The organism is Streptomyces sp. CB02058, from assembly GCF_001905505.1.
Lineage (GTDB): Bacteria > Actinomycetota > Actinomycetes > Streptomycetales > Streptomycetaceae > Streptomyces.
In genome coordinates, this window is the sequence record NZ_LIPG01000006.1 from 518,410 (window position 1) to 602,318 (window position 83,909).

General features: G+C 72.3%; 70 protein-coding genes (1 of these 70 running past the window's edge). 43 read left to right on the forward strand and 27 right to left on the reverse strand.

Annotated features, from left to right (window positions below; genetic code table 11):
- Positions 1 to 239: the 5' end (the start) of a molybdate ABC transporter substrate-binding protein gene (gene modA, locus AMK10_RS30475; protein WP_073751840.1), read on the reverse strand. Its footprint begins 577 nt before the window's first position; 239 of the gene's 816 nt are visible here — the first part of the coding sequence; its start codon is at positions 237 to 239; its stop codon lies off the left edge, out of view.
- Between the two features lie 209 nt (positions 240 to 448).
- On the opposite strand from modA, the gene AMK10_RS30480 reads away from it, so the two are divergent.
- Complete coding sequence (locus AMK10_RS30480) at positions 449 to 919, forward strand: molybdopterin-dependent oxidoreductase (protein ID WP_073751842.1); 471 nt, start codon at positions 449 to 451, stop codon at positions 917 to 919.
- 41 nt (positions 920 to 960) lie between these two features.
- On the opposite strand, the gene AMK10_RS30485 is transcribed toward AMK10_RS30480, so the two are convergent.
- Positions 961 to 1,353 carry a TOBE domain-containing protein gene (locus AMK10_RS30485; protein ID WP_073751844.1) on the reverse strand — a complete coding sequence of 131 codons (393 nt, stop codon included), beginning with the start codon at positions 1,351 to 1,353 and terminating at the stop codon, positions 961 to 963.
- A 368-nt stretch (positions 1,354 to 1,721) separates the two neighbouring features.
- Here AMK10_RS30485 and AMK10_RS30490 point away from each other — a divergent pair, with 368 nt between their 5' ends.
- The 7 genes from AMK10_RS30490 (at position 1,722) to AMK10_RS30520 (ending at position 7,431) form a co-directional block, all read left to right on the forward strand.
- Positions 1,722 to 2,063: an ArsR/SmtB family transcription factor gene (locus tag AMK10_RS30490; protein ID WP_073752031.1), complete on the forward strand. Its 342-nt coding sequence runs from the start codon at positions 1,722 to 1,724 to the stop codon at positions 2,061 to 2,063.
- Positions 2,060 to 2,293, forward strand: coding sequence for a hypothetical protein (locus AMK10_RS30495; protein WP_073751846.1), 234 nt, complete (start codon positions 2,060 to 2,062; stop codon positions 2,291 to 2,293). The genes AMK10_RS30490 and AMK10_RS30495 overlap by 4 nt, the downstream gene beginning before the upstream one ends.
- 510 nt (positions 2,294 to 2,803) lie before the next feature.
- The gene (locus tag AMK10_RS38300) at positions 2,804 to 3,148 is read left to right on the forward strand and encodes an ArsR/SmtB family transcription factor (RefSeq protein ID WP_073752033.1); all 345 of its coding nucleotides are present in this window, start codon (positions 2,804 to 2,806) and stop codon (positions 3,146 to 3,148) included.
- A complete protein-coding gene (locus tag AMK10_RS30505) occupies positions 3,145 to 3,381 on the forward strand; it encodes a hypothetical protein (protein WP_073751848.1) in 237 nt (78 codons plus the stop codon). Before AMK10_RS38300 ends, AMK10_RS30505 begins: the two co-directional genes overlap by 4 nt.
- Positions 3,378 to 4,109 carry a sensor domain-containing protein gene (locus AMK10_RS30510; RefSeq protein ID WP_073751850.1) on the forward strand — a complete coding sequence of 244 codons (732 nt, stop codon included), beginning with the start codon at positions 3,378 to 3,380 and terminating at the stop codon, positions 4,107 to 4,109. Before AMK10_RS30505 ends, AMK10_RS30510 begins: the two co-directional genes overlap by 4 nt.
- Positions 4,106 to 4,897 (forward strand): ABC transporter ATP-binding protein, encoded by a 792-nt coding sequence (locus tag AMK10_RS30515; RefSeq protein ID WP_073751853.1) that lies wholly within the window; start codon positions 4,106 to 4,108, stop codon positions 4,895 to 4,897. Before AMK10_RS30510 ends, AMK10_RS30515 begins: the two co-directional genes overlap by 4 nt.
- Complete coding sequence (locus AMK10_RS30520) at positions 4,897 to 7,431, forward strand: ABC transporter permease (protein ID WP_073751855.1); 2,535 nt, start codon at positions 4,897 to 4,899, stop codon at positions 7,429 to 7,431. The genes AMK10_RS30515 and AMK10_RS30520 overlap by 1 nt, the downstream gene beginning before the upstream one ends.
- A gap of 294 nt (positions 7,432 to 7,725) precedes the next feature.
- Here AMK10_RS30520 and AMK10_RS30525 read toward each other — a convergent pair whose 3' ends face one another.
- Together AMK10_RS30525 and AMK10_RS30530 are read right to left on the reverse strand one after the other, a co-directional pair.
- Complete coding sequence (locus AMK10_RS30525; RefSeq protein WP_073751857.1) at positions 7,726 to 8,745, reverse strand: hemolysin family protein; 1,020 nt, start codon at positions 8,743 to 8,745, stop codon at positions 7,726 to 7,728.
- On the reverse strand, positions 8,742 to 10,079 hold the full coding sequence (locus AMK10_RS30530) for a hemolysin family protein (RefSeq protein WP_073751859.1): 1,338 nt from the start codon (positions 10,077 to 10,079) through the stop codon (positions 8,742 to 8,744). Before AMK10_RS30530 ends, AMK10_RS30525 begins: the two co-directional genes overlap by 4 nt.
- Before the next feature lie 428 nt (positions 10,080 to 10,507).
- Here AMK10_RS30530 and AMK10_RS30535 point away from each other — a divergent pair, with 428 nt between their 5' ends.
- The 4 genes from AMK10_RS30535 (at position 10,508) to AMK10_RS30550 (ending at position 15,104) form a co-directional block, all read left to right on the forward strand.
- Complete coding sequence (locus tag AMK10_RS30535; protein WP_073751861.1) at positions 10,508 to 11,620, forward strand: ABC transporter substrate-binding protein; 1,113 nt, start codon at positions 10,508 to 10,510, stop codon at positions 11,618 to 11,620.
- Positions 11,621 to 11,917: 297 nt separating this feature from the next.
- Positions 11,918 to 12,691, forward strand: a complete 774-nt coding sequence (locus tag AMK10_RS30540; RefSeq protein ID WP_073751863.1) for an IclR family transcriptional regulator — start codon at positions 11,918 to 11,920, stop codon at positions 12,689 to 12,691.
- Positions 12,692 to 12,747: 56 nt separating this feature from the next.
- Positions 12,748 to 13,797 (forward strand): PDR/VanB family oxidoreductase, encoded by a 1,050-nt coding sequence (locus AMK10_RS30545; RefSeq protein ID WP_079180918.1) that lies wholly within the window; start codon positions 12,748 to 12,750, stop codon positions 13,795 to 13,797.
- Positions 13,798 to 13,886: 89 nt separating this feature from the next.
- Complete coding sequence (locus AMK10_RS30550) at positions 13,887 to 15,104, forward strand: cytochrome P450 (protein ID WP_073751865.1); 1,218 nt, start codon at positions 13,887 to 13,889, stop codon at positions 15,102 to 15,104.
- 391 nt (positions 15,105 to 15,495) lie between these two features.
- Here the strand turns inward: AMK10_RS30550 and AMK10_RS30555 are convergent, their stop codons facing one another.
- Complete coding sequence (locus AMK10_RS30555; protein WP_073752037.1) at positions 15,496 to 16,509, reverse strand: LacI family DNA-binding transcriptional regulator; 1,014 nt, start codon at positions 16,507 to 16,509, stop codon at positions 15,496 to 15,498.
- A gap of 291 nt (positions 16,510 to 16,800) precedes the next feature.
- On the opposite strand from AMK10_RS30555, the gene AMK10_RS30560 reads away from it, so the two are divergent.
- The 7 genes from AMK10_RS30560 to AMK10_RS30590 all read left to right on the forward strand — a co-directional run bounded on the left by AMK10_RS30560 (position 16,801) and on the right by AMK10_RS30590 (position 26,593).
- Entirely contained in the window at positions 16,801 to 18,117 is a 1,317-nt protein-coding gene (locus AMK10_RS30560; protein WP_241839715.1) for an ABC transporter substrate-binding protein, read from the forward strand.
- 108 nt (positions 18,118 to 18,225) lie between these two features.
- Positions 18,226 to 19,110, forward strand: a complete 885-nt coding sequence (locus AMK10_RS30565; RefSeq protein WP_073751869.1) for a carbohydrate ABC transporter permease — start codon at positions 18,226 to 18,228, stop codon at positions 19,108 to 19,110.
- Positions 19,111 to 19,114: 4 nt separating this feature from the next.
- Complete coding sequence (locus tag AMK10_RS30570) at positions 19,115 to 20,020, forward strand: carbohydrate ABC transporter permease (protein WP_073751871.1); 906 nt, start codon at positions 19,115 to 19,117, stop codon at positions 20,018 to 20,020.
- Between the two features lie 75 nt (positions 20,021 to 20,095).
- The gene (locus AMK10_RS30575) at positions 20,096 to 22,666 is read left to right on the forward strand and encodes a family 78 glycoside hydrolase catalytic domain (protein WP_338014676.1); all 2,571 of its coding nucleotides are present in this window, start codon (positions 20,096 to 20,098) and stop codon (positions 22,664 to 22,666) included.
- 160 nt (positions 22,667 to 22,826) lie between these two features.
- A complete protein-coding gene (locus AMK10_RS30580) occupies positions 22,827 to 25,304 on the forward strand; it encodes a beta-glucosidase family protein (protein WP_073751875.1) in 2,478 nt (825 codons plus the stop codon).
- 64 nt (positions 25,305 to 25,368) lie between these two features.
- Complete coding sequence (locus AMK10_RS30585) at positions 25,369 to 25,986, forward strand: TOPRIM nucleotidyl transferase/hydrolase domain-containing protein (RefSeq protein WP_073751877.1); 618 nt, start codon at positions 25,369 to 25,371, stop codon at positions 25,984 to 25,986.
- A gap of 184 nt (positions 25,987 to 26,170) precedes the next feature.
- Entirely contained in the window at positions 26,171 to 26,593 is a 423-nt protein-coding gene (locus AMK10_RS30590; protein ID WP_073751879.1) for a PPOX class F420-dependent oxidoreductase, read from the forward strand.
- Here AMK10_RS30590 and AMK10_RS30595 read toward each other — a convergent pair whose 3' ends face one another.
- From AMK10_RS30595 to AMK10_RS30625, 7 genes are all read right to left on the reverse strand, one after another.
- The gene (locus AMK10_RS30595; protein WP_073751881.1) at positions 26,594 to 27,334 is read right to left on the reverse strand and encodes an SDR family NAD(P)-dependent oxidoreductase; all 741 of its coding nucleotides are present in this window, start codon (positions 27,332 to 27,334) and stop codon (positions 26,594 to 26,596) included. It abuts the gene before it with no gap.
- Complete coding sequence (locus AMK10_RS30600; RefSeq protein WP_073751883.1) at positions 27,331 to 28,302, reverse strand: fumarylacetoacetate hydrolase family protein; 972 nt, start codon at positions 28,300 to 28,302, stop codon at positions 27,331 to 27,333. The genes AMK10_RS30595 and AMK10_RS30600 overlap by 4 nt, the downstream gene beginning before the upstream one ends.
- An 84-nt stretch (positions 28,303 to 28,386) precedes the next feature.
- Positions 28,387 to 29,325: a VOC family protein gene (locus AMK10_RS30605; protein WP_073751885.1), complete on the reverse strand. Its 939-nt coding sequence runs from the start codon at positions 29,323 to 29,325 to the stop codon at positions 28,387 to 28,389.
- Positions 29,326 to 29,346: 21 nt separating this feature from the next.
- A complete protein-coding gene (locus AMK10_RS30610) occupies positions 29,347 to 30,345 on the reverse strand; it encodes an amidohydrolase family protein (RefSeq protein WP_073751888.1) in 999 nt (332 codons plus the stop codon).
- Entirely contained in the window at positions 30,342 to 31,472 is a 1,131-nt protein-coding gene (locus AMK10_RS30615) for an FAD-dependent oxidoreductase (RefSeq protein WP_073751890.1), read from the reverse strand. The genes AMK10_RS30610 and AMK10_RS30615 overlap by 4 nt, the downstream gene beginning before the upstream one ends.
- Before the next feature lie 24 nt (positions 31,473 to 31,496).
- Positions 31,497 to 32,453: a cyclase family protein gene (locus AMK10_RS30620; protein WP_073752039.1), complete on the reverse strand. Its 957-nt coding sequence runs from the start codon at positions 32,451 to 32,453 to the stop codon at positions 31,497 to 31,499.
- A gap of 5 nt (positions 32,454 to 32,458) precedes the next feature.
- Positions 32,459 to 33,457 carry a fumarylacetoacetate hydrolase family protein gene (locus tag AMK10_RS30625; RefSeq protein WP_073751893.1) on the reverse strand — a complete coding sequence of 333 codons (999 nt, stop codon included), beginning with the start codon at positions 33,455 to 33,457 and terminating at the stop codon, positions 32,459 to 32,461.
- Between the two features lie 129 nt (positions 33,458 to 33,586).
- On the opposite strand from AMK10_RS30625, the gene AMK10_RS30630 reads away from it, so the two are divergent.
- Entirely contained in the window at positions 33,587 to 34,531 is a 945-nt protein-coding gene (locus AMK10_RS30630; RefSeq protein ID WP_073752041.1) for a LysR family transcriptional regulator, read from the forward strand.
- 132 nt (positions 34,532 to 34,663) lie between these two features.
- Here AMK10_RS30630 and AMK10_RS30635 read toward each other — a convergent pair whose 3' ends face one another.
- Positions 34,664 to 35,701 (reverse strand): extracellular catalytic domain type 1 short-chain-length polyhydroxyalkanoate depolymerase, encoded by a 1,038-nt coding sequence (locus AMK10_RS30635; protein WP_158070910.1) that lies wholly within the window; start codon positions 35,699 to 35,701, stop codon positions 34,664 to 34,666.
- A 269-nt stretch (positions 35,702 to 35,970) separates the two neighbouring features.
- On the opposite strand from AMK10_RS30635, the gene AMK10_RS37140 reads away from it, so the two are divergent.
- Positions 35,971 to 36,120 (forward strand): SCO1431 family membrane protein, encoded by a 150-nt coding sequence (locus tag AMK10_RS37140; protein ID WP_107428529.1) that lies wholly within the window; start codon positions 35,971 to 35,973, stop codon positions 36,118 to 36,120.
- Between the two features lie 103 nt (positions 36,121 to 36,223).
- On the opposite strand, the gene AMK10_RS30640 is transcribed toward AMK10_RS37140, so the two are convergent.
- Positions 36,224 to 37,489 carry a glycoside hydrolase family 18 protein gene (locus AMK10_RS30640; protein ID WP_073751898.1) on the reverse strand — a complete coding sequence of 422 codons (1,266 nt, stop codon included), beginning with the start codon at positions 37,487 to 37,489 and terminating at the stop codon, positions 36,224 to 36,226.
- Between the two features lie 350 nt (positions 37,490 to 37,839).
- On the opposite strand from AMK10_RS30640, the gene AMK10_RS30645 reads away from it, so the two are divergent.
- Complete coding sequence (locus tag AMK10_RS30645) at positions 37,840 to 39,012, forward strand: acyl-CoA dehydrogenase family protein (RefSeq protein ID WP_073751900.1); 1,173 nt, start codon at positions 37,840 to 37,842, stop codon at positions 39,010 to 39,012.
- A gap of 405 nt (positions 39,013 to 39,417) precedes the next feature.
- On the opposite strand, the gene AMK10_RS30655 is transcribed toward AMK10_RS30645, so the two are convergent.
- Positions 39,418 to 39,828 carry a hypothetical protein gene (locus tag AMK10_RS30655; protein WP_073751904.1) on the reverse strand — a complete coding sequence of 137 codons (411 nt, stop codon included), beginning with the start codon at positions 39,826 to 39,828 and terminating at the stop codon, positions 39,418 to 39,420.
- A gap of 203 nt (positions 39,829 to 40,031) precedes the next feature.
- On the opposite strand from AMK10_RS30655, the gene AMK10_RS30660 reads away from it, so the two are divergent.
- The 4 genes from AMK10_RS30660 (at position 40,032) to fxsA (ending at position 44,165) form a co-directional block, all read left to right on the forward strand.
- Positions 40,032 to 40,472, forward strand: a complete 441-nt coding sequence (locus AMK10_RS30660) for an Lrp/AsnC family transcriptional regulator (RefSeq protein ID WP_073751906.1) — start codon at positions 40,032 to 40,034, stop codon at positions 40,470 to 40,472.
- Between the two features lie 67 nt (positions 40,473 to 40,539).
- Positions 40,540 to 42,180 (forward strand): amidohydrolase, encoded by a 1,641-nt coding sequence (locus AMK10_RS30665; RefSeq protein ID WP_073751908.1) that lies wholly within the window; start codon positions 40,540 to 40,542, stop codon positions 42,178 to 42,180.
- Between the two features lie 549 nt (positions 42,181 to 42,729).
- Entirely contained in the window at positions 42,730 to 43,497 is a 768-nt protein-coding gene (locus tag AMK10_RS30670; protein ID WP_073751910.1) for a polyprenol monophosphomannose synthase, read from the forward strand.
- Between the two features lie 68 nt (positions 43,498 to 43,565).
- Positions 43,566 to 44,165, forward strand: a complete 600-nt coding sequence (gene fxsA, locus AMK10_RS30675) for an FxsA family membrane protein (protein WP_073751912.1) — start codon at positions 43,566 to 43,568, stop codon at positions 44,163 to 44,165.
- A 184-nt stretch (positions 44,166 to 44,349) separates the two neighbouring features.
- On the opposite strand, the gene AMK10_RS30680 is transcribed toward fxsA, so the two are convergent.
- The 4 genes from AMK10_RS30680 to yczE form a co-directional block, all read right to left on the reverse strand.
- Positions 44,350 to 44,724: an RNA polymerase-binding protein RbpA gene (locus AMK10_RS30680; RefSeq protein ID WP_014044757.1), complete on the reverse strand. Its 375-nt coding sequence runs from the start codon at positions 44,722 to 44,724 to the stop codon at positions 44,350 to 44,352.
- Between the two features lie 264 nt (positions 44,725 to 44,988).
- On the reverse strand, positions 44,989 to 46,353 hold the full coding sequence (locus AMK10_RS30685) for an MFS transporter (RefSeq protein ID WP_073751914.1): 1,365 nt from the start codon (positions 46,351 to 46,353) through the stop codon (positions 44,989 to 44,991).
- 46 nt (positions 46,354 to 46,399) lie between these two features.
- Positions 46,400 to 47,173, reverse strand: coding sequence for a glycerophosphodiester phosphodiesterase (locus tag AMK10_RS30690; protein ID WP_073751916.1), 774 nt, complete (start codon positions 47,171 to 47,173; stop codon positions 46,400 to 46,402).
- On the reverse strand, positions 47,170 to 47,838 hold the full coding sequence (gene yczE / locus AMK10_RS30695; protein WP_073751918.1) for a membrane protein YczE: 669 nt from the start codon (positions 47,836 to 47,838) through the stop codon (positions 47,170 to 47,172). The genes AMK10_RS30690 and yczE overlap by 4 nt, the downstream gene beginning before the upstream one ends.
- A 101-nt stretch (positions 47,839 to 47,939) precedes the next feature.
- On the opposite strand from yczE, the gene AMK10_RS30700 reads away from it, so the two are divergent.
- Complete coding sequence (locus AMK10_RS30700) at positions 47,940 to 49,439, forward strand: SCO1417 family MocR-like transcription factor (protein ID WP_073751920.1); 1,500 nt, start codon at positions 47,940 to 47,942, stop codon at positions 49,437 to 49,439.
- 13 nt (positions 49,440 to 49,452) lie between these two features.
- Here AMK10_RS30700 and AMK10_RS30705 read toward each other — a convergent pair whose 3' ends face one another.
- Complete coding sequence (locus AMK10_RS30705) at positions 49,453 to 51,054, reverse strand: hypothetical protein (protein ID WP_073751922.1); 1,602 nt, start codon at positions 51,052 to 51,054, stop codon at positions 49,453 to 49,455.
- Between the two features lie 37 nt (positions 51,055 to 51,091).
- Entirely contained in the window at positions 51,092 to 51,286 is a 195-nt protein-coding gene (locus AMK10_RS30710; RefSeq protein ID WP_014044751.1) for a hypothetical protein, read from the reverse strand.
- Positions 51,287 to 51,603: 317 nt separating this feature from the next.
- Between AMK10_RS30710 and AMK10_RS30715 the strand changes: the two genes are divergently transcribed.
- From AMK10_RS30715 to AMK10_RS30760, 9 genes are all read left to right on the forward strand, one after another.
- Positions 51,604 to 51,996, forward strand: coding sequence for an ankyrin repeat domain-containing protein (locus AMK10_RS30715; RefSeq protein WP_073751924.1), 393 nt, complete (start codon positions 51,604 to 51,606; stop codon positions 51,994 to 51,996).
- A gap of 242 nt (positions 51,997 to 52,238) precedes the next feature.
- Complete coding sequence (locus AMK10_RS30725) at positions 52,239 to 53,657, forward strand: hypothetical protein (protein WP_073751928.1); 1,419 nt, start codon at positions 52,239 to 52,241, stop codon at positions 53,655 to 53,657.
- A 133-nt stretch (positions 53,658 to 53,790) separates the two neighbouring features.
- A complete protein-coding gene (locus AMK10_RS30730) occupies positions 53,791 to 54,921 on the forward strand; it encodes a glycosyltransferase family 4 protein (RefSeq protein WP_073751930.1) in 1,131 nt (376 codons plus the stop codon).
- The gene (locus AMK10_RS30735; protein ID WP_073751932.1) at positions 54,918 to 56,084 is read left to right on the forward strand and encodes a glycosyltransferase; all 1,167 of its coding nucleotides are present in this window, start codon (positions 54,918 to 54,920) and stop codon (positions 56,082 to 56,084) included. Before AMK10_RS30730 ends, AMK10_RS30735 begins: the two co-directional genes overlap by 4 nt.
- A gap of 152 nt (positions 56,085 to 56,236) precedes the next feature.
- Entirely contained in the window at positions 56,237 to 57,124 is an 888-nt protein-coding gene (locus tag AMK10_RS30740) for an SGNH/GDSL hydrolase family protein (protein WP_382567564.1), read from the forward strand.
- On the forward strand, positions 57,121 to 60,834 hold the full coding sequence (locus tag AMK10_RS30745) for a hydantoinase B/oxoprolinase family protein (RefSeq protein WP_073751934.1): 3,714 nt from the start codon (positions 57,121 to 57,123) through the stop codon (positions 60,832 to 60,834). The genes AMK10_RS30740 and AMK10_RS30745 overlap by 4 nt, the downstream gene beginning before the upstream one ends.
- A 57-nt stretch (positions 60,835 to 60,891) precedes the next feature.
- Positions 60,892 to 62,418 (forward strand): hypothetical protein, encoded by a 1,527-nt coding sequence (locus AMK10_RS30750; RefSeq protein ID WP_073751935.1) that lies wholly within the window; start codon positions 60,892 to 60,894, stop codon positions 62,416 to 62,418.
- Positions 62,419 to 62,473: 55 nt separating this feature from the next.
- A complete protein-coding gene (locus tag AMK10_RS30755) occupies positions 62,474 to 63,385 on the forward strand; it encodes a hypothetical protein (RefSeq protein WP_073751936.1) in 912 nt (303 codons plus the stop codon).
- Positions 63,386 to 63,439: 54 nt separating this feature from the next.
- Positions 63,440 to 68,158 (forward strand): hypothetical protein, encoded by a 4,719-nt coding sequence (locus AMK10_RS30760; protein ID WP_073751937.1) that lies wholly within the window; start codon positions 63,440 to 63,442, stop codon positions 68,156 to 68,158.
- 56 nt (positions 68,159 to 68,214) lie between these two features.
- Here AMK10_RS30760 and AMK10_RS30765 read toward each other — a convergent pair whose 3' ends face one another.
- Positions 68,215 to 68,661: a hypothetical protein gene (locus tag AMK10_RS30765; protein WP_073751938.1), complete on the reverse strand. Its 447-nt coding sequence runs from the start codon at positions 68,659 to 68,661 to the stop codon at positions 68,215 to 68,217.
- 494 nt (positions 68,662 to 69,155) lie between these two features.
- Here AMK10_RS30765 and AMK10_RS30770 point away from each other — a divergent pair, with 494 nt between their 5' ends.
- From AMK10_RS30770 to AMK10_RS30785, 4 genes are read left to right on the forward strand one after another with little or no spacing between them, the layout of a single operon-like run.
- Positions 69,156 to 71,942, forward strand: a complete 2,787-nt coding sequence (locus tag AMK10_RS30770) for a sensor histidine kinase (protein ID WP_073751939.1) — start codon at positions 69,156 to 69,158, stop codon at positions 71,940 to 71,942.
- Complete coding sequence (locus AMK10_RS30775; protein WP_073751940.1) at positions 71,939 to 72,382, forward strand: roadblock/LC7 domain-containing protein; 444 nt, start codon at positions 71,939 to 71,941, stop codon at positions 72,380 to 72,382. The genes AMK10_RS30770 and AMK10_RS30775 overlap by 4 nt, the downstream gene beginning before the upstream one ends.
- Before the next feature lie 9 nt (positions 72,383 to 72,391).
- Complete coding sequence (locus AMK10_RS30780) at positions 72,392 to 72,829, forward strand: DUF742 domain-containing protein (protein WP_073751941.1); 438 nt, start codon at positions 72,392 to 72,394, stop codon at positions 72,827 to 72,829.
- Complete coding sequence (locus AMK10_RS30785) at positions 72,810 to 73,415, forward strand: GTP-binding protein (protein ID WP_073751942.1); 606 nt, start codon at positions 72,810 to 72,812, stop codon at positions 73,413 to 73,415. The genes AMK10_RS30780 and AMK10_RS30785 overlap by 20 nt, the downstream gene beginning before the upstream one ends.
- Positions 73,416 to 73,556: 141 nt before the next feature.
- Here the strand turns inward: AMK10_RS30785 and AMK10_RS30790 are convergent, their stop codons facing one another.
- Positions 73,557 to 73,904 (reverse strand): DUF962 domain-containing protein, encoded by a 348-nt coding sequence (locus AMK10_RS30790; RefSeq protein WP_073751943.1) that lies wholly within the window; start codon positions 73,902 to 73,904, stop codon positions 73,557 to 73,559.
- Between the two features lie 121 nt (positions 73,905 to 74,025).
- The gene (locus AMK10_RS30795; RefSeq protein WP_073751944.1) at positions 74,026 to 74,832 is read right to left on the reverse strand and encodes a M15 family metallopeptidase; all 807 of its coding nucleotides are present in this window, start codon (positions 74,830 to 74,832) and stop codon (positions 74,026 to 74,028) included.
- A 60-nt stretch (positions 74,833 to 74,892) separates the two neighbouring features.
- Between AMK10_RS30795 and AMK10_RS30800 the strand changes: the two genes are divergently transcribed.
- Positions 74,893 to 75,390 carry an NUDIX domain-containing protein gene (locus tag AMK10_RS30800; RefSeq protein ID WP_079180922.1) on the forward strand — a complete coding sequence of 166 codons (498 nt, stop codon included), beginning with the start codon at positions 74,893 to 74,895 and terminating at the stop codon, positions 75,388 to 75,390.
- A gap of 87 nt (positions 75,391 to 75,477) precedes the next feature.
- Here the strand turns inward: AMK10_RS30800 and AMK10_RS30805 are convergent, their stop codons facing one another.
- Positions 75,478 to 77,847, reverse strand: a complete 2,370-nt coding sequence (locus tag AMK10_RS30805) for a glycoside hydrolase family 31 protein (RefSeq protein ID WP_073752078.1) — start codon at positions 77,845 to 77,847, stop codon at positions 75,478 to 75,480.
- Positions 77,848 to 78,065: 218 nt separating this feature from the next.
- On the opposite strand from AMK10_RS30805, the gene AMK10_RS30810 reads away from it, so the two are divergent.
- Positions 78,066 to 80,042, forward strand: a complete 1,977-nt coding sequence (locus AMK10_RS30810) for an acetoacetate--CoA ligase (RefSeq protein ID WP_073751948.1) — start codon at positions 78,066 to 78,068, stop codon at positions 80,040 to 80,042.
- Between the two features lie 77 nt (positions 80,043 to 80,119).
- Positions 80,120 to 81,034 carry a hypothetical protein gene (locus AMK10_RS30815; protein WP_073751950.1) on the forward strand — a complete coding sequence of 305 codons (915 nt, stop codon included), beginning with the start codon at positions 80,120 to 80,122 and terminating at the stop codon, positions 81,032 to 81,034.
- Positions 81,035 to 81,119: 85 nt separating this feature from the next.
- On the opposite strand, the gene ptsP is transcribed toward AMK10_RS30815, so the two are convergent.
- Positions 81,120 to 82,790 carry a phosphoenolpyruvate--protein phosphotransferase gene (gene ptsP / locus AMK10_RS30820; RefSeq protein WP_073751952.1) on the reverse strand — a complete coding sequence of 557 codons (1,671 nt, stop codon included), beginning with the start codon at positions 82,788 to 82,790 and terminating at the stop codon, positions 81,120 to 81,122.
- A 76-nt stretch (positions 82,791 to 82,866) separates the two neighbouring features.
- Positions 82,867 to 83,316: a PTS sugar transporter subunit IIA gene (locus tag AMK10_RS30825; RefSeq protein ID WP_073751954.1), complete on the reverse strand. Its 450-nt coding sequence runs from the start codon at positions 83,314 to 83,316 to the stop codon at positions 82,867 to 82,869.
- Between the last annotated feature and the right edge of the window lie 593 nt (positions 83,317 to 83,909).

Consider the following 83,909-nt stretch of genomic DNA (forward strand, 5'->3'; position numbering starts at 1 on the left):
GTGACCTTCGTGCCCGGGTGGGCCTTCTCGAAGTCCTTGCCCAGCGTCGTGAAGCTCTCCTTGAGCGAGGCGGCGGCGAAGACGGTCACCGTGCCGGAGAGCTTCTCCGACGCGTTCCCGGAGGCGGAGGAGTCCGAGGCGGGGGACGTGTCGTCGGACGAGGAGCAGGCGCTCAGTGCCAGCAGCGCGGCTGCGCCTGCACCGGCCATCCGCAGGGTCCGGCGCGCGGTACGGGTCATCACGGGTCCACTCCCTCTGGCTCTTCGGAAGAGCCTGTCTGCGTGTTCTGCGGGCTCCGGCTCGGGGCGCGCAGCTGATCATACTGCCGCAGATTCAAGGGGTAAGTCACTAGTGGCATCGCATGAGCGGGAGCTTCCGGGAAAGAGGTGGGCATGTGCGTTTGCACGGGTCCGGCGTGAGGGTACGGTCCCCGGGGAGGTGGTTGCCCGTGAGCCAGTCCGTTACGGCCGCCGGTCCGGTGGCAGAGCTCGCCCTGACGGGCGACCTCGCGCGTCCTGCCCGGCTGACGGTCCGGGATCTGCTGGCCTGGCCGCAGCATCCGGTCCGGGTCAGCTTCGAATGCGCCACCAGCGGTATCCGGCACCACCGCTTCACGGGGCCACTGCTGCACGACGTCCTGTACGACGCGGGCCCCGGCTTCGACCCGGCGCGGCGCAAGGACCGGCTGCGGTTCCTCATCGCGCTGTCGGGAGCGGACGGCCATCACGTCCTGCTCTCCTGGGCCGAGATCGACCCGGACTTCGGGCAGGCTCCCGTCCTGCTCGCGGTGAGCATCGACGACACCCCGCTCGACCGGGCGGGCCCCCAGCTCGTCCTTCCTCAGGACCGGTGCGGCGCCCGGCACATCAGCGGGATCGACGCCATCCGCGTGGACGGCCGGTACGCGACGGGGGGCTGACCGCCCCGGAGGCTCGAGGCTTGCGTGCGAGCGCTCGTGCGTCAGGTCCGGTCGATGTGGACGTTGGTCGACTTCACGCGGGCCGTCGCCTCCATGCCGACCTCCAGCCCCAGTTCTTCCACGGCCTCACGCGTGAGCAGCGAGACCAGCCGGTGGGGGCCGGCCTGGATCTCGACCTGGGCCGCGACATCGCCCATCTTCACGGCGGTCACGATGCCGGGAAAGGCGTTGCGCACCGAGGTGTACGAGGCGTCCGACTCGCCGCCGGCCGCGGCGATCTCCACCGAGAAGGCGGCCAGGTCCTTGCCGTCGATGAGCCGGCGTCCGCCCTCGTCGCGGTGGGTCGCCACCTTGCCCGCGTCCGCCCATCGGCGCGCGGTGTCCGGACTTACTCCGAGCAGTCGGGCTGCCTGGCCGATCGTATAGAACTGCATATGCCACAAGATAGGCGCCCTGCTCTCGCATATGCAAACCTATCGGGGGTGAAGGCTGGTAGATGCTGGCGCCGTACGGCGCGGGTGAAGGGGCGCCCACGAGCCCCGTACGGCCGACCATACGCCTGCCGCGCCCCGCCGTCGGCCCTCGCCGTGCCGGTGGGAACGCTCGTCCGGGGTGGGAGTCCCGGCCGGTGGCCGAGATGGACTACGTACGATGGGGCCGTGTCGTTCGGAAGCCGGCTGCCGGCTCTCGCCCTCGTGGGTGTCGTGACGACTGCGCGGGCGGAGATGCCCCGGCGTCCTGGCGCACGGCCAGGGCGTGGGAGAGTCTCCTTCGAACCGTCCCGGGATCGACAGAGGTGGCCATGAGCAGCGAGGGACTACTCGCGGTGCTCTCCGCCGTGGGTCACGCGCAGCGGCTGAGGATCCTTGTCGAACTCGCCGGTGGCCGTGTGTACGTCAGTGAGCTCGCCCGCCGCCTGGAGATGTCGAGGCCGCTCCTGTACCTGCACATCGACCGGCTGGAAAAGGCCGGTCTGGTGACGGGGAATCTCGAACTCTCGGATGACGGCAAGGCTCTGAAGTACTTCGAACTCACCGCGTTCGAGCTGAGGTTGAACATCGATACAATCCTCGAGGCCGTGCGGGGCGACGAATCGTCGTCCGATGTGCGGGATGCGGACGACGCGAAGGAGCAGGGGACATGACCGGGGCCTTCGTCGCGATCGCCATCGTCCTGATCGTCGTCGGTGGTGTCGCGGCCACCGTGATCTCCTACCTCAGGCTTCAGCGCCACAGGGCCGACGCCGTGGCCATGGCCTCGTACCGCAAGCTCGCCGAGGAAGCCGTCGAGCGGCAGGCGTCGTTGCAGGGCGAACTCGCGCTGATCAGTGAGCGCGTCACGGCCGTCGAACGGCTCCTCCGCAGCGTCGGCTGAACCTGGCGCACCCCGGCCCCGCGCCGGCCCACTGCTTCGGGCAGCGGGTGGAGGGCGTGGTCGGCCGGGTGAGGCGTGCCTGGACTCTGCGCCATCCCCCTGAACGGAACGGCCCGCCGGGCATGTGCGGTCCTGACGTCAGGTACCACGACAGAAACCTCTCCCGCGATCCGGCGCACAGCTCCGGACCGGGGCGCACCATGGCGGCCGGTGGTCAGCTGCCCGGCCACGGACATGGTGCTCCGTAACACGGCGCGCGGCGGTTGTGCGCGACTTCGGCGTCGAGGCCCCCGGAACTCATCGTGCCGGTTGCCGGGGCTCCGGCCAGTGGGCTCCGTGGCGGCCTCCCGCGCGGACGCGCCCGCCTGGCGCCGACAGTCGTGCAGGCGGGCGGCGAAGCCCTTTGCCGACCCCCGTATCCGTGCGCGACCGGTGGTCCAGTGTTCGCTTGACACCTCCTCACTGGCATGTCAGTTTTTCCTTACAGGTGAAAGGCGGGGGGTGGTTGCTCTGGCGACGGAAGAACTCCTCGCGCTCTTCGCTGCGTTGGGGCATACCCAACGGCTCCGGATCATCCGCGAGTTGGCGGGCGGGCACGTGCACGTGAGCGAGCTGGCCCGACGTCTCGGCCTCTCCAGACCCCTGCTCTACATGCATCTGCAGAGGCTGGAGGCGGCAGGCCTGATCACGGGCCTGCTGGAGCTGTCCCAGGACGGCAAGGCGCTGAAGTTCTTCGAACTCCAGCCCTTCGACGTCCATGTGACGGTCGATTCCGTGCTCGAGGCCTTCCGTGAGGACGAGGCCCGTGCTGTGACGGCGGCCGATGCCGCAGAAGAGAAGGGACCCCCCACATGACGGGCGGCATCGTCGCCATCCTGATCACGTTCATCGTCGTCGGAGGCGTATCAGGGGCCACCATGGCCTACTTCGCCCTCCAGCGGCACCGAGCCGACGCCGTCGCCATGGCCGGTTTCCGCAAGCTCGCGGAGGAGGCGGTCGCCGAACAGGAGGCGCTGCGGACGGAGCTCGCCGGACTGAACGGACGCATCGCCGAGGTCGAGAGCCTGCTGCGGAGCGTGGACACATGAGCGCCGGCACGCGGCAGATCCGCGTCCTCCCCGCGCTGCCCGCCCCCATGGAGCTGCTGCGCTCCTCGCGTCCCTGGACCTCCACGGCGTATCTGGCCAGCTACCTCCTGACCGGGCCCCTCCTGTTCGCCTCCACCACCGTGGTCGTCGTCGTGAGCTTCGTCCTGAGCCTTCTGGTCTTCGGGGTTCCCCTGCTCATCGGCGCGGCAGCCGTCGTACGCGGATGCGCGCACATCGAGCGCGCGCGCACGGGCATGGTCGCCGAGCCGGTGACGGCCGACCACCGCACGGTGGCCGAGCCCGGCATCCTCAACGGCGTCCGGACCCGGTGGACCGATCCCGCGGTGCTCCGTGACCTCGCCTATCTCACCGTCCTGTTCGTGCCGTTGCTGCTGCTCGACGCCGTGGCGCTGGCGGTGTGGCTGACCAACCTCGCGGTGGTCCTGGTTCCCGCCTGGTACTGGGCGGTGCCCGGGGGAGGCGCACTCGGTGCCCTGGGCGTGGACGACCTGCCGAGCGCGCTGGTGGCCATGGTCGTGGCCTGCGCACTGGTACCGCTGACCTGTTACGCCGTCACCGGGGCGGCGAGTCTGCACCGCACCGTGGCCCGCACGGTGCTCGGCCGCCCGGCCGACCCGCTGGCCGAGGCACGCCGCGTCCTGGCGAGCCCCGGCCCACTCACTCGCTCCGGACCGGACCGGAACGCCACCACACAAGGGGAATTATGAGTACGCCACTGTCCGTGGCCCGCACCGACGAGGTCGTGCGGCTCACCGGGGTCAGCCGCACCTACGGGACCGAACGCACGCTCGTGCGCGCACTCGACGACGTCACCATCGGATTCCGGCGCGGCACCTTCACCGCCGTGATGGGGCCCTCCGGTTCGGGGAAGACCACCCTGCTGCAGTGCGCCGCCGGACTCGACCGGCCCACCGCGGGCTCCGTGCAGATCGACGGCCAGGAGCTCACGAAGCTCGGGGAGAAGGAGCTGACCCTGCTCCGCCGGGACCGTATCGGCTTCATCTTCCAGGCGTTCAACCTTCTGCCCGCCCTGACGGTCGCCGACAACGTGGCCCTGCCGCTCCGGCTGGCCGGCCGCAAACCGGAGCGGGGCGCCGTGCTCCAGGCCCTGGAGCGCGTGGGACTCGCGGCACGCGCGTCGCACCGCCCCGGCGAGCTCTCCGGCGGCCAGCAACAGCGCGTGGCCATCGCCCGCGCGCTGATCGCCCGGCCCGCCGTGCTCTTCGGCGACGAGCCCACGGGCGCCCTCGACACCCGTACGGCGCTCCAGGTGCTGCGGCTCCTGAGAGACGCCGTGCACCACGAGGGACAGACCGCCGTGGTGGTCACGCACGACCCCGTGGCCGCCTCGCACGCCGACCGCACCGTCTTCCTGGCCGACGGCGGCGTCGTCGACGAGCTGTACGGGGCGTCCGCGGACACCATCGCCGAGCGCATGACGCACCTCGGTGCCTGGGGAGACCGCTTCTCGGACGTCGCGGAAGGGGCCGTGTGATGTTCGGCCTGGCCCTGCAGTCCCTGAAGTTCCAGAAAGGGCGCTTCCTGGCGTCCTTCGTCGCCCTGTTCTTCGGTGCGCTGATCCTGATGGCGTGCGGTGCGCTCATGGAGACCGGTATCCGCAGCGCGGTGCCGCCCCAGCGACTCGCCGCCGCCCCCCTCGTGGTCACCGGCGACCAGTCGTTCGACCACGACGTGCTTCCCGAGCGGGTCCGTCTCGACGTCGCCGACGTCGGGACCGTGCGCGGTGTGGAGGGCGTGGAACGCGCCCTGCCCGACGTCACGTTCCCCGTCAGCGAGCTGCGTGACGGTACGAACTCCGGTGCCGCGCTGCACGGGCACGGCTGGTCCAGCGCGGCCCTCCTCGCGTCCGGCCCCGCGTCCGGGCGCGAGCCCGCCGGTGCCGGGCAGGTGGCCCTCGACGAGGACACCGCGCGGCGACTGGGCGCCGAGCAGGGTGACCGGCTGCGGTTCGCCGTGGCGGGTGGCTCCCGCGAGTTCACGGTGAGCGGCACCGTCCGGCCGGTGGAAGGCGCAGCGGGCGCGGTGTACTTCGCCGACGACGAGGCCCGGCGCCTGATGGGCAGGCCGGACCAGGTCGACTCCATCGCCGTCGTACCCGCGAAGGGCACCTCGCCCGCCGTACTCGCGGAACGGATCGGCAGGGCCCTCGACGGCAGTCCCGCGGTCACGCTGACCGGGGACGCGCGCGGCAAGGCGGAGTTCCCCCAGGCGCTCGCGGCCTCGACCCGGCTGATCTCGCTGTCCGCCGTCTTCGGCGGCATCGCCGTCATGGTCGCCGTCTTCGTCGTCGGCTCGACCCTGGCGCTGCTGGTGCAGCAGCGCCTGCGCGAGATGGCCCTGCTGCGCGCCGTGGGCACCCTGCCCGGCCAGCTGCGCCGGATGATCGTCGGCGAGACGCTGGTGATCGCCGTCGTCGCGGTGGCGCTCGCCCTGTTCCCGGGCCGCTACGCGGGCGGCTGGATGCTGGACCGGCTGGCCGGGGGCGGCGTCGTGGCCCCGGAGATCGCCTTCCGGGCCGGCTGGGTCCCCATGATCGTCGCGGCAGCCACCTCGCTGGTCTCGGCGGTCGCCGCCGCGTTCATCGCCTCGCGGCGCGCCGCGAAGGCCCGGCCCGCCGACGCGCTGGCCGAAGCGGGCCTGCAGCGCCGCTGGCTGAGCGGGAGCAGGCTGGTCTTCGCGCTGCTGTGCTTCGTCGGCGGAGGCGTGCTCGCCATGGTGACCGCCCTGGTCATGGAGGGGACGGTGGCCGCGAGCACGGCGGGTCCGGCCGCGCTGCTCTGGGCCGGCGGGTTCGCCCTCATCAGCCCGGGTCTCACCCGTGTGTTCACGGCGGTCCTGCAATGGCCGCTGCGCGCGTTCACCGGGTTCGCGGGCAGTCTCGCCCTGAACAACGCGAAGGTACGGCGCATCCGGGTCGCCGGGGCCGTCACCCCGGTGATGCTGGCCACCGGACTCGCCACCGCCCTGATCTACCTCCAGACCTCGCAGGCCCAGGCCACGGAGGAGGCGGCACGGGAGCTCGTCTCCGCGGACGCCGTGATCACCTCGACGACCGGCGGCTTCGCACCGGACCTGGTGGACACGATCGCCGAGTCGCCGGGGGTCGGCGGGGCGTCCGCCTATCTCCCCGGAACCGCGTACATCCTCGAACCGCTCAGCGCGGAGGACCGCGCGGAGGGCGAGGACCCGGACAACACCGAGCTCCAGGTGCAGGGCATCAGCGCCGGGGGAGCGGACCGTACACTCGCGGCGCCCGCCGTCGAGGGGTCGTTCGACGCGCTGCGGGGCGACACCGTCGCCCTGCCGACCTCCCTGACCGGTGAGAAGGGCAAGGGCGTCGGGGACACCGTCACGCTGCTGCTCGGGGACGGCGCGCAGGTGAAGGCGGAGGTCGTGGCGTCGTACGAGGCGCGCAAGGGCTTCGGCACGGCCTTCCTGCCGGCCGAGCTGATGCTCGCGCACTCCACGACCGGACTCGTGCCGCAGATCCTCGTCTCCGGGGACGACGGCAGCTCCACCGAGCAGGTCGTCTCCCAGGTGAGGAAGGCGACCGAGGGCCTCGCCGGGGTGCAGATCGTGGGCCGGGCCTCCGCCGACGCGGCCGACGACGGGGCCACGAGTGCGTGGATCAACTACATGCTCGCCGGGACCATCGTCGGCTACGCGGTGATCTCCCTGGTCAACACCTTGGTGATCTCGGCTTCCGAACGGCGCAGGGAGTTCGCGCTCCAGCGTCTGGTGGGTGCCACGAACGGGCAGATCATGCGCATGATGGCCGTCGAGTCCGTCCTCGTCGCCCTGGTGGGCATCGTGCTCGGAACCGCCGTCGCCGTGGCGACGCTGGCGCCCTTCGGGATCGCTCTCGGCGGTTCGGGAATGCCCCAGGGCCCGGCCTGGATCTACATCGTGGTCATCGCACTGGCAGGGCTCCTGACCCTCGCGGCGAGCCTCCTGCCCACGTCGGTGGTGCTGCGGGGAAGGCCGGCCGAGGCGGTGGCGGTCACCTGACCGGCGCGCGTTCGGACCGTCAGCGGCCTGGCGTCCGCGGGGGACGGCCGGCCGGAGTCGGCCGCCATTGCTCGGACCGTCATCAACGCACCTCGTTCGAACGCGTGGATCCGGGACCGACGCAGTGATCTGGACCCAACGCGTGGATCCGGGACCCGACGCCTGTGGACCGGCCGGGGCCGAGGTCTCCACCGGTTTTACCGGCTTGCGAGTCGGGCGCGGCGGCGACCCGGCGGACCGCCACAGGTCCTGGATGGGCACCCCGGCACGGCCGGGGCGCCCACGCGTACCCGTCTACGCCCCCTGCGGCTGGAGGAAACGGGCCAGCAGGTCGTCCAGGCTCACCATGCCGGTGAGACGCCCCTCGCCGTCCCGGACGACGGCGAGCGAGGCGCGGCGCCTGCGCAGCAGCTCGATCGCCTCGGCGACCGTGGCGTCCTCGGTGAGTTCGGGCATGGGCCGTGCCAGTTCGGCGGCGACGGCGGTCCGGCCCTGGGCGCGCGCCACGAGGACGTCGCGGGCGTGGACCGACCCGAGGACCTTTCCGTGCCGGTGGACCAGCAGCCGGGTGCGGTCGGTCTCCGCGGCGACGCGCAGGATCTCCTCCGCGTCCGCCGCGCCGTCCACGGCGGAGATGTCGGCGGCAGGGACGCACAGCTCCCGTACCGGGGTCTCCGGCTCGGTCAGCGAACGGGTCAGCAGCTCGGAGTCCGTCTCGCTGATCAGGCCGAGCCGCTCCGACTCCTCCACCAGGTGGGTCAGCTGCTCCCGGTTGTGCACCGAGGTCAGCTCGTCGCGCGGGGCGACCCGGCACAGCCTCACCAGGGCGTTGCTCATCCGGTTGAGCACCCAGATCAGCGGGCGCACGACCTTCACGACACTCCGGAAGGGCGGCGCGAGCAGCATCGCGGACCGCTCGGGATGGGCGATGGCCCAGGACTTGGGTGCCATCTCACCGAGCACCATGTGCAGGAACACCACGACGATCATCGCCACGGCGAACGCGACGCCGTAACTGAGCGCGGTGGGAAGTCCCAGGTCGCGCAGCAGCGGGTCCAGCTCATGGGAGATCGCCGGCTTGGACACCGAACCGAGGCCCAGCGTGCACACCGTGATGCCGAGCTGTGCGCCCGCCAGCATCAGCGACAGCTCGCGCATGCCCGCCAGCGCCGAGCCTGCGCCGCGCTGCCCCTCGGCCACGGCCTTCTCCATGCGGTGCCGCTTGGCGGCGACCAGTGCGAACTCGGCCGCCACGAAGAATCCGCTGCCGACCAGCAGCAGCACGGTGACGAAGACCGCCATCGGGAAACTCATGCCTGCTCCTCCGGCTGCTCGGCCAGCCGCTCGATCCGGATGCGCTCCGGCACGTGCCGGTCGAGGGCGCGTACGTCGATGGCCGCGACCGCGCCGTCGGAGAGTGCCACCGTGAGGTGGTCACCGATGGCCGGAAATCGTCCCAGCCGGTCGATGATCAGGCCGGCCACGGTCTCGTAGTCCTCCTCGGCGGGCAGTTCGATCCCGGTGGTCTCGGCGACCTCGTCCAGGCGGCGCCCGGCGTCCACGATCCAGCCGTCGCCGTCGGGGACCGCGACCTCCTTGACCGTGTCCGACTCGTCGGCGATGTCGCCCACCAGCTCCTCGGCGATGTCCTCGTAGGTGACGACACCGGCCACACCGCCGTGCTCGTCCAGGACCACGGCGAACTCGTCGTCCCGCTCCCGCATCCGCGCCACGGCGCCCGGCAGGGGCAGGGTGTCCGGCAGCAGCAGCGCCCCACGGGCCACCGTGCCGGCGGTGGCCCCGGTGAGCCGGCCGGCGGGCAGGGCCATCAGCTCCCGCACACCCAGCACCCCCGCGACATCGTCGGGGTGATCGCCGAGGACCGGGTAGTTGGAGTGGCCGTACGTGCCGATCAGGCCGATCGCCTCGGCGGCCGTGGCGTCCCTGCGTACGAAGACGGCGTCGGCGCGCGGCACCATCACGGCGTGCAGCGTCCGCTCGGAGAACTCCAGGGCGTGGTCGAGCAGTTCGGCCGTACCGCGTGGCAACTGCCCCTGCTCGTGGGACTCGCCGATCAGATGGCCGAGCTCCTCCAGGGTGGCCCCGTGGTGGAGCTCCTCGACGGGCTCGATGCCGACCTTCCGCAGCAGCCGGTTCGCCGCCCCGTCGAAGATCCGCACGACCGGGCCGACCACCTTGAGGTAGGCCAGCGTGGAACCGGCCAGTGCCTTGGCCAGCCGCTCCGGGACGGCGATGGCGAGATTCTTCGGCGCCAGCTCGCCCAGTACCATCTGCACCACGGTGGCCAGCACGAACGCGAGCACCACGGAGATGCCGCTCACGGCACCGTCGGAGATGCCGAGGCCGGACAGTGCGGGCCTGAGCAGCGCGGAGACGGACGGCTCGGCGATGAAGCCGACGACCAGTCCGGTCACGGTGATGCCGAGCTGGGCGCCCGAAAGCATGAACGACAGCCGGCTCAGCACGCTCAGCGCGCGGGCGGCCTTCTTGTCGCCGCGCTCGGCCTCACGGGCGAGCGCGAGACGGTCGGCGGAGACGTAGGCGAACTCCTGGGCGACGAAATAGCCCGTGCCGGCGGTGAGCACGAAGACGGACAGCACTCCCAGCCAGGCCTGCGCGGCACTCATCGGACACCACCCCGCCGCGTGCCGTGCTCAGGAGATTCTGGGCGGGATGGTCGGGGACTGTTTCCCGAAGGGTCCGTCGATCTGGCGGACAAGCGAGGGCTCCTCATCTAGGCGTGCATACACAAAACGGTTCGGACCGAAACAGGGTTCCCGGCCATCGCACCCGAGCGTGTCGCGGCTCGTCGGGGCAACCCTATTCTTCTACGCGCTTGTAGAAAACAGCGTGCGCCCCGGTGGCCGGCTCGCTCACCTGCACCGATGGTGCCGGTCCCGCCCGCCGTGGAGCCGGAAGCGTGGCCGCCCGGTCCCTGTCACCTCATCGACCCCGGGCCCCGCCCGGAAGCCTGGCTCGGCTACTCTCTGCGCCACTGACGTTCACGCCGCGGTCCGGACGGAAACAGGGACCGTCACCCGGGAGACGCCGACCCATGAACACGCCCCCCTCCGCCCCCGAGTCGGGCCGGACCGACGAACCGCCCGTCCGGATCGGTGCTCTCGTTCCGCTGAGCCGGCCCGGCTGGTCCGAGGCGGGCCGGCACCTGCTCGCCGGCCTCGAGCTGGCCGTACGTGAGGTCGGCGACGCCGGAGGGATCGCCGGCAGGCCGCTCGAACTGCTGGTCAGGGACACCGCCGCCGATCCGCAGCGAGCCGTGGCGGCCGTGGACGAGCTGGCCGGCCTGGGCGTGGCAGCCCTGGCGGGGGAGTACCACAGCGTCGTCGCCCGCGCCGCCGCGGCCAGGGCCGACGCCCTCGGCCTGCCGTTCCTCTGCTCGTCGGCGGTGCTCGACGCGCTCACCGACCGGCCGACGGACCGGGTGGCACGCCTCCCTCCGCCGCAGTCCGAGGGGTGGCGCGTGTACGCGGACTTCCTCATCGGCGAGGGCCACAGCCGAACAGCCGTGGCGGCCGTGCCGAACGTCTACTGGGCCTCCGGGACCCGCGTGCTGCGTGACCACCTCGCCGCGCGCGGCGGCACCCTCGTCGAGTTCGACATGCGCACGCTCGATCCCTCCCGGCTGTGCGACGCACTCGTCGCCGACGGCGCGACCGCCCTTCTCCTCCTGATCGGCGACCCGGAGACGACGGTGTCCGTCGTCAGGTCCGTCCGGAGCGACGAGCGACTCGCGGGTGTCCTGATCGGCGCCCCCGCCGGGCAGCCCGAGTTCGCCGGATGGGCAGCGGCACTGGGCGACGACGGCACCGCGATACCGTTCCTGCGCTACCTCCCCGGACAACTCGGCCCCCTCGGCGCACGCGTGGGAGCGGCCCTCCGTGAACGGCTGGGCGAAGAGCCCTCTTTCGTCGCCTTCGAGGGCTACGACACGGTCGCCGTACTCGCTGGTCTGCTGCGGTCCCATGGCACGGACCGGGTACGCATCGCCGAGTCCTGGCCCCGCGTCGACGTCGAAGGCACCCGGGGGCGCATCCGGTTCTCCCGTGCGCCGGGCGGCAGCGTCTGGCAGTGCTCGGGGGTACCGGTCCAGGTCGTGGACCGGGATCCGGCGGCCCTGGACCGCTTCCGGATCCGCCATACCGGCTGACGGCCGCCCCCCCCCGCACGCCGGGCTCCCAGCACGCGGGACCGCCCGAACGCCGGGCTGCCCGCATGCCGGGCTGCCCGCATGCCGGGCTGCCCGCATGCCGGGCTGCCCGCATGCCCGACCACCCGTACGCCGGGCCGGTGACGTCGGTGACGTCGGTGACGTCGGTGGCGTCGGTGGCCCAGCGCCCGGGCGGCAGTACGGTGCGCAGGGCCGCGACGTACGCCGGGTGTCCGGCGCCGTGGCCACCCCGGACACCCTCCCCCGACACCCTCCCCGGACACCGGAACGGACCGCATGAAGGCACCCCACCAGGAGTCGGTTCTCTCCCGGGCGGCTCGCATCCTAGAGGCCTTCAGCCAGGACGAGCCGGCCCTCACCGTCTCCGAGATCGCCCGCCGGACCGGGCTGCACGTGGCGACCGCCTCACGGCTCGTCGCCGAACTCGTCGCGCACGGTTTCCTGAGCCGGGACGAGGACCGCAGGGTGCGGATCGGCGTACGGCTCTGGGAGCTCGTCACACGAGCCTCGCCGACCTTGTCGCTGCGCGACGCCGCGATGCCGTTCATGGAAGGCGTGCACGACATCGTCGGTCACCATGTGCAGCTCAGCGTCCTCGACGGCGACGACGTCCTGTTCCTCGAACGGCTGTCGGCTCCCGACGCGGTGATCAACTACACCCGGATCGCCGGAAGGCTGCCCCTGCACGCCTCGTCCAGCGGTCTGGTCCTCCTGGCCCACGGCTCCGCCGACCTCAAGGAGCGCGTCCTGGAGGGCCCGCTGAGCAGCTACACCCCCGCGACCCCGGCCACGCCCGCACGGCTGCGCGCGGAGCTGGCCGAGATCCGGCAGCGGGGATACGCGTACTGCCCGGGTTACGTCCACGCCGAGGCCCTGGGCATCGCCGCCCCCGTGCGCGGGCCCGACGGCACCCTGGTGGCCGCGCTGTCGGTCATCGTCCCCGACGAGACGGGTGCGCAGGCGCTCGTCCCGATCGTGCGGACGGCCGCGCGGGGCATCTCCCGCGCGCTCGGCGCCGGGAAGGCTCCGGGCGGACCGGCCGGTACATGAAGGCCGTGCGACAGGCGTGTGACATCCGCACGAAGTTGGTCTCTCACTGAGTGAGAATGCGGTCGCGGTGTGACCGGGGCCACGCGCATCCTTCCTGCAATCCAGGAACGGGAGGCGACGACGTGGTCGTACACAACGTGTTCTCAGCTCCGCAACAGATCCCATCCACGGCGGTGTTGGAGGTCCGCTCCAAGGAGGCCGTCGCCGACGGCATCGTGTCGCTGGTCCTCGGCCATCCGAACGGGGCGCGGCTGCCGGACTGGACGCCCGGCTCGCACATCGACCTGGTGCTGCCCGACGGGACGACCCGGCAGTACTCGCTCTGCGGCGACCGATGGGACCCGTACGCCTATCGCGTGGCCGTGCTGCGGGAGCCCGCCGGCCGGGGCGGGTCCGCCTACGTCCACGACCGGCTGGTGCCGGGTGACACGGTCGGTGTCGGCGGACCCCGCAACCACTTCCCGCTCGTGCCCTCCGACCGTTATCTGTTCATCGCGGGCGGGATCGGCATCACCCCGCTGCTGCCCATGATCCGCCAGGCCGGGATGACCGGTGCCGACTGGCAGTTGCTGTACGGCGGACGCACCCGCTCGTCGATGGCGTTCCGCGACGAGCTGACGCGCGCCCATGGTGACCGCGTCCACATCGCACCGCAGGACGAGTGCGGCCTGCTCGACCTGACCGCGTGGCTGAGCCGGCCGCCCGCCCGGACCAAGGTCTACTGCTGCGGGCCGGCCCCGCTGCTCGCCGCCGTCGAAGCGGCGTGTGCCGGCCTGCCGCGCCACAGCCTGCGCACCGAGCGCTTCACCGCCGCGCCCAGGACCGGGCCCGTGCGGGACACACCGTTCGAGGTGGAGCTGCGCCGCAGCGGCAGGAAGGTGACCGTCACCCCCGACATCTCCGTGCTGCAGGCGCTGCGGCAGGCGGGGGCCGACGTGCTGACCTCCTGCGAGCAGGGCACCTGCGGCACATGTCTCACCCCCGTGGTGGACGGCACGCCCGACCACCGGGACTCCGTCCTGGCGGACCACGAACGCGACGCCAACGACTGCATGCTCCCCTGCGTGTCCCGCTGCCGCTCGGACCGCCTGGTCCTGGACCTCTGAACCACATCACACCCCGGCTCCCAGCCGAGCCGGCCGAGCCCACCCCCAGCCGCCCCGCCCACCCCGAGCCGCTATCCGCTGGAGCCGCCATGACCGGAACAACGGCTGCCGCCGTTCTCCCGCCCACCAGTGACGCCGACCCCTTCGACGCCGCACACCTCGCACACCCCGAACCCCTGCACCGGGCGCTGCGCGAGGCCGGCCCCGTCGTCCACCTGTCCCGTTACGACGTCCACGCCCTGGCCCGCTACGACGAGGTGCACACGGCACTCGTCGACTGGCAGCGCTTCCAGTCCGCCGCGGGCGTCGGTCTCGCCAACTTCCGCCACGAGAAGCCCTGGCGGACGCCGAGCCTGCTCCTGGAGGCCGATCCGCCGCACCACGACGCACCCCGCCGGGTCCTGCGCGAGATCCTCGCCCCGCCCGCGCTGCGCCGGCTGCGCGACACCTGGTCATCGGCCGCCGAGGGCCTCGTCGACTCCGTACTGGCCGAGCGGGGAGCGGAGTTCGACGCCCTGGAGGCGCTGGCCGCGGCGTTTCCGCTGCGGGTCTTCCCTGACGCCGTCGGCCTCGGCCCCGACCGCCGCGAGAACCTCCTGCCCTACGGGAACATGGCCTTCAACGCCTTCGGCCCGCGCAACGACCTCGTGAAGGCCGACGCGGACCGGGTGGCGGAGCTGTCGGCCTGGGTGAACGAGCGGTGTGCCCGCGAGGCGCTGGGCGAAGAGGGCTTCGGCGCCCGCATCTGGGCCGCCGCCGACCGGGGCGACCTCACGCATGAACAGGCACCCCTGGTCGTGCGCTCCCTGCTCACCGCCGGCGTCGACACCACGGTCCACGGCCTGGCCGCGACCCTGTACGCCTTCGCCACCCACCCCGAGCAGTGGCGGCTGCTGCGGGAGCGCCCGGAGCTGGCCCGGGTGGCGTTCGACGAGGCGGTGCGCTGGCAGTCGCCGGTGCAGACGTTCTTCCGCACCGCGACCACGGACGTCACCATCGCGGGCACCACCGTCCCCGAGGGCGGCAAGATCCTCATGTTCCTCGGTGCGGCCAACCGCGACCCGGTGCGCTGGCTGGACCCCGACCGCTTCGACCTCACCCGCGACCCCTCGGGCCATGTCGGCTTCGGCATGGGCATCCATCAGTGTGTCGGCCAGCACATCGCCCGGCTGGAGGCCGAGACCCTCCTGACCGCGCTCGCCCGCCGCGTCGAGCACCTCGAACTCGCCGGGGAACCGCGCCGCCACCTCAACAACACCCTGCGCTCCTGGGCCTCGCTTCCCGTACGCGTACGCCTCGCACGGTGACCCGCACGAACCCGTGCGAACTCCACTGTCCGCGCGGCGGGTTGTCCGGCCATCCACGGGCTGGATCGGCGGTATCCGGAATCCGGATCACGGCGGGGGTAGGCAGACCGGTCCAAAAGGACGCATAGTCGTGCCACGCCGTGCGCGGATGCGCCGAGCTCCACCGACGCACGGACACCTCCGGCAGGCGGGCTCGTCCGCCGTGCGGCCTTCCCCTCCGTACCGCTCCCCGGATCGTCGCCGTGTCTGCTGCCTGCCCGCCCTCCCGTACTACCGTGCCGGCTGTGCCCGCCCGGACCGGCGCAACCACCGGTCCGGGCCGCAGCACGACGGGGCGGTGCTCGTGACCGGCCCCTTCCGCCGTGTCCTGGGCGAGCAGCGGGTCCGCGGTCTAGCGGCCCTGCGGCTGTGCGGTGCTGCCCCGGGTGACCAGGCGGGGCGTCATCGTCGTCTGCATGGCCCGGTCCCTGCGGCCCTCCACACGCTCGATGAGCATGCGGGCGGCGGTCGATCCCATCATGTGCCCGGCCTGGTCGACGCTGGTCAGCTGGACGGTGGCGAGGGCGGCGAGGGCGGTGTTGTTGTAGCCGACGAGCGAGAGGTCGTCGGGGATGCGCAGCCCGAGTTCGTGGGCCGCGCGGTAGATGCCCAGAGCCGCCACGTCCGCGCCCGTCATGACGGCGGTCGGCGGGTTCTCGGCGGTCAGCAGGGTCATGCCGGCCTTGAAGCCGCCCTCGTCGGAGTACGCGGCGTGCAGCACGCGCGCGTGCTCCGCGAGCCCGTGCCGTTCCATGGCCTCGAGATAGCCGTCGGTCAGCACGATCTCGGGGGTCCGCCTCCACTGGTTGGCCTTGGTGCCGGGCGCCGAGACCAGGGCGATGTCGCGGTGGCCGAGCGAGACCAGGTGGTCGACGACCAGGCCGGCGCCGATGTCGTCGGCGTCGACCACCGAGTCGTGCGTGTCGGAGCCGTCGTGGTGGCCGAGGACCACGGTCGGCGTGGACGCGGCCGTGGCCAGTACCTCCTCCCGCGAGGTCCCCGGCGCGATGAGGATCAGCCCGTCCATCTGGCGGTCCACCATGGACCGGATCGTCCTGGCCTGTTCGTCCGGGGCGAAGCCGGCGGCGCCGATCAGCACGGTGTACTCGCTCCGGCGCAGTTCGTCCCGGATGCCGTCGAGGATGTCGGCGAAGAACGCGTTGCGCACGTTGTCCAGGAGCACGCCGATCGTGTACGTGCGGCCGCGCATGCCGCGGGCCGCCGCGTGGGGGCGGTAGCCGAGCTCGGCGATGGCCGCCTTCACCCGCTCCTGCATGGCGGGACTCACGCCGTAGGCATTGCGCATCACCTTGGAGACCGCGGCGGTGGACACGCCGGCGTGCCGAGCGACATCGGTGATGGTCACGCGTTTGTTCTGTCGGGGGGTCGCAGCCGGGTCCATCGTCAGCGCTCCGGATTTCGTAGTCGTGAGTATAACGGTCTACACCCAAGCCCCTGGGTGTCGTCAAGTGTTTCGACGTCTTGCCCAGGTGTTACGTCTCTGTGTCTTGACGGGGCCGGGAGAGCGGTGCAGGGTGTTGCCCAATCTCGATAGAGAACGTTTTACACACGCTCTCCATGTGCGACAGGGCCCACTCGTTGCCCTCGGCGCCGCCTTCCACCCTCGCCTCCTCTCCATACTTCTCGGGAGTCTTCCGTGTCCCCTCGTATGCCCCGTTCGCCCCGTGTGCGCCTGAGTCTGATCACCGCGGGAACGGCCTCGCTGGCACTGCTCGCCACCGCCTGCGGCGGCAGCGGAGCGGGCTCCGCCTCCGCGCCGAAGAACTTCAGCTATCTGAGCGTCACCGAGAACACCACGGTCAAGACCGCGCTCACCACCCTCTCCAAGGGCGCCTGCACGACCGAGAACAAGGCGCTGCCGCTGAAGGTCGAGACGGTCCCGCAGGCGAGCCTCGACCAGAAGCTCCAGCTCCTTGCCGGACAGGACGCGCTCCCCGTGCAGTTCGCCGCGGGCAACGCCCCCGCGCTCACGAACCAGCTCGAAGGGTCCGGGAAGATCGCCGACCTGGAGAAGGAACTGAAGGGCCTCGGCGTCCTGGACCAGATCGAGCCGGCTGCCGTCTCCACGGTCAAGGCACTCTACGACGACAAGCTGGCGGTGCTCCCGTACGAGTACAACATCGAGGGCATCTTCTACAACAAGAAGCTGTTCGCCGAGAACGGCATCTCCGAGCCCGCCACCTGGGACGAGCTGACCGACGCCTCCGCGAAGCTGGAGAGCAAGGGCGTGCAGCCGTTCTCCGCCTCCGGGCAGCAGGGCTGGCCCCTCACACGTCTCATCAGCGGATACCTCTACCGCAGCCTCGGCCCGGACGCACTCAAGCAGGTCGCCGACGGCAAGGCCGCGCTGACCGACCCCGAGTACGTCAAGGCCGCCGAGGAGATCGCGGACCTGGGCAAGAAGGGCTACTTCGGCAAGGGCCTCGGCGCCATCGACTACGACACGGCGATGAACCAGTTCCTCAACGGCAAGGCCGCCATGTTCTACATGGGCAGCTGGGCGCTGGCCAACATCTCCGACGCCGGGCAGAACAAGGTCGGCGCGGAGAACGTCGGCTTCATGCCCTTCCCCGCGGTGGCCGGAGGCAAGGGCACGATCGAGCAGTACCCCTCCAACGTCGGTCTGGGCATCACCCTCGCGAGGAAGTCCTTCGACGCCAAGGCGGGCGACTGGACCGCCTGCATCGCGAAGAACTACGGCACGACCGTTCTGAAGGACCAGGGCGTGATCTCCGGCTTCAAGGTCAACGGTGACGTCGAGGACGCCAACGAGGTGACCACGCAGGTCAGGGAGACCATCGGCGCGTCGAAGCAGAACGTGCTGTGGTTCGAGGCTCTCTTCAGCACCAAGGCCACCACGGTCAGCCAGACCAACGCCGCGTCCCTGGTCAGCGGCAGCATGACCCCGCAGAAGTTCATGCAGACCGTGCAGGACGCCCTGACCGCCCAGTGAGCGACGGGCACCACGGCTCAGGAGCGCTCCGCGCACCGGCTGCGCCGCTCCTGAGCCGGTCCGCCCCCGCCCGCCTCCGCACCCCCTCAGACGAAGTGGACACCACCTATGCACCGCGTCCTCGGTGACCGCAGGGCCATCCTGATCCTCATAGGCCCCGCCCTGCTCGTGTACTCCCTCATCATGCTGGTCCCGATGGTCTGGTCGCTGGGGTACTCCTTCACCAAGGGCAACACCATCGACGGTTTCACCGGCAACGGACTGGACAACTTCCAGCGCCTGTTCACCGACGACGCCGTCCGGGACGCCCTCTGGTTCACCTTCAAGTACGCCCTCGTCGTGACCGCCGGTCAGGTCATCGCGGGCTACCTGCTCGCCCTGCTGTACGTCTTCGTCCTCAAGCGCGCCTCCGCGCTCGTGCGCACGCTGGCCTTCTTCCCCGTCGTCCTGCCCACCGTGGCCGTCGGCCTGCTCTTCCAGAAGCTGTTCCAGGTCTCCCCGCAGACCGGCCCCGTCAACTCCCTGCTGAACATGGCCGGCTTCGAGTCGGTCGACTGGTTCGCGAGTGCGGGCAGCGCCTTCTGGGTGCTGGTCATCATGGACGTCTGGCGCTCCATGGGCTTCTACGCGGTCCTGCTCTTCGCCGGACTGGTCGACATCCCCGACGAACTCCTGGAGTCCGCGCGCCTGGACGGCGCCTCCGGCCTGCGGCTCGTACGCCACGTCGTCCTGCCCCTGTCCTTCCCCGTCCTGATGTCGTCCCTGATCTTCAGCATCAACGGAACGCTCAAGGTCTTCGACTCCATCGTCGCGCTGACCAACGGCGGTCCGGGCAGCGGCACCACACCCCTGACCCTCTACATGTTCCAGACGTCGTTCACCTACAGCGACTACGGCTACGGCAGCACCATCGCCCTGCTGCTCACCGTCGTGTGCCTGCTGGTGACCCTGGTCGTCTTCCGCCTCTCGCGGCGCGACCTCACGAAGGGCTGAACCCATGTCCCTCGACACGCCTACGAAGACCCCCTCCGCCGGCCCCGGGGCCGGACGGTCCGCACACCCGGCCGGGCGGCGGCGCCGCTTCCCCCGCGGCGTCTGGGGCAGAGCCGTCGTCGCACTGCTGCTGATCGTCGAGATCTACCCGCTGCTGTGGATGTTCCTGACCTCACTGAAGTCGAACGACGACTACCTCAACAGCTCCACCTGGAGCCTGCCGACGACCTGGGAGTGGGGCAACTACACCGAGGCGTGGACCACCGGCAACATCGGCCTCTACATCCAGAACAGCCTGATGGCGGTGCTCCCGTCCCTCGCACTGATCCTCCTGCTGGGCACCGCGGCCGGATTCGCCCTGCAGATCATGGTGTGGAAGGGCCGCAGCCTGACCCTGCTGATCTTCCTCGCGGGCATGATGGTCCCCTCCCAGATGATCCTTCTGCCCCTGTTCACCGTGTACTTCCGGACCGGCCTCTCGGGCACCCTGTGGCCGCTGATCCTCACCTACACCGGCACCGGCCTCCCGCTGACCGTCTTCATGATGGCCACCTACTACAAGACCGTGCCGCGCGAGATGTTCGAGGCCGCGGCCCTCGACGGCGCCGGCATTCTGCGTGCCTTCTGGTCGATCAGCGTCCCCATGGTCCGCAACGCCGTCCTCACCGTCGGACTGGTCCAGTTCTTCTTCATCTGGAACGACCTGCTCATCGCGCTGACCTTCACCAACAGCCAGGACCTGCGCACCATCCAGGTCGGCCTGCTCAACTTCACCGGTGACTTCGGCGCCACCCAGTACGGACCGCTGTTCGCGGCCATCTGCATCAACGTCTTCGGCACGCTCCTGATCTACCTGTTCCTGAACCAGAAGGTCATGAAGGGCCTGACCGGCGGAGCCGTCAAGGGCTGACGCCCCCGCTCCGCACGACACACCAGCACCCCCACGGAAGGCCTCTCCTCTCTGATGTCCCTTCAGCCTGCCCCGGTGACCTTCGAGCACCTGCCCGACGGCCTCGGCATCGGTGTCCCCGCACCACGCCTGTCCTGGACGCTGCCCCCCGGCACCGGGTCCCAGGAGGCGTACGAACTGGAACTCGTCCGCTCCGGCGCCGTGCACCGCACCGGCCGCGTCGACGGACCCGGCCAGGTGCTGGTGCCCTGGCCCGGCGAGCCGCTGACCTCCCGCGAACGCGTCGCCGTGCGCGTCCGCGTCTGGTCGCCCGGGACCCGCGAGCCGTCGGCGTGGAGTGCGGCCGGCCATGTCGAGGCGGGACTCCTGGACCCCGCCGACTGGCAGGCCGTCCCCGTCGGGGCCGGCTGGGACGAGGACCCGGAGGCCGAGCGCCGGCCGGCCCTGGTCCGCAAGGACTTCCGGCTCGACCGCACCCCGGCGCGCGCCCGCCTCTACGTCTCGGCACACGGTCTGTACGAGGCGGAGATCAACGGCCGCCGGGTCGGCGACGAGACCCTGGCCCCCGGCTGGACGGTCTACCCGCACCGGCTGCGCTACCGCACCCACGACGTCACCGCGCACCTCACCGAGGGTCCCAACACCATCGGCGCATGGCTCGGTGACGGCTGGTACCGCGGCACGTACGGCTTCGACGGCGGCACCCGCAACATCTACGGCACCGACCAGGCCCTGTTCGCACAGCTGGAGGTCACCTACACCGACGGGACCACGGACGTCGTGGCCACGGACGGGACATGGAGCGCCGCACCCGGCCCCATCCTCGCCTCCGGCCTGTACGAGGGCGAGACGTTCGACGCCCGGCTGCACGACCCGGACTGGTCCGCACCGCACCGTGCGGAATCCGGTGACTGGACGCCCGTACGGACCGGCAGCAGGGACCCGGGGACCCTCGTCGCGCCGATGGGCCCGCCGGTGCGCTGCACCGAGGAGATCGCCCCCGTCTCCGTCACCCGCACCGCGGACGGCCGCCACATCCTCGACTTCGGGCAGAACCTCGTCGGCCGCCTCGCCGTCACGGTCGACGGCCCGGCCGGCACCACCGTCACCCTCAGACACGCCGAGGTGCTCCAGGACGGCGAACTCGCCACCCGCCCCCTGCGCGAGGCGTACGCCACCGACACCCTGATCCTCTCCGGGCGGTCCCCGCTCACTTGGGAACCCCGCTTCACCCTCCACGGCTTCCGCTACGCCGAAGTCACCGGATGGCCGGGCGAGCCGGCCCCGGACAGCGTGACCGCCCGGGTCCACCACACCGACATGCGCCGCACCGGCTGGTTCGAGTGCAGCGACGAGCTCGTCAACCGCCTCCACGAGAACGTCGTCTGGAGCATGCGCGGCAACTTCGTCGACATCCCCACCGACTGCCCCCAGCGCGACGAACGCCTCGGCTGGACCGGCGACATCCAGGTCTTCGCCCCCACCGCGAGCTATCTCTACGACTGCGCGGGCATGCTCGACTCCTGGCTCACCGACGTCGGCCTGGAACAGCTCCCCGACGGCACCGTCCCCTGGTACGTCCCCGTCATCCCCGGCGAGCCGATGTGGACGCCGATCCAGCCGGGGGCCGCCTGGGGCGACGTCGCCACGCTCACCCCCTGGACGCTCCACCAGCGCTTCGGTGACGTCGGACTCCTGCGCCGGCACCACCCGATGGCCAAGGCATGGGTCGACCTGATGGAACGCCTCGCGGGACCGGGCCGCCTGTGGGACACCGGCTTCCAGCTGGGCGACTGGCTCGACCCCGCGGCCCCGCCCGAGGACCCGGCGGCGGGCATCACCGACCGCTATCTCGTCGCCACCGCCTACTTCGCCCACTCCGCCCGCCATCTGTCCCTGATCGCCGAAGAGCTGGGGGAAGACGCCGAAGCCGGACGGTACGCCGCCCTGGCCGACGAGGTCGCCGACGCCTTCCGCCGCCGATACGTCCTGCCCTCCGGGCGCATGACCAGTGACAGCCCCACCGCCTACGCCGTGGGAATCGCCTTCGGCCTGCTCACCCCCCGGCAGCGGCAGAAGGCGGGGAACCGGCTCGCCGAACTCGTCCTCGCGGACAAGTCCCGGATCGCCACCGGCTTCGTCGGGACCCCGCTGATCTGCGACGCGCTCACCGACACCGGCCACCTCGACGTCGCCTACAGCCTGCTGCTCCAGACCGAATGCCCCTCCTGGCTCTACACCGTGACCCAGGGCGCCACCACCATCTGGGAGCGCTGGGACAGCCTCCGGCCCGACGGCAGCCTCAACCCGGGCGGCATGACCTCCTTCAACCACTACGCCCTGGGCGCCGTCGCCGACTGGCTGCACCGCGTCGTCGGGGGCATCACGGCCGCCGGGCCCGGCTACCGGGACATCGTCTTCCGGCCCCGGCCCGGAGGCGGGATCACCTGGGCCCGCACCCGCCACGAGACGCCCTACGGAACCGCCTCCCTGTCGTGGGAGACGACCGCGGCCGGCCTGACGGCCCGCTGCACCGTTCCCGAGGGCTGCCGGGCCACCGCCGAACTGCCCGGCTGTGCGCCCGTGTCCCTGGACGCGGGCGACCACGTCCTGAACACCACAGAACTGGCGGGGAGAGCCGCCTGATCCATCGCTCTCCCCGTCCGGGAAAAGCGCACTCCGGGTGCACGTGACGCATCCGGGTGCGTGCCCGTCGAGCAGGGGCCGGCCGGGAACCTGACCTCCCGGTCGGCCCCCTTCCCCCGCGCGGCCGAGTCGTGAGCCGCCCGTCCATCGGAGAGCCGCTGTGAACCGACGTACGTTCCTCTCTGCCTCCGCCTTCACGGCCATGGCCGTGGGCATGGCCCCCGCCACGAGCGACCGGGCGGTGGCCGCGCCCGGCTCCGCCCCGCAGGCCCGGGCCGACGCCCTTCTCGCCCGGATGACACCGGCCGAGAAGGAGGCCCTCGTACGCTGCGACTTCGCCGCCGTCGCCCATCTGGGCATCCCGGCGCTGACCATGGCCGACGCCTCGGCCGGGCTGCGGGGCGAGAAGGGCGTCACCGCCTTCCCCGTCCCCGTCGCCCAGGCGGCCACCTTCGACGAGGCCCTCGTCCGCCGCATGGGCGGCGCCATCGGCACGGAGGGCCGCGCCAAGGGCTTCAACAACCTCCTCGGCCCCACCGTCGACCTCAGCAGGACCTGGCACTCCGGCCGCCAGTCCGAGGGCATGGGGGAGGACCCGCTGCTGGCCGGCCGGCTGGGTGCGGCCGTCACCGTCGGCATCCAGAGCCGGGACGTGGTGGCCACCGTCAAGCACTTCGCCGGCTACACCCAGGAGACCAACCGCCTGTCCACCGACACCGAGATCTCCGAACGCGCCCTGCACGAGGTCTACGAGGCGCCCTTCCGGACCGTGGTCGCGGCCGCCCCCACCACCTCGGTGATGATGGCGTACCCGAAGATCAACGGTACGTTCGCCGCCCAGCACCCCGCCCTGTTCGACGACGTGAAGAAGAGCATCGGCCTCCGGGGATACACCGTGCCGGACTTCTGGGCGGGCGACGACCAGGTCGCCGCCGCGCGGGCCGGTATGGACCTCGCCGGACTCGGTCCCGCCGGGGTGAAGCTCCCGGCGGGAGCGCTCACCGGCGGCGCGATACCGGGCGTACGGCTGGACGACGCGGCCCGCCGCATCCTCGTCACGATGTACGCGAACGGCCTCTTCGAGCACCCCGTGCCCGCCCCCGCCGACGACGTCAGCACCCCGGAGCACCAGAAGCTCGCGCACGAGATCGCCGTCGCCTCGACGGTCCTGCTCGTGAACCGGGCCTCGGCGCTTCCGCTGCCTGCCACGCTGAAGTCCCTCGCCGTGATCGGCCCCGCCGGCACCGACGCCGTCACGGGTGTGGCGGGCTCCACCTACGTCGACCCCGGGAACTGGACCACCCCCCTGAAGGCGATCCGCGACCGGGCCGGAAGCAAGGTCGCGGTCACGCACTCCCAGGGCACCAGCGGAGACCTGCCCCTCACCCCGGTCCCCTCCTCCGTGCTCCGCGACGCCACCGGTACGGCCGGACTGACCGCCGCCTACTACGCGGGCGCCGACGCCGCGGGCACCCCGGTGGCGACCCGCACGGACGCCACCGTCGACTTCGCCGCCGCGCCCGTGGAAGGGCTGCCGGACGTCTGGTCCGCGCACTGGACCGGCACCCTCGTGCCCACCACCACCGGACCGCACCGCTTCTCGCTGCTTGCCGCCGGGACCGCGGAACTGAGGATCGACGGCGCCGTGGTCGTCTCCGGCACCCGGCACAGCCGCCGCTTCTTCCTCGGCCCGTACGACTACCCGCTCCAGGGCGCCACCGCGCTGACCGCGGGACGCCCCGTCACCGTCGAGCTGACCTACACCAACGCCACGGCGGACCGCGGCACCAGCGGACTGACCCTCGGCTGGCAGCCCGACTCCCCGATCCCCGCCGCGGTGGAGGCGGCCCGCGCCGCCGACGCCGCCGTGGTCCTCGTGAACCGGGTCGCGGGCGAGGACATGGACCACGGCACGCTCCGGCTGCCCGGCGACCAGGACCGGTTGATCTCCGCCGTCGCCGCCGTGAACCCCCGTACCGTCGTCGTGCTCAACACGGACGGCCCGGTCGCCATGCCGTGGCTGGACGAGGTGGAGGCCGTGATCCAGGCGTGGTACGGGGGACGCGCGACGGGCACCGCTCTCGCCGCCGTCCTCTTCGGCGACAGCGACCCGTCGGGCCGGCTCCCGGTCACCTTCCCCGTCGACGAGACCCAGGGACCGGGCACCGGAGCCGCGAACTACCCCGGCACCGGCGGCACCGTCTCCTACGAGGAGGGCATCGCGATCGGCTACCGCTACTACGAGGCCGAGGGGCAGCGGCCCCGCTTCGCCTTCGGCCACGGGCTGTCCTACACGACCTTCGCCCACGGAGCCGTGGAAGCCGTCCACGACCCCGCCACCCGGACCGTCGACGTGACGGTCACCGTCACCAACACGGGCCGCCGCGAGGGCACCGAGGTGCTCCAGGTGTACGCGACCCTGCCCGGCGCCGCCGCGTCGGAGCCGCGCCGCCTGGCCGCCTTCCGCAAGGTCACCCTCGCGCCGGGGGCATCACGGCGCCTCACCCTCACGATCGGCACGATGGACCTGGCCGTACGGCAGCCGGGCCGCTGGACCCTTCTCCCCGGCCGGTACACCTTCGCGACCGCGCGTTCGGCGGGGACCGTCACCGCACAGCGGACGGTGACCATCGGCTGACCCACGCCCGCCCGCCCGGCGAAAACCGATACCGGGCGGGCGGGGCAGGGTGCAGACTCGTCCCATGGCTGACATGGGGGCATTCCGGGACGCGGTCACCGCGTGGGCGGCCGGCGGCCCCGCCGGACCCGCGCGTGAACTGGCCGAGCGGCTCTCCGTGCGCACGGTGGTCCTGCTCGAAGGGCCCAGCGACGCCGCCGCGGTCGAGGCCCTGGCCGAGAGCCGCGGACGGGACCTGGAGGCCGAGGGGATCTGTGTCCTGGCGATGGGCGGCGCGATGAGCGTCGGACGCTTCACCCAGCTCCTCGGACCGCCCGGCCTGGCCCTTCGCCTCACCGGACTCTGCGACGAGGCGGAGCGCCCCTTCTACACCCGCGGCCTGGAGCGTGCCGGCGCGGCGCAGCAGGGGTTCTTCGTCTGCGCGGCGGATCTGGAGGACGAGCTCATCCGCGCGCTGGGCGTGACCCGCGTCGAGGAGCTCATCCGCGAGGAGGGCGATCTGCGCGCCCTCCAGACCTTCCTCCAGCAGCCCGCACAGCGAGGGCGCACCTCGCGGCAGCAGCTGAGGCGCTTCCTCGGCACGAAGAAGGGCCGCAAGATCCACTACGGCCGGGTCCTCGTCGAGGCGCTCACCCCCGACCGCGTACCCGCACCGCTCGACGGTCTCCTCGGCACGCTCTGACCGCCCGGCTCCCGTGGACCCGGGAGCGGACCGGCCCTCCCGCCGGGCTGCCGATGCCACCGGGGTATAGCGTCGAAGGCGCCGCCGGACGGCGCGCGTGCGGCCCGCAGCGCGCCCCCCGGCACAGGACCTCCCGCCGCGATCCGCCGGCGGTCCGTCCACGAACGACCAGGAGAAGGAGCCCATGTCCAAGCCCCCGCTGCCCTCCGAAGCCGTCACCCTGCTGGGACGGCCCAACCCGGCCGTCATGGCCACGCTGCGCTCGGACGGCACCCCGGTGTCCACGCCCACCTGGTACGTGTGGGAGGACGGCCACCTGCTGATCAGCCTCGACGAGGGCCGGGTACGCCTGAAGCACCTGCGCCGGGACCCCCGGGTGACCCTCACCGTCCTCGACAAGGACGACTGGTACACCCATGTCACCCTCGTCGGCCGGGCGACCGAGCTGTACGAGGACGAGGGCCTGGCCGACATCGACCGCATCGCCCGGCACTACACCGGCGGGCCCTACCCGGACCGGGTCCGCGCACGGGTCACCGCGCGGATCGAGGTGGAGCGCTGGCACGGCTGGGGCGCGCTGAAGGACAGCAACCAGGCGTCCACCTGATCACCCCTCACGCAGGGCGTCGGAGACCGACTTGACACCTCCGTGTGCCGTGAGGCCGCCGTCCACGGGGATCTCGGCGCCGGTGATGAACGAGGCCGCGTCGGACAGCAGGAAGGCGACCAGCGGGGTGATCTCGTCGACGGTTCCGGTGCGTCCGAGCGGTGTCTCGCGGATGTTGGCCTCCCGGAAGGCGGGTGCGGCCGACGCGGTCATCTCGGTCTCGATGTAGCCGGGATGGATGGTGTTGACCCTGATGCCGCGCGGGCCGAGCTCCAGCGCCGCGGTCTTCGAAAGGCCCCTCAGCGCCCACTTGCTGGTCGTGTAGGCGACCGGGTAGTGGGCGGTGAGGGCTGCCGACGAGCCGACGTTCACGACACAGCTGCCCGGGGGCATCAGCGGGGCGAGATACTGGATGCCGAGCAGCGGGCCGGTGACGTTGACCGCGTGGACGCGCGCCATGTCCTCGGGGCGCACCTCGCCGATCCTGGCCCGCCAGGTGATGCCCGCGTTGTTGACGAGCCCGTGCACCTGCCCGTACGTCCCGCGCAGTTCGGCGGCGAGTTCGGCCCAGTCCCTCCCGCTGGTCACGTCGAGGCGCCGACAGCCCTCAGCGGGTTCCACGTCGGTGGCGACGACCCGGGCACCCTCCAGGGCCAGGGCGCGGGCCTCGGCGGCTCCCTGGCCGCGGGCCGCACCGGTCACGACGACGACCTTGCCGAGGAGCCGGCCGGAGCCGGTCACGGCCGTTCCCTGCCGCGTCGCCGGCCGGCGGGCAGCGGCACCGGATCGACGCCAGGGACGACCGTGTTGGTGAGCGTCCCGATGCCCTCGACCGTGAGCGAGACCGTGTCGCCGGGCTTCAGCGGCGGAGGGTTCTGCTCACCGCGCAGGCCCCAGAGCTCGGCGAGGCAGCCGCCGTTGCCGCAGGTGCCGGAGCCGAGGACGTCACCCGGCACGACACGGGTGCCGCGCGAGGCGTAGGCGGTCATCTCCTCGAAGGTCCAGCTCATGTTGGACAGCAGGTCCGTGCCGATCACCTCGCCGTTGACCTCGGCGGTCAGCGCGAGGCGCAGCAGCCCCTCGGAGTCCCGGTACGGCTCCAGCTCGTCGGCGGTGACCAGCCAGGGGCCGAGGGTGGTCGCGGTGTCCTTGCCCTTGCAGGGGCCCAGGCCGACCTTCATCTCCGCGGACTGGAGGTCGCGCGCGGACCAGTCGTTGAAGACGGTGTAGCCCACGATGTGGTCGCGGGCCCGCTCGGGGGTGAGGTCGCGGCCCTCGCGGCCGACGACGGCGCCCACCTCGAGTTCGAAGTCGAGCACCGCCGAACCGGGAGGCACGGGCACCGGATCGTCGTGTCCGAAGACCGCGTGCGGGTTGGTGAAGTAGAAGGTCGGCGCCGCGTACCACTGCTCGGGCACCCCGGATACGCCGTCCACGGCACGGCGTACCCCTTCGACATGTTCCTCGAAGGTGACGAAGTCCCGCACGGAGGTGGGCTGGAGGGGCGGCAGCAGCCGCACCTGGGAGACGTGCGGGCCGGGCGGCACGTCGAGCGCCGTCGCGCCCGCGGCGAGCAGCCCGGGCAGGCCGTCGGTCTCCGCGATCAGTGCGGCGAGGGAGGTGACGCCGGGCAGGGGGAAGAGCGTGCCGTCCTCCTCCACGACGGCCACGCGCCGGCGCTGCCGGTGTTCGTAGGCGGCGAAACGCATGGTGTGCGGCTCCTGACGGGAGTGGGTGGGGACGGGGACGCGGCGGCGGAGTGCACCCGCCGCGCCCCCGGGGCCGGGGGTGGCTCAGACCGGAGGGGCGATGAAGACACCGCGGTCGGGGTCGTTGAAGGACTCCTTGGCGACGAGTTCGTTCATCGCGTTGGCCGTGCCCCACTGGTCGGTGACCTCGGGCCGGGAGAAGTCGTAGACGTGCGGGTGCCAGGTGTCCTCGTCGAGGTTCTCGAGCTCGGTCGTGTACTCGACGGTGTTGCCGTGCGGGTCGAGGAAGTACGTGAAGGTGTTGTCGCCCGCCATGTGCCTGCCGGGCCCCCAGATCTTGCGGAACCCGGCCCGCATGACCCGGCCGGAGCCCCGCATGTACTCGTCGATCCCGCGCATCTCGAACGAGACGTGGTGCAGCGCGGTGTGCGGGCCCTGCGCGATGGCCATGGAGTGGTGCTGGTTGGAGATCCGCATGAAGTGCATCACCTCGCCCATGTGGGGCGAGCTGAGGGTGTCGGAGAGGGCGAATCCGAGGTGGCGCTCGTACCACGCGCGGGTCCGGTTGAGATCGGGGGAGTTGAGGACGACGTGGGAGAGCTTGACCGGGATGGCCTCCTTCTCCTCGATCTTCCGGTGCTGCCGCACCTCGACGTCGGCGGACACCTCGATGGTGCGGCCGTCGACGTCGAAGAAGCGGAAGCCGTAGCCGCCGCCCGGGGTGTCCACCGTGCCGGGCCGCGAGATCAGCTGCACGCCGCCGGCCAGGAGCCGTTCGGCGAGGGTGTCCACGTCGGCCGCGTTCGCCGCGCCGTAGGAGACGAGGTCGAGCCGCTTCTCCTCGGCCTCGCGCAGCCGTACGACGTACTGCTCGGGGGAGCCCTCGGCGGCCAGGAAGGAGATCCCGGAGTCCTCGGAGACCTTGGTCAGGCCCCAGACCCCGCCGTAGAAGTCGAGCTGCTTGTCGTAGTCCGGCACCGCCAGGTCGACGTGGCGCAGATGGGTGAGCAGGCGTGCGCTCATGGTGGTTCCTCCTCGTTGAGGTCAGGCGAGTCGCAGCAGGGCGGCGGCGTTGCCGCCGCGTACGGCGTCGAAGTCGGTCCCGGACAGTCCGGCGGCGCGCAGTGCGCCGACCGGGTCCTCGGAGCCCATGTCGAAGGGGAAGTCGGAGCCGAGCAGGACCCGTTCCGCCCCCGCGACCCGGATCAGCGCGTCCAGCACCCCCGGGTCGTGGACGAGGGAGTCGAAGTACAGCCGCCCGAGGTAGCTGCTGGGCGGGTGCGCGCATCCGGCGCCCGCGTCGGCGCGGGACGACCATGCGTGGTCGGAGCGGCCGATGTGGGTGGGCAGATAGCCCCCGCCGTGCGCGGCGATCAGCTTCAGACCGGGGTGGCGGTCCAGGACCCCGGAGAAGATCAGGTGCGAGAGCGCCACGGCGTTCTCGGTGGGCTGGCCGACGGTGTTGGACAGGTACCACCGGTCGAGGCGCTCGTCGAGCGTGCAGCCGAAGGGGTGCAGGAAGACCAGCGCTCCGGCCTCCTCGGCCCGCGTCCAGAAGGGCTCGTACGCCGGGTCGGAGAGCTCACGCCCCGGCGCGTGGCTGGAGATCTCCACGCCCTCCAGCCCCTGCCCCAGGGCGTGGTCGAGCGCGCGCACCGTCAGGTCCGGATGCTGGAGGGGCACGAGCCCGAGACCCCGCAGCCGTTCGGGCGCCCCGGAACAGTGGGCGGCGGTCGCCTCGTTGGCCAGCCGGCAGAGCTTCTCCGCGACGCCCCGGTCCGCCCAGTAGTGGTAGTGCGAGGGGGAAGGACTGACCAGCTGGAGGTCCACGCCCTGGGCGTCCATCGCCGCGAGCCTCGTGGCCACGTCGGTCATCCGCGGGATGCGGTCGCGGACCATCGGGCCGCTGACGGCGAGCGCGTCGGGGCCGTTGCGCCGGGCGTCCAGCTCCCGGGCCCCGGCGTGGCCGGGCAGCCCGGCCACGAGCGCCTCCACCCCGGGAAGCAGCACATGGGCGTGTACGTCGATGGTGGGCGCGGTCACGGCAGCTCCCGGAGCATGGTCATGGTGCGGCCCATCAGGCCGGGCACATCGGCGTCGCGCACCCCGTCCAGCTGCCACTGCCCGATCTGCACGGACGCCTCGACGACCGGCCGGACCCGCGCGACACGCCGCTCGTAGTACGCCTGGAGCAGGGCGTCGTCCCACTCCCCGGCCGCGGTCAGCATCTGCGCCAGCACGAGCGCGTCCTCCAGGGACAGCGCGGCGCCCTGCGCGAGCGTGGGCGGGCAGCAGTGCGCGGCGTCGCCGATGAGCACGACCCGGCCGCGGTGCCAGGAGCCCTCGACCAGCATCCGGTCGAACCAGGTGTAGTTGACCTTCGCCGGATCCTGGATCGCCTCGGTGATCTCCGGCCAGAAGCCGCCGTAGGCGGAGGCCAGGCCGCGCATCTCGTCGGCGTACTTCTCCGGGGGGATGGACGCCCGGTCGCGGTTGGCCTCGACGACATACGCGTAGAGCGTGGTCTCGCTGGTGGGGCAGTAGCCGGCGATGTAGGCCGGGCCGCCGTAGGCGAGGTCCGTGCGGGTGACCCCGGCGGGGCGCGGCGCCGCGATGCGCCAGATGGCCATGCCGGTCGGCTCCGGCGCGGCCTCGATGCCGATGGCGGCACGGGTGGTGGAGCCGAGGCCGTCGGCGGCGATCACCAGGTCGTAGCACCCCTCGGTGCCGTCGGTGAAACGGACCGTCACGCCGTCGGTGTCCTGCTCGAACGAGGTGGCGCGGGTGCCCAGCCGGACCGAGGCCCCGCTCTCCCGGACGGCGTCGATCAGGATCCGCTGGAGCTGGGGGCGCTGCATGCCGACGGTGGCCGGCAGGTCGTCGCCACCGCTGCGGATGTCGTCCTGCGCGTGCAGGACCGTCCCGTCGGGGGCGGTGATGCCCACCGAGCCGAAGCCGTAGCCCGACTCCCGCACCCGCTCCCACACGCCCAGTTCGCGCAGCACGCGCAGGGCGTTGCCCTGGAGGGTGATGCCGGACCCGGCGGTCGCGTTCCAGTCGTCCCTGGCCTCGACCAGGTCCACCGTGACGCCCGCGCGGCGCAGCAGGACCGTCACGGCGTTGCCGGCCGCGCCGCCGCCGACCACCAGGACCTTACGTGGTGTGTTCATGAGGGAACTCCCTTGTTCCACTTGTTACTTGACGGCGATCGGGTTGACGGGGCTGCCGACCGCGCCGGTGATCGGCAGAGGGGCGGCGGTGAGCCAGAAGTCGTACACGCCGTCCGCCGCGCAGTCCTCGGCCAGTGCCTCCGGATCCCACATCTCGCCTATCAGCAGGCCCATGTTGGGGATGGCGACCTGGTGCAGCGGCTGGAAGGCGTGCTCGAACTCGTTGGGCCGGACCTCGAAGCCCCAGGTGTCGGTGGCGATCGCGGCGATCTCCGTGCCGTGCAGCCAGCCGGCCGCTGTGAAGGACAGACCGGGCGCGGGACCGCCCGCGTACTCACCCCAGCCGTCACGGCGGACCCTGGCCAGCTGCCCGGTGCGCACCAGCACGATGTCGCCACGCCCGACGCGCACGCCCTGGGCCTCGGCCGTGGCCGTCAGGTGTTCCCCGGTGATCGCGAAACCGTCGGCCAGCTCCCCGTCCTCGCCGATGGCCCGGCCCACGTCCAGAAGTACCCCGCGGCCCGCCACGTGCGGCGCCATGTGCTCGATACCGGTGACCAGGTCGCCCTCGGAGGTGACGACCTTCTCCGCCGGGCGCCCGTTCCAGGCCTTGCCGTGGTCGAAGATGTGCCCGAGCCCGTCCCACTGCGTGGAGCACTGCAGGGGCATCGCGATGACGTCGTCCGCTCCGCCGAGGCCGTGCGGGAAGCCCTGCCCGGTGACGACGGCGTCCGTGCCGGTGTCGAGCATCGTGTGCACGGGGTTGGTGCGCCGGCGCCAGCCCTTCTGCGGGCCGTTCATGTCGAAGCTCTGGGAGAGGGAGAAGCTGACGCCGCGCCGGATGAGCGCGGCCCCCTCGCGGCGCTTGGCCTCGTCGAGGAAGTTGAGGGTGCCGAGCACGTCGTCCTCGCCCCAGCGGCCCCAGTTGGAGTACGCCCCGGCCGCCTCGGCGATCGAACCCTCGGGGTCGGTGCGGTCCACGGCGGTCACGACTCCTCCGCCACACAGCGGGTGCGCTGGGCGCCGAGCCCCGTGACGGACGCGTCCATGACGTCACCGTCGCGCAGCAGCCGGCCCCAGTGCATGCCGTTGCCCGCCGGGCTGCCGGTCAGGACCAGGTCGCCGGGCAGGAGCCGGGCGGACTGCGAGGCGTACGCGACCACACGGGCCACGTCGAAGATCATGTCCTTGGTGGACTCGTCCTGCATCGTCTCGCCGTTGAGCTTCAGCACGAGACGCAGGTCCCCGGGATCGGCGACGGACCCGGCCGGCACGATCCAGGGGCCGAGGGGGGTGAAGCCCGGGGCGTTCTTGCTGCGCAGCCAGTCCGTGCCGATCTGCGGCATGTCCCGCCGGAAGACGGTGGCGCGGTCGGTGAGGTCGTTGGCGATCGTGTATCCGGCGACGTGATCCAGGGCCTCCTCTGCGGAGACCCGGTACGCGGCCCGGCCGATGACCGCGGCCACCTCCAGCTCCCAGTCGGGCTTCCCGGCCCAGGCGGGGAGCACCACGTCGTCGTACGGCCCGGTGATCGCGCTCGGCAGGCCGATGAACACATAGGGCAGGTCCTCGGCCGCCCGGCGGTCCATGATCTCCGCCGCCTCGGCGCGGCGCTCGTCCTCGGGCCGCTCGTCGCCGGGAGCCCGGTGCGCGACGTGCAGGTCGATGACGTGCTGCCGGTAGTTCGCGCCCGACTGGAAGACCTGGCGCGGCTCGACCGGCGCGTGCACACGGAAGTCCGCGAGCGCGGCGCGCTCCACGGCGCCGTCGGAGGCCAGCGCCGGCAGCCGGGGGAGGCGCGCCGACCAGTCCTCCAGGAGACCCCGGACCGTCAGCGCCGGTTCCGCGAGGGCACTCCGCAGGTCGGTCACCAGGCCGTCCGGGGTGACGAGGGCGGGGAACGCGGGCCCGTCCTGTGCCGACAGGGTGGCGAGGGCGAACGGTCCCGCGAAGAGCGCGGACGAGGGTTCAGATTTCACGAACATGTCCTCCTGATTGCGATGCGACTAATCTGGACCCGCCACCAGTGATCGGGGAAATCGATTGTGTGGATGATCGCCATCCACCGTGTCTATTCGCCCCTGGTCGGCGCCCTGTCGAAAGGAGGAGCTTCCGTGAATCTGGCCAGCCTGGATCTCAATCTCGTGGTCGCGCTGCGTGCCCTGCTGGAGGAGCGCAACGTCACCCGCGCGGGGCAGCGCGTCGGGCTGAGCCAGCCGGCCATGAGCGCCTCACTGGCCCGGCTGCGCCGCCACTTCGGCGACGAACTGCTCGCCCGGGTCGGCGGCCACTACGAACTCACCGCCCTCGGGCAGGTGCTCCTCGACCGGACCTCCACGGCCTACGACGTGCTGGAACGGCTCTTCGCCAGCCAGGCCGACTTCGACCCGGCCGGCGAGAGCCGGGAGTTCAAGCTGATCGCGTCCGACTACGCCGTCGCCGTGTTCGGCACCGAGCTCGCGCGGGTCATGCACGAGGAGGCACCGGGCATCCGGCTGCGCTTCACCCAGACGCCGAACACCGTCGTCGACGACACGGCGACCCTCCTGAGCACCGCCGACGGCCTGCTCATGCCGCACGGCGTCATCAGCGGCTTCCCCGCCACCGACCTCTACGGGGACAGCTGGGTCCTCCTCGTCGCCGAGGACCATCCGGGCGTCGAGGACGGGCTCACCCGCCAGGACCTCGCCCGGCTGCCGTGGGTCACCTACCAGCGCACCTACGACGCCCCGGCCGTCCGCCAGCTCGGCATGCTCGGCGTCGAACCCCGCGTGGAGGTGTCCGTCGACAGCTTCCAGCTGCTCCCCCTGCTGGTGGCGGGCACCCGGCGCATCGCCCTGATCCAGGCGCGCCTGGCCCGCCTCCTCGAACCGCTCGCCGCCGTGCGGGTGCTGGAGCCGCCGTACGAGGCGGTCCCGCTCCAGGAGGCGATGTGGTGGCACCCGGTGCACACGCACGACGCGGCGCACATCTGGCTGCGCGAGACGGCCGCCAGGGTCGGCAGGCGGGTGTCCGGGGAGCGGGAGGCAGCCGAGGGGCCGTCACCCCGGACGGGGTGACGGCCCCTCGGGCGCCTTTCCCAACGACCCTTTCCCAACGACCCCTTCCCAACAACCCTTTCCCAATGGCCACTTCCCAAGGGCCCGTTCACGGGCGGCCCTTCCCAACGGCCTGTTCCCGGGCGCTCGTTCTCAGGTGTTCAGGCCGAAGAACAGCGACGCGTAGTACGGACCGCAGAGCGAGTCGTGCCCCTGACCCGCAGTGCCGCACTGGTCGATGCCCGTACCGGGGTCGACGGGTGCCTCGTGTCCCATCGCGTCGATCAGATACGTCTCGACCTGCCCGGCGCCGTACACCTGCTTGGTGACCCCGAGGGCGGGCCGCGAGGTGGAGGAGGGGGTTCGCGGGATGCCGAACACGTCGGTCCAGCCGTCGCGCTGCTTCTCCAGCGACTTCTTGTTGATCAGCAGGTCGGAGCCTCCGTGCCAGATCTGCACACGTGGCCGCTCGCCCGTGTAGCCGGGGTGGGCGCTCCTGATCCTGTCGCCCCACTCCTGCGGGGACACCAGGTTGTAGCGGCCGGGGCACGGCGCGAAGGAGCCGGTCTCGAAGTAGTCCGCCTCGTTGTCGGCGCATCCGTAGGCCATGCCGAAGAAGACCGCGCCCGCCTTGAACACCTCCGGGTACGCCGCCAGCATCACGTTCGTCGCGGCGCCGCCGCCGGAGTACCCGGTGGCGTAGACGCGGTCCGCGTCGGCGGCGTAGGCGGCCTTCATGAAGTCGACCATCTGGACCACCGAGCGGGCCTCGCCCTGGCCGTCATGGGTGCGGTCGGCCGGGTTCCACGCGCTGAAGCACTTGTGCGGCACCAGGCCGCCGGAGCCGACGTTCTCGTCCTTCTGCTCCGGGAGGACGAGGGTGAAGCCGTACGTGTCGGCGTACTTGCGCCAGCCGGTGTTGACGTCCAGATTCTGCGCGGAGCCCCCGCAGCCGTGGAAAAGGACCACGACCGGGGCGCCCGAACGCGCCTTCTCCGGGACGTACGCGAACATCTTCAGGTTGCCGGGATTGCTGCCGAAGGACGGCACCTCGTGGAAGCCGGTCTCCGCCCGTGCCGGTACGGCGGAGAGCATCGCCGCCGCCAGCACCGCGACGAGCACCACCAGCAGGGCCTTCGCCCTGCGCACTGTGAAGCGGGATTCCGCGCCCGCCGCGCCTGTCTCGTTCATGCCCCGAAGGGTGGCGGCCGGGCCCGTGCGGGGGCATCGGCAGGATGACCGGCGTCGGTCCGTGAGGCCCGTCCCGCGGGGGCCGGCGGGGTATGGCATGGCGCACATCCGGTGCGGCCGCTGCGCCGTGAATCCCGTGGGAGCACGGACCGGCGGCCCCGTGCCCGCCTGCCGCTGTGACCCGGATCTCTACCGCGCCGCCCGCATCCACTGGCAATGTGGTCGGGTCACCGGGGGGACGCCACAGCCGAACGACCGAGCGAGATGCCATGACCGCGACCGCAGCCGAGAAGTCCACCCACGCCCGCCGTGCCCGCACCGGCGGACCCGAGGACGGGCCGAAGATCCTGGAGCACGTCCTCGGCTGGACGCTCGTCGTCGTCCTGGCCATGCTCGTCACCCAGGTGGGTCTTCTCTGAGCCCGGGCCGGGCGCGATGACGGGTGGGGTGAGGTGCCCGCCCGGCACCCCACCCCTGACCCGCCCTGTGACGCGTCTACCCCGCCAGGGCTCGTTGATGGCCCTAGCTGATGGCCTTGATGAGCTCGCCGTCGGCCGTGTCGCCGCTGAGCTCCCAGAAGAAGGTTCCGCCCAGGCCCTGCTGGTCCTTGTAGTCCATCTTCGTACCGATGGTGGCCGGGGTGTCGTAGCTCCACCAGTTGGTGCCGCAGTGGGCGTACGCCGTGCCCGCGACCGCTCCGGTGGCCGGGCAGCTGTTCTTCAGCACCTTGTAGTCCTCGATGCCCGCCTCGTACGTTCCCGGGGCCGCCCCCGTCGCCGAGCCACCGGGCTCCGACTGCGTGACGCCGGTCCAGCCGCGGCCGTAGAAGCCGATGCCCAGCAGCAGCTTCTCCGCGGGGATGCCCAGGCCCTTGAGCTTGGAGATCGCCGCGTCGCTGTTGAAGCCCTCCGTCGGGATGCCCGGGTAGGAGGTCAGGGGGGAGTGCGGGGCCGTCGGACCCTGCGCCGCGAACGCACCGAAGAAGTCGTACGTCATCGGGTTGTACCAGTCGAGGTACTGCGCCGCCCCGGCGTAGTCCACTGCGTCGATCTTGCCGCCGTCCGAACCGTCGGCGGTGATCGCCGAGGTGATCAGGTTGCCGGTGCCGAACTTCGCGCGCAGCGCCGACAGGAGGTTGCCGTAGGCGTCACGGCCGCTCGTGTCGCACGTCAGGCCGCAGGCGTTCGGGTACTCCCAGTCGATGTCGATGCCGTCGAAGACATCGGCCCAGCGCGGGTCCTCGACCAGGCTGTAGCAGGACTCGGCGAAGGCGGCGGGGTTCTGCGCGGCCTCGGCGAAGCCGCCCGACCAGCTCCAGCCGCCGAAGGACCAGATGACCTTCAGATCGGGGTGCAGCTTCTTGAGCTTGCGCAACTGGTTGAAGTTGCCCCGCAGTTCCTGGTCCCAGGTGTCCGCGACGCCGTCCACCGACTGATCGGCCGTGTAGGCCTTCTCGTAGTCGGCGTAGCTGTCCCCGATGGTGCACTTGCCGCCCTGGACGTTGCCGAAGGCGTAGTTGATGTGCGTGAGCTTGTCGGCCGAGCCCGAGGTCTCGATGTTCTTGACGTGGTAATTCCGCTGGTAGACACCCCAGTTGGTGAAGTATCCGACCACCTTGTCACCGGCGGCGGCCGTGGCGGTCCCGGCGGACGCCGGCGCGGAGGCCGTGGAGACGGCTCCCGCCGATGACGTTCCGGCGACGCCGAGCAGGGCGGCGCCGAGGGCTGCGGTGCAGAGGGTCGCGGCGAGCGCCCTGAGACGGCCGCGGGGACGGTGAAGTCCGGTCATTGTGGCTCCTCGTGGGGGAGGGCTTGGGCGTGGGGGTGCCCCTGGGGTCCACCCCAGAAGTTGGCATGAACGCGCTGAGGCATTGGGGGAGACCGTAGAAGGACTAGACCAGTTGGGTCAATGGTTCGGACCAATGTCCCTGATCAAGGGGCAGGGAACCGGTGACGCCCGCGCTCCGATCGGGCATACTCGACGCGCCACAGCCACCGGCCGCCGCCTCCCGTGATCCGGGCAGGCAGGATCGGCCGGGGAGCCGTAGATTTCCGGGCATCGCCCGGGACAACCCGGCGGTACCGCGCACACCCCGCGCGAGACCGCCGCATACGCCCGACAGGGAGGAGAGCGCCGTCATGTCCGACGTTGCCCCGCAGCCGGTGGAACGCCGTCTGCCCACCGAGGAGTCCCGGCAGCTCATCGAGCTCGTCCGCGACATCGTGTCGAAGGAGATCGCTCCCCGGGCGGCCGACGAGGAGGAAGCGGGCGTCTTCCCCCGCGAGGTCTTCACCCTCCTCTCCGAGGCCGGACTGCTCGGACTCCCGTACGGCTCCGCGTACGGCGGCGGCGACCAGCCGTACGAGGTCTACCTCCAGGTCCTCGAAGAACTCGCGGCCGCGCGGCTCACCGTCGGGCTCGGCGTCAGCGTCCACTCGCTGGCCTGCCATGCGCTCGCCAACTTCGGCACCGAGGAGCAACGCGCCGCCCACCTCCCCGCGATGCTCGCGGGCGGCCTGCTGGGCGCCTACTGCCTCTCCGAGCCGTCCTCGGGCTCCGACGCCGCCTCGCTCCGCACCAAGGCCGTCCGGGACGGCGACGACTGGGTGCTGGGCGGCACCAAGGCCTGGATCACGCACGGCGGCATCGCCGACTTCTACACCGTGCTGGCCCGCACCGGCGAGGAGGGCCCCCGGGGCATCACCGCGTTCCTCGTGCCCGGCGACGCCGGTGGTCTCGAAGCGGCCGCCCCCGAGAAGAAGATGGGCATGAAGGGCTCGCCCACCGCCCAGCTGCACTTGGACGGCGTACGGATCTCCGGCGACCGCCGCATCGGCGAGGAGGGGCAGGGCTTCGCCATCGCCCTGTCCGCGCTCGACTCGGGGCGGCTGGGGATCGCCGCCTGCGCCATCGGTGTCGCCCAGGCGGCCCTGGACGAGGCGGTCGGATATGCCACGGGACGGCGCCAGTTCGGCCGCCCCATCGCGGACTTCCAGGGGCTGCGCTTCATGCTCGCCGACATGGCCACCCGCATCGAGGCGGGCCGGGCGCTCTACCTGGAGGCGGCACGGCTCCGCGACGCGGGCCTGCCGTTCTCGCGGCAGGCGGCCATGGCGAAACTCTTCTGCACCGATGCGGCCATGCGGGTGACCACCGACGCGGTCCAGGTCCTCGGGGGCTACGGCTACACCCTCGACTTCCCGGTCGAACGGCTGATGCGTGAGGCGAAGGTGCTCCAGATCGTCGAGGGCACCAATCAGATCCAGCGGATGGTCATCGCCCGTCACCTCGCGGGTCCCGAGACGCGCTGACCCGGACGGGCCGGTCCGACCACACGGGTGTCGTCATGATCCGGTTCCACTCCTGGTCATGGCGGCCCGGCATGGTCCGGCCCGTGGACTCCCAATGGCGCAGCATGGCGCGGTAGATGGGCGGGTCGGTGGAGTGCGGCACGGACTCGCGGGGCAGCGGTCCGGGCTGAGGAACCGATTCTCCGGACGTCGGAGCTGTGAGACGGCGGCGGACGGGGCCGGCCGTCGAATGCAGGCTGGTCATACAGAACCAACGCCCGTACGGGGCTCCGGGTCACTGTCCGGCCGATTCGCGCGCCCGTTCCTCCCGGGTGCGGCGGTCACCGGCCGTCCGGTGAACTGCCCGCACCACGCCGGACCGGCCGTCGTGGTGCGCTCAGAGGTGGTACGCCTGCCGGACGGCCGTCAGGCGGCCTGCCGTCCCGCCTGCGGCACGTACCGCCGGGGACGCGAGCCGGGACCGCCGGCGTGGGAGAAGGGCTGCATCCGCCAGTCGAGTCCCTGAGGGAGCGTCAGCAGCAGTGCCGTCTCCTGCTCCTGGGCCTCCAGCGTCTCGTCGGCAGGGCGCGCCAGCGAGGCGTCGCGGGCCGTGCCGGGGCAGACGGTGAGGACGAACGGATTCCACGGCGTCGGGCAGAGCGCGTGCTCGGGAAGCACGTCCTCGTCCGCCAGCAGGGCGATCGGCTGGGTGCAGTCCGGGCAGATCACCCGGTACATCTCGAAAGTGTCGTACGCGTCGGGAACACTGTCCTCGTCCGGAGCCGCGTATGCGTCGGGCTCCGGTTCGGTACGTCCGGTGAGCTTCAGGCTCTGCATGGGATTTTCCCCCCTCGGGTGGGCCGGCAAGCCGCCACGGCCTCGGCCACAGCAAGCACTTCCCGTCGGAAGTCGGCCGTAACCGCGAGGTCGTCGGCTACCCACCCGTAAACTTGTGGCATTGGTCACATGCCCCTCGAACCTGCCCCTCAGATCCCCCCACGACTGTGCCTGGAGGGACCTGGGGCCATAGGTTGATCCGCATGGAGGAGCTGGACCGACAGATTGTGGAGTTGCTCGTCAAGGACGGGCGGATGAGCTACACCGACCTGGGCAAGGCCACCGGCCTGTCCACCTCGGCCGTTCATCAGCGTGTTCGCCGGCTGGAGCAGCGCGGGGTGATCCGGGGCTATGCCGCGGTCGTCGACCCCGAGGCCGTCGGCCTGCCCCTGACCGCGTTCATCTCGGTGAAACCCTTCGACCCGAGCGCACCCGACGACATCTCCGAACGCCTCGCGGGCGTGCCGGAGCTGGAGGCGTGCCACAGCGTCGCGGGTGACGAGAACTACATCCTCAAGGTGCGGGTCTCCAGCCCTCTGGAGCTGGAACACCTGCTCACCCGGATCCGTACGCTGGCGGGCGTCTCCACGCGTACGACCGTCGTCCTCTCCACGCCGTACGAGGCCCGGCCGCCCCGCATCTGAGGCATCCGTCCGCCGTGGCGGAGGGGGCGGGCGCGGAAGCGGTCCCGGCAGGCGCGAGACTGGTCCCATGACCGAGAGCACCGCCCCCCAGAGCGAACACCGCACCGTGCTGCTGCGCGGTGGAGACGTCCACAGCCCCGCCGATCCCTTCGCCACCGCGATGGTCGTCGAACGCGGCCATGTCGCCTGGGTGGGCTCCGAGGGGGCCGCGGACTCCTTCGCGAGCGGCGTCGACGAGGTGATCGACCTGGAAGGGGCCCTGGTCACCCCGGCGTTCACCGACTCCCACGTCCACACCACGTCGACCGGACTCGCCCTCACCGGGCTGGACCTCTCCGGCGCGCGCACGCTCACCGAAGCCCTCGAGCTCGTACGCGCCTTCGCCGAAGGGCACCCGGAGGAGCGGGTGATCCTCGGCCACGGCTGGGACGCCGCCCGCTGGCCCGGGCAGCGGCCCCCCTCCCGCGCCGAACTCGACGAGGCGTCCGGCGGCCGTGCGGTCTACCTGCCCCGTGTGGACGTCCACTCCGCCGTCGTGACCACGGCGCTCCTGGACCTCGTCCCGGGCGTCACCGGGCTGGCCGGGTACCACCCCGACGCCCCTCTGACCGGCGACGCCCACCACGCGGTGCGCGCGGCGGCCCACCGCGCCGTCACCCCGACACAGCGGGCCGAGGCCCAGCGCGCCGCCCTGGCCCACGCCGCCTCCCTCGGCATCGGAACCGTCCACGAGTGCGCCGGTCCCGACATCTCCGACGAGGAGGACTTCACGGGCCTTCTGGAGCTCGCCTCGGAGCGGCCGGGCCCCCGGGTCTTCGGCTACTGGGCCGAGCGCGTCGACGACGCCAAGGGCGCCGCCCGGGTCCGCGAGCTCGGCGCCATCGGCGCGGCGGGCGACCTCTTCGTCGACGGCTCGCTGGGCTCGCACACCGCCCACCTGCACGAGCCGTACGCCGACGCCCCGCACACCGGCGGCGCCCGGCTCGACGCCCGGCAGATCGCCGCGCATGTGACGGCGTGCACCGAGGCAGGACTCCAGGCCGGTTTCCACGCCATCGGCGACGCGGCGGTGTCCGCCGTCGTGGAGGGCGTGCGCGCCGCGTCCGAGACGCTCGGGCTCGCCCGGATCCGGGCCGCCAGGCACCGCGTGGAGCACGCCGAGATGCTCACCCCGGAGACGGTCGCCGCCTTCGCCGAACTGGGCCTCACCGCCTCCGTCCAGCCCGCCTTCGACGCCGCCTGGGGCGGCCCCGACGGCATGTACGCCCAGCGCCTGGGCGCGGAGCGGGCGGCGACCCTCAACCCGTACGCGGCGATGCTGCGCGCCGGTGTGCCCCTCGCCTTCGGCTCGGACAGCCCGGTCACCCCGCTGGACCCCTGGGGGACCGTGCGGGCCGCGGCCCACCACCGCACGCCCGGGCACCGGGTCTCCGTGCGCGCCGGCTTCACCGCCCACACCCGGGGCGGCTGGCGCGCGGTCGGCCGCGACGACGCGGGCGTGCTCGTGCCGGGGGCCCCGGCCGACTACGCCGTCTGGCGCACCGGCGAACTGCTCGTCCAGGCCCCCGACGACCGGGTGGCGCGCTGGTCCACGGACCCCCGCTCCGGCACCCCCGGCCTGCCCGATCTCACCCCCGGAGGGGACCTTCCGGTCTGCCTGCGCACGGTGGTCTTCGGACAAACTGTCTACGTAAGGCCGAACGAGTGACGTCAGGATGTTCCGTACCGCCGATCGAAGGCGCCGGGACTCCGCCGCGACCTGCGCGTCCTCCGCACTGACCAGGCACTTTCGAGAGAAAGTGCAGGTCGAACGGCTGTTGACAGGGAGCGCCCACGGGCCGGTAGGTTCGGCCGGGTCCACCACTGGACGTCCGACCGGTCAAACCTCCACGCAGTCGTCGAACGCCGCTGGGTCATGGGGCGGTGTACCGCACCGGTGCACCACCACTGGCAGCCAGGTTCAGCGCTCGCGCCTCGGGGGCGAGGGAAGGTTTCGGCTGGGCGGCAGGTGTGACCCGGGTGGGGCCCGGAGGTTCAGTAGACAACGGCTTTCGGTCGACCCGCAGCCAGCGGGTCCCAGGTCGGCCCGAAGGACACCGGGCCCCGATCCGCAGTGCTGGGACCCGCTGCGCTGTCCTTCTGTCCGCAGTTCCACGCTTCTGTCCGCGCGTACCGCGCCACCCCGTGACCGTGTCGGAGTCATGCCGTGGTGCGCTGGATATGGTGTGCACCTGCGTACGGACTTTAAGGGGCAGTAGTGAACGACGGCGGTCAGAGGCAGTTCGGCCCGCTCGGCAGAGTCTTGGTGATCATTCCGACCTACAACGAGGCCGAGAACGTCAAGCTGATCGTCGCCCGGGTGCGCGCCGCCGTTCCGGACGCGGACATCCTCGTCGCGGACGACAACAGCCCCGACGGCACCGGCAAGGTCGCCGACGAACTCGCCGCGGCCGACAGCCAGGTGCACGTCCTGCACCGCAAGGGCAAGGAAGGGCTCGGCGCCGCCTACCTGGCCGGCTTCCGCTGGGGCTCCGAGCACGGCTACGGCGTCCTGGTCGAGATGGACGCGGACGGCTCCCACCAGCCCGAGGAACTGCCCAGGCTCCTCACCGCCCTGAAGGGCGCCGACCTCGTCCTCGGCTCGCGCTGGGTCCCCGGCGGCCGGGTCGTCAACTGGCCCAGGCACCGCGAGATGATCTCGCGTGGCGGCAGCCTCTACTCCCGCATGCTGCTGGGCCTCTCGGTGCGTGACGTGACCGGCGGCTACCGGGCCTTCCGCACGCCGACGCTGGACGGCCTCGGCCTCGACGAGGTGGCCTCGCAGGGCTACTGCTTCCAGGTCGACCTGGCCCGGCGCGCCGTCGAGGCCGGGTACCACGTCGTCGAGGTGCCCATCACCTTCATGGAGCGGGAGATCGGCGACTCCAAGATGAGCAGGGACATCCTCGTCGAGGCCCTGTGGAGGGTCACCGGCTGGGGCATCACGGGCCGGGCCAACAAGGTGCTGGGCCGCAAGAGCTCCTGACCCCGTGCCGGTTCCGTCATGATCACCCCCTTACGCCGCTCGCACGCGCGTACAGGCACACTGGGAGCATGACGACCGGCACACCGCCTCCGAACCGTCCACGGCGCTCACGCGCCCGTACCTTCCTGCCGCTGGGCGTCGCGGCCTGGATCGTGCTGGAGATCTGGCTGCTCACCGTGGTGGCCGACGCGGCGAACGGGTTCACCGTGCTGCTGATCCTGGTCGCGAGCGCCGTCCTGGGCGCCGCGGTGATCAAGCGGGCGGGCCGGCGGGCCTTCCGCACGCTCACCGAGACCCTCCAGCAGATGCCGGGGCAGCCCGGCGCGCCCGCCGGCCCCGCCGCCGCCCCCACGGGCAGCAAGGGCAACGGCTTCCTGATGCTGGGCGGCCTGCTCCTGATGATCCCCGGAGTGATCTCCGACGCGGCGGGACTCCTGCTCCTGCTGCCCCCGATCCGCTCGGTGCTCAGCCGCTACGCGGAACGCTCCCTGGACCGCCGCATGAGGACCGTGGCGCCCGGCGGCTTCTCCGACGCCTTCCAGCAGGCCCGTATCCACCGCCCCGACGGCAAGGTGGTCCAGGGCGAGGTCATCCGCGAGGACGGCGCGCCCGCCCGCCCCCGCCCCGACGACGGCCCCGGGGCGGACCGCCCGCCGCTGGCCGGCTGACCCCGATCCCGCCGACGTGCGTGCGCGGCGCCCCTGCCCGGGGCGCCGCGCACGCACGTGCTGGCTGACGGGAACGTCCGGACCGTCAGGGGGCGTACGGACAGGGCCTACGGGCGGACAAAAGCCGCGGGCCGTGACACAGGAACTGTGTCACGGCCCGCGGCTCGATCAGTGCGGTGTGCGGTCAGGCAGACTTCCTGCTGTCCCGCGGGTGCACGGCGATGTTCATGGCTCCGGAGCGCAGAACGGCCAGCCTCTCGGCCAGCACCTCCTCCAGCTCCTCGCGGGTGCGCCGCTCCATGAGCATGTCCCAGTGCGTACGCGCAGGCTTGCCCTTCTTCTCCTCGGGGCCATCCCCGTCCACCAGGAGTGCCGTGGCGCCGCACGCCTTGCACTCCCACTCCGGCGGAATTTCCGCCTCTACCGAGAACGGCATCTCAAATCGATGTCCGTTCGGGCATGCGTACTCCACCGCCTGGCGCGGGGCCAGATCGATGCCGCGGTCCGTCTCGTAGCTGGTAACCACGAGTCGCGTGCCGCGGAGAGCTCGCTCACTCATGAATCGTGCCTCCCGGGCTTGTCGCCCACAGGACAGGTGTCGCTGTCGTCGTCATCCGGTCAACGTCCGGTCGGCGGTAAAGATTCCCGTTGCCGGTCATGCGTCGCCCGTCGTGCCGCTGCCATGTCTGGGTTGAATACCCTCCGGTGCCCGGTTTGTCACCTCTGGTCGAAGTTGTCACCCAACGGTTTGACTTCTTCCACTCGCAGTAACGGTCCTCCGGGCAGGCCAAAGGCGTACACTACCGGCCTTTCACTTCGACGTCTAAATCCGTTCCGGAACGGCGTTGCCCGCGGCGGCCACGGCCGCCCGTACGGGGACCCTCGCCAGCAGCACCGAACCGAGCACGAAGAAGATCACCAGGGACAGGATCGCGTCCCGGTAGCTGCCTGTCAGCTGATAGCAGAGACCGAACACCAACGGGCCCAGCCAGCTCAGTCCCCGGTCGCTCATCTCGTAGGCCGAGAAGTACTCCGCCTCCTTCCCCGGAGGCACCAGGTGTGAGAACAGGGACCGGGAGAGGGCCTGGCTGCCGCCCAGCACGAGCCCGATCGCGGCCGCCAGGGTGTAGAAGAACACCGGCGCGCCGGCGGGCAGCAGATACGCCGCGGCGAGGATCAGCGTCCAGACGGCCAGCGAGGAAAGAATCGTGCGCTTCGCGCCGTACGCCCGGGCGAGCCGCCCCATCCCCAGCGCCCCCGCCACGGCCAGCACCTGCACGAGCAGCACCGCCGTGATCAGGGTGGTCTGGTCGAGGCCGAGCTCCTCGGAGCCGTACAGCGAGGCCTGGGAGATCACCGTCTGGATGCCGTCGTTGTAGACCAGATAGGCGAGCAGGAAGGAGAGCGTGAGCGGATGGCGGCGCATGTCGCGCAGCGTCGCCCTCAGCTGGCGCCAGCCGGAGCCGACCGCGCCCTCGCCGCCCGGGGCCACCCGCCGGTCGCGCAGCCGCCGCAGCGGCACGATCGCGAAGGCGCCCCACCACACACCGGCGGACGCCAGGCAGATGCGGACCGCGTAGGACTCGGAGAGCCCGAAGGAGTCGTGGCCCGTGAAGAGCACCAGATTCAGTACGAGCACGAGCGCGCCCGAGGTGTAACCGAAGGCCCAGCCGCGCGAGGAGACCGCGTCGCGCTCCTCCGGGGTCGAGATCTGCGGCAGATAGGCGTTGTACAGGGCCATCGAGACCGAGATCGACGCGTTCGCCACGATCAGCAGGAGGGCCCCCAGCAGATAGCGGTGGCCGTCCAGGAAGAACATGCAGGCCGTCGCCGCGGCACCGGTGTACGCGGCAGCCGCCAGAAGCGGCTTCTTGCGGCCCGTGCGGTCCGCGGCCGCGCCCGCGATCGGCATGAGGACGACCGCCACGACGATGGACACCGAGACGGAGTACGCGAAGAGCGAGCCCGCACGCACGGGTATCCCGAGCGGATGGACGAATCCGTCCGCGTCGGCGGCGGCCTTGGCGATCGACGTCAGATACGGGCCGAGGAACACCGTGAGCACGCTCGTCGAATACACGGAGCACGCGAAGTCGTAGAAATACCATCCGCGTTGCTCCCGCTTGCGCTCGGCGGCCTCGGCCGGCCGTCCGGCGGGATCCGCCGTTCCTGCGGTACCGGTGCTCACGCCGCGCCCCCTCGATCGTTCCGTGCCGACGCGTCAGGTCCCGGCGTCAGGCCCATGCCCCCCGCTCGCTCAGCACCGTGCGCAGCGTCTCGATGTGATCGGTCATGATGCCATCCACCCCGAGGTCCAGGAGGGCCGCCATCCGTTCCGGTTCGTTGACCGTCCAGACATGGACCTGCAGGCCGCGCGCGTGTGCCGTGCGGACGAAGCTCCGGTCGACGACGCGGATGCCGTTCTGGCTCTCGGGGACCTGCGCGCAGACCGCGCCCGCCCGGAGCGCCGCCGGGATGCCGTACGAGCGCAGCCGCAGGCCGAGCACCCCGCGCACCCCGTAGGAGGTGGCTAGCCGGGGGCCGCCGAGACGGTGCGCCCGGGCCACGCGCGCTTCCGAGAACGAGCCGACGCACACCCGGTCCCAGGCGTCCGTCCTGCGGATCATGCCGATGAGCGGTTCGAGGGCCGGCTCCGCCTTGATGTCCACGTTCCAGCGGGCGTCGGGGAACTCCTCCAGCAGCTCCTCGAAGAGCGGCAGCGGTTCGGTGCCCCCCACCCTCGCCCGGCTCACCTCGCTCCAGGGGAGCCGGTCTATGCGGCCCCGGGAGTCCGTCACCCGGTCCAGGGTCGGGTCGTGGAAGGCGACCAGACGGCCGTCCGACGTGGCGTGCACGTCCGTCTCGAAGTAGCGGTAGCCCGCGCCGGCCGCCCGGCGGAAGGCCTCGGCCGTGTTCTCCATGCCGTCGGCCGCCCCGCCGCGATGGGCGAAGGGGATCGTCGAGGGATGGTCCAGGTAGGGGTGGCGTCCAGAAGTCGCTGCGGTCACCGCGGAAGTATCGCTCCTCGTGGTGGCCGCCTGGCAACGGTCCGGCTGCCCGCGTCCGGCGCGGGGAGGGCGAAGAAGCGCAGGAAGAACTGGGCGAGCGGGCCGATCGCCAGGGCGTAGAGGACCGTTCCCGCGCCGAGCGAACCGCCGAGCAGGAAGCCCGTCACTACCACGGCCACCTCGATCGCCGTACGCACCAGCCGGATGGAGCGGCCCGTCAGCCGGTTCAGCCCCGTCATCAGCCCGTCGCGGGGGCCGGGCCCGAAGCGCGCCGAGATGTACAGGCCGGTGGCGACGCCGTTGAGCGCGATCCCCGCCGCCATCAACGGGATCTGGGAGCCGAGCCCGTGCACATCCGGTACGAGGGCGAGCGTGCCGTCCATCGCGAGGCCGACGGCGAAGACGTTGGAGACGGTGCCGAGGCCCGGGCGCTGCCTGATCGGGATCCACAGGAGCAGGACGACCGCCCCGATGATGATCGAGACGACCCCGATGGAGATACCGGTCCGCTCGGCGAGCCCCTGGTGCAGGACGCCCCACGGTTCGAGTCCGAGTCCGGCGCGGACCAGCAGCGCCGAACTCGCGCCGTACAGCGCCAGGCCGACGTACAGATGGATCAGCCGACGGACGATCCGGGGATCACCCGGATCGGTGGAATCGGACAAGTGGTGCCCCCTGTGTGGTGGGAGTGGACTGTTGCATGTCACTCTGTGGCAGGGGATTGGCCGCCAACTATGGCCAATCCGAGGAAGGTGGACTGATTTCCATGGCGCAGTGGACTTCGACGGTCGGTGCGGCGCAGCTCGCACGTCAGCTCCAGGCCCAGCAGGCCCGGCCCCAGGCGCCCGGCACCCGCAAGCCGCCGGCCTACCGCGCCCTGGCCGACGGGGTGCGGCTGCTCGTCCTGGAGGGGCGGGTCCCGGTCGCCGCGCGCCTCCCCGCCGAGCGGGAGCTCGCCCTCGCCCTGTCGCTCAGCCGTACCACCGTCGCCGCCGCCTACGAGGCACTGCGGACCGAGGGGTTCCTGGAGTCGCGGCGCGGAGCGGGCAGCTGGACCGCTGTCCCGGCCGGGAGCACGCTGCCCGCCCGCGGTCTCGCGCCCCTGCCCCCGGAGTCGCTCGGCTCGCTGATCGACCTGGGGTGCGCCTCGCTGACCGCCCCGGAGCCCTGGCTGACCCGGGCCGTGCAGGGCGCCCTGGAGGAGCTTCCGCCGTACGCGCACACCCACGGGGACTACCCGGCGGGGCTGCCGGCGCTGCGGCAGATGATCGCGGACCGCTACACCGGGTGCGGCATCCCCACCATGCCGGAGCAGATCATGGTCACCACCGGGGCGATGGGGGCCATCGACGCCATCTGTCACCTCTTCGCGGGACGCGGCGAACGCATCGCCGTGGAGTCGCCCAGTTATGCCAACATCCTCCAGCTCATGCGCGAGGCGGGCGCCAGGCTGGTGCCCGTGGCGATGGAGGAGGGCCTCGGCGGCTGGGACATGAACCGCTGGCGGCAGGTGCTGCGGGACGCGGCGCCCCGGCTGGCCTACGTCGTCGCGGACTTCCACAACCCCACCGGCGCGCTGGCCGGTGAGCAGCAGCGCCGCGAACTGGTCGAGGCGGCGCGTTCGGCGGGCACGGTCCTGCTGGTCGACGAGACCATGAGCGAGCTGTATCTGGACGCCGACGTCGAGATGCCGCGCAAGGTCTGCGCGTTCGACCCGGCGGGCAGCACCGTCCTGACCGTGGGCTCCGCCAGCAAGGCATTCTGGGCCGGCATGAGGATCGGCTGGGTCCGGGCCGCGCCCGACGTCATCCGCAGCCTGGTCTCGGCGCGCGCGTACGCCGACATGGGGACCCCCGTGCTGGAGCAGCTCGCCATCAACTGGCTGATGCGGACGGGCGGCTGGGAGCAGGCGGTGGACTTCCGGCGCGAGCAGGCCCGGCAGAACAGGGACGACCTGGTGCGGGCCGTGCGCAGGGAGCTCCCGGAGTGGGAGTTCGAGGTGCCGAGCGGTGGTCTCACGCTCTGGGTGCGCACCGGCGGGCTCTCCGGCTCCCGGCTCGCCGTGGCGGGCGAGCGGGTGGGTGTACGCGTCCCGTCGGGGCCCCGGTTCGGGGTGGACGGGGCCTTCGAGGGCTATGTGCGGCTGCCCTTCACCGTGGGCGGCCCCGTGGCGGACGAGGCTGCGGTGAGACTGGCCGCCGCCGCCGAGCTGGTCGGCTCCGGGGCGAGCTCCAGCGCCGAGGCGCCCCGGACCTTCGTGGCCTGAGGCGCCGCGGACCTCAGCCCTCGGCGGCGGCCGGCGCCGCGACGAGCTGGTCCGTGTGGGCGGGCGCCGCTCCGGCGTCGGCCCGGGGCGCGGCCTGCTCCACCGCGGTCGGAGCGCCGGGCAGCAGGTCGAGCACCGCCTGCCGGTGCGCCTCGCTCGTGGCGTCGTCGTACGGGTCCGGGGTGGCCGGCACCTGGAGCCGCAGGACCGGGCCCGTGCCCAGCCGGGTGTAGCCGCGGCCGGGCGGGACGTCGGCGGTGGGCGTGGTGTGCGGTTGCGCGCCCAGGAACGACTCGATCTCCTCACGGGTCGCGGGGCCGAGTACGGCGCGGGCCCTGGTGTGGGTCCGTACGGTCTCGATGAGCCCGTCCAGGCAGTCGAACTGTTCCGCGACGACGACCGTCACCCCGGCGGCGCGTCCGTGCCGCATCGGCACCTGGAGCAGCTCCTGCGGGTCCTGCCTGCCGTCGGCCGCGGCGAGGTGCCCCAGCGCGCTCGGGCGGTCCAGCAGGATCCAGAGGGGGCGCTTGATGTCCTCGGGCTCGGGGTGCCCGGCCTGGCGCGCCCGGTTGGCGGCGATGAGCCGCCGCTCGGTCTCGTGCGCCGCCCATTCGAGCGTCGCGAGGGCTCCGGCGAGGCCGCACTCCACGGCCAGCACGCCGTCCCGGCCGCTCAGGAAGCCGTACTCGCCGGTTCCGCCGCCCTCGACCACGAGGACGTCGCCGTGCTGGAGCGCCTGGAGGGCGAGGGAGCGCATCAGGGTCGTGGTGCCGCTGCCGGGGTGCCCGGAGACCAGCAGGTGGGGCTCCGTGGAGCGGGCGCCGGTCCGCCAGATCACCGGGGAGGCGTCCCGCGTCGTGTCGCCGTCCTGGACCGGCACGGTGCGCTGGACCGCGTCGGCGTCGGTGAAGCCCAGCACGGTCTCGCCGGGGGCGGTGACGAAGCGCTGGGCGGCGATGGTGGTGGGGAGCGCGCCGAGCACGGTCATGAGGACGTGGTTGCCCTCCTCGTCCCAGGCGAAGTGGTATTCACGGCCGCGTCCCGACTTGGCGTGCAGCACCTGTTCGACCCGGGCGCGGGAGGCCGGGTCGCCGTCGGTGAAGTACGCCGGGTAGCCGACCTGGAGCCGGGTGAGGCGCCCGTTGCCGTCGAAGGCGTACGAGGTGCCGAAGGCCTTCTCCCAGTCGCCGCCGTGGGAGAACAGCGGACCGGGGTCGTCGGCCACCGAGAAGTGCGGCACGAGCGCCTCGTACAGCGCCCGGAGCCGTGCGGTCTCCGCCTCGTCGGGGCCGGTCCTGCGCGGAGTGCGCTCGCGCCCCCGCCATGCGGCAGCGCCCATCACCGAGATCAGGGCCAGCAGGGGCCCGTAGGGGATGAGCGCCACCGCCAGTACGCAGGCCGCGACGAGGAACAGCACGTGACCGCGCCGTTCCCTTGGTGTCGCGGCCCACTTCTGCCGCCCCGCTCCCGCCAGCAGCCGCAGACCCCGGGTGACCGTGATCAGCGGATGGAGGACGTCGGTGGCGTTGTCGGCGGCCGTGCGCGCGATCTCGCGACTGCGGGTGATCGAAGCGCTGCCGCGCTGAAGAATGCGGGGGAGTGGTCGCCGGGCCACGTCGGTCTCCTGAAGAGGTGGGAGCGGTTTCGGAGCGTCAGAACTTGATCCCGCCCAGCATGCTGGCGAGGCTCGCCCCGCCGGCCGTGATGCTCGGGGCGATGGCTGTGCCGGCCAGATAGAAGCCGAACAGGGCGCAGATGAGGGCGTGGGACGCCTTGAGCCCGTCCTTTTTGAAGAACAGGAAGACGATGATGCCGAGCAGTACCACGCCGGAGATCGAGAGGATCATGAGCGGTTCTCCTGGTTGAGGGGGACAGTCACCATGAGTACTTCCAGGATCACAACATGTACCTATACGATAAAAGGTGCAAGTAGGTGAATATCGTTCGATTTCACTCGACCGGTGGGTGAAAACCGATGACCCGGGAAGCGCCGGGAGCCGCACCGGACCCGTCCGGCCGGGAAATCGCACCGGGCGCGTGATCTGCCGCCGCATCTGGGCAGACTGACGACTGCCCCGGAGCAGTACCCTGTCGATTCACTCGTACGGCCCCCGCCGTACGTCCCCACCAGGTCAGACGAAGGCAATGGAAGGCGGTCCGTCCGATGAGCGAAACCCCTGATCCCGAGGTGGTCGAGCTGGCGACCAAGGTCTTCGACCTGGCGCGCCGAGGCGAGAGCGACGCGCTCGCCGCCTACGTCGACGCGGGCCTCCCCGCGAACCTCACCAACGACCGCGGCGACACCCTGCTGATGCTCGCCGCCTACCACGGGCACTCCACCGCCGTCACCGCGCTCGCGGACCGGGGCGCGGATCCGGACCGGGCCAACGACCGGGGGCAGACGCCCTTGGCCGGAGCGGTCTTCAAGGGCGAGCGCCCGGTGATCGACGCACTCCTCGCCGCGGGTGCCGATCCGGCCGCCGGAACACCCTCCGCCGTGGACACCGCGCGCATGTTCGGCAAGGACGACCTGCTGGAACTCTTCGGTGCGCGCTGAGACGCAGTCCGGGCCCCGGGCCGGCGGGGGCGCCGTAAATGTGGTCGCGTCGGCGAAATGGGTGGGTCATCATGACGTCGCGGGTCCGCTCAGGACCACCGACGAGAGGCAGAGGAAGATGAGCACCAGGCAGAAGACGGCGGTCGGCCGATCATGTTGCTGCGCGGCCTAGGGGATGTCACCCCGGCACATGGAACAGCACAGTCCCGGTTGCGTCGACAGCTTGATGTGAGGCTTTCCCCATGTTCGATCCGTTCATAGCGCCGAGCGGCACACTGCTCGGCCTGCTGCAGAGGGGCCGCGGAGACGGCACGCTCCACGCGCTCGCCGCACCCCGCCCCGAAGCCCTGACGGCTCTCAACCACTGCGTCGTGAGTGATCCGCGTCATGACTGGCAGGTCGAGAACCGCTCCCTCTACTACGCACGTCTCTACCTCGACCTCGACGGTGGGACCGAGGAGATCGAGCGGCACCTGTGGGACCCCGAGGACCATCTGGACACCGAGGACTCACGCACGGGCCTCGCCCTCTCCGTGCTCGGCCACCTCGCCTCCTACGGCCGTGACGACGCCCTGGCACTGCTGCGGCGCTACGCCGCGACCGGGTCCAACTGGGCCTGGGCGCTCGACGAGCTCGCTCTGCGTGACGACGACGCCGGACTGCGCGCCCTTGCCGAGCCGGTGCTCGCCCGCTTCCCCGACACCCCCGAGGGTGCCGCCGAGCTCGCCTCCGCCGTACGGGACGCCTTCGAGCCGCGCCCCTGGCGGCTGTGGGCCGACGACCCGCGCGAAGCGGTCCGTGCCCGGATCAGGGCCGCGTCCGAGCAGGGCTCCTTCGACCGGTGGCAGCGCCAGATGCGGCCGGGCGGTCCCCGGCCCGGCTGGAGTGTCCAGGCGGTATTCGACTGGGCCCAGGAAGGACTGGAGCGCGGCAGCGTCCTGCATGTGCCCGCCGCCCGCTGCCTCTCCGCCGTCGCCGGCGCCGAGGACCGGCCTCTGATCGTCGAGGCCGCCCGCAGTGGCTCCGAGGGGGCGCGCTGCGCCGCCCTGCACTACCTGGCCGAGGTCCAGGACCCCGACGTGCTGGACCTCGTCGAGCAGGCCGTCGCCGGTCCGTCCCGTACGGTCGCAGACGCCGCCGTGGGAGCCTTCGAGCGTATGTGCGGCGAAGCGGCCGTCGACCGGGCCCGGCGCTGGGCCCACCGGCCCGACGCCCTCGGAGCCTCGGCGGCCGGAGTCCTGGCCTGCCGGGGAGCCGGCCAGGACGCCCCGCTCGTCCTCGCCGCGCTGCGCGAGGCCGTCAGGGGGGACGGTCCCGACGCCCCGCGCCTGTGGACCCTCGTCGACGGCACGGGCCGCCTGGGCATCGTCTGCGCCGCACCCGTACTGCGCCATGTGTACCGCGAGACGTCCTCCTCGCACCTGCGCGGAAGGGCGGCACGCGCGCTGGCCGCCACCGACCCGTCCTTCGCCACCGGCTTCGCCGTCGAATGCCTGTGGGACTGCGAGGAGACCACCCGGGAACTGGCCGCGCTCCACGCGGAGACCGGGGACATCCGGGTGGCCGAACGCCTGCGGCGGCTCGCCGCGGACCCGGCCGAGGAGGCCGAGGTCCAGACAGCGGTGCGCAGCAGGATCGGACCCGACGCACCCGCCGTCTGAGCCGGCGCTCCGCTGACCCACGGAGCCCGGATGCCGCGCGCCGGGGGCGCGCGGCGCAAACGCTCATAGGACGTTCCCCGGGCGGACAGATCCAAGTCGGCAAGGGCACGCCCGGCGCGGCGACAACACCCGTATGCGTGTCGTCATCGTCACCGAATCCTTCCCTCCCGATGTCAACGGTGTGGCCCACTGCACCCTGCAGACCGCCCTGCACCTCGCCGCAGCCGGTCACCAGCCCCTCGTCATCGCCCCCGCCGGGGCGACCGCCGCCACCGGCTCCGCGTACGACGGCGATCCCTGCCCCGTGGTGCGCGTACCCTCGCTCCCGCTGCCCGGCTACCCGCAGGTCCGGGTGGCCCTCCCCGGACGGCGGCTCGCCGCCGCGCTCACCGGGCACCGCGCCGAACTCGTCCACCTGGCAGGCCCCTTCGTCCTCGGCGTGCGGGGCATGGCGGTCGCCACCCGGCTGGGGCTCCCCGCCGTCGCCGTCTACCAGACCGATCTGGCCGGCTACGCCCGCACCTATCTCGGTACCGGGCAGAGCACCGCCTGGCGCCGTATGCGCGCCGTCCACAGCGCGGCCGATCTCACCCTCGCGCCCTCCACCGCCGCACTGCGCGACCTCACCGACCACGGAGTGCCCCGGGTGCGGCTGTGGCCCAGGGGCGTCGACACCACCCGGTTCCGTCCCGCGCTGCGCGACGAGGCACTGCGCCGTTCCCTCGCCCCGGGAGGGGAGAGGATCGTCGGCTACGCGGGCCGGCTCGCCCCCGAGAAGCACGTCGAACTCCTCGCCGGGGCCTGCGCGCTGCCGGGCGTACGCGTCGTGGTCGTCGGTGACGGCCCGAGCGAGCCCTCTCTGCGGGCGTCGCTCCCCGGCGCCGTGTTCCTCGGACGGCGTACGGGGGACGAGCTCGCCCGCTTCTTCGCCTCCCTGGACGTCTTCGTGCACACCGGACCGTACGAGACGTTCTGCCAGACCGTGCAGGAGGCCATGGCCTCCGGAGTCCCGGTGGTCGCCCCGGCCGCCGGCGGCCCCCTCGACCTCGTCGCCCACGGGAGCACCGGGCTCCTGGTGCCGCCGCACGACCCCGGCGCGGTGAAGGACGCCGTCGCCGCGATCCTCGCGGACCCCGTGCGCGCCGAGGCATACGGGCGGACCGCGCGCGCCGCGGTCGAGGGCCGCACCTGGCAGGCCGTCGGCGACCAGCTCCTCGGCCACTACGACGAGGTCCTGCGCGGTCGGACTGCGGTGGCGGCGTGAACGGGAACCGCCGTGAAGGGCTCGCGATCGTGCGCCTGGCGAACTTCGTCACCCCCGCGTCCGGCGGCCTGCGCACCGCGCTCGACGAACTGGGGCGCGGCTATCTCGCCGCCGGGCACGAACCCGTGCTGATCGTCCCCGGCGCCGCTCCGAGCGATGTGACGACCCCGCAGGGCAGGGTCATCACCCTGCCCGGTCCCGTCCTCCCGGGGAGCGGCGGCTACCGCGTGCTGGCCGACCGCCCCCGGCTGCGCGCGCTGCTGGAGGAACTGCGCCCCGACCGCCTGGAGGTGTCCGACCGCACCACCCTGCGCTGGACGGGGGAGTGGGCCCGGCGCGCCAGGGTTCCCGCCGTGATGGTCTCCCACGAGACGGCCGACGGGGTGCTCCGGACCTGGGGCGTGCCCCGCGCCCTGGCGGGCCGCACGGCGGACCGGCTCAACGTGCGCAGCGCGCACGCGTACGCCCGGGTCGTGTGCACCACCGAGTGGGCCGAGCGCGAGTTCATCCGCATCGGCGTACGCAACGTGGTGCGCGCCCCGCTCGGTGTCGACCTGCGGCGCCGCCACCCGGGACTGCGCAGCACTGCGCTGCGCGCCCGGCACCTGCGGGGCGAGGACGTCCTGCTGCTGCTCGGCTCGCGGCTCTCCGTGGAGAAGCGGCCGGGCCGGGCGCTCGACGCCCTGGCGGCGCTGCGGCGCCAGGGGGTGCGGGCGGCCCTGGTCGTGGCGGGCGACGGGCCGCTGCGCGCGCGGCTGGAGGCCAGGGCACGGGCCGAGCGGCTGCCGGCAGAGTTCCTCGGCCACGTACGCGACCGTGCGCGGCTGGCACGGCTTCAGGCGAGCGCGGACCTGTGCGTCGCCCCGGGGCCCGCGGAGACCTTCGGGCTCTCGGCACTGGAGGCACTCGCCTGCGGTACGCCGGTGGTGGCGAGCCTCGCCTCCGCGCTCCCCGAGGTGATCGGCGGGGCGGGACTGGCCGCCGCCGACACGGGCGAGGCCTTCGCCGCCGCACTCCGCGAACTGCTGGCCAGACCGGAGGCGGAGCGCCGCGCGGCGGCCCGCGCGCGGGCCGGGCTCTTCGGCTGGGACCGCTCGGTGGCCGCCTTTCTGGCCGCCCACGACGTACCGGAGCGTCGCGGAGCCCTGGAGGCACGGCGGTGAGCGGGGCCGCGGACCCCGGCCTCCGCGCGCCGGCACCCGGGCCCATCCTCGCGGGAGTGCCCGCGCAGGCCTCCACGGCGGCGCCCGGACGCGCTTCGGCGGGAGCGCCCGCGCAGGCCTCCACGGGAGCACCCCTGTCCCCGTGCGCGGCGGTGCCGGCCCGTGCCACCGTGCGGTTCGCCGCGCTCGGGGACTCGCTGACCGAGGGCATCGGCGACCCGGTCCCGGGAGGCCGGCGGGGCTGGGCGGCCCTGCTCGCCGGGGGACTCGGGAGCGCGGACCGGGACGTGGAGTTCCGCAACTTCGCCGTCCGCGGCGCGCTGTCCCAAGACGTACGGGAGCACCAGGCGGCGGCAGCGGCGGCGTTCAGGCCCGACATCGCCTCGGTCGTCGTAGGCGTCAACGACACCCTGCGACGCTCCTTCGACATCCAGCGGCTGACCGGGCGGCTCGACGAGGTCTGCGCGCTGCTCGCCGACGGCGGAGCCGTACTCCTGACGGCGTGTCTGCCCGACCCCGGCACGGCGCTGGGCCTCCCCGGCCCGCTGCGCCACCCGCTGGCACGGCGCCAGCAGGCCGTGAACGCCGTGGTGCACGCACTCTCCGCCCGCTACGACGCCGTCCATCTGCACGCCTCCGACCCGGCCTGGGTCCAGGACCGCTCGCTGTGGAGCGTCGACCGGCTCCACCCGGGCGAGCGGGGGCACCGGAGGCTGGCCGTGGGATTCCACCGGCTGCTCGCCGAACGCGGGCTCGCCACGGGCCCCCCGCCCGGCAGCGAGCCCCGTCAGCCGCCGCCGAGCCGGGCCGCCGCCGTCCGCTGGATGGCCACCGAGGGAACAGGCTGGCTGGCCCGCCGCAGTACGGACCTGCTGCCCCAGCTGCTGGGCCTCGCGGCGGCCGAGGTCTGCCACCGGGCACGCGGCACGAGCGGCAGGCTCGACGCGCGCGCCGAGCAGGCACTGCGGGAGGCACTGGGCGGGCTCGCCCGGACGCCCTCCCTGCGAGGGTCCGTCCCCCACGGGAGAATGGAGGGATGACCGGACGCTGGGAGTTCTGGATCGACCGCGGCGGCACCTTCACGGACGTGGTGGGACGCGACCCCGACGGTCACCTGGTCACCCGCAAACTGCTCTCGCACGACCCCGGCCGCTACCCGGACGCCGCCGTCGCCGGAATCCGGCTGCTGCTCGGCCTCGGCCCCCGTGACCCGGTCCCGGCCGACCGGGTCGCGGGCGTCAAGATGGGCACCACCGTCGCCACCAACGCCCTCCTGGAGCGGCGCGGCGAGCCGACCGTCCTGGTCATCACCGAAGGCTTCCGGGACGCCCTGCGGATCGCGTACCAGAACCGGCCGCGCCTCTTCGACCGCCGCATCCTGCTTCCCGAGGCCGTCTACGACCGGGTCATCGAGGTCCCGGAGCGCATCGACGCCCGGGGCGGCACCGTGCGGCCCCTCGACGTCCCCGCCGTGGCCGAGCGCCTCGAGGCCGCAGCCGCCGACGGGCTCCGCAGCGCGGCCGTCGTCCTCATGCACGGCTACCGCCACCCCGGTCACGAGAAGGCCGTGGCGGCGGAGGCCAGGCGGGCGGGGTTCACCCAGGTCAGCTGCTCGCACGAGGTCAGCCCGCTCATCAAGCTCGTACCGCGCGGCGACACCACCGTCGTCGACGCCTACCTCTCGCCGATCCTGCGCCGCTACGTCGACGAGGTGGCCGCCGAACTCGCCGGAATCCGGCTGATGTTCATGCAGTCCAACGGCGGACTGCGCGAGGCCTCGCACTTCCGGGGCAAGGACGCCGTGCTCTCGGGGCCCGCCGGGGGCGTGGTCGGCATGGCGCGTACGTCGGAACAGGCGGGCCACGACCGGGTCATCGGCTTCGACATGGGCGGCACGTCCACCGATGTGTCGCACTACGCGGGCGAGTTCGAGCGCGAGCTCGGCACGCAGGTGGCCGGGGTGCGGATGAGCGCGCCCATGATGAGCATCCACACCGTGGCGGCCGGCGGCGGTTCCGTCCTGCACTTCGACGGCCGGCGCTACCGGGTCGGCCCCGACTCCGCCGGAGCCGACCCGGGACCGGCCTGCTACCGCAGGGGCGGGCCGCTCACCGTCACCGATGCCAACGTGATGCTCGGCCGCGTCCGCCCGGAGCACTTCCCCGCCGTCTTCGGCCCCGGTGGCGACCAGCCGCTCGACGCCGGGCTCGTACGGGAGCGCTTCGACGCGCTGGCGCGCGAGGTGTCGGAGGCCACCGGCCGGACCGCGGACGCCGCAGAGGTGGCCGCGGGCTTCCTGGAGATCGCCGTGCTCAACATGGCGAACGCGGTCAAGAAGATCTCCGTCCAGCGCGGCCACGACATCACGCGTTACGCGCTCACCGGCTTCGGAGGCGCGGGCGGGCAGCACGTCTGCGCGGTCGCCGACGCCCTGGGCATCGACACCGTCCTCGTACCGCCCCTCGCCGGGGTCCTCTCCGCGTACGGGATCGGCCTGGCCGACGCCACCGCGATGCGCGAGCAGTCCGTCGAGGCCGAACTGGACGAGGAGACCAGGGCCCGGGTGGACGGCGTCGGCGAGGGCCTCGCCGAGCGCACCCGCGCCGAACTCCGCGCCGACGGAGTCCCGGACGACGCCATCCGCACCCGGGCGCGGATCCTGCTGCGCTACGAGGGGACGGACGCCGCGCTGCCCGTCGGGCCCAACACGGTCGCCGCGATGGGCGAGGAGTTCGGAGCTCTTCACCGGGCGCGGTACGGCTTCACCATGGACAAGCCCCTGGTGGTCGAGACCGTCTCCGTGGAGGCCACCGGAGCCGCCGGACCGCACCTCCCGCACGCGGTCGCCCGGGACGCGGGCGACGAACAGCCCCCGCCGTCGGGGCGGGTCCGGATGTTCGCCGGGGGCGGCTGGCGGGACGCCGGGCTGCTCCGGAGGGAGGCACTGCGTCCCGGGGACACCGTGGCCGGCCCCGCCCTCGTCGCGGAGGACGACGCCACCACCGTCGTCGAACCCGGCTGGAGTGCTACCGCCGGACCGGCCGGACACCTCGTGCTGCGACGGGTGGACCCACGGCCGGAACGGACCGCCGTCGGCACCAGGGTGGACCCGGTCATGCTCGAAGTGTTCAACAACCTCTTCATGTCGATCGCCGAACAGATGGGCGTGCGACTGGAGAACACGGCGCACTCCGTCAACATCAAGGAGCGCCTGGACTTCTCGTGCGCGCTGTTCGACGCGGACGGCAACCTGATCGCCAACGCACCGCACATCCCCGTCCATCTGGGCTCGATGGGGGAGTCCATCAAGGAGGTGCTGAGGCGCGACAGGGACTCGATGCGCCCCGGGGACGTGTACGCCGTCAACGATCCGTACCACGGGGGCACCCATCTGCCCGATGTGACCGTCGTGACCCCCGTGTTCGACTTCGACGAGCCCGCTGACGAGCACGAGCAGGAGCCCGCGGACGGGCCGGCCGACGAGCACGGGGGAGGGGCCGCGCGCGATCACGCGGACGGGCCCGCGGACAGGCCCTCGCACGGCCGGGCGCGCGAGCTGCGGTTCCTGGTGGCGTCGCGAGGCCACCACGCGGAGATCGGCGGCATCACCCCCGGCTCCATGCCCGCCTTCAGCCGCACCGTCCACGAGGAGGGCGTCCTCTTCGACAACTGGCTGCTGGTGCGCGACGGAACATTGCGCGAGGCGGAGACCCGCGAGCTCCTCACCACCGCGGCCCACCCCTCCAGGGACCCGGACACCAACCTCGCCGATCTCCGCGCCCAGATCGCGGCGAACGAGAAGGGCATCGAGGAACTGCGCCGCATGACCCGCCAGTTCGGCCGCGACGTCGTCGAGGCGTACATGGGGCACGTCCAGGACAACGCCGAGGAGTCCGTGCGGCGGATCGTCGCGGACCTGCGCGACGGCTCTCGCCGCTACGAGACCGACAACGGCGCCGTCATCGAGGTGGCCGTGACCGTGGACCGGGAGGCCCGCCGGGCCGTCATCGACTTCACCGGCACCTCGCCGCAGCAGTCCGGCAACCTCAACGCCCCGAAGTCCGTGGTCATGGCCGCCGTCCTCTACGTCTTCAGGACGCTCGTCGACGAGGACATCCCGCTCAACAGCGGCTGTCTGAAGCCCCTGGACGTGCGGGTCCCGGAGGGATCGATGCTGGCCCCCGTCCACCCCGCGGCGACCGTCGCGGGCAACGTGGAGACCTCCCAGGCGGTCACCGGGGCCCTGTACGCGGCCCTAGGGGTCCAGGCCGAGGGCTCGGGCACCATGAACAACCTCACCTTCGGCAACAGCCGCGTCCAGTACTACGAGACGGTCGCGAGCGGGTCGGGCGCCGGGGACGGATTCGACGGGGCCGACGCCGTGCAGACCCATATGACCAACTCGCGGCTCACCGACCCCGAGATCCTCGAATGGCGCTACCCGGTGCTGCTGGAGAGCTTCGGCGTACGCGAGGACAGCGGCGGCACGGGCCACTGGCACGGCGGCCGGGGAGTCGAACGCAGGCTCCGCTTCCTCGAACCCGTCACCGTCGCCCTGCTGTCCGGACACCGCAGGGTGGCGCCGTACGGCATGGCCGGCGGAGGACCCGGCGCGCTCGGCGAGAGTTACGTCGAACGCGCCGACGGCACGACCGTCACCCCGCTCGACGGCTGCGACACCGCCGAGCTGGACACCGGGGACGTCCTGGTGCTGCGCACCCCCGGCGGGGGCGGATACGGGCGGGCGTGAGCGGTCGCTTCCGCACCGTTTCGACCGTTGTCGGTGCGAGGACCTAATCTGTGCAGCGTGACTTCGCCTGCCGACACCCAGACCGCTGCGCCCCAGCTCAGCGCGGGACCGAGGCCCGCCCCGGGCCCCGCCGCCGATGAGGGGCTCTCGCGTCGGCTGCGCGCGCTCGCCTGCACCGCTCCGCTGCACGACCTGGACGTGCGCAAGGCTAATCTGGCCGGTGAGTACACGGTCTACGCGATGGCCGAGGTCGCCCTCGCCGCGATCGACCTGGTCACCCTCAACATGGACTTCGACACGGGCGCCGACCACGACCAGATAGTGGCCAGGCTGCTTCCCCGGGTCGCCGCCCAGGCACCGAGCCGCCCCGTCACCGAGCACGAACGGGTCGCCCGCTGGGTCCTGGAGAACCTGATCAACGTCGGCAGCGTGGACCGCGGCTTCCGCGCGGTCTACGGCACCTTCGGCCCCGACGGCGTCTACGTCCGCAGGGACTACGACTTCAAGCTCATCGAGGAAGTCCCCGGCCACGGCGGCACCGTCTACCTCCGCGCCACCGACGAGGCGGTCAACGTCCTGGTCGGTGCCCTGGACACGGATGTCACCAGCGCCCAGATCGCCGCCGAGGTGAAGCTGGAGGTCCTGATCAGCAGGGGCCGCCTCGCCGACGCGCAGCTCGCCGCCGAACAGGCCCGCTACCGCACCGTGCAGTACGCCGAGACGCTCCGCAGGACGCTGGAGGCGACCCGGCGCAACGTCCGCGCCGTCGACTGGCTCAACGCCGTCCCCGACATGATCACCGAGGCGCTGGACCACGTCGCCGACCGCTACCGCCACGAGAACGCCATCCTCACCAACATCCGCAAGGCCCGGGACGAGGCGGAGGAACCCGAGCACAAGCGCCGCGCCGCCGAGCTCGTCGACATCGTCAAGGACTGCATCCGGCGCCACACCCAGCTCCAGTCCAGGCTGCTGGAGGCCGGACCGCTCTTCCGCGCCGAGCAGGACCGGCAGGCGTTCGCCACTCCGACCGCGCGGGCCGGCCTCGACCTGTACGGCCAGCTCGTCGCCCCGCTGCTGCCGCTGCCCGTCGAGGAGGCGACCCGGGTCACCGACGCGTTCTTCGCGCACGGCACGGGACTGCGCACCCCCACCTCGGTGCGCGTCGGCGACCTCGTCGACCTGCTGCTCATGCCCCCGGTGGAGCGGGAGCACCTCGGCGCCGAGATGCCCGAACCGGACCTCATCGCCACCCCCGACGACAGCCGGTTCAGCGAGGAACAGCTCGGACACGCCATGGAGCTGCTCGACCTGGAGCACGACGCCCCCCGCAGGCTCTCCGGGCTCCTCGCCGAGGCCCGGCTGCGCGACCCCGACCTGCCCTACCTGGTGGCCCTGCTCGCCGTGCACGCCGCGAGCCCGCCGGTCGGCACGGCCTACCGCCAGGGAGAGCGCCGGCTGCTCTTCGCCGTCGACGACGGCACCCCGCTGGAGGACCACGAATTCGGCGGCGCCGACCTGATAGTGGGCATGGCCCTGCTGGACGCGGCGGGCATGGCGGCGGACCGCAAGGACGCCTCATGACCACCGCCCCGCCGCCCGATCGCGGCACCCCCACCCGTACCGAGGAGTCACCGAGTTGAGCGAGCAGCACGCCGAGCACACCGACGCGTGGGGCGACCAGCCCTTCACGCAGGCGGCCGACGCCGCACGGCAGGCCGCTCCCGCCGCGCTCACCCCCGCCGACGCGGCCGACGCGGCCCGGCTGGTCTCCTTCGGGCTGCAGCCCAAGCTGATGCCCGCCCGCGACGCCGAATACGCCGAGCTGCTCCGCCGGTACAGGGAGGAGCCCGCCTTCGCCCGGCTCGCGGACGCCGTCGCCACCGGGCTCGGACTCATCGTTCTGGAGGTCTCCACGCGCGCCGGGATGGCCGTGACCGCCGCCGAGGACTCGGTCTTCGCCCTACGCGTGGGCGACTACGCCCGGCGCGCCTCCACGGACTCCGCGGACCGCTTCCTGCACGGCCTCGCCCACCTCGCCGTGGCCGCCATGGCCTTCCCCCGGCCCGAGGACCTGGCCGACGACTCCTACATCGGCCGCATCACGGTCAACGGCGTCGACGCCTTCGTCCGCCAGGCCTGCCGCCGGCTCGAGGAGCGCGCCGAGGAGCAGGGCGACAACACCGACCCGGCCACCGAGACCCCGGGCCTGGAGTCCGGGTGGCGGATCTACGCCCGCCGCAGCTCCACCGGAGCGACCAAGGACGCCCGCAGGCTCGCCGGATCCACCACGGGCATCATCGGCAAGGCCGTCGCCTTCCTCACCGACTCCGGCTTCCTCCAGCGCACCGGGGACGACGCGGGCGGCGCGTACCGCACGACCGCCCGCTACCAGCTCCAGGTGCGCGACATGGCGGGCAGCGCCGCCATGGCCGAACTGCTGGAGCTGGGCGTGGTCCCGGTCACCGACGGCTCGGCCACCCTGCTGCCCCCGCCCGACGCCGAGGGCCTGGAGCTGGCCGCCGACGCGGGACTCCCCTTCCACTCCTGAACCAGCCCCGCCCCAGCTCCCCGACCACCGCCTGAACGACGAGAGTCCGCCGCCATGTACGAGTTGTCCCGGGTCCGCCTCTATTCGATCGGGCCCGCCGGTGCGCGTTACGCCGACACCGTGCTCGACCTGCGCGGAGTCGGCGAGCCCGTCCCCAGGCCCGCCCCGGCCCAGGCGGAGTTCTTCGAGGACGAGCCCGTCGGACCGCCGCGCCGCCCGGCTCCCGCCGGTGTGCTGTTCCTGGAGAACGGCGGCGGCAAGTCCGTCCTGCTCAAGCTGATCTTCTCGGTGATGCTGCCGGGACACCGCAACACCCTGGGCGGCGCCAGCTCCGGCGTCCTGCGCAAGTTCCTGCTCGCCGACGACTGCGGCCACGTCGCCCTGGAGTGGCAGCACACGATCACCGGCGAGTGCGTGGTCGTCGGCAAGGTCAGCGAGTGGCGCGGGCGCCAGGTCTCCAACGACCCCCGCAAGTTCGCCGAAGCCTGGTACTCCTTCCGCCCCGGACCCGGCCTCAGCCTCGACAGCCTTCCCGTCGCGGAGGCCACCTCGGTGGGCAGGCCCGTCGAAGGGGTCTCGGGTGCCCGCGGCAGGCGGCGCACCATGAAGGGCTTCCGCGACGCCCTCATGGACGCGGGCAAGTTCTACCCGCACCTCGACGTGCACTGGGAAGAGATCCACGACCGCTGGAACGAACACCTCGGCGACCTCGGGCTCGACCCGGAACTCTTCCGCTACCAGCGCGAGATGAACGCGGACGAGGGCGAGGCGGCGGGCCTCTTCGCCGTCAAGAAGGACTCCGACTTCACCGACCTGCTGCTGCGGGCCGTCACCGACACCCGCGACACGGACGGTCTCGCCGACCTCGTCAGCGGCTTCGGCAACAAGCTCGGCCGCCGCGCCGAGCTCACCGCCGAGCGCGACTTCACCGCGGGCTCCGTCGACCTGCTCGGGCGGATCGTCGACGCCACCTCCACCCGGGCCCGCAGCCGGGACATCCACGCCGGCGCCGAGCGGCGCACCCGTACCCTCGCCCGCCGGCTCTCCGGCCGCGCCGCCGAGGAACGCGGCCGTACCGCCGAGCTCGCCCAGCAGGTCACGGCCGCCGCCCACACCGTCACCGAGGCCGAGGCGACCCGGGGCCACCGGGACCGGATCGCCGCCGAGCTGGCCTACCGGCACGCCTCCCTCGCCCTGGCCGCAGCCGAGAAGAGCGCCGCCGCCCAGCGCCGCGAACTGGGCGAGGCGCGCACCCTGCACTCCGCCTGGCAGGCCGCCGAAGCCGTCCTGCGCCACCGGGCCGCCGCCGACCGCTCGGCCAGGGTCGCCGTGGCCATCCGCGAGGCCGAGCGCGACGCGGCCCCCGCACTCGCCGCCCGCGCCACGGCCGCCGCCGATCTCGTGCGCGCCCTGCACACCGCCGCCGAGGCGGGGGAGCGGGTGGCCGACGAGGAGGAGGAGCGCTCCGCGACCCTCCAGTCCACCGGGGAGACGGCTCACCGGGACGCCACCACCGCGGCCACCGAGGCGCAGCGCGCCCGCAGCGAGGCCGGACATCTGCGCCAGCGCCTCGCCGAGGTCGAGCAGGAGACCGCCGATGCCGTCCGGGCCGGCTGGCTCGACGACACCGCGCCGGACGCCGACCCCGCCCGCGCCGCCCTCGCCGCGAACGACGCGGAGAAGGCCGCCGTCGCCGCCTGGGACACCGCGCGCGAGGCCGCCCGTGCCACCTCCGACCAGGCCAGGGAGGCCGCGGCGGCGGAGAGCCGCACCGAGCTCGCGGCGGCCCGCGCCGCCGACGGCGCACAGGCCGCCGAGCAGTCCTACGAGGCCGAGCGCAGGGCCGCCGAGTCGATCGCCGCCGACCCCCGCCTCGCCGACCTGCTGGGGCTCCCCGCCCCCTCCGGCGGCGTGCCGCACCCCCGCCGGGCCGCGGCGGCGGACGAGACGGGCGACGGCGACCACGAAACCGGCTCCGGTGAGGAGCGGTTCCTCACGGCCGAGGAGTTCGACACCAGCGCCGACGAGCTGAAGGAGCTCCTGGACCAGGGAGTTTCCGCCGCCGAGCGCCGGCTCTTCGACCTGCGCACCGCTGCCGCCGACGATTCCCGCATCCTCGGAGCGCTCGGCGACGGCGGGCTGCTGCCCCCGGGACCCGACGTCCTCGCCACCGTCGAATACCTCGGCGAGCACGGCATCCCGGCCCTGCCCGGCTGGCGCTACCTCGCCCAGGCCGTCGACCCCGCCGACCACGCCTCGGTCCTGGCCGCACGCCCCGAGCTCGTCGACGGCGTCGTCATCACCGACCCGGACGCGCACACCCGTGCCCGGGAGGTCCTCGCCGCCGCCGCCCTGCTGCCCAGGTCGGCCGTGGCCGTCGGCACCACCGCGGCCCTCCTCGCCCCCGTGCCCGCCCCGGGCGGTGACGGGGCGGACGGCGTCTTCCTCGTACCCCCGAACCCGGCGATGCACGACGAACACGCGGCCGACGAGGAGCGGCAGGCGCTCAGGGCCCGAGCCGCCGCGCGCGACGAGGACATCCGGACGCTCGCCGCCCGGCTGACCGCCGACCGCTCGCTCGCCGCCCGCATCGGTTCCTGGCGCGCCGACTGCCCGCCCGGCATGCTCGCGGAGCTCGGCGAAGCGGCTCGTACGTCCCGCGCCGCCGCCGAGACCGCGGAGGCCGCGCTCGCCGAGGCGCGCACCGTCCGGGCGGAGGCCGACGAGGCAGCCGCCGACGCCGCGCGCGTCCGCGACGAGCGACAGGAGGCGGCCCAGCGCGCCCGCCGTGCTGCCGACGCCCTCGCCGGCCTCGCCCACCGCCTCCGCGACCGTGCGGGCTGGCAGGCGCGGCTGCGCGAACTCACCGACGAGGCGGCCGAGTCCGAGGCCCGCGCCACGGCCTGCCTGGAGCGCGCCCGCGCCGCCGACGAGGACCGCAGGGCCGCGCAGCGCGCAGCCGACGACGCCCACCGCACCGCACGCGCTCTGCGCGCCGAACGCGCCGAGATCGCCGGAGCCCCGGAAACCCTCCCGGAGCCGGACGCCTCAGCCCCGCGCACCTCCCTCCCCGCCCTGCGCGAGGCGTACCGGGCCGCGTCCCGGCTGTACGAGAAGGTCGGCGTCGGCGCGGATCTGCGCGCCGAGCAGGCACGAGCCGAGAGCGACGAGAGCGCCGCCCTCGCCGAGCTCGACCGCCTCACCAACAAAGTCCGTACCCGAGCCGCCCAGCTCCTCGAAGGCACCGACGGGGCCGACGGCCCCTCACGGCAGGCAGCCGCAGCCCGTGCCGAGTCCCTCGTCCAGCTCCTGGAGACCCGCGCCTCGGCCGCCAGCGAGCAGCTCGGCCGGTTCCGCGGTGAGGCCGAGCGGCTCGCGCCCGCCGACGAGGCTCCCCACCACACCGAGCTCCCCGACGAGCTCGTCCCCGCCGACGCCGAGGGGGCCCAGAGCCTGCTGCGTACGGCCACGTCCGAACTCGCCTCCGCCACCGCGGCGCTGGACACGGCCCGCGCCGCCCACGCCGAACTGCTGCGCGCGCACCGCACCGCCGAGGACTCCGCGAGCGGCTTCGACGAGACCGCGGCGCTCCTGCGCGACCTGCTCAGGGACCACGGCGCGGACGAGGAGACCGAGACGCCCGACCCCTATCCCGGCACCCTGGAAGAGGCCAGGCAGTCCGCCGCCGAGGCCCGCCGCTCACTGCGTGGCTGCGCCACCGACCTGTCCGCCGCGGAGAGTTCGGTCCGGGAGGCGAGCGACGTCCTCGTACGCCACGCCAACTCCACCCGCTACGAACAGGTCCGCACCCCGGCCCGGCAGCAGATCCGCGAACTCCCCGCCGTCGCGCTGCCCGACCACGCGGAGAAGTGGGCGGCGGCCTTCGCGCCCCGACTGCGCGTGCTCACCGACGAGCTCGTCCAGCTGGAACGCAACCGCGACTCCATCGTCGACCGGCTCCGGGGCCTCGTGGAGTCCGCGCTCACCACCCTGCGCTCCGCCCAGCGCCTCTCCCAGCTCCCCGAAGGACTGGGAGAGTGGTCCGGCCAGGAGTTCCTCCGGATCCGCTTCGAGGAACCCGACCAGGCCACCCTCACCGAGCGGCTCGGCGAGGTCATCGACGAGGCCACGCACGCCGCCCTCAAGAAGAACTCCGATCTGCGCAGGGACGGCATGTCCCTCCTGCTGCGCGGTGTACAGGCGGCCCTTCAGCCCAAGGGCATCGCGGTGGAGATCCTGAAGCCGGACGCGGTGCTCCGCGCGGAGCGCGTCCCGGTCGGACAGATGGGCGACGTCTTCTCCGGAGGCCAGCTGCTCACCGCGGCCATCGCGCTGTACTGCACGATGGCGGCACTGCGCAGCAACGACCGGGGACGCGACCGGCACCGCCACGCGGGCACGCTCTTCCTCGACAACCCCATCGGCCGGGCCAACGCCACCTATCTGCTGGAACTCCAGCGCGCCGTCTCCGACGCGCTGGGCGTCCAGCTCCTCTACACGACGGGGCTGTTCGACACGACGGCACTCGCGGAGTTCCCCCTCGTCATCCGGCTGCGCAACGACGCGGACCTGCGGGCCGGGCTGAAGTACATCAGCGTCGAGGAGCACCTGCGGCCCGGACTGCCCCAGCAGGACCCCGAGGGCGAGACCGTGCACGGCGAGATCACCGCCACCCGCATGTTCAAGCGGACCGGCCAGGCATCCGGTACCCCGGGCGGGGCACCGGTGCCGGAGATGCGCACGGAGATGACCGAGACGCTGGAGAAGTCGTAGGGCCTCTCCTCCGGATCAGGCCGAGTCCCTCGCGTGAGCGTCCGGGGCGAGGACCGTCAGGCCCGCGAGAGCCTGCCCTCGCCCCGGCGGCGTATCCGGTCCTCCCTTCGGGCCCGGGCCCTGGCCGCCCGGCGCTCCCGGCGCATGCGGCGTGCGGTGCTGCTCGGCATGGACACCACGCCGTTGCGCTGATTCCACACCTGGCGTGTCACCCAGACGTCCAGCACCGACCAGGTCGCGACCACCGTGCTCGCGACACCGCTCAGCACCATCGGGAAGGCGAGCCAGGAGCCCGCCACGGTGCAGAGGAACGCCACCATGGCCAGAATGATGGTCAGCGACATGATGAGGACGGCCCGCACGGCGGCCGTCCGCACCGGGTCCGGCATCCTGCGCCGTATCGCGGGCTCCTCCACCCACAGCTGCTGTCGTGGGATGCGGGCTCCGGCCGCCGGTGCCTCTGCCGGTGATTCCGCTCCGTTCCGGCGCTCATCCGTTTCCAAGGACCTTCAACTCCCCGCCACTGTCCGACTCCAGGGTGGCTGCCCGGCCGTCGCCCGTTCTACGCGGGCGACACCGCTCGCCTGTCGCACGTACCCCCGTGAGGTTCTTCTGCCCCGTACATGTGGACGAACGCCATGGAGTGAAGATTCCCGCCCGGAGGTCTCAATCAGCCCCGAAAGGTCACGGAACGAAGAATTCCAGCCAACTGCCTTGTGAGGATGCACCGCCTTCGGCCAGGGACTCTCTGTCGCTTTCGCGAACTTCATCGCCGGGAATACCGGTACAACTGGTGAGCAAGGCAAGGGAGAGCGGCTGGAAAACGTCCGGACACGTCTTCGAGTTACCCGTGGGTCAGTAGTAGGCTCGCGCCGCTTGTTGACGGAACACCGGCAGACGTACGGTGGGCCGCGGCGGGATCACGGGAACGACCAGGAAATCCGGAACGACACCGACACAACCACCCCCGCGACGCGGGGCCGAGCTGGGGGAGGCCATGCGCTTTCGCGGGAAGTCCATCCGCAGGAAGATCGTGGCGTTGCTCCTGGTGCCGCTCGCCTCCCTCACGGGCCTCTGGGTCTTCGCCACATACGTCACCGGCCGTGAGGCCAACGAACTCATGGGTGCGAGCGCCGTGGTGGAGAAGGTCGGCCACCCCCTCGAGGACACCATCCGCGCCGTCCAGGACGAACGCCGCCAGACACTCGTCTTCCTCGCGGACCCCCGGGCCTCGGACGCCCTCCCCCTGCTGCGCCGTCAGCGCGCGGCGACGGACCGGATCGTGGCGGACGTCCGGCGGAGCGCGAAGAGCAAGGACGTCCGGGACAAACTGAGCCAGGAATCGGAAGCGCGGCTCGACGCGATCCTCGGCGAGATCGACGGACTGGACGCGCTGCGCGGGTCCGTGGAGAAGCGCACCATCGACCGGACCAGGGCGCTCGCCTTCTACAACGGCCTGGTCGACCCCTGCTACCGCTTCCTGAACGGTCTCCACACGATGGAGAACGTGTCGATGGACAAGCAGGTCCGGGCCCTGGTCGGGATCTCCCGCGCCCGCGAGATGCTCTCCCGCGAGGACGCCCTGGTCGCCTCGGGCCTCATCGCGGGACGCCTCGGCGCACCCGAACTCCGCGCGGTCTCCGACCTCGCAGCGAGCCGTACGCTCCTGTACGACGTCAACCTCGAACTCCTCCCGGGGGACGAGCGCGCGCGTATGGAGCAGTACTGGCGCAGCCCCGACACCGAGCCGCTGCGCACCGCCGAGCAGAAGCTCATCGCCGCGGGCCCGTTCACCAAGCCCGGCGCCGTCGACGCCGAGCGCTGGGAGGAGGTCGCCCCCGCGGTCCTGGCGCACCTGGCCAACGACGGCACCGAGATGTCCAACCGCTTCCAGGACCGCGCCGAGCCCGCCGGCTACCGGGTCCTGATCCAGGCGGGCGTCGCCGGCGTCCTGGGCTTCGCCGCCCTGCTCGTGTCGGTCTTCGTGTCCGTCCGGGTGGGCCGCGAACTCGTCCGGGACCTCTCCCGGCTGCGCAAGGACGCCCACGAGGTGTCCGGAGTACGGCTGCCCAGCGTGATGCGGCGGCTGGCCGCCGGCGAACAGGTCGACGTGGAGACCGAGGCCCCGCACCTCAGTTACGAGCGCGACGAGATCGGCCAGGTCGGACAGGCCCTCAACACCCTCCAGCGGGCCGCGGTCGAGGCCGCCGTCAAGCAGGCGGACATGCGCCGGGGCGTCTCCGAGGTCTTCGTCAACCTGGCACGGCGCAACCAGGTGCTCCTGCACCGTCAGCTGACCCTCCTGGACACCATGGAGCGGCGCACCGAGAACAGCGACGAACTCGCCGACCTCTTCCGCCTCGACCACCTCACCACCCGCATGCGGCGCCACGCGGAAGGCCTCGTGATCCTCTCCGGGGCGGCCCCCTCCCGGCAGTGGCGCAAGCCGATCCAGCTCATGGACGTGGTGCGGGCGGCGGTCGCGGAGGTCGAGGACTACGAGCGCATCGAGGTCCGGCGCCTGCCCCGCATCGGCGTGGGCGGCCCCGCCGTCGCCGACCTCACCCATCTGATCGCCGAACTGCTGGAGAACGCCACGGTGTTCTCGCCCCCGCACACCGCGGTCCAGGTGCACGGCGAACGCGTGGCCAACGGTTTCACCCTGGAGATCCACGACCGTGGCCTCGGCATGACCCCGGAAGTCCTCCTGGACGCCAACCTCCGGCTCGCCGAGACCCCCGACTTCGAGCTGTCCGACACCGACCGGCTCGGCCTCTTCGTCGTCAGCCGGCTGGCCCAGCGGCAGAACGTCAGGGTGTCGCTCCAGACATCACCGTACGGAGGGACGACAGCCGTCGTCTTCATACCCTCGCAGCTGCTCACCGACGCCCCCGACACCCACGGCACCGGCTTCCGCCTGGACCGCCGGGCGGAGAAGGCGATCGGCGGCGGCCGACCGGTCAGCGGCGTGCCCGGCAGCGACAAGGCACGCAGGGACGGCATCGCCGACGGGGACATCGCGGGCAGGCCCGCCGGGCTCTCCCCGGTCCCCACCGGGCTCACCGACCCGTCCGTGCTGGACGGCCCCGTCGAGCTCGAAGGGCCGGTCGGCACACTCGGGTTCACCGACGACCCCGCCCTCGACAGGGCGCTCGACCCGGCGCTCGCCCCCGTGCTCGACGGTGTGTCCGACCTGGAGGACACCGAGAGCGAGCGGGGCGGCATCTTCCGGGCCCGCGACCTGCGCAGGGCCGCCGACCGCGAGCAGCACCAGCAGGCCTACGACGCCTCCGAAGGGCCCTCCGCCGACGTCCGGCCGATGCGGCCCTCCGGGCCCGTCCCGCTGCCGCGCCGCAAGACGCCGAAGCTGGTGGCCGACCAGGGCCGCCGGATCGGCGACCGGGACCGCACGGGCGACGGAGGCCGGGCCCATCCCACGGCGCCCCACGCCGCCCCCGACAGCCGGACGGTCTCCGGTTCCGACGACCCGCAGCGGCCACGCCCCGCCTCCCCGCGCCCCGCGCCCGACACGGTGGGCGGCCTTCCGCGCAGGGTCCGGCAGGCCAGCCTCGCCCCACAGCTCCGGGAGGACTCCGCAGGACGGACTTCCGGCCACGCCCCCGCGGACACCGCCGACGACCTCGAACGTGACGCGGACGAAGTACGCAATCGCATGGCTTCGCTTCAACGCGGCTGGCAGCGCGGCCGTCGGCAGAACGCCGAGGACGCGACCGGCCCCGGCGAGACAGCACCAGGAACGACTCCGGGAGGGGACGGTCGATGACCGCACCGAACGCCGCAGCACAGAACGCAGCACGCCAGGGCTCCGGCGAACTGAATTGGCTCCTCGACGAGCTGGTCGAGCGCGTCGCGAGCATCCGCAAGGCGCTGGTCCTCTCCAGCGACGGCCTCGCCACCGGCACGTCCAAGGACCTGACCCGGGAGGACAGCGAGCACCTCGCCGCCGTCGCCTCCGGATTCCACAGCCTCGCCAAGGGCGTGGGCCGTCACTTCGACGCCGGCCGTGTCCGCCAGACCGTCGTCGAACTCGACGAGGCATTCCTCTTCGTCACGGCCGCCGGTGACGGCAGCTGTCTCGCCGTCCTGGCCGACTCCGACTCGGACGTCGGCCAGGTGGCGTACGAGATGACCCTGATGGTCAAGCGCGTGGGGGCCCATCTGGCGAACGCCCCCCGGACCACCGGTATGCCCGCCGGAGGGTGAGGCGAGGGCATGAGCGCCGACTCCGTCCGTGACACCGCGTCCGGCTCACCGCACGCTTCCGCGGAAGCGGGCTCCTCGCGCTGGTACGACGCCGACGCGGGTCCGGTGGTCCGGCCCTACGCGATGACCCGGGGGCGAACCAGCAGCGCGTCCCGTCACCGTCTCGACCTGATCGCGATCGTCATCCCCGAACCGGCGGCCGACGATCCCGGCCGGGACCAGACGCTCTCCCCGGAACACGTGGAGATCGTCCGACTGTGCCACGACATGCCCCAGTCGATCGCCGAGCTCGCCTCAGGACTGGACCTCCCCGTCGGGGTGGTCCGGGTCCTGGTCGGTGACCTCGTCGAGGACGAGCTGGTGCACGTCACCCGTCCTGTTCCGCCGGCCGAGCTGCCGGACGAGAGCATTCTTCGCGAGGTGATCAATGGCCTTCGGGCGCTCTAGCCGCAGAAAGCGGCACGTCGAGCCCGTCACCCTGAAAATCCTGGTGGCGGGTGGCTTCGGCGTGGGCAAGACGACCCTGGTGGGCGCGGTCAGCGAGATCAGACCGCTGCGTACGGAGGAGAGGCTGAGCGAGGCGGGACGTCCCGTCGACGACGTCGCGGGCGTCGAGGGCAAGCACACCACCACGGTGGCCATGGACTTCGGCCGGATCACCCTGCGCGAGGACCTCGTCCTCTATCTGTTCGGGACGCCCGGGCAGGACCGCTTCTGGTTCCTCTGGGACGAGCTGGCCCAGGGCTCCCTGGGGGCGGTGGTTCTCGCGGACACCAGGCGGCTCGGGGACTGCTTCGCGGCGGTCGACTACTTCGAGCGCCGCGCGATCCCCTTCACCGTCGCGGTCAACCTCTTCGAGGGCGCCGAACAGTTCCCCACCGAGACGGTCCGGGCGGCCCTCGACCTCGACCCCGAGGTGCCGGTGCTGCTCTGCGACGCGCGCGACAGGGCGTCCGTACGGGACGTGCTGGTCGCGGTCGTCGAACACGCCATGGTGCGTGCCGACCGGCTCAGGGAACCCGCCACGACCTGACGGCCGCCGGCGCCGGAACCGGACGCGGCCCGTACCCCCGCCGACCGGGGTACGGGCCGCGCGTGCGGTGAGGGGGGCGGCGGGCGTGACAGGAGTCTTCACCCGGGGTGACGGACCGTCAACCCTGCGCGCACCATTGGATCACGCGTTCTCCGCGAGCCACTTCTGCGCGGTCTCCGCGAGTTCCGCGTCCCGTCCCGCGAGCATCATCCGGATCATCTGCGCGTCGCCGCGCAGCGACCACGCGGGGTTGCCGAACGTCGCCGGATTGTTCTTCTCGATGAGGAAGTGGGCCGGCCACGCGGTGCCGTAGCCGATCAGCGGCAGCGCCAGGGCGTACCGCTTGCGGCCGCGCGCCAGACCGTAGGCGGTCAGGGCGAGACCGGTCAGGGTGCCCGTCAGATGGATCCACCGGGTGGCCGCCCTGGAGTGCATGGCGACGTAGTAGGGCCAGAATTCTTCGTACGAACTGAAAGTCTGCTGTGGCATACGGGCACCGTAGCGGCTGGCACGGCAACCGGATACGGCAGTTCCGCGTCCCACCACGGGGACGGGCGGCCGGAGCCCACGGCGGTGGTCCCGGCCGCCCGTTCCCGTGCGGGGGCCGCTGTCAGTGCCCCGCGACGGAACGCCTGGACACCGGGAAGTCGAAATAGGTGTCGGGGAAGAGCTCGGGCTTGTAGGTGAAGTGCCACCACTCCTCGGCCAGATTCACGAAGCCCAGCCCGGTCAGCGTCGACTTGAGGAACTGACGGTTGGCTCGCTGCACCCCCTGCACCCGGGGGTCGTCCGTGTGCGACAGGGTGTCGAAGCAGTCGTAGCCCGTACCCATGTCCACCGAGTTGTCGGGGAAGCGCGCGTCCCGCGGCGCGTAGCAGGGCGCCAGCTTCTCACCGGGCTCGTACGGCCTGGTCGGCAGCGCCGGCAGCTTCACCAGGGTGAGGTCCACGGTGCTGCCCCGGCTGTGCCCGGACTTCTCCGCGATGTAACCGTCCTCGAACAGACGCGTCTTGTCCACCTGCGGATAGAACTCGTCCTTCATGGCCTGGTCGTCCAGATCCTCGGCCCAGCGCACGAAATGGTCGACAGCGCGCTGCGGGCGGTAACAGTCGTACACCTTGAGCGAGTAGCCCTTCCGCAGAAGGCTCCGCTGGGCCGTGCGCAGCGCCTGCGCCGCCGGCCGCGTCAGGATGCACACGGGCTGCCGGTAGCCGTCCACCGGCTCTCCCACGAAGTTGTGCGCGGTGGTGTAGCGCATCTCCGTGAGGATCGTCGGATCGACGGAGCGAAGGTCGACGAACTCCGGGGGAGCCTTGGGTTCGGGCCGGGCGGAGGCCGCCGGGGCGGCGGCGGTCGCGGCGAGCAGAGCGGCGGCGGCGATGGCCACGGCGCGGAGAACACGGTTCATTCCTGTCATGGGCACACCGTCTATCAGCTTCGGAGCCCCAGGAGAAGGGTGATCGGATACAGTCCGCCCGTGAAGGACTCCCACTGCGGCTTCTGCGGAGCCCCGTACGCCGCCGACACCTGGCCGCGCACCTGCGCCGCCTGCGGCCACACGGCGTACAGCAACCCGCTGCCCGTCGCCGTCGCCCTCCTGCCCGTGACCGGACCGCAGGGCACCGGACTGGTCGTCATCACCCGCACCATCCCTCCGCACAAGGGCGGCATCGCCCTGCCCGGCGGCTACGTCGACCGGGCCGAGGACTGGCGCCACGCCGTCGTACGCGAACTCCGCGAGGAGACCGGCATCCCGGCCGACGAGACCGATGTACGCCTCGCCGACGCGCTGAGCTCCCCGGACGGCCACCTGCTGCTCTTCGGACTGCTCCCGCGCCGCCCCGCCGACGAACTCCCGCCCTCCGCACCGACGGACGAGACCTCCGGATACGAGGTACTGCGCACCCCGGACGAACTCGCCTTCCCCCTGCACACCCGGGCCGTACGCTCCTGGTTCGCCGGCGCCTACGGCTGAGCGGGGCACCGCTGCCGGGCCGGCCACCCGGGATGCGCGGGCCGGCCACTGCCGAGCGAGGGACGGAGAGTCCGTCCGGGCAGGCCACTACGCCTGATCCGGGCCCGCCAGCCCCCGCACCCGGACCGGGCACTCCACCGCGCTCTCCTCACCGTCCCGCTCGACCACCACACGCCCGCCCGAGAGACGCGAGGTGTACCGCTCCACCTCCGCCCGCTCCCAGCCGTCGCCCATGTCCCGTACGACAAGACCGCCACCGGTACGCCCCGCACGCGGCGCCCACACCTCCAGTTCGAGCCCGCCGTCCGCACCCCGCACCGGGATCACCGCACCGGCCCGCGCCAGCACCGGGATCCGGGACAGCGGCGCGTCCACCACCACCTGCCCCGGCCCCTCGTACGCCCGGCCGGTCGCCGTGTCGTACCACCGCCCGTGCGGCAGCCGCACCTGCCTGCGGACGGCGCCCTCCTCCAGCACCGGGGCCACGAGCAGCGCGTCACCCAGCAGGAACGCGTCCTCGCAGTCCCGCAGCGCACGGTCCCCGGACGACCCCCACCAGACCGGACGCACATACGGCGCACCGGTCAGCCGGGCCAGCTGCGCCAGCGTCACGAAGTACGGCAGCAGCCGCTCCCGCTCCTCCAGCGCCTCCTTGGCGTGCGCCAGCACCCGGGGCCCGAACTCCCACGGTTCGCGGCGCCCCGCGTCGATCGCCGCATGGGTACGGAAGAGCGGCATGTACGCGCCCAGCTGGAACCAGCGCAGATACAGCTCGGGCGACGGCGACCCGTCGAACCCGCCGACATCCGGCCCCGAATACGGCACCCCGCAGAGCCCCAGCCCCAGCACCAGGGACAGCGAGGCCCTGAGCCCCGGCCACCCCGTGGCCACATCGCCGGACCAGGTGCCCCCGAACCGCTGCATCCCCGCCCAGCCCGAACGGGAGAACAGGAACGGCCGTTCGTCCGGGCGCAACCGGAGCAGGCCCTCGTAACCGGCCCGCGCCATCGCCAGGCCGTACACGTTGTGCGCCTCCCGGTGGTCCCCTCCGGCGCCGTCCAGCGCATGCCTGGCCGAGCGCGGCAGCGTCGGATCGCCGAACGCCGAGAAGGACACCGGCTCGTTCATGTCGTGCCACACGCCGGAGAACCCCCGGGCGAGCCTCTCCTCGTAGAACCCGCCCCACCACTCCCGCACCAGCGGATCGGTGAAGTCCGGATAGACGCACTCGCCGGGCCAGACCTCACCGGTGACCGGACACCCCTGAGGATCCCGGACGAACGCACCCGCGGGCCCCACCTCCCGGCCGCTGTCGAACACGGCGTTCCCCGCCGACGCCCGCACCGCGGGATCGACGATCGACACCAGCCGTACGCCGTCCTCGCGCAGCTCCTTCGCCAGCCCGGGCAGATCCGGGAACCGCTCCCCGTCGACGGTGAACACCTGATGCGCGTCGTAGTGATCGATGTCGAGATGCAGCACCGACAGCGCAAGCCCCCGCTCCCGGTACCCCGCCACGACCCTGCGCACCTCCCGCTCACTGCCGAAGCCCCACCTGGCATGCTGCGGACCCAGCGCCCACGACGGCGGCAGCGCGGGCGCACCCGTCAGCGCCGTCCAGCCCTGGAGCACCCGGGCCGGCGTGCCCGCGACCACCCAGCAGCGCAGCGGACCGCCCTCCATCCGCACCTCGCACGCCCCGGGGCGGTCATGGCCCGAACCCTCGCCCTCCTCACCCTCCCGCAGGGTCACCGCACCCGGCCAGCTGTTGTCGTGGAAGGCCAGGTGCGTCCCCGCGTCGGACACCACCAGCTGCACGGGCATCGTCACGTACAGAGGATCGTCCTCCGGACCGAAACGGCCTCCCGGGTCCGTGTTCCACAGCCGGTACACGCCCTCCCGCAGCCTCGGGCCCCCGGCCCGTCCGCCCAGGCCGAAGAAACGGGCGTCCGCCGGGACCTCGGACCGCTGCACCCAGCGTGCCGGGCCGCCCGCCACGGGCTCCCACCAGCGCGGCGGCAGCTCCCGGCGCAGCACCACGCCGCCCGGCGTGCGCAGCTCCACCGCTCCGTGCCGCGACACGACGACCGTCATCCGCTCCGACACCACCTGCCAGCCGCCGTTCGTGGCGGGCTCCAGGCGGGCCCGGGGGTCGGCCTCCGGCGCCGCTTCCGGCAGGGCGTACGAAGGCAGCGGACCGGCACCGTCCCAGGACCAGAACACCGCACCGCCGACAGCCACCCGGATCAGCAGCTCCGAGCGGGCGAACCTGACGACACCCCCGCCCGGCTCCGGCTCCGCGCTCACCAGAAGCCCCGGCACACGCGCCCGTTCGGCCCCGCGAGGAGCCAGCGCCCGCGCATCCGCGCGATGGCGCCGCCAAGCCGAGCGCACCGTGCGCATCCCCTGTACGGAACCGACCATTTTCACCGAGCGCAGCAGGTCACGACCATCCATGCGGGCCACCCTGCCATCCAGCCGGACGTATCAGGGCTCCGTTCAGCTTCCGTTCACCTGTGTCTCCACCACACAGGGGGACACGCAACCATGGCAGGCGGACCCTGGTGCGCAAGACGATCACATGGCATCGTCCGTAAATGCCGTTCGCGCGCACGACCCAGCCGGTGAGCGCGCCGGACGCCCACCCCGCGTACCCGAAAGGCCAGGGAGCCCCCATGACCTCAGCAGCCGACGAAGCCCCCCTCTGGCAGCCGGAGCCCGAGCGCGTCGAGGCTGCGGCCGTCACCCGCTTCCAGCGATGGGCGGCCGAGCGGTACGGTGCGCCGGCCGAGGGCGGATACGCGGCGCTGCACCGCTGGTCGGTCGATGAGCTCGACACCTTCTGGAAGGCCGTCGCCGACTGGTTCGACGTCCGCTTCTCCACCCCGTACGAAGCGGTCATCGGCGACCGCACCATGCCCGGCGCCCAGTGGTTCCCCGGCGCCACCCTCAACTACGCCGAACACGCCCTGCGTACGGCCGACGACCCGCTCCGCGCGGACGCCCCCGCCCTGCTGTACGTCGACGAGACCCACACCCAGGTCGCCATCAGCTGGTCCGAACTCCGGCGCCAGGCGGGCTCGCTGGCCGCCGAACTCCGCGCCATCGGCGTCACGCCCGGCGACCGCGTCAGCGGATACCTCCCCAACATCCCCCAGGCGGTCGTCGCGTTCCTCGCCACCGCGGCCGTCGGCGGAGTCTGGACGTCCTGCGCCCCCGACTTCGGGGCGCGCAGCGTCCTGGACCGCTTCCAGCAGGTCGAACCCGTCGTCCTGTTCACCGTCGACGGCTACCGCTACGGCGGCAAGGAGCACGACCGCACCGACACCGTGGCCGAACTCCGCCGCGAACTGCCCACCCTGCGCGCGGTCGTCCACATCCCGCTCCTCGGCACCGACGCGCCCGAGGGGGCCCTCGAATGGTCGGCGCTCACCGCCGCGGACGCCGAGCCCGTCTTCGAGCAGGTGCCCTTCGACCACCCCCTCTGGGTGCTGTACTCCTCCGGCACCACGGGGCTTCCGAAGGCGATCGTCCAGTCCCAGGGCGGCATCCTGCTGGAACACTTCAAGCAGATCGGCCTGCACTGCGACCTCGGCCCCGACGACCGCTTCTTCTGGTACACCTCCACCGGCTGGATGATGTGGAACTTCCTCGTCTCCGGCCTGCTCACCGGCACCACCGTCGTCCTGTACGACGGAAGCCCGGGCTACCCGGACGTCAGCGCCCAGTGGCGCGTCGCCGAACAGACCGGCGCGACCCTCTTCGGCACCTCCGCCGCCTATGTGATGGCCTGCCGCAAGGCGGACGTCCACCCGGGGCGCGACCACGACCTCAGCCGTGTCCAGTGCGTCGCCACCACCGGCTCACCGCTCCCGCCCGACGGCTTCCGCTGGCTCCACGACGAGGTGGCCGAGGACCTCTGGATCGCCTCGGTCAGCGGAGGGACGGACGTCTGCAGCTGCTTCGCCGGCGCGGTGCCCACCCTGCCGGTCCACATCGGCGAGCTCCAGGCCCCCTGCCTCGGCACGGACCTCCAGTCCTGGGACCCCGCGGGCGAGCCGCTCACGGGCGAGGTCGGCGAGCTCGTCGTCACCGCCCCCATGCCGTCCATGCCGGTCCGCTTCTGGAACGACCCCGACGGAAGCCGCTACCACGACAGCTACTTCGACATGTACCCCGGCGTGTGGCGCCACGGGGACTGGATCACCCTCACCGAACGGGGATCGGTGATCATCCACGGCCGCTCGGACTCCACCCTCAACAGGCAGGGCGTCCGGATGGGATCCGCCGACATCTACGAGGCGGTGGAGCGGCTCCCCGAGATCCGCGAATCCCTCGTCATCGGCCTGGAGGAGCCGGACGGGGGCTACTGGATGCCGCTGTTCGTCCACCTCGCCGACGGTGCCGTGCTCGACGACGCACTCCGCGACAGCATCAAGCGGACCATCCGCGAGAACCTCTCCCCACGCCATGTACCGGACGAGGTCATCGAGGTACCCGGCATCCCGCACACCCTGACCGGCAAGCGCATCGAGGTGCCGGTCAAGCGGCTCCTCCAGGGCACAGCCCTGTCCAAGGCGGTCAACCCCGGCTCCATCGACAACCTCGAACTCCTCCACTTCTACGAGAAGCTGGCCCGCGAGCGCCACTGAGCCGTCCGGCGAACCGTCACTGTCAGTCCCTCTGATTACGCTGAGTGAGCATCGATTCGCAGCGCACAGGGGGACTCATGGCGCACAGCAAACAGACCAGGCGCGTCCAGCACCGGTCCGGACCATCCATCAGGCGCGCCCTGCGCCGCGAAGTGCCCAGCACCGTCGGCCTCCTGGTCGACGCCGAGGACTTCGCGGCCATGCGCCGCTACCGGACCTTCACCTTCGACGACCACTCCGTCTACCTCCGGCAGGTCGAAGGCCTGCTCAGGACACTCGCAGCCCAGGGGACGCACACCACGGTGGCCCTCTTCGACCCGGAGGACTACGCCGAGTTCTGCACGGAAGCGGGCATCGACCCGGACGACCGTACGAGCCGCAGCCGGTTCACCGCCGAGATCGCCGCGGCAGGCGCCACCGTGGCCTATGCGGGCCAGCCCATCGACACGCTGATCCCGCTGCTCGTCTCCCGGGCGGTCCGCCGCGCGACCTGGGAGTACGCCACGATGCTGCTGGCAGGCCTCGGCGACTGCGCGGACTGCGGGCAGGACATCGGCCGGGCGGCCTTCGACCGTGCCTCCCACCTGCTGGGGCGGCTGCTGGACGCCGCGGGACCCGGCACCCACCACGTCGTCTGCAGCACACCGACGGACGACGACCAGCTCCTCGCCGTCCTGCACACCTCACGGGACACCGACGGCCCGGCCCGGCTCGCGTCCTCAGAAGGAGCGGAGTTCGCCACCGTGCTCGCCGTCGGCGTCGCACTGGAGACACAGGGAGGCGTCGTCCTGCGCACCACCGCACCAGGCGCGCCCGACCGCGTGCACGGCTGGCGCCTGGACCGGGGGAGCCTCGTCCCGCTCACTGCGGGCGCGGTCTTCAGCGCCTACTGCACCGACGCCGACACGGGCGAACCCGTGTCCCCGGAGTCGGGCGTCGAGTACTGCGCCGGCTTCGACCTCGGCGCCGACGAACCGGAGGCGCACCGCTGACCCACCACCGAAAGCCGAAGGAGCCCCCACCGTCACCGGCGGGGACCCCTTCGGCGGCCGGCCGCGCCCACGCGCGGCCGGACCGTCACTCGCCCGACAGCACCGCCTGAGCCGCGAGACGCGCCTCGTCGGCGGAGTCCGCGGCGCGCGCGGCGGAGGCCGCACGCTCGCACTGCGCGAGGGTGTGCTTCGCCAGCGTCGCCCGCACATAGGGAATGGACGCCGCACCCATGGACAGAGAGGTGACACCCAGACCGGTCAGCACACACGCGAGCAGCGGATCCGAGGCGGCCTCACCACAGACACCGCAGCTCTTCCCCTCCGCCCTCGCGGCATCGGCCGACAGCGCGACCAGATCCAGCAGCGCCGGCTGCCAGGGGTCCTGGAGACGTGACACGGCCCCCACCTGACGGTCGGCGGCAAAGGTGTACTGCGCCAGGTCGTTGGTGCCCAGCGACAGGAACTCCACCTCCTGGAGGATCGACCGGGCCCGGAGCGCGGCTGACGGGATCTCCACCATCGCGCCGAACTTCGCCTGGAGCCCCGCCTCACGGCATGCGTCGGCGAACGCCTTCGCGTCGGCACGGTCCGCCACCATCGGGGCCATGACCTCGAGGTAGACCGGCAGCCCCTCGGCCGCCCGGGACAGCGCCGTCAGCTGGGTCCGCAGCACATCCGGGTGGTCCAGCAGGCTGCGCAGACCACGCACACCCAGAGCGGGGTTCGGCTCGTCCGCGGGCGTCAGGAAATCCAGCGGCTTGTCGGCGCCCGCGTCCAGCACGCGCACCACGACACGTCCCTCGGGGAACGCCTCCAGCACCGCGCGGTACGCCTCGACCTGCTTCTCCTCGGACGGAGCCTGCTTGCTGTCGTCCAGGAACAGGAACTCCGTACGGAACAGCCCGACACCCTCGGCACCGGCTTCCAGCGCCGCCGGAACATCACCGGGGCCACCGACATTGGCGAGCAGCGGCACCTTGTGACCGTCGGACGTGGCACCGGGACCGGTCACGGCCGACAGCGCCGCCTTGCGGGCGGCCGAGGCGCTCTCCATCTCGGCGCGCTTCTCCGGGCTCGGCTCCACGAAGATCTCACCGGTGCTGCCGTCGACCGCGACGACCGTGCCCTCGGCGATCTCACCGGCTCCGGGGAGCGCCACCACGGCCGGCACACCGAGCGCCCGCGCGAGAATCGCGCTGTGGCTGGTCGGCCCGCCCTCCTCGGTGACGAAACCCAGCACGAGGGTGGGGTCGAGCAGAGCCGTGTCGGCAGGTGCCAGGTCACGCGCGATCAGCACGTACGGCTCGTCACTGTCCGGAACACCCGGCATCGGCACACCGAGGAGCCGGGCCACGATCCGGTTCCGTACGTCGTCGAGGTCGGCGACCCGCCCCGCCAGGTACTCCCCGGCATTGGCCAGCAGAGCCCGGTACGCGGCGAACGCGTCGTACACACCGCGCTCGGCGGTGCTGCCGACAGCGATGCGGCGCTCCACATCGGCGATGAGCTCGGGGTCCTGCGCCATCATGGCCTGGGCCTCCAGCACGTGCTGTGCCTCGCCCCCCGCCAGGTTGCCGCGCGCGATGAGGTCGGCCGCAACAGCTTCCACGGCCTGGCGGGCGCGCCCCTGCTCGCGCTCGGCCTCCTCCGCGGGAATCTGTTTGGCCGGGGGTTCGAGCACCGCCGTACCCATGTGCCGAACTTCGCCGATCGCCACACCGTGGCTCACGCCGACGCCTCGCAGCGTTGTCTCCATTTCACCCGTCTCCGATTGTGCGGCGGCTACGCCACCGCGGTGGATGCCCAACTGGCCCGTCACTGCGCCGAGGCTGTCACTGCCAGCCGAACAGCGTCTCGCCGACCTTCACGTCGCCGTCCTCGCGGACCTCGGAGAGGGACTCGGCGGTCGCCTCCAGGGCCACGACCGGGCAGATGGCCGACTTCCCGGCGGCTTCCACACCGGCCGGGTCCCAGCGCACGATGCCCTGCCCGCGGGTCACGGTGTCCCCCTTGTTCACGAGCAGCTCGAAGCCCTCGCCGTTGAGCTGCACCGTGTCGATCCCGAGGTGCGTCAGCACTCCGTGACCCTGGTCGTCGACGACGACGAAGGCGTGGGGGTGCAGGGAGACGACGATTCCGTCGACCGGCGAGACGGCCTCGGAAGGCTCGCGCACGGGGTCGATGGCCGTACCGGGACCCACCATCGCTCCGGAGAACACGGGGTCGGGCACCGCGGTGAGTCCGATGGCGCGGCCGGCAAGAGGGGACGTCACTGTGGTCATGGAGAGCCTCCCAGGGGCGGGGATCCGTCTGTCACCGCCACGGCTGATGGAGGGCGGCGTACTGATCAGCAGCGTAAGTCATATGAAGTCCCGGTTCCGCCCGAGAGCTACCGGTTGGTGGACCAAGAGGCACACCGGAAACGATTTGCCTCGTCTCAAGGGGAGCTGTACTGTCGTACTCCTGCCTGGCCCCACCGCGACCTCTGGTCCGGGGTCGGCGGCGACTTCCAAGCCCAGACTGTAACTCCGATCGAGCTTCCGCATGCCTGCGGGACCCCCGGTCAAGGAATACAAAAAGGCCTGATAGAGTCGGACTCGCCGGAAAGGGAAACGCGAAAGCGAAGAACTGGAAAGCGAAACAAGCAGTAACCCGCTTCGGCCGGGAATCGGACACGAAAGAGTCTGATAGAGTCGGAAACGCAAGAACGAAGGGAAGCGCCCGGAGGGCCCCGGTGAAACGGGACCGAAGGAAGCGTCCGTTCCTTGAGAACTCAACAGCGTGCCAAAAGTCAACGCCAGATATGTTGATACCCCGGCCTGCATCGCAGGTTGGTGGTTCCTTTGAAAAGTCCTGCTGGTCCTTCGGGTCCGGT

Excerpts from the sequence above, each read along its gene's own strand:
- AMK10_RS30485 (WP_073751844.1), bottom strand. The coding sequence starts at position 1,353 with ATGCAGTTCTATACGATCGGCCAGGCAGCCCGACTGCTCGGAGTAAGT.
- AMK10_RS30490 (WP_073752031.1), top strand. The coding sequence starts at position 1,722 with ATGAGCAGCGAGGGACTACTCGCGGTGCTCTCCGCCGTGGGTCACGCG.
- AMK10_RS30495 (WP_073751846.1), top strand. The coding sequence starts at position 2,060 with ATGACCGGGGCCTTCGTCGCGATCGCCATCGTCCTGATCGTCGTCGGT.
- AMK10_RS30505 (WP_073751848.1), top strand. The coding sequence starts at position 3,145 with ATGACGGGCGGCATCGTCGCCATCCTGATCACGTTCATCGTCGTCGGA.
- AMK10_RS30510 (WP_073751850.1), top strand. The coding sequence starts at position 3,378 with ATGAGCGCCGGCACGCGGCAGATCCGCGTCCTCCCCGCGCTGCCCGCC.
- AMK10_RS30515 (WP_073751853.1), top strand. The coding sequence starts at position 4,106 with ATGAGTACGCCACTGTCCGTGGCCCGCACCGACGAGGTCGTGCGGCTC.
- AMK10_RS30520 (WP_073751855.1), top strand. The coding sequence starts at position 4,897 with ATGTTCGGCCTGGCCCTGCAGTCCCTGAAGTTCCAGAAAGGGCGCTTC.
- AMK10_RS30525 (WP_073751857.1), bottom strand. The coding sequence starts at position 8,745 with ATGAGTTTCCCGATGGCGGTCTTCGTCACCGTGCTGCTGCTGGTCGGC.
- AMK10_RS30530 (WP_073751859.1), bottom strand. The coding sequence starts at position 10,079 with ATGAGTGCCGCGCAGGCCTGGCTGGGAGTGCTGTCCGTCTTCGTGCTC.
- AMK10_RS30535 (WP_073751861.1), top strand. The coding sequence starts at position 10,508 with ATGAACACGCCCCCCTCCGCCCCCGAGTCGGGCCGGACCGACGAACCG.
- AMK10_RS30540 (WP_073751863.1), top strand. The coding sequence starts at position 11,918 with ATGAAGGCACCCCACCAGGAGTCGGTTCTCTCCCGGGCGGCTCGCATC.
- AMK10_RS30545 (WP_079180918.1), top strand. The coding sequence starts at position 12,748 with ATGCGGTCGCGGTGTGACCGGGGCCACGCGCATCCTTCCTGCAATCCA.
- AMK10_RS30550 (WP_073751865.1), top strand. The coding sequence starts at position 13,887 with ATGACCGGAACAACGGCTGCCGCCGTTCTCCCGCCCACCAGTGACGCC.
- AMK10_RS30565 (WP_073751869.1), top strand. The coding sequence starts at position 18,226 with ATGCACCGCGTCCTCGGTGACCGCAGGGCCATCCTGATCCTCATAGGC.
- AMK10_RS30570 (WP_073751871.1), top strand. The coding sequence starts at position 19,115 with ATGTCCCTCGACACGCCTACGAAGACCCCCTCCGCCGGCCCCGGGGCC.
- AMK10_RS30585 (WP_073751877.1), top strand. The coding sequence starts at position 25,369 with ATGGCTGACATGGGGGCATTCCGGGACGCGGTCACCGCGTGGGCGGCC.
- AMK10_RS30590 (WP_073751879.1), top strand. The coding sequence starts at position 26,171 with ATGTCCAAGCCCCCGCTGCCCTCCGAAGCCGTCACCCTGCTGGGACGG.
- AMK10_RS30600 (WP_073751883.1), bottom strand. The coding sequence starts at position 28,302 with ATGCGTTTCGCCGCCTACGAACACCGGCAGCGCCGGCGCGTGGCCGTC.
- AMK10_RS30605 (WP_073751885.1), bottom strand. The coding sequence starts at position 29,325 with ATGAGCGCACGCCTGCTCACCCATCTGCGCCACGTCGACCTGGCGGTG.
- AMK10_RS30615 (WP_073751890.1), bottom strand. The coding sequence starts at position 31,472 with ATGAACACACCACGTAAGGTCCTGGTGGTCGGCGGCGGCGCGGCCGGC.
- AMK10_RS30625 (WP_073751893.1), bottom strand. The coding sequence starts at position 33,457 with ATGTTCGTGAAATCTGAACCCTCGTCCGCGCTCTTCGCGGGACCGTTC.
- AMK10_RS30635 (WP_158070910.1), bottom strand. The coding sequence starts at position 35,701 with ATGAACGAGACAGGCGCGGCGGGCGCGGAATCCCGCTTCACAGTGCGC.
- AMK10_RS37140 (WP_107428529.1), top strand. The coding sequence starts at position 35,971 with ATGACCGCGACCGCAGCCGAGAAGTCCACCCACGCCCGCCGTGCCCGC.
- AMK10_RS30640 (WP_073751898.1), bottom strand. The coding sequence starts at position 37,489 with ATGACCGGACTTCACCGTCCCCGCGGCCGTCTCAGGGCGCTCGCCGCG.
- AMK10_RS30645 (WP_073751900.1), top strand. The coding sequence starts at position 37,840 with ATGTCCGACGTTGCCCCGCAGCCGGTGGAACGCCGTCTGCCCACCGAG.
- AMK10_RS30655 (WP_073751904.1), bottom strand. The coding sequence starts at position 39,828 with ATGCAGAGCCTGAAGCTCACCGGACGTACCGAACCGGAGCCCGACGCA.
- AMK10_RS30660 (WP_073751906.1), top strand. The coding sequence starts at position 40,032 with ATGGAGGAGCTGGACCGACAGATTGTGGAGTTGCTCGTCAAGGACGGG.
- AMK10_RS30665 (WP_073751908.1), top strand. The coding sequence starts at position 40,540 with ATGACCGAGAGCACCGCCCCCCAGAGCGAACACCGCACCGTGCTGCTG.
- fxsA (WP_073751912.1), top strand. The coding sequence starts at position 43,566 with ATGACGACCGGCACACCGCCTCCGAACCGTCCACGGCGCTCACGCGCC.
- AMK10_RS30680 (WP_014044757.1), bottom strand. The coding sequence starts at position 44,724 with ATGAGTGAGCGAGCTCTCCGCGGCACGCGACTCGTGGTTACCAGCTAC.
- AMK10_RS30700 (WP_073751920.1), top strand. The coding sequence starts at position 47,940 with ATGGCGCAGTGGACTTCGACGGTCGGTGCGGCGCAGCTCGCACGTCAG.
- AMK10_RS30710 (WP_014044751.1), bottom strand. The coding sequence starts at position 51,286 with ATGATCCTCTCGATCTCCGGCGTGGTACTGCTCGGCATCATCGTCTTC.
- AMK10_RS30715 (WP_073751924.1), top strand. The coding sequence starts at position 51,604 with ATGAGCGAAACCCCTGATCCCGAGGTGGTCGAGCTGGCGACCAAGGTC.
- AMK10_RS30725 (WP_073751928.1), top strand. The coding sequence starts at position 52,239 with ATGTTCGATCCGTTCATAGCGCCGAGCGGCACACTGCTCGGCCTGCTG.
- AMK10_RS30730 (WP_073751930.1), top strand. The coding sequence starts at position 53,791 with ATGCGTGTCGTCATCGTCACCGAATCCTTCCCTCCCGATGTCAACGGT.
- AMK10_RS30745 (WP_073751934.1), top strand. The coding sequence starts at position 57,121 with ATGACCGGACGCTGGGAGTTCTGGATCGACCGCGGCGGCACCTTCACG.
- AMK10_RS30760 (WP_073751937.1), top strand. The coding sequence starts at position 63,440 with ATGTACGAGTTGTCCCGGGTCCGCCTCTATTCGATCGGGCCCGCCGGT.
- AMK10_RS30770 (WP_073751939.1), top strand. The coding sequence starts at position 69,156 with ATGCGCTTTCGCGGGAAGTCCATCCGCAGGAAGATCGTGGCGTTGCTC.
- AMK10_RS30775 (WP_073751940.1), top strand. The coding sequence starts at position 71,939 with ATGACCGCACCGAACGCCGCAGCACAGAACGCAGCACGCCAGGGCTCC.
- AMK10_RS30780 (WP_073751941.1), top strand. The coding sequence starts at position 72,392 with ATGAGCGCCGACTCCGTCCGTGACACCGCGTCCGGCTCACCGCACGCT.
- AMK10_RS30785 (WP_073751942.1), top strand. The coding sequence starts at position 72,810 with ATGGCCTTCGGGCGCTCTAGCCGCAGAAAGCGGCACGTCGAGCCCGTC.
- AMK10_RS30790 (WP_073751943.1), bottom strand. The coding sequence starts at position 73,904 with ATGCCACAGCAGACTTTCAGTTCGTACGAAGAATTCTGGCCCTACTAC.
- AMK10_RS30795 (WP_073751944.1), bottom strand. The coding sequence starts at position 74,832 with ATGACAGGAATGAACCGTGTTCTCCGCGCCGTGGCCATCGCCGCCGCC.
- AMK10_RS30805 (WP_073752078.1), bottom strand. The coding sequence starts at position 77,847 with ATGGATGGTCGTGACCTGCTGCGCTCGGTGAAAATGGTCGGTTCCGTA.
- AMK10_RS30810 (WP_073751948.1), top strand. The coding sequence starts at position 78,066 with ATGACCTCAGCAGCCGACGAAGCCCCCCTCTGGCAGCCGGAGCCCGAG.
- AMK10_RS30815 (WP_073751950.1), top strand. The coding sequence starts at position 80,120 with ATGGCGCACAGCAAACAGACCAGGCGCGTCCAGCACCGGTCCGGACCA.
- ptsP (WP_073751952.1), bottom strand. The coding sequence starts at position 82,790 with ATGGAGACAACGCTGCGAGGCGTCGGCGTGAGCCACGGTGTGGCGATC.
- AMK10_RS30825 (WP_073751954.1), bottom strand. The coding sequence starts at position 83,316 with ATGACCACAGTGACGTCCCCTCTTGCCGGCCGCGCCATCGGACTCACC.